The sequence below is a fragment of the Bosea sp. 685 genome (genome assembly GCF_031884435.1).
Taxonomy (GTDB): Bacteria; Pseudomonadota; Alphaproteobacteria; order Rhizobiales; family Beijerinckiaceae; genus Allobosea.
On record NZ_CP134779.1, the window covers coordinates 959704 to 1070046 of the forward strand.

The 110343-nt window shown below is 65.6% G+C and carries 115 protein-coding genes and 1 pseudogene (2 of these 116 cut by a window edge); 34 read left to right on the plus strand and 82 right to left on the minus strand.

Translation table 11 applies throughout. From position 1 onward, the window contains the following. The 5 genes from RMR04_RS05535 to RMR04_RS05555 all read right to left on the minus strand — a co-directional run. A protein-coding gene (locus RMR04_RS05535; protein ID WP_311913445.1) for a hypothetical protein crosses the window boundary here: on the minus strand, positions 1–325 show its start. Its footprint begins 545 nt before the window's first position; only the first 325 of its 870 coding nucleotides appear in the window; it begins with the start codon at positions 323–325; its stop codon lies beyond the left edge, outside the window. 88 nt (positions 326–413) lie between these two features. Continuing rightward, on the minus strand, positions 414–812 hold the full coding sequence (locus RMR04_RS05540) for a hypothetical protein (protein WP_311913447.1): 399 nt from the start codon (positions 810–812) through the stop codon (positions 414–416). Between the two features lie 258 nt (positions 813–1070). After that, positions 1071–1340: a hypothetical protein gene (locus RMR04_RS05545; RefSeq protein ID WP_311913448.1), complete on the minus strand. Its 270-nt coding sequence runs from the start codon at positions 1338–1340 to the stop codon at positions 1071–1073. A gap of 45 nt (positions 1341–1385) precedes the next feature. Next, positions 1386–1535, minus strand: a complete 150-nt coding sequence (locus tag RMR04_RS05550; protein WP_311913449.1) for a hypothetical protein — start codon at positions 1533–1535, stop codon at positions 1386–1388. Between the two features lie 345 nt (positions 1536–1880). Next, entirely contained in the window at positions 1881–2339 is a 459-nt protein-coding gene (locus tag RMR04_RS05555; protein WP_311913450.1) for a hypothetical protein, read from the minus strand. Between the two features lie 299 nt (positions 2340–2638). On the opposite strand from RMR04_RS05555, the gene RMR04_RS05560 reads away from it, so the two are divergent. After that, on the plus strand, positions 2639–2881 hold the full coding sequence (locus RMR04_RS05560) for a hypothetical protein (RefSeq protein WP_311913451.1): 243 nt from the start codon (positions 2639–2641) through the stop codon (positions 2879–2881). Between the two features lie 155 nt (positions 2882–3036). Here RMR04_RS05560 and RMR04_RS05565 read toward each other — a convergent pair whose 3' ends face one another. Together RMR04_RS05565 and RMR04_RS05570 are read right to left on the minus strand one after the other, a co-directional pair. Continuing rightward, the gene (locus RMR04_RS05565) at positions 3037–3660 is read right to left on the minus strand and encodes a recombinase family protein (protein ID WP_311916063.1); all 624 of its coding nucleotides are present in this window, start codon (positions 3658–3660) and stop codon (positions 3037–3039) included. Between the two features lie 147 nt (positions 3661–3807). After that, positions 3808–4029 carry a hypothetical protein gene (locus RMR04_RS05570; RefSeq protein ID WP_311913452.1) on the minus strand — a complete coding sequence of 74 codons (222 nt, stop codon included), beginning with the start codon at positions 4027–4029 and terminating at the stop codon, positions 3808–3810. Positions 4030–4427: 398 nt separating this feature from the next. Here RMR04_RS05570 and RMR04_RS05575 point away from each other — a divergent pair, with 398 nt between their 5' ends. After that, on the plus strand, positions 4428–5228 hold the full coding sequence (locus RMR04_RS05575) for a TIGR02391 family protein (RefSeq protein ID WP_311913453.1): 801 nt from the start codon (positions 4428–4430) through the stop codon (positions 5226–5228). Positions 5229–6062: 834 nt separating this feature from the next. Here RMR04_RS05575 and RMR04_RS05580 read toward each other — a convergent pair. Together RMR04_RS05580 and RMR04_RS05585 are read right to left on the minus strand one after the other, a co-directional pair. Beyond that, positions 6063–6221 carry a hypothetical protein gene (locus tag RMR04_RS05580; protein ID WP_311913454.1) on the minus strand — a complete coding sequence of 53 codons (159 nt, stop codon included), beginning with the start codon at positions 6219–6221 and terminating at the stop codon, positions 6063–6065. Positions 6222–6309: 88 nt separating this feature from the next. After that, positions 6310–7209, minus strand: a complete 900-nt coding sequence (locus RMR04_RS05585) for a right-handed parallel beta-helix repeat-containing protein (RefSeq protein WP_311913455.1) — start codon at positions 7207–7209, stop codon at positions 6310–6312. Positions 7210–7378: 169 nt separating this feature from the next. Here RMR04_RS05585 and RMR04_RS05590 point away from each other — a divergent pair, with 169 nt between their 5' ends. Next, entirely contained in the window at positions 7379–7876 is a 498-nt protein-coding gene (locus tag RMR04_RS05590) for a hypothetical protein (RefSeq protein WP_311913456.1), read from the plus strand. Positions 7877–8500: 624 nt separating this feature from the next. On the opposite strand, the gene RMR04_RS05595 is transcribed toward RMR04_RS05590, so the two are convergent. Both RMR04_RS05595 and RMR04_RS05600 read right to left on the minus strand, forming a co-directional pair. Beyond that, entirely contained in the window at positions 8501–8788 is a 288-nt protein-coding gene (locus tag RMR04_RS05595) for a hypothetical protein (protein WP_311913457.1), read from the minus strand. 15 nt (positions 8789–8803) lie between these two features. After that, positions 8804–8989, minus strand: coding sequence for a hypothetical protein (locus RMR04_RS05600; RefSeq protein ID WP_311913458.1), 186 nt, complete (start codon positions 8987–8989; stop codon positions 8804–8806). A gap of 121 nt (positions 8990–9110) precedes the next feature. Here RMR04_RS05600 and RMR04_RS05605 point away from each other — a divergent pair, with 121 nt between their 5' ends. Together RMR04_RS05605 and RMR04_RS05610 are read left to right on the plus strand one after the other, a co-directional pair. Next, positions 9111–9332, plus strand: a complete 222-nt coding sequence (locus tag RMR04_RS05605; RefSeq protein ID WP_311913459.1) for a hypothetical protein — start codon at positions 9111–9113, stop codon at positions 9330–9332. 162 nt (positions 9333–9494) lie between these two features. Continuing rightward, positions 9495–9770 (plus strand): hypothetical protein, encoded by a 276-nt coding sequence (locus tag RMR04_RS05610; protein ID WP_311913460.1) that lies wholly within the window; start codon positions 9495–9497, stop codon positions 9768–9770. Between the two features lie 221 nt (positions 9771–9991). Here the strand turns inward: RMR04_RS05610 and RMR04_RS05615 are convergent, their stop codons facing one another. The 15 genes from RMR04_RS05615 to RMR04_RS05685 all read right to left on the minus strand — a co-directional run bounded on the left by RMR04_RS05615 (position 9992) and on the right by RMR04_RS05685 (position 26369). Then, the gene (locus RMR04_RS05615; RefSeq protein WP_311913462.1) at positions 9992–10699 is read right to left on the minus strand and encodes an ABC transporter ATP-binding protein; all 708 of its coding nucleotides are present in this window, start codon (positions 10697–10699) and stop codon (positions 9992–9994) included. Between the two features lie 10 nt (positions 10700–10709). Beyond that, the gene (locus RMR04_RS05620; RefSeq protein ID WP_311913463.1) at positions 10710–11450 is read right to left on the minus strand and encodes an ABC transporter ATP-binding protein; all 741 of its coding nucleotides are present in this window, start codon (positions 11448–11450) and stop codon (positions 10710–10712) included. After that, positions 11447–12502 carry a branched-chain amino acid ABC transporter permease gene (locus tag RMR04_RS05625; protein ID WP_311913464.1) on the minus strand — a complete coding sequence of 352 codons (1056 nt, stop codon included), beginning with the start codon at positions 12500–12502 and terminating at the stop codon, positions 11447–11449. The genes RMR04_RS05620 and RMR04_RS05625 overlap by 4 nt, the downstream gene beginning before the upstream one ends. Then, positions 12495–13385: a branched-chain amino acid ABC transporter permease gene (locus tag RMR04_RS05630; RefSeq protein WP_311913465.1), complete on the minus strand. Its 891-nt coding sequence runs from the start codon at positions 13383–13385 to the stop codon at positions 12495–12497. Before RMR04_RS05630 ends, RMR04_RS05625 begins: the two co-directional genes overlap by 8 nt. Positions 13386–13456: 71 nt before the next feature. Further along, positions 13457–14653, minus strand: coding sequence for an ABC transporter substrate-binding protein (locus RMR04_RS05635; protein ID WP_311913466.1), 1197 nt, complete (start codon positions 14651–14653; stop codon positions 13457–13459). Positions 14654–14735: 82 nt separating this feature from the next. Further along, positions 14736–15539, minus strand: a complete 804-nt coding sequence (locus RMR04_RS05640) for an enoyl-CoA hydratase/isomerase family protein (RefSeq protein WP_311913467.1) — start codon at positions 15537–15539, stop codon at positions 14736–14738. Between the two features lie 35 nt (positions 15540–15574). After that, a complete protein-coding gene (locus tag RMR04_RS05645; RefSeq protein ID WP_311913468.1) occupies positions 15575–17116 on the minus strand; it encodes an AMP-binding protein in 1542 nt (513 codons plus the stop codon). Next, positions 17109–17633 carry a (2Fe-2S)-binding protein gene (locus RMR04_RS05650; RefSeq protein ID WP_311913469.1) on the minus strand — a complete coding sequence of 175 codons (525 nt, stop codon included), beginning with the start codon at positions 17631–17633 and terminating at the stop codon, positions 17109–17111. The genes RMR04_RS05645 and RMR04_RS05650 overlap by 8 nt, the downstream gene beginning before the upstream one ends. Then, positions 17621–18448, minus strand: a complete 828-nt coding sequence (locus RMR04_RS05655) for an FAD binding domain-containing protein (RefSeq protein ID WP_311913470.1) — start codon at positions 18446–18448, stop codon at positions 17621–17623. Before RMR04_RS05655 ends, RMR04_RS05650 begins: the two co-directional genes overlap by 13 nt. Further along, positions 18445–21405 carry a xanthine dehydrogenase family protein molybdopterin-binding subunit gene (locus RMR04_RS05660; protein WP_311913471.1) on the minus strand — a complete coding sequence of 987 codons (2961 nt, stop codon included), beginning with the start codon at positions 21403–21405 and terminating at the stop codon, positions 18445–18447. The genes RMR04_RS05655 and RMR04_RS05660 overlap by 4 nt, the downstream gene beginning before the upstream one ends. Before the next feature lie 136 nt (positions 21406–21541). Continuing rightward, the gene (locus RMR04_RS05665; protein ID WP_311913472.1) at positions 21542–22387 is read right to left on the minus strand and encodes a helix-turn-helix domain-containing protein; all 846 of its coding nucleotides are present in this window, start codon (positions 22385–22387) and stop codon (positions 21542–21544) included. A 148-nt stretch (positions 22388–22535) separates the two neighbouring features. Then, positions 22536–23564 (minus strand): dihydrodipicolinate synthase family protein, encoded by a 1029-nt coding sequence (locus RMR04_RS05670; protein ID WP_311913473.1) that lies wholly within the window; start codon positions 23562–23564, stop codon positions 22536–22538. Beyond that, complete coding sequence (locus RMR04_RS05675; RefSeq protein WP_311913474.1) at positions 23561–24682, minus strand: NAD(P)/FAD-dependent oxidoreductase; 1122 nt, start codon at positions 24680–24682, stop codon at positions 23561–23563. Before RMR04_RS05675 ends, RMR04_RS05670 begins: the two co-directional genes overlap by 4 nt. After that, the gene (locus RMR04_RS05680) at positions 24679–26097 is read right to left on the minus strand and encodes an NAD(P)/FAD-dependent oxidoreductase (protein WP_311913475.1); all 1419 of its coding nucleotides are present in this window, start codon (positions 26095–26097) and stop codon (positions 24679–24681) included. Before RMR04_RS05680 ends, RMR04_RS05675 begins: the two co-directional genes overlap by 4 nt. After that, positions 26094–26369: a (2Fe-2S)-binding protein gene (locus RMR04_RS05685; RefSeq protein WP_311916064.1), complete on the minus strand. Its 276-nt coding sequence runs from the start codon at positions 26367–26369 to the stop codon at positions 26094–26096. Before RMR04_RS05685 ends, RMR04_RS05680 begins: the two co-directional genes overlap by 4 nt. Before the next feature lie 162 nt (positions 26370–26531). Here RMR04_RS05685 and RMR04_RS05690 point away from each other — a divergent pair, with 162 nt between their 5' ends. The 4 genes from RMR04_RS05690 to RMR04_RS05705 all read left to right on the plus strand — a co-directional run bounded on the left by RMR04_RS05690 (position 26532) and on the right by RMR04_RS05705 (position 29483). Continuing rightward, the gene (locus tag RMR04_RS05690; RefSeq protein ID WP_311913476.1) at positions 26532–27341 is read left to right on the plus strand and encodes a transporter substrate-binding domain-containing protein; all 810 of its coding nucleotides are present in this window, start codon (positions 26532–26534) and stop codon (positions 27339–27341) included. Between the two features lie 63 nt (positions 27342–27404). Then, positions 27405–28079, plus strand: coding sequence for an amino acid ABC transporter permease (locus RMR04_RS05695; protein WP_311913477.1), 675 nt, complete (start codon positions 27405–27407; stop codon positions 28077–28079). Beyond that, the gene (locus RMR04_RS05700; protein WP_311913478.1) at positions 28079–28774 is read left to right on the plus strand and encodes an amino acid ABC transporter permease; all 696 of its coding nucleotides are present in this window, start codon (positions 28079–28081) and stop codon (positions 28772–28774) included. The genes RMR04_RS05695 and RMR04_RS05700 overlap by 1 nt, the downstream gene beginning before the upstream one ends. Further along, positions 28746–29483 (plus strand): amino acid ABC transporter ATP-binding protein, encoded by a 738-nt coding sequence (locus tag RMR04_RS05705; protein ID WP_311913479.1) that lies wholly within the window; start codon positions 28746–28748, stop codon positions 29481–29483. The genes RMR04_RS05700 and RMR04_RS05705 overlap by 29 nt, the downstream gene beginning before the upstream one ends. Before the next feature lie 44 nt (positions 29484–29527). Here RMR04_RS05705 and RMR04_RS05710 read toward each other — a convergent pair whose 3' ends face one another. The 13 genes from RMR04_RS05710 to RMR04_RS05770 all read right to left on the minus strand — a co-directional run bounded on the left by RMR04_RS05710 (position 29528) and on the right by RMR04_RS05770 (position 44649). Then, positions 29528–30205, minus strand: coding sequence for a GntR family transcriptional regulator (locus RMR04_RS05710; protein WP_311913480.1), 678 nt, complete (start codon positions 30203–30205; stop codon positions 29528–29530). Continuing rightward, positions 30202–31635, minus strand: coding sequence for a dihydropyrimidinase (gene hydA / locus RMR04_RS05715; protein ID WP_311913481.1), 1434 nt, complete (start codon positions 31633–31635; stop codon positions 30202–30204). Before hydA ends, RMR04_RS05710 begins: the two co-directional genes overlap by 4 nt. A 489-nt stretch (positions 31636–32124) precedes the next feature. Then, positions 32125–33411: a Zn-dependent hydrolase gene (locus RMR04_RS05720; RefSeq protein ID WP_311913483.1), complete on the minus strand. Its 1287-nt coding sequence runs from the start codon at positions 33409–33411 to the stop codon at positions 32125–32127. A gap of 98 nt (positions 33412–33509) precedes the next feature. Further along, on the minus strand, positions 33510–34904 hold the full coding sequence (locus RMR04_RS05725) for an amidohydrolase family protein (protein ID WP_311913484.1): 1395 nt from the start codon (positions 34902–34904) through the stop codon (positions 33510–33512). Positions 34905–34928: 24 nt separating this feature from the next. After that, entirely contained in the window at positions 34929–36509 is a 1581-nt protein-coding gene (locus tag RMR04_RS05730; RefSeq protein ID WP_311913485.1) for an ABC transporter substrate-binding protein, read from the minus strand. Positions 36510–36719: 210 nt separating this feature from the next. Beyond that, the gene (locus RMR04_RS05735; RefSeq protein ID WP_311913486.1) at positions 36720–37619 is read right to left on the minus strand and encodes a LysR family transcriptional regulator; all 900 of its coding nucleotides are present in this window, start codon (positions 37617–37619) and stop codon (positions 36720–36722) included. A gap of 70 nt (positions 37620–37689) precedes the next feature. Beyond that, positions 37690–39120 carry an amidohydrolase family protein gene (locus RMR04_RS05740; RefSeq protein WP_311913487.1) on the minus strand — a complete coding sequence of 477 codons (1431 nt, stop codon included), beginning with the start codon at positions 39118–39120 and terminating at the stop codon, positions 37690–37692. An 88-nt stretch (positions 39121–39208) separates the two neighbouring features. Then, positions 39209–40084 (minus strand): polysaccharide deacetylase family protein, encoded by an 876-nt coding sequence (locus RMR04_RS05745; RefSeq protein WP_311913489.1) that lies wholly within the window; start codon positions 40082–40084, stop codon positions 39209–39211. Next, positions 40081–40914 carry an ABC transporter permease gene (locus RMR04_RS05750; protein ID WP_311913490.1) on the minus strand — a complete coding sequence of 278 codons (834 nt, stop codon included), beginning with the start codon at positions 40912–40914 and terminating at the stop codon, positions 40081–40083. Before RMR04_RS05750 ends, RMR04_RS05745 begins: the two co-directional genes overlap by 4 nt. Continuing rightward, a complete protein-coding gene (locus RMR04_RS05755) occupies positions 40911–41801 on the minus strand; it encodes an ABC transporter permease (protein ID WP_311913491.1) in 891 nt (296 codons plus the stop codon). Before RMR04_RS05755 ends, RMR04_RS05750 begins: the two co-directional genes overlap by 4 nt. Next, positions 41798–42925: an ABC transporter substrate-binding protein gene (locus tag RMR04_RS05760; RefSeq protein ID WP_311913492.1), complete on the minus strand. Its 1128-nt coding sequence runs from the start codon at positions 42923–42925 to the stop codon at positions 41798–41800. The genes RMR04_RS05755 and RMR04_RS05760 overlap by 4 nt, the downstream gene beginning before the upstream one ends. Positions 42926–42958: 33 nt before the next feature. Further along, positions 42959–44032: an ABC transporter ATP-binding protein gene (locus RMR04_RS05765; protein ID WP_311913493.1), complete on the minus strand. Its 1074-nt coding sequence runs from the start codon at positions 44030–44032 to the stop codon at positions 42959–42961. A 191-nt stretch (positions 44033–44223) separates the two neighbouring features. Further along, complete coding sequence (locus RMR04_RS05770; RefSeq protein WP_310147429.1) at positions 44224–44649, minus strand: Lrp/AsnC family transcriptional regulator; 426 nt, start codon at positions 44647–44649, stop codon at positions 44224–44226. Between the two features lie 112 nt (positions 44650–44761). On the opposite strand from RMR04_RS05770, the gene RMR04_RS05775 reads away from it, so the two are divergent. Then, positions 44762–45826, plus strand: a complete 1065-nt coding sequence (locus tag RMR04_RS05775; protein WP_311913495.1) for an ornithine cyclodeaminase — start codon at positions 44762–44764, stop codon at positions 45824–45826. 5 nt (positions 45827–45831) lie between these two features. Further along, the gene (gene ctlX / locus RMR04_RS05780) at positions 45832–46773 is read left to right on the plus strand and encodes a citrulline utilization hydrolase CtlX (RefSeq protein WP_311913496.1); all 942 of its coding nucleotides are present in this window, start codon (positions 45832–45834) and stop codon (positions 46771–46773) included. 27 nt (positions 46774–46800) lie between these two features. On the opposite strand, the pseudogene RMR04_RS05785 reads toward ctlX, so the two are convergent. The 19 genes and pseudogenes from RMR04_RS05785 to RMR04_RS05875 all read right to left on the minus strand — a co-directional run bounded on the left by RMR04_RS05785 (position 46801) and on the right by RMR04_RS05875 (position 67836). Beyond that, positions 46801–48419: pseudogene (locus RMR04_RS05785) on the minus strand (ABC transporter ATP-binding protein). Beyond that, positions 48416–49342, minus strand: a complete 927-nt coding sequence (locus tag RMR04_RS05790) for an ABC transporter permease (RefSeq protein WP_311913497.1) — start codon at positions 49340–49342, stop codon at positions 48416–48418. The pseudogene RMR04_RS05785 and the gene RMR04_RS05790 overlap by 4 nt, the downstream one beginning before the upstream one ends. Next, positions 49339–50280, minus strand: a complete 942-nt coding sequence (locus RMR04_RS05795) for an ABC transporter permease (protein ID WP_311913498.1) — start codon at positions 50278–50280, stop codon at positions 49339–49341. Before RMR04_RS05795 ends, RMR04_RS05790 begins: the two co-directional genes overlap by 4 nt. Before the next feature lie 23 nt (positions 50281–50303). Beyond that, the gene (locus RMR04_RS05800) at positions 50304–51887 is read right to left on the minus strand and encodes an ABC transporter substrate-binding protein (RefSeq protein ID WP_311913499.1); all 1584 of its coding nucleotides are present in this window, start codon (positions 51885–51887) and stop codon (positions 50304–50306) included. Positions 51888–52080: 193 nt separating this feature from the next. Beyond that, positions 52081–53217: a M20/M25/M40 family metallo-hydrolase gene (locus tag RMR04_RS05805; RefSeq protein ID WP_311913500.1), complete on the minus strand. Its 1137-nt coding sequence runs from the start codon at positions 53215–53217 to the stop codon at positions 52081–52083. A 2-nt stretch (positions 53218–53219) separates the two neighbouring features. Further along, positions 53220–54380: a M20 aminoacylase family protein gene (locus tag RMR04_RS05810; protein ID WP_311913501.1), complete on the minus strand. Its 1161-nt coding sequence runs from the start codon at positions 54378–54380 to the stop codon at positions 53220–53222. A gap of 23 nt (positions 54381–54403) precedes the next feature. Then, positions 54404–55903 carry a M81 family metallopeptidase gene (locus tag RMR04_RS05815; protein WP_311913502.1) on the minus strand — a complete coding sequence of 500 codons (1500 nt, stop codon included), beginning with the start codon at positions 55901–55903 and terminating at the stop codon, positions 54404–54406. A 230-nt stretch (positions 55904–56133) separates the two neighbouring features. Beyond that, a complete protein-coding gene (locus RMR04_RS05820; RefSeq protein WP_311913503.1) occupies positions 56134–57369 on the minus strand; it encodes a metal-dependent hydrolase family protein in 1236 nt (411 codons plus the stop codon). A 30-nt stretch (positions 57370–57399) separates the two neighbouring features. Continuing rightward, a complete protein-coding gene (locus RMR04_RS05825) occupies positions 57400–57888 on the minus strand; it encodes a GAF domain-containing protein (RefSeq protein WP_311913504.1) in 489 nt (162 codons plus the stop codon). A gap of 12 nt (positions 57889–57900) precedes the next feature. Then, the gene (locus tag RMR04_RS05830; protein ID WP_311913505.1) at positions 57901–58815 is read right to left on the minus strand and encodes a branched-chain amino acid ABC transporter permease; all 915 of its coding nucleotides are present in this window, start codon (positions 58813–58815) and stop codon (positions 57901–57903) included. Continuing rightward, positions 58815–59678 (minus strand): branched-chain amino acid ABC transporter permease, encoded by an 864-nt coding sequence (locus RMR04_RS05835; RefSeq protein WP_311913506.1) that lies wholly within the window; start codon positions 59676–59678, stop codon positions 58815–58817. The genes RMR04_RS05830 and RMR04_RS05835 overlap by 1 nt, the downstream gene beginning before the upstream one ends. Positions 59679–59693: 15 nt before the next feature. Further along, positions 59694–60899 carry an ABC transporter substrate-binding protein gene (locus tag RMR04_RS05840; RefSeq protein ID WP_311913507.1) on the minus strand — a complete coding sequence of 402 codons (1206 nt, stop codon included), beginning with the start codon at positions 60897–60899 and terminating at the stop codon, positions 59694–59696. A gap of 63 nt (positions 60900–60962) precedes the next feature. Further along, positions 60963–61700, minus strand: a complete 738-nt coding sequence (locus tag RMR04_RS05845; protein ID WP_311913508.1) for an ABC transporter ATP-binding protein — start codon at positions 61698–61700, stop codon at positions 60963–60965. After that, positions 61697–62461 (minus strand): ABC transporter ATP-binding protein, encoded by a 765-nt coding sequence (locus tag RMR04_RS05850; RefSeq protein ID WP_311913509.1) that lies wholly within the window; start codon positions 62459–62461, stop codon positions 61697–61699. The genes RMR04_RS05845 and RMR04_RS05850 overlap by 4 nt, the downstream gene beginning before the upstream one ends. After that, complete coding sequence (locus RMR04_RS05855; RefSeq protein WP_311913510.1) at positions 62458–63051, minus strand: TetR/AcrR family transcriptional regulator; 594 nt, start codon at positions 63049–63051, stop codon at positions 62458–62460. Before RMR04_RS05855 ends, RMR04_RS05850 begins: the two co-directional genes overlap by 4 nt. A gap of 195 nt (positions 63052–63246) precedes the next feature. Further along, positions 63247–63978 carry a maleate cis-trans isomerase family protein gene (locus tag RMR04_RS05860; RefSeq protein WP_311913512.1) on the minus strand — a complete coding sequence of 244 codons (732 nt, stop codon included), beginning with the start codon at positions 63976–63978 and terminating at the stop codon, positions 63247–63249. Between the two features lie 153 nt (positions 63979–64131). Further along, positions 64132–64935 (minus strand): SDR family NAD(P)-dependent oxidoreductase, encoded by an 804-nt coding sequence (locus RMR04_RS05865; protein WP_311913513.1) that lies wholly within the window; start codon positions 64933–64935, stop codon positions 64132–64134. After that, on the minus strand, positions 64935–66776 hold the full coding sequence (locus tag RMR04_RS05870; protein ID WP_311916066.1) for a TRAP transporter large permease: 1842 nt from the start codon (positions 66774–66776) through the stop codon (positions 64935–64937). The genes RMR04_RS05865 and RMR04_RS05870 overlap by 1 nt, the downstream gene beginning before the upstream one ends. A gap of 46 nt (positions 66777–66822) precedes the next feature. Further along, positions 66823–67836, minus strand: a complete 1014-nt coding sequence (locus RMR04_RS05875; protein WP_311913514.1) for a TRAP transporter substrate-binding protein — start codon at positions 67834–67836, stop codon at positions 66823–66825. Positions 67837–68084: 248 nt separating this feature from the next. Here RMR04_RS05875 and RMR04_RS05880 point away from each other — a divergent pair, with 248 nt between their 5' ends. Next, a complete protein-coding gene (locus RMR04_RS05880; protein WP_311913516.1) occupies positions 68085–68963 on the plus strand; it encodes an IclR family transcriptional regulator in 879 nt (292 codons plus the stop codon). A gap of 35 nt (positions 68964–68998) precedes the next feature. Further along, positions 68999–70636 (plus strand): acyl-CoA synthetase, encoded by a 1638-nt coding sequence (locus tag RMR04_RS05885; protein WP_311913517.1) that lies wholly within the window; start codon positions 68999–69001, stop codon positions 70634–70636. A 92-nt stretch (positions 70637–70728) separates the two neighbouring features. Here RMR04_RS05885 and RMR04_RS05890 read toward each other — a convergent pair whose 3' ends face one another. Continuing rightward, positions 70729–70965: a twin-arginine translocation (Tat) gene (locus RMR04_RS05890; protein WP_311913518.1), complete on the minus strand. Its 237-nt coding sequence runs from the start codon at positions 70963–70965 to the stop codon at positions 70729–70731. A gap of 237 nt (positions 70966–71202) precedes the next feature. On the opposite strand from RMR04_RS05890, the gene RMR04_RS05895 reads away from it, so the two are divergent. Together RMR04_RS05895 and RMR04_RS05900 are read left to right on the plus strand one after the other, a co-directional pair. After that, positions 71203–72057, plus strand: a complete 855-nt coding sequence (locus tag RMR04_RS05895; protein WP_311913519.1) for a PCC domain-containing protein — start codon at positions 71203–71205, stop codon at positions 72055–72057. A gap of 102 nt (positions 72058–72159) precedes the next feature. Continuing rightward, on the plus strand, positions 72160–73116 hold the full coding sequence (locus tag RMR04_RS05900; protein ID WP_311913520.1) for an alpha/beta hydrolase: 957 nt from the start codon (positions 72160–72162) through the stop codon (positions 73114–73116). A gap of 81 nt (positions 73117–73197) precedes the next feature. Here the strand turns inward: RMR04_RS05900 and RMR04_RS05905 are convergent, their stop codons facing one another. Then, a complete protein-coding gene (locus tag RMR04_RS05905) occupies positions 73198–74847 on the minus strand; it encodes an acyl-CoA synthetase (RefSeq protein ID WP_311913521.1) in 1650 nt (549 codons plus the stop codon). Beyond that, the gene (locus tag RMR04_RS05910) at positions 74847–75296 is read right to left on the minus strand and encodes a MaoC/PaaZ C-terminal domain-containing protein (RefSeq protein ID WP_311913523.1); all 450 of its coding nucleotides are present in this window, start codon (positions 75294–75296) and stop codon (positions 74847–74849) included. The genes RMR04_RS05905 and RMR04_RS05910 overlap by 1 nt, the downstream gene beginning before the upstream one ends. A gap of 167 nt (positions 75297–75463) precedes the next feature. On the opposite strand from RMR04_RS05910, the gene RMR04_RS05915 reads away from it, so the two are divergent. From RMR04_RS05915 to RMR04_RS05935, 5 genes are all read left to right on the plus strand, one after another. Further along, positions 75464–75724, plus strand: coding sequence for an AbrB/MazE/SpoVT family DNA-binding domain-containing protein (locus RMR04_RS05915; protein WP_311913524.1), 261 nt, complete (start codon positions 75464–75466; stop codon positions 75722–75724). Then, positions 75721–76116: a type II toxin-antitoxin system death-on-curing family toxin gene (locus tag RMR04_RS05920; RefSeq protein WP_311913525.1), complete on the plus strand. Its 396-nt coding sequence runs from the start codon at positions 75721–75723 to the stop codon at positions 76114–76116. Before RMR04_RS05915 ends, RMR04_RS05920 begins: the two co-directional genes overlap by 4 nt. Next, complete coding sequence (locus RMR04_RS05925) at positions 76113–76994, plus strand: beta-keto acid cleavage family enzyme (protein ID WP_311913526.1); 882 nt, start codon at positions 76113–76115, stop codon at positions 76992–76994. Before RMR04_RS05920 ends, RMR04_RS05925 begins: the two co-directional genes overlap by 4 nt. Before the next feature lie 142 nt (positions 76995–77136). Next, positions 77137–78285: a hypothetical protein gene (locus tag RMR04_RS05930; RefSeq protein WP_311913527.1), complete on the plus strand. Its 1149-nt coding sequence runs from the start codon at positions 77137–77139 to the stop codon at positions 78283–78285. 115 nt (positions 78286–78400) lie between these two features. Further along, complete coding sequence (locus tag RMR04_RS05935; protein WP_311913528.1) at positions 78401–79768, plus strand: ABC1 kinase family protein; 1368 nt, start codon at positions 78401–78403, stop codon at positions 79766–79768. Positions 79769–79773: 5 nt separating this feature from the next. On the opposite strand, the gene RMR04_RS05940 is transcribed toward RMR04_RS05935, so the two are convergent. Then, positions 79774–80001 (minus strand): hypothetical protein, encoded by a 228-nt coding sequence (locus RMR04_RS05940; protein WP_311913529.1) that lies wholly within the window; start codon positions 79999–80001, stop codon positions 79774–79776. A 321-nt stretch (positions 80002–80322) separates the two neighbouring features. Between RMR04_RS05940 and RMR04_RS05945 the strand changes: the two genes are divergently transcribed. The 6 genes from RMR04_RS05945 to RMR04_RS05970 all read left to right on the plus strand — a co-directional run bounded on the left by RMR04_RS05945 (position 80323) and on the right by RMR04_RS05970 (position 85114). Continuing rightward, positions 80323–80610 (plus strand): aa3-type cytochrome c oxidase subunit IV, encoded by a 288-nt coding sequence (locus RMR04_RS05945; RefSeq protein WP_311913530.1) that lies wholly within the window; start codon positions 80323–80325, stop codon positions 80608–80610. A gap of 38 nt (positions 80611–80648) precedes the next feature. Beyond that, on the plus strand, positions 80649–81812 hold the full coding sequence (locus tag RMR04_RS05950) for a Re/Si-specific NAD(P)(+) transhydrogenase subunit alpha (RefSeq protein ID WP_311913531.1): 1164 nt from the start codon (positions 80649–80651) through the stop codon (positions 81810–81812). 1 nt (position 81813) lies between these two features. Next, positions 81814–82245: an NAD(P) transhydrogenase subunit alpha part 2 gene (locus RMR04_RS05955; protein WP_311913532.1), complete on the plus strand. Its 432-nt coding sequence runs from the start codon at positions 81814–81816 to the stop codon at positions 82243–82245. A gap of 6 nt (positions 82246–82251) precedes the next feature. After that, a complete protein-coding gene (locus tag RMR04_RS05960) occupies positions 82252–83658 on the plus strand; it encodes an NAD(P)(+) transhydrogenase (Re/Si-specific) subunit beta (protein WP_311913533.1) in 1407 nt (468 codons plus the stop codon). Positions 83659–83748: 90 nt separating this feature from the next. Next, the gene (locus RMR04_RS05965; protein ID WP_311913535.1) at positions 83749–84228 is read left to right on the plus strand and encodes a GNAT family N-acetyltransferase; all 480 of its coding nucleotides are present in this window, start codon (positions 83749–83751) and stop codon (positions 84226–84228) included. Positions 84229–84268: 40 nt separating this feature from the next. Then, positions 84269–85114, plus strand: coding sequence for an alpha/beta hydrolase (locus RMR04_RS05970; RefSeq protein ID WP_311913536.1), 846 nt, complete (start codon positions 84269–84271; stop codon positions 85112–85114). A gap of 7 nt (positions 85115–85121) precedes the next feature. Here RMR04_RS05970 and RMR04_RS05975 read toward each other — a convergent pair whose 3' ends face one another. The 5 genes from RMR04_RS05975 to RMR04_RS05995 form a co-directional block, all read right to left on the minus strand. Beyond that, complete coding sequence (locus tag RMR04_RS05975) at positions 85122–85994, minus strand: tetratricopeptide repeat protein (RefSeq protein WP_311913537.1); 873 nt, start codon at positions 85992–85994, stop codon at positions 85122–85124. Between the two features lie 224 nt (positions 85995–86218). Beyond that, complete coding sequence (gene rpsU / locus RMR04_RS05980) at positions 86219–86452, minus strand: 30S ribosomal protein S21 (protein ID WP_069693011.1); 234 nt, start codon at positions 86450–86452, stop codon at positions 86219–86221. A 248-nt stretch (positions 86453–86700) separates the two neighbouring features. Then, positions 86701–87801, minus strand: coding sequence for a 5-(carboxyamino)imidazole ribonucleotide synthase (locus RMR04_RS05985; RefSeq protein ID WP_311913538.1), 1101 nt, complete (start codon positions 87799–87801; stop codon positions 86701–86703). Next, positions 87798–88319, minus strand: coding sequence for a 5-(carboxyamino)imidazole ribonucleotide mutase (gene purE, locus RMR04_RS05990; protein ID WP_311913540.1), 522 nt, complete (start codon positions 88317–88319; stop codon positions 87798–87800). Before purE ends, RMR04_RS05985 begins: the two co-directional genes overlap by 4 nt. Before the next feature lie 177 nt (positions 88320–88496). Further along, a complete protein-coding gene (locus RMR04_RS05995) occupies positions 88497–88715 on the minus strand; it encodes a YdcH family protein (protein ID WP_069693008.1) in 219 nt (72 codons plus the stop codon). A 494-nt stretch (positions 88716–89209) separates the two neighbouring features. On the opposite strand from RMR04_RS05995, the gene RMR04_RS06000 reads away from it, so the two are divergent. From RMR04_RS06000 to RMR04_RS06010, 3 genes are all read left to right on the plus strand, one after another. Beyond that, positions 89210–89398: a YdcH family protein gene (locus tag RMR04_RS06000; RefSeq protein ID WP_092167646.1), complete on the plus strand. Its 189-nt coding sequence runs from the start codon at positions 89210–89212 to the stop codon at positions 89396–89398. Positions 89399–89736: 338 nt separating this feature from the next. Then, positions 89737–89997, plus strand: coding sequence for a GlsB/YeaQ/YmgE family stress response membrane protein (locus RMR04_RS06005; RefSeq protein ID WP_311913542.1), 261 nt, complete (start codon positions 89737–89739; stop codon positions 89995–89997). A gap of 72 nt (positions 89998–90069) precedes the next feature. Further along, on the plus strand, positions 90070–90555 hold the full coding sequence (locus RMR04_RS06010; RefSeq protein WP_311916069.1) for a YidB family protein: 486 nt from the start codon (positions 90070–90072) through the stop codon (positions 90553–90555). A gap of 141 nt (positions 90556–90696) precedes the next feature. On the opposite strand, the gene RMR04_RS06015 is transcribed toward RMR04_RS06010, so the two are convergent. Both RMR04_RS06015 and RMR04_RS06020 read right to left on the minus strand, forming a co-directional pair. Then, entirely contained in the window at positions 90697–92325 is a 1629-nt protein-coding gene (locus RMR04_RS06015; protein ID WP_311913544.1) for an acyl-CoA synthetase, read from the minus strand. Between the two features lie 103 nt (positions 92326–92428). Further along, a complete protein-coding gene (locus tag RMR04_RS06020; RefSeq protein WP_311913546.1) occupies positions 92429–93193 on the minus strand; it encodes a sulfite exporter TauE/SafE family protein in 765 nt (254 codons plus the stop codon). A gap of 190 nt (positions 93194–93383) precedes the next feature. Between RMR04_RS06020 and RMR04_RS06025 the strand changes: the two genes are divergently transcribed. After that, positions 93384–95300, plus strand: coding sequence for a propionyl-CoA synthetase (locus RMR04_RS06025; RefSeq protein WP_311913548.1), 1917 nt, complete (start codon positions 93384–93386; stop codon positions 95298–95300). Between the two features lie 83 nt (positions 95301–95383). Here RMR04_RS06025 and RMR04_RS06030 read toward each other — a convergent pair whose 3' ends face one another. From RMR04_RS06030 to RMR04_RS06040, 3 genes are all read right to left on the minus strand, one after another. Then, positions 95384–96271 carry an MBL fold metallo-hydrolase gene (locus tag RMR04_RS06030; RefSeq protein WP_311913549.1) on the minus strand — a complete coding sequence of 296 codons (888 nt, stop codon included), beginning with the start codon at positions 96269–96271 and terminating at the stop codon, positions 95384–95386. Between the two features lie 196 nt (positions 96272–96467). Then, positions 96468–97190 carry a DUF1013 domain-containing protein gene (locus RMR04_RS06035; protein ID WP_311913550.1) on the minus strand — a complete coding sequence of 241 codons (723 nt, stop codon included), beginning with the start codon at positions 97188–97190 and terminating at the stop codon, positions 96468–96470. A gap of 211 nt (positions 97191–97401) precedes the next feature. Then, positions 97402–98400 carry an NAD(P)H-quinone oxidoreductase gene (locus RMR04_RS06040; protein WP_311913551.1) on the minus strand — a complete coding sequence of 333 codons (999 nt, stop codon included), beginning with the start codon at positions 98398–98400 and terminating at the stop codon, positions 97402–97404. Positions 98401–98590: 190 nt separating this feature from the next. Between RMR04_RS06040 and RMR04_RS06045 the strand changes: the two genes are divergently transcribed. Together RMR04_RS06045 and RMR04_RS06050 are read left to right on the plus strand one after the other, a co-directional pair. After that, positions 98591–98791, plus strand: coding sequence for a DUF1192 domain-containing protein (locus RMR04_RS06045; RefSeq protein WP_311913552.1), 201 nt, complete (start codon positions 98591–98593; stop codon positions 98789–98791). A gap of 293 nt (positions 98792–99084) precedes the next feature. Continuing rightward, positions 99085–99615 carry a protease adaptor protein RcdA gene (locus RMR04_RS06050; RefSeq protein ID WP_311913553.1) on the plus strand — a complete coding sequence of 177 codons (531 nt, stop codon included), beginning with the start codon at positions 99085–99087 and terminating at the stop codon, positions 99613–99615. 41 nt (positions 99616–99656) lie between these two features. Here RMR04_RS06050 and RMR04_RS06055 read toward each other — a convergent pair whose 3' ends face one another. Both RMR04_RS06055 and rpmE read right to left on the minus strand, forming a co-directional pair. Beyond that, positions 99657–100370 (minus strand): hypothetical protein, encoded by a 714-nt coding sequence (locus RMR04_RS06055; protein WP_311913554.1) that lies wholly within the window; start codon positions 100368–100370, stop codon positions 99657–99659. 205 nt (positions 100371–100575) lie between these two features. After that, positions 100576–100809 carry a 50S ribosomal protein L31 gene (gene rpmE, locus RMR04_RS06060; protein WP_069692997.1) on the minus strand — a complete coding sequence of 78 codons (234 nt, stop codon included), beginning with the start codon at positions 100807–100809 and terminating at the stop codon, positions 100576–100578. A gap of 152 nt (positions 100810–100961) precedes the next feature. Between rpmE and RMR04_RS06065 the strand changes: the two genes are divergently transcribed. Continuing rightward, positions 100962–102740 (plus strand): ABC transporter transmembrane domain-containing protein, encoded by a 1779-nt coding sequence (locus tag RMR04_RS06065; protein WP_311913555.1) that lies wholly within the window; start codon positions 100962–100964, stop codon positions 102738–102740. Positions 102741–102843: 103 nt separating this feature from the next. Here the strand turns inward: RMR04_RS06065 and RMR04_RS06070 are convergent, their stop codons facing one another. Continuing rightward, positions 102844–103710, minus strand: coding sequence for an urea carboxylase-associated family protein (locus RMR04_RS06070; protein ID WP_311913556.1), 867 nt, complete (start codon positions 103708–103710; stop codon positions 102844–102846). A gap of 129 nt (positions 103711–103839) precedes the next feature. Between RMR04_RS06070 and RMR04_RS06075 the strand changes: the two genes are divergently transcribed. Then, a complete protein-coding gene (locus RMR04_RS06075; RefSeq protein WP_311913558.1) occupies positions 103840–104703 on the plus strand; it encodes a LysR family transcriptional regulator in 864 nt (287 codons plus the stop codon). 35 nt (positions 104704–104738) lie between these two features. Here RMR04_RS06075 and RMR04_RS06080 read toward each other — a convergent pair whose 3' ends face one another. The 7 genes from RMR04_RS06080 to RMR04_RS06110 form a co-directional block, all read right to left on the minus strand. Next, on the minus strand, positions 104739–105059 hold the full coding sequence (locus RMR04_RS06080) for a c-type cytochrome (protein ID WP_311913560.1): 321 nt from the start codon (positions 105057–105059) through the stop codon (positions 104739–104741). After that, on the minus strand, positions 105056–106072 hold the full coding sequence (locus RMR04_RS06085; protein ID WP_311913561.1) for a peptidoglycan -binding protein: 1017 nt from the start codon (positions 106070–106072) through the stop codon (positions 105056–105058). Before RMR04_RS06085 ends, RMR04_RS06080 begins: the two co-directional genes overlap by 4 nt. 55 nt (positions 106073–106127) lie before the next feature. After that, entirely contained in the window at positions 106128–107141 is a 1014-nt protein-coding gene (locus RMR04_RS06090; protein WP_410492203.1) for a flagellar motor protein MotA, read from the minus strand. An 87-nt stretch (positions 107142–107228) separates the two neighbouring features. Further along, entirely contained in the window at positions 107229–108017 is a 789-nt protein-coding gene (locus tag RMR04_RS06095; RefSeq protein WP_092167618.1) for an inositol monophosphatase family protein, read from the minus strand. A gap of 279 nt (positions 108018–108296) precedes the next feature. Next, positions 108297–109232: a tetratricopeptide repeat protein gene (locus RMR04_RS06100; RefSeq protein WP_311913562.1), complete on the minus strand. Its 936-nt coding sequence runs from the start codon at positions 109230–109232 to the stop codon at positions 108297–108299. Then, on the minus strand, positions 109229–109882 hold the full coding sequence (locus RMR04_RS06105) for a thiamine phosphate synthase (RefSeq protein ID WP_311913563.1): 654 nt from the start codon (positions 109880–109882) through the stop codon (positions 109229–109231). Before RMR04_RS06105 ends, RMR04_RS06100 begins: the two co-directional genes overlap by 4 nt. Continuing rightward, a protein-coding gene (locus RMR04_RS06110) for a benzoate/H(+) symporter BenE family transporter (protein WP_311913564.1) crosses the window boundary here: on the minus strand, positions 109879–110343 show its 3' end. Its footprint extends 690 nt past the window's final position; the window shows 465 of its 1155 coding nt (coding positions 691–1155); the start codon falls outside the window, past its right edge — the gene reads right to left on this strand; it ends in the stop codon at positions 109879–109881. The genes RMR04_RS06105 and RMR04_RS06110 overlap by 4 nt, the downstream gene beginning before the upstream one ends.

The window sequence follows — 110343 nt, forward strand, 5'->3', positions numbered from 1 at the left end:
TCTGAGATTTTACTGCATAGTCCGCAGCGGCCTCAGCCCACACGGTAGCTATGAGGTTTTGCCCGACAGGGCTGATGACATCGAAGGGATGTCCCGACTTCGGCCTATCGTGGCGAAGCCCAATCCCATCTTCGACTAGGTCTCGGGGAAGCCGGTATCGCTGACCCTCTTGGGCAAGGACGCCCATGTGATGCAGCACAAGACGAGTTGTCCGTGGTCCAACACCGTAGCCCGCGCCCAATTCGGTGATCGTAATCCAGTTGCCTATGGACTTGGTCTCAAGCCGACCTGTCGGCCTGTCCAAAGTTTCTTGGTGGTATTCCATGAAGGGTCTCCAGAACGAGGAAACCCGCCAAGCGGATGCCGGGCGGGTGAAGTAACTGCATAGTTCGTGATGACGATGTGCTGCGGTGTCAGGTCCGCCAGCCGGCCCCTGAGCGGGCATTGGGACGGCGATCATCCCGGCCGTAGCGTGGTCGGGCCTCGTTCACGTTCTTCGTGGTGAGATTGCTCCTGCGAAGGTCCGTGTTGTCGCCATTGGCGTGAGAGACACGGGTCGAGCGATGGCCCGGCTTCGCGATCCCTAGGATGATCCGGGCGACCCGAGCGTGTCCCGATAGAGGGCTGTAGGTCGTGACCTGGCCCAGCTTCAGATACCAGTTCGGGGAGAAGCCCTGAGCGATGACCTGTCCGTAATCCTCCGGGGAGATGCGGGCGTGGCCTGAAGAGTTCGCTAGGGGGATGCGGAGGAGTTGGGGGCCGTCGTGCTTGTCGCGTGTCGAGGTATAGGGCCGAAGGGCCTCATAGGGCATCGCTCAGTGGTTTCCTGTGGTTGTGCATGAGTGTGGGGAACGATTGATAATCAGACAGAGGCGGCGATGTACGTCCGACCAAAACTGCAGTGACTTCACCTTTGGGGATTACGCGCATCACAGTCCGATTTTGTTTTCCCTAGGTAGAGGTGGTCCCTAATCGCTCACTGGCCGTCTTATTTTGTTTCTGTAGGGCTATGGGTGGGCCCTAATTGATATCCCTTTTTTATCAATGACTTAGAAGAAATGAAGTGGACTTCACTTTTCCAGCCGCATCATCGCCGCTATCGCCCCCGCGAACTCCTGCCCGTACTCCGTCAGCCGCACGACATTGGTCCGGTCGATCTTCTCCACCCGGAGCAGGCAGGCATCCTGCATCATCTCGATATTCCGATGGCTGCTGCCTTTGGACATCTTCAGATACCGTTCAATCTGCGGCTTCGTGATCTGACCACGCATGGCGACCAGCAAGAACAGCGAAGCGCCCTGCATTTCCCACCGCGCATTGATACGCTGGAGCTGCTGCACGATGAGAAGCGCCCGATGCAGTGGGGCCAGCCCGCTTGTCACAACTTAGCTGCCGCTCTTCGTCAGCCGGTAAAGCTGGGCCTTGCCCTCCAGCACATACCAGCAGTTCGCCATGACGCCGTTGACCTTCTCAATGCTGATCAGGCGTAGGGCGTCGGCTCCTTGCGCGTAAGCTGCCAGCTTGAGGTCAGCCATGATCGCTTGATCATCCGGGGCCTCTGCGAGGAAGCTCCGGTGACACCTCGTCACGGATATGCCGTCCAAGCTCGTCGCTCCCGCAGGAGCCTTATCGACCACCTTCACAGTCCGTAGAGCCTCCCGTCGATCTGAGAGCGAGCCCGCCGGGTTCATCCTGTTGGACGTGGGGCCTTCCGAGCCTGCCGTAATGCATCCTGTGAGAAGCGTGAGGGAGCCGAGGGTGGCCGCTAGGATTGCCTGTCGGGTGGTCGTCATGGTCGTGATGCCTCGGGTCTGAATACGAAAAGACCGAGGTGGATTGCTCCGCCCCGGCCCGGCTGGTACTGGAAAAGTGAAGCCGCTTCAGGCTTCCGGCAGGGCACCAGTGGGTCCGTCCAGCCTACCCAAGGGCTTCGCGATGAAGTGCTTGAAGAGACCGCCGAACAGGCCACCCGCGATGGCGAGCATGGCAAGGGTAGGAGCGGCCGCCATGAGCCAGACTGTGGCATTGCCCCGCAGCGGAGGACCCGCCACTACCGGCTTGCCGGCCACTGCCGCGACCATATCGTCTATCGTGAACGGACCTGAGACGCGCGCGTCCAAACATAGCAGCCATCGGCCGCTCCTCAGTTCGAGCGACCGTATCCGCCCTGTACCCTTCACCTCAACGCCGTCATCATCGACAGTTGCGCCCTCGCGCCCAACCTCAACCATCAAGAAACGGTGCCAGTCTTGGGGCTCTCTATCTCGATTGAACCAAGCTGTTCCGAGGGCCGGGATTTCGACGTACTGACTGAAGTCTATCAAATTGCTTTTGTTCACGACAGAACCCCGCTCGGAAAGCCTTATGGCTACCCTTTCATGAGTCCTCCCCCGTACCCCGTCCAATGACTTTTGTGACTCGATCAGGGGTCATCGAGTCATTTCTGTGATGAGTTGGGAGGGGCGCAGGGTGGGCCTTCAGGACGGCCGGGAATGGTCCAAGGTAGACATGGGGCGGGCAGGGCGCTGATGGGCCTGTACGGTCTAGGCCCGTAGCGGGAAGGGGTGTTGCCAGTTGTAGGAGCGCATGGCGATTATGCTGCCGCCCCCTTCCTCCGCTGCGGTCCCCCTGAGCCAGCATGTTCAACACCTTCCAGTTCTGGAGTGACATCGGTTGGCTGGCCGTCGAGGCTGTATTCGGCAAGCGGCTGCTTGCAAGGTATGAGGCGAAACTGTTGGTCAAACAGAAGGGTCCTCAGGCGCTAGAGGTGGCCCGTCAGGTCGCTGAACTCGCCCGGCAGCGGGGAGACAAAAGGGCTGCGAAGCTATGGGATGAGGTTGCCCGACAGGTCGCCCGAAGAGAGGCTGCTAGGTCGCGCTGAGACCTCCGGAGTTTGTTGGTGTTTCGCGTAGACAGTTCCGGCACTGCGGCGGAGCTGGTAGCCCCCCCAAGGTCGCCTTAGTTCTGGCGACAAGGAAAAGCCCGCCATTCCTGACGGGCTCTTGCGGGCGACCTGATGGGTGATCGCAGGCTTCCCTATGCCGCTTCCTGAGCCGTCTCTTTCGCGATCTTGGCCACCTGCCCCCGGCTGCATCCGGTGATGGCTTGCACCTTCGCCCATGACATTCCCGCCTTAAGCAGAGATGCGATGTTGTCGTTGCGCTCCGCGTTCGCCGGGCGGCCCTTGTAGCGACCCTCTGCCTTCGCCGTGGCTTGCCCTTGCGCCTGGCGGCGGCGGCGGTCCTCATAGTCCTTGCGGGCGATGGCGGCGAGCATGTCCAGCATCATCGCGTTGATGGCGTCGAACATCCGCACCGTGAACTCGTCGGCCTTGGGGTCGGCCATGGCCCAGCTGGTCGGCAGGTCCAGCGCGACGACGCGAACGTGGCGGGAAGCCAGCTCGGCCTTGAGCTTGGACCAGTCCTCTGCGTTGAGGCGAGACAGGCGGTCCACCTGTTCGATGAGGAGCACGTCCCCCGGTCGGCTATCAGCCAACAGCCGGAATAGCTCGGGACGCTTGAGCGAAGCGCCGCTCTCGTTCTCTGTGTAGGTTGCAGCGATGACCAGCCCGCGCTCGCTGGCGAAGGCTTCTACCTGCTCACGGGCTCGCGTGGCGTCCTGCTCTATGGTGGAAGCTCTGAGATAGGCCCGGACGAACATATGCATCTCCCTAGTCCTCTTTGGATAGGTCACTATCTAAGGGTCTTCTAAGGATAGGTCAATATGTCATTTCGAGCCGTCTTCTGCCGGTCTTCCACGGGCATACCAAAGTGACCTATGGTGCGCGCGGTGGTCCGCTCGAAAGCGTCACTCACCGCCAAGGCGCGTGACAACCTCCAGCGCCGTCATGGCAACAGAGAGTGCTTCAAGCTCACGCTTCAGCTCGGCAGCACGCTGCCCTTCAGCGCGGATCGCGACCACCTGAGTCCGGCTCCAGATGTCCATGAGGATGCGGCCGGCGTCCGCGTGAGACATACGCTCGGCTGTTGTCGTATCGCTTGCGGCCTTTGACGCCTTCGCCATCGCCATCGCTGATGTCCTCGCGGGAGCCGGGCGCACGATGCCAGATTGAAGCCCGGCCAGATAGCGCAGTCCTCATGGCAAGGATGGCCGGTTGTGCCTCCCGGCTAGGCCAGTACCGGCCCTCCTCCGCAACGGCCTGTACGCTCCCGACCCGTGCCGGCAAGAGGGCCTTCAGGAGTCCGGCAGGATGCGTGATGGAGACCTACAGGAAACGCGAGGGTGGCACGGGGGGGAATAGAGGGGCGGCCGGAGAGAGGTGGGCTGAGAGATTTTTTCGCGGGGATATCCTCTGTCTTGAGAAGACTGCAATGGAGGGTTCGATGCTCGTGCGGTAGCTTCCCTTTGGATATCAGGAACGGGCGGCTATCTTCGTTAACTTGTGTCCCGCGCTTCGAGGAACAGAGATGGCACGCAAACCTGACAAGCAGCCTGACAAGCGGCCGGCAGTGCTCGCGCTCATGCAAGTTAAGGCCGCCATACCGAAGATAAAGCGTCGCCTAGAAGAGTTGAAGGCGCTCGATATCGGTTCTCTGGACAACACCACGGGCGGGCACACGCTCGATACGTACTCTCAAAAGATCAACGCAACGCTTCGAGAAATCTATGGCGCAGAGACACTTGAGTATGATGAGTACAGCATTGATACTTTTCGCCCGCAATTAGGGTTTTATTATAGCGGTATGGACACTTCGCTGCGAGGCAATATCGATACTGTTAAAGACAAGGTGGGGCGAGCTATAGCCACTCTCGCCACGCTGGTAGACATCCTGGCGGAACAGGTAAACGGCGATGAGGAAGACCCTGGTAACCGCATCGTCAGAGCTTACGATGGGTTGGAACTGCATCCGGAGATTGCAAGAGCGGCCTCGAAACTTTACCGCGATGCTCACTACGCGAATGCCATCGAGGCGTCAGTTAAGGCTCTTAATGGGCTGGTGCGCCTCCGCAGTGGTCTTGAGCAAGATGGAACTACCCTTATGGAGCGAGCATTTAATCCAACCAATCCGATCGTGAAGTTTAATCAGCTTCAAGATCAATCTGACAAAGACGAGCAGAAGGGCTTTATGCAGATGTTCTCCGGTGCGGTTTCCGGCCTCAGGAACCCCCGTGCCCACGGCTTCATTAAAGACGATCCGGAGCGGGCACTTGAGTTCATTGCGTTCGTTAGCCTGTTGGCCAAGCTACTTGATGGTGCCGAAGTATGATTGTAACGGCTTCAGTGCTGCACTCCTTCCGCCCCTTCATCTCCACCTCAAACGCCACCGACTGCCCGAATAGCGGCGCTTTCCGGAAATCCTCATCGAAGCCCCAGCCGGAGGGCCTCTTCTGCTTCCGGCTCTCCAAAACCCTCACCCATGTCAGGGGTCTCAAGACGCGCGACACCATGGCGAACTCGGGGAGGTCACGGTGGGAACCTCCGGCATACCTGATAGCGACCTACAGGACACGCGAGGGTGGACGGGGGGAACGGGAAAGCGGCCGGAGAAGGGTAGGCTTTCAGATTTTCGCGGCAGATTATCCCCTGCGGCTTTTTCGCCCGAGGTAAATGAAAGCGATCACCAAAATAACTGCTGCAATCGAAGCCCACACCGCCGGCGCGTCGGCCTTCTCCAAAAAGTTCGGTATCCAGTTTAGGTTCGGGAACAAGTCGTTCGGCATCTTGGCGTGGTATCCCGTGGTTATATCAAGTTACGATGCCACCAATCGGTGAGAATACAAGGTGCTTCAGGTCCAGCCCAGCAAACTCCGCCTTCGCCACATATTCCGCCAGAAACTCCGGCCCTAGCCCGCTCCCGTAGTCGTCGTCAGTCCCCTGACTGGCCCACCCGCCGAGAGCCTGCACGACATCCCGAGGCGTCTTCGCGCGTCTCAAGGCGTCCCTGTAGGAGTGCCTACAGCGTTTGCCTACAGAAGTCATCTAAGTGACTGAGAAATATGATACAGTTAAATGTATCTTCGCCCTCTCACGGCGAAAACTGGGGTTCGATTCCCCATGGGAGCGCCATCTCGCGCTTATCGGCTTGGATTTTCCTTCACTTTTAGGGATTTTCTCCAAACTCGTCAGGTTGGGTTTGGGAAATTCTGTTCTCGCCATGTGCTTCCAGGCGGGCGACGGCGACTCGTGCGAGGCGCTGCTGATCAGCGTCGCGCGTGTAGCGCTCGGCCTCCGCGAGCGTCTTGTGACCGAGAATCGACATGATTTCGCCTCCGGCCGGTGCCCTCGAAAGGAATCTGCGTGCGGTGACGATCGCCGGCGAGTCGGTGAGGGAGCAATGCTCCTTGCGTTCAGACGTATTGGATCGTGGTGTTGATCAATTTGCAGGTTGAGAAATCAACGTCGGAAGTCGAGGCGGATTCGACCTTCACCGTGAGATTGAAGAGCGTGGTTCCGTTGAGCTTAAGGTGCTGGACGTTCCCGATGTACCACTCGGACGGAGGCTGTCCGGACTCACCAGCGATCCAACCCCCGGTTATTGCAATGCCTTGGCACGGTGAGATGAAGGCCAGCGGGTTGTGAGCATTTCTTTCGATGTATGGGGTGTCGATATGCACGCCAGTGCACCCGTCCAATTGAATGCCGGCATAGCACCCTTCGAGATCGATTTGCCCAATGTAGATACCATCGCCGCTCGATACGACCAATGCCGCTTGAGTGTTCGGATGGCCGCAGTTGAAGAACCTACAATTCTTCAGGGCATAGCCGTTAGAAGTCGTGGCCCCCTCAATATAGAGGCCGATGCCTTTTGAATTGACGAAGAAGCAATTCTCCAGAATTGAGGCCCAAGTGTTGAGCATCTGCATTCCGTAGTAGCCATTATCGAGTGTCAGATCGCGAAAAATTGGCGCTGAGACATTCTGCACATGAAGTAGAACCTGCGACTGATCGCCGACGATGTCGAATTTTTCGAGACATAGCACCGTGTTTCCGTTGGCCGGGATGCCGAACTCGATCGCCGGCCCCGAAAAACCTGTTGGGTAAAGCCGCGTGATCTGCTTGCCATCTCCGACGAGGTTCAATGGCAAGTTGGACGAGTATTGGCCGATCTGAGTGTTATAGGCGATCACCCCCGAGGGGATCTGATAGCTGCCTCCAGCCCCGATTGCGGTCTGGAGCGAGGTGCGGTTTTGCGACATGGCCGCAGGGGTGAACGAGTTGAATATCAGCGGCGAAATGACCTGGCTCATCTATGGCGCTCCTCACATTGGGGGATGATTGCACACGCTATGCGGGAGCTTGTCTACCGACGCGCGTCGGTCCGCGCGCTTTGGGCGCTTTGATGGCGGGGGCAGGTTCCGAAAGCGGCTCGGCCCTTTTTCGTTGTCGAAGCGACGGTTGCTGTGTTTCTTGTGCTCTATGACTGCAGACGAGGCGCAAAAAGAACTTCTTGCTGCGATCGGCTTAGCCGTCGTGCAAACTCAGACGACCGAACGGATGATGAACCTCGCATTCACTTACATCCTCGATCTCGGCCCGACGATGACGCTTGAGAAGCTCCTCAATCTTCGAAACAAAAAGATGACACTTGGACAAATGATTGACGGCATACAAAAATACGTTGATCTGAATGATGATTTCCTCGCTGTTCTTGATGAATTTTTGGACAAGAGAAATTCTGTTATCCATCGCTTTCAAACTATAGAAGGCATCTCATTTTCCAGTCCTAGCGGCGTTATAGCCGGCCTCGATTACGTAGAAAGACTGTTATCTCTCAATAAGATCGTATTACGGGTATTAAAGTCCCTCGCAGTGCATTGGGCCGCCGCAAATCCAGATGTTCCGCAAATGGAATTCGAAGCAGAGATCCCGGAGGAGGCCCTTCACTTAATTTTTTTCAAAAAAGACCTTCGATAGCTCGATCATAGCGCTCGATCGCGGCCCGCAGCGCGATGGCAGCCTCGCCAGGGATGCCTTGATCCCGCGCGCATCCCAGTCGGTCGACCCGGTCAGGCCCTCCAGCACTCGTTGCGCTTCGGGATGCCCGGGCAGCGACTTCGGTTGCGGCTTACGCGGCCCGTCCAATTAGGATTACAGGGTGCGGAATGAGGAGTTCTACATCACCGCTAGGCGCCGCGCTCCAGTACAGAGACGCTCGAGGCGGATACGTTAGAGTGTAGCTGTCGGCGCTAATGCCAGACGAAATCAGCGAAAAATCGCCGCGGAACCAACCTGCCTTCGGGCCGCTTCCGTCAATTTGATAGATTGCGGAGCGAGGCCTGAACTTTCGCTGGAATTCTTGAGCAAGCTGGAGATGCTCGCAAGCGAACACACATTCCAGCCGCGATGCGGCTGACGGGGCTGCGGCCAATCTGGCACTTTCCAACGCTATCTCCCAAAGCATTACCTGCCAAGCGGGTGCATTCGTTGGCATACGCTGTGGTGAGAACTGCTTGATTTGCCTTCCCCAAGAGCCGGGCTCGACTTTCGTCCCCGGGGCCAAGCCAGCGGGAGCTACATGGTAGATCGTGTCAAACTCAGTCATCGAACATATCTCGGGAAACGGGTACTTGAACGGTAGCGCGCAACCGTGCCGCTCGCTCGTCTCAATGTGAGTTTGCCCACAAGAGCGATGGCCCCTTCGACATCAGTGGCCTCATGCGAGGCGGGGCTTCCCATCATCGTGTCGGGCAGGCCAAGGCCCTGCGCCGCCGCCTGGAGCTGGGCTGCGACCGCTGGGTCGACCATGCCGACGCTGGCGGAAGCGCGCGAGCCCAGGGCGAAGCTCACATGACGCTGCGCCTCGATCTCACTGACGATCGCCAGCATGCGCTCCTCAAGCTGCTACAGCACGGCGGGGTCATAGGCGCGCACATCGAGGCTGAAATCGAAGGCGCCTGGCACTGTGGTCAAACCATACATGGCAGGGTCGGTGTGGAAGCGGCCGAAGGTGATGGCGAGCGGGATGCTGGCGGCTTCCTGTTCCGCCCAGAGCCGATCGAGCGCCATCGCCAGTTCCGCGCCGGCCATCGCGGCGTTGCGGCGGATGCCTGCGGGCGGACGCCGTTCAGAAAAGCGTGTCGCCCAGGATCGCGGATGGTCGGGCGCTGGCGGCCGTGCTACCGCGCCCCCTCAGCTAAGGGCGACGTGAATGAGTTTGATAAAAGCATTTCAGATCGAAGTGACCTCGGCGAATCAGACCATGAAGCAGGTCTTCTTTGTCGAAGCGGATTCGGAAGAGGCTGCAGTCCTGGCCCTGACGGCCCATTCGGGCTTGCCGCCAGATCCGGTCTTCAAACTGCAGCGGCGCCTGAGCGATTCAGAACTTGATCTGCATCAAATCGGCCCTGGCACCATCAGTCAGTGGATTTAGGCCACCCGGGGTACGGGTGGATCAGGCTTGCCGCCGGCCAGAGCCGGCCGCGGCTGCAGTGCCGGGCCAACAGCCCTGCTGACGACAGCCTCTGGCGCAGCCGACCCGTTGCCACCATCTACCGTCCAAGGGCGCCAGCGCGTCCGTGGGCGGGTGTGTGCGATGTGTGAGGGACTCTCCGATTCTGAACTGCAACGGCTCGGGCAGCTGATCTATCTCGAGTTGGCCAAGCAACTCGGTCGCGATGCTCGCAGCATGATCGATGCTGACCACGATCTCCGCGCGGTTGTCGTCGACGGGTCCGTCGATCTGGTCAAGGTCGCGGCCGTGGTGGCCAAGCGGTGCTGCGTGAGTTTGCCGGACGCCGAGATCGTCACGGAGGTGGCGCCGGTCGCGAGCCCCTGCGAGCGTCGCCCGAGAGCAGCGCGAGCCGAGTGAGCACCGGCGTCGTAGCCGGATCGATCCCGGTGCCGTGCAATATGTCACCGAGCCGCTCGTCCTGACTCAGCCATCCAATCCAACGTCTCTCGGGGGAAGCGCCCAATTCTCCTTTTCGATAGGGCTTGGCCTGTTCTCGAAGCCGGCAGTCGGCATGTGCGGAGCATTGGCTGTTATGTCCGAGATCCGGGCGATCTGCGCGTCCGCCCGACGCGTCGCAGTTAGACAGCGATGAGCCGCAGCAGTTGCTCGCGATCCGGCTGAGACTCGGCCTCGCCGCTGAAGACGATCTGGCCGCGTTCGACGACGTGGAAACGGTCGGCGACTGACAGCGCTTCATGCACGTTCTGCTCGACCAGCAGGATGATCGCGCCCTGGTCGCGCAGTTCGCGCACGATCGCGAAGATCTCGGCGACGATCATCGGGGCAAGGCCCTCGCTCGGCTCGTCGATCAGGACGAGCCGCGGCTTGCCGACCATCACGCGGGCCATGGCCAGCATCTGCTGCTCGCCGCCCGACAGGGTCGTGCCGAGCTGGTGGCGACGCTCGCCGAGGCGGTGAAAGCGGTCATAGATGCCCTCGATCGTCCGCTTCTCGTCCTTCGATGATCGGCCTTTGACCTGGAGAAGGCCGAGCGAGAGGTTTTCCTCCACGGTCAGCCCTGGAAAGATGCGCCGGTCTTCCGGCACGAAGCCGACGCCGGCATGGCAGATGCGGTCGGGCGTCAGGCCGGTCAGCGTCTCGCCGTCGAGCAGGATCGCGCCTTCGCTGGGGCGGACCCAGCCCGCGATGGTCTTGAGCAGCGTCGTCTTGCCGACGCCGTTGCGGCCGAAGATGCCGATGACCTCGCCTGGGCCCGCCGTGATATCGACGCCCTGGATGATGTGGCTACGGCCGTAATGGCTGTGCAGTCCGCTGATGGCGAGCATGGCCGGTTCCTCACGCATGTCCGAAATAGGCGGCCTGGACGGCAGGATCGGCCCGCACCAGATCGGGCGGGCCTTCGGCCAGCTTGCGGCCCTGATGCATGACCACGACATGGTCCGACAGGTCCATAACGAGGCCGATATCGTGCTCGATCAGGAGGATGGTGACGTCGTCGGTCAGGCTGCGCACGAGCCTGGCCGTCTCGGCCGTGTCGCCATGGCTCATGCCCTGCGTCGGCTCGTCGAGCAGCAGGATCTTCGGTTCCGAGGCGAGGCAGACCGCGATCTCGAGCCGGCGCTGGTCGCCATGAGAGAGGTTTCCGGCGAGATCGTCGCGCTTATGGGCGAGCTGGAAGCGCTCCAGCATCTGGCCGGTCTTGGCCAGCGCCCGCGTCGAGCGGCCGACAGGCAGAAAGGCGCGCCCGGTCGGCTCCAGCACCTGCGCCGCCAGCCTCAGGTTCTCTGCGACGGTGAGTTCCGGAAACAGGCTGGTGATCTGGAAGGAGCGCGAAAGCCCGGCAGCCTTGGTGCGCTCGGGCGCAGCACCTGTCATGTCGACGCCGTCGATCAGGACCTGGCCATGATGGGGTTTGAGCGCCCCGCTGATCAGGTTGAACAGAGTCGATTTACCCGCGCCGTTGGGGCCGATCACGGTCGTGATCCTGTGGCGCTGCGCCTGGAAGCTGACCTGATCGACGGCCTTGAGGCCGCCGAAGGAGATGCCGAGATCGCGAATGTCGAGAACCGGCTTCATGGGGAGGTCCTCGCGGTTTCGGCGACGATTGCAGGCAGGTCCGCGGGGGCTGCCATCGCAACGGCGGCAGGGCGCCGGCGCGAGAGCCAGGTTTCGATGGCGGGACGCACAACGCCCACCAGCCCCTTGGGCAGGAACATCACGCACAGCATGAAGAGCAGGCCGATGACGATGAGGTGGTGCTCGGTCCAGCTGCCGATGATCGATTTCAGGATGACGAGCAGGACCGAGCCGTAGATCGCTCCGATCAGCGTGCCGACGCCGCCGAGCACCACCGAGATCACCGCATTGCCGGAGGTCGCGAAGAACATCAGCTCCGGCGAGACGAAGCCGCGCAGCATCGGATACAGCGCGCCCGACAGCCCCGCGATCACGCCAGCCAGCACATAGGCCGCCATGCGCGCGCGCCAGACCGAGTAACCGAGGAACGGCACGCGCTTCTCGTTGGCCTTCAGCGCGGTGAGGACGCGGCCGAAGGGCGTGTCGAGCAGATAGGCGGTCAGCGCATAGAGCGCCATGATGATGGCGAGCACGATCAGGAAGAAGCCGACAGGGCTGCCCGCCGAGACCGTGAACGGCCCCAGCCCGATCTCGATAACGGGGATGCCGATCATGCCGTCGGAGGCGCCCAGTTCGCGGGTGTTGTAGACGACCTTGGCCATGACCTGCGCCAGGCCGAAGGTGATCAGCGCGAAATAGACGCCGCGCACCCGGTTGGCGATCAGCCCGCCGATGACGGCCGCGATCAGCGTCGCCAGGAAGGCTGCGCCCATGGCGAGCCAGAAGGAGGGCAGCTTCATCAACGTCAGAGCCGAGACATAGGCGCCGATGCCGAAATAGAGTGCCTGGCCGAGCGAGAGCGCGCCGGAATAGCCGAGCAGCAGATCGACCGAAAGGGCGAGTCCGGCGAAGATCAGCGCTTCCGTACCGAGCCGCAGATAGAAGGTGTCGCCAGTCGCAGCGCCCATGGCTGCAAGGCCAAGCGCGGCGAGGACGAAGAGCAGCGCGAGCAGATGGCTCGCGCGCATGGATTGCGTCAGCCGGTCATGCATGGCCGAGCCTCCCGAACAGGCCCTGCGGGCGGAAAACCAGAAAGGCGACCATGGTCCCGAATACGATCGGATCGGTCCAGACCGGCGAGATCACGAGGCTCGCCAGCGCCTGGACCTGGGTCAGCAGGAGGCCGGCGACGACCGCGCCCCAGATCGAGCCCATGCCGCCGACGATGACGACCGTGAAGGCGAGCAGGATGAAGTCGCGCCCCATGGTCGGGAAGACCGAGTAGATCGGTGCGAGCAGCACGCCGGCGAGCCCGGCAAGGCTGACGCCGAAGGCAAAGGTGCCGGCATAGACAAGCGAGACCGGCACTCCGAGCGAGGCCGCCATGTTGCGGTCGAAGGCGGCGGCGCGGACCATCGCGCCCAGCCGCGTCTTGTAGACGACAAAGGCCACGCCCAGCACGATCGCCGCGCCGACCAGAATGAGGAAGATCCGGTAGTTCGGCAGGATGATGCCGAAGATCTCGGTCGCGCCGGGGATTGGGGTTGGCGGGCGCTGGGTGTTGGCGCCGAAGACGATCTTCAGCACGTCCTCGACGATGAGGCCAAGGCCGAAGGTCACGAGCAGCGTGGTGACGTGGCGGTCCCTGGTGTCGAAGACCGGGCGGATCAGCAGCCGTTCCGCGGCCATGCCGAGCGGGATCATCAGGACCGGCACCAGCACCAGCAGGAACCAGAAGCCGATGCCGGCCGCGCCGAGCGCCAGCGCGGCATAGGCGCCGATCGCGTAGAACTCGCCATGGCTCATATTGATGACGTCGAGCATGCCGAAGATGATGGTCAGCCCCAGCGCCACCAGCACGACCGCGACCCCGAGCGCGAGCCCGTTGACGACCTGCGGGGCGAGGACGAATTGAAGATAGTCGACGGGGGTCATGGCGGGGCCTCGATGAAGGGCTCGGCGCTGTCGCCCCTCCCCATAAGGGGGAGGGGTCGTGCCGTGGCGGCTCAGAACCGCGTGCAGGTGTCGGGGCCGATGGCGTTTTCCGAGGAGACGTTGTCGATGATGTCGAACTTGCCCTTGGTCACGCGCACCACATACATCGGCTGCATGGCCTGGTGGTCGCCGGCGCGGATGGTCTTGGTGCCCTGCGGGGTCTGCCAGCTCAGGCCGCGCAAGGCCTCGCGGACCTTGTCGGTCTCGGTCGAGCCCGCCTTCTCGACGGCTGCCTTGTAGGCGAAGAGCAGGCCATAGCTATCGGCGCCGTAGAGATCGGGATCGGTCTTGTTGGCCGCGCGGAACGCGTCGACGAAGGTCTTGTTCGCGGGGCTGTCGATCTGCGGGGAATAGCCGACGCCGGTGGCGAAGCCCTCCGCGGCCGCGCCGATCGCGGTGATGTTCTGCGAGGTCACGGTGCCGGATGCGCCCACCACGGTCAGGCCCGAGAGCAGTCCGAAATCCTGCAACTGCGTCAGCAGCCGCACCGTGTCGTTGCCGGCGACGGAGGTGTAGAGCACCTGCGGGCGGGTCGCGCGAATCTGGCCGAAATACTGCGTGTAATCCTTGGAATCGAGCGGCGCGAAGACCTCACCGCCGCTCTGCGCTCCACCCTTCTCCGCGCTCGACTTGAAGGCGGCGACGGTAGAGCGGCCCATCTCGTAGTCGGGCCCGAGATAGTAGACCTTGGCCTTGGGCTTCTCCTTGGCGAGCCAGGCCGCGAGCGCCACCGACTGCTGCTCGGCACGCGCATTCACCCGGAACATGTTGGGCGAGCATTTGTCCGTGGTGATCGAGTCGGCGAAGGAGACCGTCGTTGCCGCCAGCTTGGCATTGCGCTCTGCGAGCTGGGCGACGGCGAGCGTCGAGCCGGAATTGACGGTGCCGGTCAGGAAGTCGACTTTTTCGACCTGGAACAGCTTCTCGGCCTTCTGCACGGCAACCGACGGGTTCGCCTCCTCGTCCTCGAACAGCAGATTGACCTGTCGCCCGGCGATGCCGCCGGTCGCATTGATTTCTTTCGCTGCGAGTTCGAGGCCCCAGCGGACCTGCTGGCCGATCGGCGTGTAGGTTCCCGAGAGCGGCGTGACCACGCCGATCTTGATCGGGCCCGACTGGGCGAATGCGCTCCCGCTCAGGGCTGTCGCGGCCAGCAGGCCGGCGGCGAATGTCGTCTTGGCTAATATCGTCTTGGCGGCGGTCTTCATGGTCGTTTCCCTCTTGCTTGGCTTGTTATGGTTGGACAGCTTCAGGCGGTCGCGCGGCGTGTCCTTCGCCGCGCGGATAGGCTCAACGCCCGCTGAATTTCGGGGCGCGCTTGGCGTGGAAGGCCTCGACGCCCTCTCGAAAATCGTCGGACTGGCGCAGGCGGCTGTAGCAATGCCCCTCCAGCTCGATCGCGATGGTGAGCGTCGAATCCTCGGTGTCGTTGAGCAGCTTCTTGGCGGTGCGCTGGGCGATCGGCGAGAAGCCGCGCAGTTCATCGACCAGTCGGTCGGTGGCCGCTTCCAGCTCGGCGTCGGGCACGCATTCGGTGGCCACGCCCCAGTCATAGGCCTGCTGTCCGGAGATGCGCTTCGAACGCATCACGATGTCCTTGGTCCGGGTGATGCCGACCATCTTCTGCAGCCGGGCGGAGCCGCCGGAGCCTGGAATCTGGCCGAGCTTCTGCTCGGGCAATGCGTATTGGCAGGTCTCCGAGACGATGCGGAAATCGCAGGCGAGCGAGATCTCGAAGCCGACCCCGAAGGCATAGCCGCGATTGGCGACGATCACCGGCTTGGTGCAGCGCGCCGGGGCGGCGATGTTCCAGGCGAGCTTGGAGACATGCTCGGGCGAGGCTTCGAGGAAGCCCTTGATGTAGCCGCCGGAGGAGAAGTTCTCACCGATGGCGCGCAGCACGATGACGCGAACGCGATCGTCCTCATCCAGCGCCTCGAACACCTTCCGCAACTGGTCGCGCTGCGGCATCGAGATCACATTCATCGGCGGGCGGCCAAGGATGATGTCGGCGCGCTCGCGGGCGGCGTCGATCTCGACGTTGAAGCCGTCCAGATCGGCCAATGCGGGATGAAGCGGGGTCGGGGCGTTCATAGGGTTGGTCTTTCGCTCGTTGTGAAGGGAGACGGTCATCCGGCGGTGGCGGGCTGTTCGCGTTCGTAGGCGCCGGCTACCAGTTCACGGCGCAGCAGCTTGCCGACGGGCGATTTCGGGATCGCCTTGACGAATTCGAAGCGTCGCGGGCGCTTGAAGTTGGCGAGCCCGGCTGCCTTGCAATGCTGGTCGAGTTCGTCAGTGGTGACCGGGCCCGCGCGCCGGACGAAGGCGACGACGATCTTGCCCCAGCGTTCGTCGGGCAGGCCGACGACGGCGACCTCGGACACGCCCGGATGCAGCGAGAGGCAGCTTTCGATCTCGACCGGGGAGACGTTCTCGCCGCCGGTGATGATCATGTCATCGACGCGGCCTGAGACGTAGAGGTCGCCATCGCCGTCGAAATAGCCGGTGTCGCCGGTGAAGTACCAGCCGTCGCGCAGGGACTTGGCGTCTGCTTCGGGGCGCTTCCAGTAGCCCTCGAAGGCCTCGTCGCTTGCCGCCAGCGCGACGATCTCGCCCTCTTCGCCGGCGACGGCAAGCTCGTCAGCCGAAGCCGCGCCGAGCTTGACCACGCGGATGAGCTGGTTCAGGCCGGCCCTGCCGGCACAGCCGGGCTTGCGCGCGGCGTTCTGGTTGATCGTGAAGGTATAGATTTCCGACGAGCCGTAGTGATTGACGAAGAGCTCCGGGGAAAAGGCCTCGGTGAGCTTGCGGAGCAGTCCGTCGGTCATCGGCGCACCCGCGAAGCCGAGCTTGCGCACGCTGGTCACGTCCGTCCGAGCGAAAAGCGGATGGTGAACGACGTCATGATAGAGCGTCGGCACGAGATAGAGATTGGTGATCGCCTCGGCCTCGATCAGCGCCAGCGCCTGGCCGACATCGAAGCGCGGCTGGCAGACGAAGACGCCGCCGATCAGCGACATGGCGATGAGCGAGCGCACGCCCATGGTGTGATAGAGCGGCATGACGCCGAGCGTGCGCTCGCCATTTGCATAAAGATTCTGGGCGACATGGGCGAGGCCCGCCATGCGCTCGGCTCGGTGCCGGCGTGGCACGCCTTTGGGCTTGGCCGTGGTCCCGGAGGTATAGAGCATCAGCGACCAGGCATCGGCGGCAACGCGCGGAACGGCTGTGGCGGCAGGCTGCGCCACCATCTCGGCGAAGGTCAGCTCGGCCTGGCCCGCATCGGCCCCCACAGTGATGCGCGGGATGGATGAGGCGAGCCGGCTCTCGCTGATCGCCGGCCCGGCGACGGCTTCGAACGCGATCGCTTTGGCACCGCAATTCTCGATGACGAAATCGATCTCGTCGGCTTTGGCGCGCCAGTTGATCGGTACGATGGTCAGCCCCGCGAACTGGCAGGCCCAGTGCAGGGTCGCAGCCTCCCAGCGGTTCTGAAGTACGGTCACGAGATGCTCGCCGGCCTTCAGGCCCATGCCGTCGAAGGCTGCGACCAGCGACGAGATCCGCGCGAGCCATTGCGCATAGCTCAACCGGACATCGGCATCGACGATCGCGAGCGCATCGGGATCGCGTGCGACGCTGGCCATGAAGCTGGTGCCGAGATCAAACATGGGCAGGTTCCGGGAGGGATGGCGCATCGCGCAACTGGGCGGCGGCATCGAGCGCGGCCCGGATGATCGGCGTGTAGCCGGTGCAGCGGCAGAGATGTCCGCTGAGGACCTCGCGCAGCTCTTCCTCGCTCGGGTGAGGCTGCTCGCGCAGGAAAGCGTCGAGCGAGATCAGGATGCCGGCGGTGCAGAAGCCGCATTGCAAAGCGTGGTGGCGGCGGAAGGCCGCCTGCATCACCGACAGCCTGTCGGCAGCGGGGCTCAAGCCTTCCACCGTCCTGACATCGCGGCCTTCGAGCTGTACCGCGAGCGTCAGGCAGGCACGCGCGGGTGCGCCGTCGATCTGGATGGTGCAGGCCCCGCAGACGCCGTGCTCGCAGCCGACATGGGTCCCGGTCGCGCCAAGGCCATGACGCAGCGCATCGGTTGCCAGCAGGCGCGGCTCGGCCTCCAGCGACACCGACCTGCCGTTCAACGTGAAGGCGACGCGGTGGCGCGCCGTAGCGTTCAGGCGCGACATGACCGCGCCTCCGCGATCGTCTCACGGCCGAGCGAGCGTACGAGGTCGCGGCGCAGCCGCGCGGTCGCATGGAAATCGTCGCGTGCGTCGAGATCCCAGGCAAAGGCGTTGAGCGCGTCCGAAAGGGCAGACCCGTCCAGCAAAGGAAAGCTGCGGCGCTCCGGCTTGTCGGCGACGCCTGCGACGGCGAGGTGAATCGCATCCGCCGTCACCACGGCCGCACAGCCGACGATGGCGAAATCGCCGTGGCGGCGCGCCACCTCCCTGAAGGCATGGCCGGTTCCGGGGCGGGCGGCCGGGAAGACGACCGCTTCGATCAATTCGTCGTCGCCCTTGTCGGTCACCATCATGCCGGCAAAGAAATCGCCCGCTTTCACGGTTCGGCTCGTCTTGCGCGAGCGCAGCCTGATCTCGCCCTCGAGCGCCACCAGGCAAAGCGGAATCTCGGCGCTCGGATCGGCATGGGCGGCCGAGCCGCAGACGGTGCCGCGTGCCCTCGTCTGGTAATGGCCGAGCCAGGGCAGCGCGGCCGCCAGCAGCGGCTGTTCGGTACTGAGGTCGGGCCGGCGCATCAGTGCGGCCTGCCGCACGCCGGCGGGCACGATGATGGCGTCGCCCTCGCGCCGAACCTTGTCCAGCTCGGGAATGCCCATCACGTCGATCAGCACGGCGGGCTTCGCCAACCGCATGTTCAGCATCGGCAGCAGTGATTGGCCGCCGGCGATGATGCGGGCATCCGATCCATGCCGGGCGAGCGCGTCCAGGGCCTCGGACAGGTCGCCGGCACGGATATAGTCGAAAGCCGCGGGCTTCATCCGCGCCTCCCCAACAAGCGGGCGAAGAAGCCGGTCTTGGCGCTTGCCGGGGCGGCCTTGCGCGCAAGCGCCGCGAAGAACTGCCCGATGATGGCCTTGGCCGCGCCGTCGAGCAGGCGTCCGCCGATGGCCGCAACCTTGCCGCCGACAGCGGCCTCGTAGCTATAGGAGATGACGGTCAGCCCGCCTTCGCCAGCCGACAGGATCACGCGGCCAGACCCGCCGCCGGCGCCGAGCGCGCCGGAGACCGAGCCGGTCAGCGTCGCGGCTTTTGGCTCATCAAGGTCCGAGAGCCTGATCTCGGCCTTGTAGCGGCCCTTCACCGGGCCGACGCCGAGCGTCACATCGGCTTTGAAATGAGTCTCCGACAGCTTCCTGACGCCGTGGCAGCCGGGGATGATCGATGCCAATTGCTCGGCATCGAGCAGCATCGCCCAGATCGCGTCAGGCGTGGCAGCGACCTTGGTCTGTCCTTCCCCGCGCAGCGTGCGGTCGCCGGGCTTGGCTGCGCCCAGCTCCGCCGCCCGGCCGCGATCCGATGCTGGCCTCGCCGGCTCGGGGGCGGCGACGAGCGCGGCGACCCGCGCCGGCGTCAGCGGCAGATTGAGTTCCGCGACCCCGAATGCGTCGGCCACGGCATTGGCGAGGCAGACCGGCGTCGACATGCAATTGCCTTCGCCGACGCCTTTGGCGCCGAGCGGCGTGAAGGGCGATGGCGTCTCGATATGCAGGATCGCGATATCGGGCGTCTCGGTCGCGGTCGGCAGCAGGTAATCGGCGAAGGTGCCGGTCAGGAAAGCGCCATCGTCGGCATAGGCGAGCTCCTCGTAGAAGGTCGCGCCCAGGGCCTGCGCGAAGCCGCCCCTGATCTGCCCCTCGACCATGCCGGGATGCAGCACGCGCCCGCAATCATGCATGGTGACATAGCGGTCGATGCGAACCTTGCCGGTGTCGAGATCGACCTCGACTCCCGCCATGTCGAAGATGAAGCCGTGGCAGAGCGAGGAGTTGACCTGGTCATCCTGCGTGGGCGCGGAGAGCTCCGGCGGCGTCCAGAAGGCGGTCTCTCGGATCGCCTGATCGACGCCGTCGGGCAGCAGCGCCGGCGACCAGTGCGAGAGCGCGGCGACGCGGCCGAAGGGCAGTGTTTTGGTCGCGTCGCCCGTCGCGAAGACGGCGCCGCCCGCAAAGCCGATCTGTGCGGGCGCGACTCCGAGCTGGCTCGCGGCGATCGCAGCCAGCTTGTCGCGCAGGCGGGTCGCAGCCAGATGCGCCGTGCCGGCGACGGCCGCCGCAAAGCGGCTGGAATAATTGCCTGATGCAATCGACCAGGCGTCCTTGCCCGTATCGAGATCGACGACGACGCTGATGGCCTCGCGCGGCAGGCCGAAGACATCGGCCACGACCTGCGCCAGCACCGTGCGGTGTCCCTGTCCCTGCGGCACCGAGGCGACATGGACGCTGACCGAGCCGACGGGATCGAGCGATACGGTCGCCGTCGCCTGCGCGCCGTTCTTGGGCCCGGCCTTCTGCCGCTCGGCTGCGGTGAGAACCGTGGTGATGTAGCCCATATTGGAGACGCTGGGCTCGACGGCGGCCGCAAAGCCGATGCCGTAGCGCCTGCCGGCGGCGCGGGCCTCATTGCGGCGCCTCTCCAGCTCGGCGAGCCTGCCGTCTGCCACGGCGAGGTCGATTGCTTTCACATAGTCGCCGGAATCGTAAAGCGCGCCGGAGGCTGTGCGGTAAGGAAACTGCCCGCGCTGAATGAGGTTGGCGCGGATCACGGCCAGCGGATCGAGCCCGAGCGCGACGGCGATGCGCTGCATCAGCCGCTCCAGCGCATAATAGACCTGCGGGCCGCCGAAGCCGCGCACGAGGCCGGTCGGGGCCTTGTTGGTCAGCACAACGCGGTTGCGGATGGTGAGATTCCGGACGTCGTAGGCGCCGGTCATGTTGCCGTGCATGCGGTAGAGCGTGGCGGGCTCGGGCGCACGCGGATAGGCGCCGCAATCCTCGACCTGGTCCCAGTCCAGCGCCATGATGCGGCCCTCGCTGGTGACGGCGGCCTTCAGCGTCGTGACGCGGTTCGTCGCCGCCACGGCGGCGCTCAGGTGCTCGAGCCGGTCCTCGATCCACTTGACTGGGGCGCCAGCTATCCGCGCTGCCACGCCGATCAGCACCGCATAGGGCGCGACGCCCTGCTTGACGCCGAAACTGCCGCCCGAATCCGGCGGCATGCGCAGGCGCAGCCGATTGCCCGGGACCTTCAGGCAGCGCGCCATCACTGCATGGATGCTGAACGGCCCCTGGAAATTCGCCAGGATCTCGTAGGCGTCCTCATGGGGATCGTAGTCGGCGACGACGCCGAAGGTCTCCATCGGCGAGCCGGTATTGCGCGGATAGGCGATCGAGACTTCGATGCGGTGGGCGGCCTTCGCGAAGGCGGCCTCCGGCTCGCCATAGCGAAAGCACCGGTCGCTGACGAGGTTGGCTCCGGCCTTGTCGTGGAGGATCGGCGCATCGGCCCGGAGGCTCGCCAGCGGATCGACGACGCAAGCGCGCGGTGCGTATTCGATCTCGATCGCGTCCAGCGCGTCCTCGGCAAGATACCGATCCTGCGCGACAACGATCGCGACCGGCTCGCCGACATAGCGCACGCGCTCGACGGCCATCGGCCAGTTCTCGACCGCGACCTTGAGGCCCGCAACCATCGGCGTCGTCAGCCTCGCGAGGTCGCGGCCCGTGACGATCGCGGCGACGCCGGGCATGGCGGCGGCAGTCGCAGCGTCTATGGAGAGGATATCGGCATGGGCATGGGGCGAGCGCAGGATGGCGGCATGGAGTGTGCCGGGCCTGACGCCGAGATCGTCGATGAAACGGCCACGGCCGGTCAGCAGGGCTGCGTCCTCGACGCGCTCCACCGATTGTCCCGTCCATGAGATGGTTTCTGGCCGCACCGACGCCTGCTCCCGATGACGCGCTCTTGATGGGCGTCTGGGGTGGGAGGCTCGGCGATCAGCGGTCGTGGCGCGATCCCGCAGGGTCTCGCGACTTACCGAAAAGTCTCAAAATGATGCGGCGGCGGAAGGCTTCCTACCGGCCCAGCCGCGCCACCTGCCTGAAGGCGCTCGGCGCGACGCTGCAGTGATCGCGGAAGAAGCGGGTGAAATGGGCGGGCACGCTGAAGCCGAGCCGGTCCGAAATCGCCGAGAAGGTCTCCTCGCCCTCGACGATCGCACCGACCGCCATCTCGACCTTGACGACGTTCAGGAAGACATGCGGCGTCACGCCGGTGGAGTCTTCGAAGATGCGAAAGAAATGCGCCCGCGAAAGACCTGCCTCCTTCGCCAGCCTGTCGATGCTCAGAGGAGCGGCCGGATCGGTCCGCATCAGCGAAATCGCCTTGCCGACGCGCCAGTCGATCGCATTGGCGCGCGCGATCTCGCGCAGCGAGGCGCCGATAGTGCGCCAGGGCGTGAAGCGCTCGATCACCGCGATCATCAGTTCCGAGAGCAGGCTCTCCTGCCGATGCGAGGCGCCGGGCTCGTGAACCATCTCGGCGGCAAGGTCGAGCGCGGTCTGGCGGATATGAGCCGTAACCTCGCCGGCCGAATGTTCGAAGAACCCCGGAGCGCCGCTCGCGGCCCAGTTCGGCCGGAATCTGCGCAGCCAGTCCGGCTCGATATACAGCGCCAGGATCAGTGCGTTCTTGCGGCGCGAGTCGTGAATATAGGCGTGGCTCTCCCAGGCATTGACCAGCACCGCGAGATCATCGGTCAGGGGCGCGACATGGTCGCCGACGAGGAACTGGGTATCGTCGCCATCGACCTTGAGCAGGACATGGCAATGGGGATGCGCGTGCCGGACCAGGCTTCGGTCCATGTCGAGCAACGCCACCCGCCCGAAGGCTCCATGCGCAATGCGCAAGGCATCCGACATGCCGTTTCCTCGCTCCGGCTGATTTCCAGCTCTTGATCCCCGTCCTCATACAGTAGCGGTCGCCTTACCGGTGCTGCAAGCATCGTTCCTGCGTGGACCGTTTCGAGATCATGCCGTGGCCGCACTCATGAAGCGTCGCTCGGCTGGCTCATCGACTGGCTCGCCTTCCCAGTGCTGCTCCCGTGACGGCGTCCACGCCAATGGGCCGAATCTCGTAGCCGGCGATATCGAGTGCCGCCGCGAGCGTGCGCAATTCGTCCGCCGTCGCGCAGGGCTGCGGCGGGCGCAACACATCGTTCGGGAGACGTCCCAGGAGCTTCAGGCAGGCTTTGAGGCGTGCGGTCGCGCGTCCGCCCGGCGCATCGCGATAGACGGCGACGGAGAGCGGATAGAGCTTTTCATGCACCGCCCGCGCCTGCGTCCAATCGCCGGCCTCGGCCGCGTTCCAGAGCGCAACCACGAGTTCCGGCACCACCGCTGCCAGGCTGACCTGGCTGCCGGCGCTGCCGATGATGTAGCTCGTCAGCAGATGCTCATCGCCCGAGCCCAGCACGCTGAAATCGGGGCGAAGCGCCCGGATCAGCCGCAGATTCTCCTCATAGGCCGCCACTTCCCAGCTTCCCTCCTTGATGGCCAGGAAGCGCGGATCCGTGACCAGGCGGCCCAGCACGGCCGGCGAATAGGCCATGGCACCGGCGCTGACCGGCGCGCCGTAAAGCATCAGCGGCGCGCTCGTGGCGTCGCGCACGCGCTCGTGATGCTCGATCACGCAGGCATCGGCATGCCCGAGCGCCCAGCTATTGGGCGGAAACACCAAGAGCCCGTCGGCGCCGGCCTCCTCCAGCACGGCCGCTTCGCGCGCCGCCTCCAGGCTGGATTCGTGGTTCACGCCGGAGACGATGAGGCACTCATGCGGGCAATGCTCGCGGGCGATCTCGACGACACGCTGCTTCTCGGCCAGCGAGAGCACGAAATTCTCGCCGGCATGGCCGTTGACCAGCAGCCCATTAATGCCGGGAACGGCGGTGACGGACGCAATATGCTGCGCCAAGGCGGCCTCGTCGATCGAGAAGTCCGGCTTCATCGGCACGATCGTCGCCGCATGGATGCCGCGCAGGCGTTCGGAGAAGGGCTTGGTTTCGGAATAGGATTTGGTTTCGGATAAGGACTTGGTCATGCAGGGCCTCGCGGGGCGTCGCCCGGCGCAAGCAGGCGATCGATCGGAAAGAGCGGAAGTTCGGGTTCGCGCCCGAGCAGGTGGTCGGCAAGCAGGCGCGCGATATAGGGGCCGCTCGTATAGCCGGAGTGGACGCTGCCGCAGACATAGGCGCCGTCAACGCCGGGAACGGGGCCGACGGCCGGCAGCGCATCTTTCGTCTCGGCCTCGAGCCCGGCCCAGGCACGCGCCAGCCTTGCGCTCCGCAGCGCCGGAATGGCGTGGCAGGCCAGGCGGACATTGCCGATGAGCCGGTCGGGCAAGAGCTCGACGCCGCCTCGCTCGCGATCACCCAGGCCCTGCCAACCGCCGCCGATCACGACGGTGCCGTGCGGATATTGCTTCAGCGAAAGCAGGCCGTTGGCGATGCCGACGACGGTGCGCATGACAGGGGCGACACGCTCGCTGACGGCGAGCTGGTTCACCAGCGTCTTGATCGGCAGATGCACGCCAAGCCAGGCCAGCATGGGTTCGAGCCAGACACCACCCGCAAGGACGATGCGACGCGCGCGCACCAATCCGGTTGGCGTCTGCAGGGCGAAGCTGCCCGCCTCGCGCGCGACACCGGTGACGGGCGCGTATTCGCGCAAAGCGACGCCTTCGCCGAGAAGCGCGCGGCGGTAGGCAAGCCCGGTCAGATAGGCGTTGGCGAAGCCATCGACACGGCAGTAGCCGGCCAGCCGCACCTTGTCGGAGACGCCTGGCTCGACCGCGCTGGCCTGTGCGCCCGTGATCAGCTCGATCGGCGCTCCCGCCTCGCGCCGCTTGCCGGCGCGATAGGTCAGAAGCTCCTCCTCCCGCTCGGTGAAGGCAAGCGAGAGCCCGTCGCAGACCACGACCCCGACCTCATGTCCGAGCCAGTCGCGCGCCGAGGCCCACATCGCATGGGCGCGAAGCGCATAGGGGATCAGCGCGACCCGCGTCATCTGCATCGTCAGCGTGCCGGCATTGACGCCGGATGCCTCGCGGCAGAGGGCGCCGCGCTCGAGCAGGGTCACATCCATGCCGCCGCGCGCCGCGAACAACGCGACGGTCGCACCATGCACTCCTCCCCCGACAACGGCGAGATCGCGGATCACAGGGGGGCGGGCTCCGGAATGGGGATGTCGGAATAGTCGAACGCTCCCATCAGGGCGTCGAGCGGCACGGGGCGCAGCGGCGGTCGCCCGGTCCAGTAGCCGGCCTGCTCGCGCGAGCCGAGCTTGCCCGCCAGCAATTCCGCAGTGACGTCGCCGCACATGCGGCCCTGGCACGGGCCCATGCCGCAGCGCGTGAAATGCTTGAGCTGATTCAGGTCATGCGCGCCCGCTTCATGCGCCGCATCGATCTCGCCGCGCGTCACATCCTCGCAGCGGCAGATGACCGTTTCCGGCGCGATCGCCGCCACCTGCGCCGGACGAAGCGCCATGATGCCGGCCATCGCGTCCGAGAAGGGGCGGCCACGCGATATCGCGGCCAGGATCGGATCTGCGATCTGCGCAAAGCGGTCGGCAGGCACGGCGCCGGCATCATGGGCAGCGGCGAGGCCCGCCAGACGCCCGGCCTGCTCGGCGATGATGGCGCCGCGCAGGCCAGCGCCGTCGCCACAGGCAAAGAGGCGCTCGACCGTCGTCCGGCCATAGGCGTCGAGCACCGGGACGAAACCACCACGCAGGCGATCGAAACGATGTTCGGCGCGCAGGAGCTTCGTGACCTCGGCGCCCGGAACGAGCCCGTGGCCGATGCAGAGCGCGTCGGCCTCAAAGGTGATCTCCGGTCCGCTCGCATAAGCCCCGTCACGACCGACAGGCGCGATCACGATGCGCTCCAGCGCATGTTCACCCTGCGCCGCCTTCACGGCATGGCCGAAATAGACTGGAACGCGCGCTGCGCCGATCTTCGCCGCCCAACCAAGGCCACGCCCGAGCAGCCTTGGCTGCGTCGCCAATGACGGCAGGGCAGCGAGCCAATCGCGGCGGCCGGCGAGATCGATGATCCCCGCCACCTCACCGCCGAGCTTGAGGATGCCGGCCGCGACAGCGACGAGAAGCGGTCCGCAACCGGCGACGACGACTTTTTGCCCCGGTGTCACGCCCTGCGACTTGATCAGCACGGTCGCGGCGGCAAGGCCGATGACACCCGGCAAGGTCCAGCCCGGAAATGGCACGACGCGCTCATGCGCGCCGGTCGCAGCGATCAGGCTCGGCGCCTCGACGGTCTCATTGCCTTGTGGACCGAGTGCATCGACTCGAAAGCGTCCACCGACCGACCAAATGCGGCGACTGAGCCGCAGATCCACACTCGAGGCAGAGATCTCGGCCCTCAAGGCGTCGCCGCTACGCGCCTCCGCTGAGACGGGCAGGACTGTGAGGCCAGGCAGCGGCTGGCGCCAAACCTGTCCGCCGGCACCGTCCTGTTCGTCCAGCAGGACTACCTTCAGCCCGACCTGCGCTGCCGCCATTGCGGCATTGGCGCCCGCCGGACCGGCTCCAAGCACGATCAGGTCATGCGTCACGGCACGCCCCTCAGCTCGACCGCCATGCCGGCGCGCACCGGCGTCAGACAGGCCTGCCGCAGGGCGCCATCGACGTGGAGCAGACATTCCTGGCAGACGCCCATATGGCAGAAAGCGCCTCGCGGAGCCCCGCCATGGGGGCTCGCGCGCAAGCGCAGGCGCCCGGCCAGGGCAAGCGCCGTCGCGAGCGGATCGCCTGCGCGCGCCGAGATGCTCTCGCCATCGACCATGATCGCGACGAGCGGCCGCTCATCCTGCACAAGACGCTTCATCACCGCGCGAACCCATCCTCGCCTGCCTGCGGATCGAGCAGGCCGTGACGCCATTTGCGACTTTACAGATCGCATGAATGTATACAAACTGTCTACCGTTCATGCAATGGCGGCGGCGCTAAATCCTGCCATCGCGCAACGGCTCTTCGGGAGAATGCAAGCATGTTGAAGAAGTTGCTCGCCGCCGGCGCTGTCGCCATCGGCTTGACGGGCCTGGCCGCCCCGGCTTCGGTCGCGGCACGGACACTGGACGAGATCATCAAATCGGGCACGATCCGCGTCGGCGTGAACCCGACCTTGCCGCCGCTCGGAAAGTTCGACGACAAGAACGAGATCGTCGGCTTCGACGTCGATTTCGCCGCCGAGATCGCCAAGACGCTCGGCGTCAAGCTGGAGGTGGTTCAGACCGGCTCGCCGGACCGCATCCCCTTCGTGGTGTCCGGCAAGATCGACTTCGTGATGGGCGCGATGACGCGCAATCCCGAGCGCGCGAAGGTCATCGACTTCACCGTTCCGGTCCACACCGAGGTGCTCGGCGTCCTGACCACCAAGGACAAGCTCTTCACCGACTGGAAGCAGTTCAACGAGCCGTCCGTCACCTTCGTGCAGGTGCGCGGTTCGACGCCGGTCAAGTTCATCGAGGACAACCTCAAGAACGCCAAGGTCACCCTGCTCGACAACTACCCTGATGCGGTACGCGCGCTGGCGCAGGGCCGCGGCACGGCCATGATCGACGTGATCGATTTCATGGGCGAGCACATGGCCAAGCACAATGTCGAGTGGAAGGTCGTCGAAACGCCGATCGACATCTACTATTGCGGACTTGGCGTTTCCAAGGCTTCGACCGGCCTGAAGGACTGGCTCAACGTGGCGATCTTCGAATTGCACCGCCGCGGCAAGACCGACGAGATCTGGAAGAAGTGGTTCGGCATGGACATGCTCAAGCCGGTTGGCGCCACGCCCTATTTCTGATCGCGGACAAGGCCTGTCCGGCCGGGATCCTGTGTCCCGGCCGGATCAGCCATTCGGAGCGCAATGAGCTACACGCTGCAATATGGCCAGATCTGGCCCTATCTTCCGCGCCTTTTCGACGGCGCGTGGATCGCGTTGCAGATCGCGGTTCTCGCCTTCTGCGGCGGGCTCGCCATCGGGACTGCCTGCGCGGCGGTGAAATCCTTCGGGGCGCGCTGGCTCGTCCGCATCGTCAATGTCTATGTCGTGTTCTTCACCAACACCCCGCAACTGGTGCAGATCTACTTCCTCTATTTCGCGCTGCCTGACATGGGCGTGCTGCTGTCCTCCTTCGCGGCCGTGCTCATCGGCATGACGCTGAATGCCGGAGCCTATCTCACCGAAATCCAGCGTGCGGGCTTCGAGAGCCGGCGCGTTTCCGAGATGGAGGCGGCCGAGGTGCTCGGTTTCTCCAGGCTCCAGCAAATCCGCTATGTGATCCTGCCGCATATGGCACGCGTCCTGTTTCCGCCGCTGTCGAACCACTTCATCATCATGACGCTGGGCACCTCGATGGCAGCCGTCTTCGGCGTCGAGGAGTTGACCGGCCAGGCCTTCAACATCAATTCGCAGACGTTCCGGTCGATCGAGATCTTCTCGGTCACTGCGCTGTTTTATGTCGCGCTGACGCTTGCGGCTTCCGTGCTGCTTGCCGCCATTGGCCGCTATGCCTTCCGGGCTCGCACGGGGCTGATCTGATGCTGTCGCAGATCATCGAGGAGTGGCCGCGCTTTGCGACCTATTACAACCTCGTCTTCATCGCCAAGGCGGCCCTGACGACGCTTGCCCTCTCGGCGCTTGGCTGTGTCGTCGGCTCGCTGCTCGGGCTCGCTTTGGCCGTGACGCGCCTCACTCATGGCCGGGCCCTGCTGCCGTTGCGCCTGCTTGCGATCGGCTTCACCGAGCTGTTCCGGCGCGTGCCCTTCCTGGTCACGCTGATGCTGTGCTTCTTTGCCTTCCAGGCGACCGGAGCCGATGTGCCGCTCTTCGTCGTCGCGGCCGTGACCGTGACATTGATCGCCGGCGCCTTCCTGGGCGAGATCGTTCGCGGCGGCCTGAATGCGGTCCATCGCAATCAGTGGGAGGCGGCGGCGGCGATGAATTTCAGCCTGACCGAAACCATCCGCTATGTGGCGCTGCCGCAGGCCTGGCGCCTCATCCTGCCGCCCGCCTTCGGCTTCTTCGTGATGTTCATCAAGGACACGGCGCTGGCCTCGCAGATCGGCGTGGTGGAGCTCACCTTCGTCGGCAAGGTCCTCAACAACAAAGGCTTTTCGGCCGCGCTCAGCTTCGGCGCGATCCTTGTCGTCTATTTCGCAATTTCCTATCCGCTGGCCCGCTTCGGCGCCAGGCTGGAGGCCAGACTTGCACCATCTCGACATCGCGGGGCTTGACGCCCATTACGGCAAATTGCCCGTGCTCTCCGGCATCGACCTGACGGTCGGCCGGGGCGACATCATCGGGCTGATCGGGCCGTCAGGCTCCGGCAAGAGCACGATCCTGCGCGTGCTGATGGGGCTGCTGCCGCCATCGGGCGGCGCCGTCAAACTCGACGACGAGCCCGTGAATTACGCCGATCAGGCAGCGCTGCGCCGCCTCCGCGACCGCATCGCCATCGTGTTCCAGCAATACAACCTCTTCCAGAACATGACGGTTCTGGAAAACGTGACCATCGCACCGGTGAAGATCAAGAAGCGGCCGCGCGCCGAGGTCGAGGCGGAGGCCAGGGCCTTGCTGAGCAAGGTCGGCCTGGGCGACAAGCTCGCGCGCTATCCCGACGAATTGTCGGGTGGCCAGCAGCAGCGTGTCGCTATCGCCCGCGCGCTGGCGCTGAAACCGGAGATCCTGCTGCTCGACGAGGTGACGGCAGCGCTCGATCCGGAGCTGGTCTCGGAAGTCCTGGACACGATCCGGGTGTTGGCGCGGGAGGGCATGACCATGCTGATTGTCTCCCATGAAATGGCCTTCATCCGCGAAGTCGCCTCGAAGGTCGTCTTCATGGCCGACGGCCGTGTCGTCGAGACCGGTTCGCCTGCGCAGATATTCGACGCGCCGCACCATCAGCGCACGCGCGATTTCGTCTCGAAGATCCTGCGCCACTGAGCGACCGGCCGTCACCTTTGCCCGCGTTCGGCGCGGGCGCAGACTCAGCGCACGTTGTCGAGCGCCGACTTGCCGAGGCTGCGGATATGGTTCTGCACCGCCCGGCGCGAGGCCTTGGAATCCTCCCGCTCCAGCGCCTCGACGATTTCCAGGTGCTCGGCCGAATCCGGTTCGAGCCGATCGGCCAGGCGCGCGATTTCGAACAGCCGCGTCGTGACCCGCAGCTTTCGGATCAGCCCGGCGAGCACATCATTGCCGCAGTGGCGGGCGAACAGCTCGTGCAGATTGTCATCGGAAGCCCAATGCGCATCGGTATGATAGGGCACTGTCGTCCGGAGCTGGTTGATCTCCAGCTTGACCTTGACCAACTCGCCCGCCGGAATCCGGCCAGCCGCCAGCGACGCCGCCTCCGGCTCGAGAAACTCCCGGCATTTCAGGCTCTGCAGATATTCGCCGAGATCGACATTGCGCACCAGATAGGAACGCCCGGTCCCCTTGATGACGAGGCCTTCGCCTTCCAGCCGCTGCAGGGCCTCGCGCAAGGGGGTGCGCGAGATGCCGAGGCTGTCGGCCAGGCGTGCCTCGACGATCATCTCGCCGCCGCGCAGATGGCGTCGGCGGATCATCTCCGAAATCGCGTTATAGGCGAGGTTCGACAAATTGAAGCCGCCGGCCCGGACGATTTCTGTCTCCCCGGCCTCGGCTTGATCGACTTCACTCATGATTGGGTCCGGCCCTCGAAACCGCGCTTCGCATAGGGTGAGCGGGCGCGTGACAGGTGAATGCCATGCCCCTTTTTGCCGATGAGAGCGCCGTCCTCGACCACGACGCGGCCCCGGACCATGGTGAGAACCGGCCAGCCGATGATCTCGCGTCCTTCATAGGGCGTATAATCGGCGCCATCCTGGATCAGATCATGGGTCAGCGTGACGCGCTTCTGCGGATCCCAGATCGCGATATCGGCATCGGCGCCGACCGCGATCGTGCCCTTGCGGGGATAGAGCCCATAGGTCTTTGCAGGATTGGCCGCCGTGACCGCGACGAAGGTCTCGAGATCGATCCGCCCCTTCGAGACACCTTCTGAAAACAGGATCGGCAACCGCGCGCCGACGCCCGGAATGCCGTTCGGCACCCAGCGGAAGCTCGTCTTGCCCTTGGGCACGAGCTTGCCTTGCGGATCGTCATAGCGGAACGGGCAGTGATCGGAGGAGAAGATCGTGAAGGCGCCGTTGCGCAGGCCCTCCCAGCAGGCGTCCTGGCTGGCCGTATCGCGCGGTGGCGGCGAGCAGACATATTTCGCGCCCTCCATGCCGAGCCCGTCGAGATCCTTCTCGGTGAGGACGAGATATTGCGTGCAGGTCTCGCCGAGCACGGTCAGGCCCTTATCCTTGGCCCAGCGGATCTGCTCCATCGCCTCGCGGTTCGAGACATGCACGATCATCACCGGCACGTCGACGAGCTCGGCAAGCGAGATCGCGCGGTGCGTCGCCTCGCGCTCGACCGCGATGGGGCGCGACGTCGCGTGGTATTTCGGCGCGATCCGCCCGCCGCGCTCGAGCTGTTCGGTCATGAAGCGAATGGCATCGTAATTCTCGGCATGGACCATGACGAGCGCGCCGGTCTCGCGCGCGACCGACATGACGTCGAGAATCTGGCGATCGTTCAGGGCAAGCCCCTCATAGGTCATGAAGATCTTGAACGAGGTGTAGCCATCCTCGACCAGGGCCGGCAGCTCCTGGCCGAGAAGCTGCTCGCTCGGATCGGAGATGATCATGTGGAAGCTGACATCGACATGGCATTCGCCATCGGCCTTGGCATGATAGGCCTTCAGCGTCTCGCGCATGGAACAGCCCTTCTCCTGCAAGGCGAAGGGCATGATGGTGGTGGTGCCGCCGAGCGCCGCGGAGCGCGTGCCGCTCTCGAAATCATCGGCCATCACGATGCCTTCGCCCGAGGGTTGCGCGATATGGACATGCGCATCGATCCCGCCCGGCAGCACGAGCTTGCCTGTGGCGTCGATCACCTGCACAGCGTCGCCGAGGCTCTCGCCCAACGCCACAACCCGTCCGTCACGAATGCCGACATCGCACATGATTCGGTCTGCCGCCGTGACCACTGTGCCGCCGTGGATGATGGTGTCGTAACTTGCCATGCTCGTTTCATTCCCGCTTGCCGAGAGCGAAATGTATACAAACTGCACGCAAAAGGAAGGTTGCATTCCGCCCTCTGCGGCCTTTTGACCAGGCTAGACGGCGTCATTGCAAGCGGCCTCAAGACCCGGCTAGCGAAGCCTACAGAAAACTAGACCAGGCGAGCAGATCATTCAGTGCAGCCCAGACGCCCGCCACGAGCGATATCCGGATGGGGCTCCGGCCTGAAGCAGTCGAGCAAACGCCAAGAGACTGTTTGGAACCTCCAACCCTCATCCTGAGGAGCCGCGAAGCGGCGTCTCGAAGGATGCTCCAGATGGTTCCGGAGCCTCCTGGAGCATCCTTCGAGACGCGCTCCTGCGGAGCGCTCCTCAGGATGAGGGCTTGCGGAGTTTCCCAACGGGCGCTTTGTGCCGCGTCTGTCCGGCTGCGGGTCGCCAACAGCCTGGGATGACGCGGCCGCCCTGGCGCGGCCGGGATCGCACCTGTCTTCAGGCGGCCTGATCCGCGACCCAGCTCGTCAGCACGGCGCAGGCGTCGAGGAAATCGTCGATTTCCATCTCCTCATGCGGGTTGTGGCTGCCGTTTTCGTTGCGCACGAAGATCATGCCGACGGGGACGCCGGCCGCTGCGAAAGCCGCTGCGTCATGCGAGGCGGGGCTTCCCATCATCGTGCCGGGCAGGCCCAGGCTCTGCGCCGCGGCCTGGAGCTGGGATGCGATTGCGGGGTCGACCATGCCGACACTGGCGGAGGCGCGCGGGCCCAGGGCGAAGCTCACATGTCGCCGCGCCTCGATCTCGCTGACGATCGCCAGCATGCGCTCCTCGAGATGCGACAGCACGGCGGGATCATAGGCGCGCACATCGAGGCTGAAATCAAAGGCGCCGGGCACGGTGGTCAAACCATGCATGGTGGGGTCGGTGTGGAAGCGGCCAAAGGTGATGGCGAGCGGGATGCCGGTGGCTTCCTGCTCCGCCCAGAGCCGGTCGAGCGCCATCGCCAGTTCCGCGCCGGCCATGGCGGCGTCGCGGCGGAAGCGGCGCGGCGTGCCGACATGGTCGTGGCGTCCATTGATGCGGGCGTTGGGATAACGGAAATTGCCTGGGATGCCGCTGCAGATGGCGAGCGGTAGGCTGGCCTCGACCAGGCTCGGGGCCTGTTCGATATGGACTTCGAGGAAGGCGCGGATCGTCGCGGGATCGAGCTCCCTGCGGCCGTGCCGGAGCGCCTCGACATCGCCGCCGCATGCGGCGATGTGGCTGGCGAGATCGCGCCCGGTGTCGATCCGCTTGGCGTCGAGGGCGCCATTGGGCAATGTGCCCAGCGCCGAGCGGCTGCCGATATAGGAGACCTCGAACCAGACGCTCTCCTCGGCGCGCACGCCCATCACGGTGATGTCGCAGCGCGGGCGTAGTCCCAGCGCCTTCATGGCGGCGATGACCGTCAGCCCCGCCACGACGCCGGCCGCGCCGTCGAAATTGCCGCCATGGGGCACGCTGTCGAGATGCGAGCCGAGCAGGATGCGCGGCGCGCCCTGCTCGCTGCCCGGCCAGGTCAGATAGGTGTTGGCGGCGGCGTCGCGACGGATCTGCAGTCCTTCATCCGCACCATGACTGGCGATGAGCTCATGCGCGAAATTCTCGCCCGCGCCATAGGTGTCGCGCATGATGCCGGGCTCAGCCCGGCTGCCTTCGGCCAGACGGTCGAACAGGCTTTCGACAACCGGGCGCTGGGCTGCGATCGCTGTCCTGATGGCTTCGGGAGAGATGGGCTTCATGGGCATTGTCCGGCTTGGGTCTGGTCGTATTCGGGCCTGATCGTGTTTGGGCCTGATCGTGTTTGGGCCTGATCGTGTTTGGCGGTGAGGGGTGTCGCTCACGCGTCGAGCCAGCGCAATTCGCCTTGCGGTGGCGCGATGTCGGGATTGCTGGCGATCATCCGCTCCCAGACGCGCTGGGTGACGGCCTGGGCCTCATCCAGCAAGGCCTGTTCGTCGATCGTCAGCACCTTGCGGTCGCGCATCACGAACTTGCCGTCGACGATGACGGAATGGACGATGCCGGGATGGCCGTAATGCACGAGATTGGAGACCAGGCGGATCAGCGGCCGCATCACTGGCTGGTTGAGGTCGATGATGGTGAGATCGGCCTTCTTGCCGGCTTCCAGCGAACCGATCTGGTCCTGCGCGCCGACCGAGCGGGCGCCGTTGCGCGTGATCATGTCGAGCATGTCCTGCGGCTGGGGATCGAGGCCGCCTTCAGTGGCGCGGCCGCGCCCGCCGCGATGCAGGATCAGGCCGATCTTGAGGGCGTGGAACAGATCCTCGGTCATGTTGTCGGTGCCGAGCGCGATGTTGACGCCGGCGTCGCGGATCAGGCCGATGGCGACGGTGTGCGGGCCCTTGCGCGAGGAGTTGGCCGGGTTGTGGGCCATCTGCACGCCGCGCTCGGCGAGCAGCGCGATGTCGGTGGGCGTGCAATAGGTCCAGTGGGCGCAGGTCAGGTCCGGGCCAAGGAAGCCCTCGCGGTCGAGATAGCTGGCCGGGGTCAGGCCATGGGCGGCCTTGACGGCTGCGATCTCGCCCGGGCTCTGCGCGAGATGGCAGGTGCGGGTGAGGCCGTGACGCTCGGCCATGTCCTTGAGCTTGCGCAGCATGGCGGGCGAGCAGTTGTCGGGCGCATGCGCCGCGATCTGGCAGTTGACGCGGCCGTTGCGGGCGCCGTTCCAGCTCTCGATCAGCCTCTGCGTGCGGTCGAGGAAGCCCTGTCCGAAAGCCTCGTCGACGCCGTATTCGCCGAAGCGGATTTTTCGCGTGTCGATATCGGCGCAGCTTTCCGACAGCCAGAGCCTCAAGCCCGTATCGGCCATTGCGCCGGCATAGGAGGGGACGTGCCGGAACGGATCGACCAGCGTCGTCGCGCCGCTGCGGATCGCCTCCAGGCAGCCGAGCGAGGCCATCACCGCCCGCTCATGATCGCTCATCGCATAGGAGACCGGCGACATGTAGCGGTAGATGATTTCGCCATCCCAATCCTCGACCGTGCCGCGCAGCGCGGTCAGGACGGTGTGGGTATGGGCGTTGATGAAGCCCGGCAGCACGGCGAGCCCGCGCCCGGGGATGCGCTCGCAATCCGGATAGGCCTGCTCCAGCGCTGCCGTCTCGCCGATCGCGGCGATGCGGTCGCCGATGATGGCGATCGCGCCGCGCTCGATGATGCGCCGCTCGTCGTCGCAGGTGACGACGGTCGTATCCGTGATCAGCAGGTTCATCGCGCGCATCCCATCGGGCTGGCCTCAGCTCCGCTTCACATTCCAGAACACGGCGGTGCCGTTCATGATGCCGCTGAGGTCGGTGCGGAAGAGGGTCGGCTGCTTGTACTGGCCGATCGGGTAATAGGGCACCTCCTCAAAAGCGGTCTTCTGGATTTCGTCGCAGATGCGCTTCTGCCCGGCATCGTCGCCGGTCGAAAGCCATTGCGTGCGCAGGGCCTCGATCTTCGGACTGGAGACCCAGCCGGGGAAGGCGCCGTCGCCGCGCAAGGTCGAGTGGACCAGCGGGTTGAGCCAGTCCATGCCCTGCCAGTTGCCGACAAAAGCGTTCCAGCCACCTTGGTCGGCCGGGCCCTTGTTGACGCGGCGCTTGAGCACCGAGCCGAAATCGAGCGCGGTGTATTCGACATTCATGCCGGCCTGCTTCATCACATCGGCCGCGATGTCGCCGAGCGGCTTCTGCGCCAGCGAATCGGCCGGCACCAGCAGAACGACCTTCTCGCCGGTGTAGCCCGCCGCCTTGAGGTCGCGCTTGACCTTGTCGTAGTCGCGCGGGCCGCGGAAGATATCGAGACCGACCTTGCTGCCCATCGGCGTGCCCGGCGTGAAGTAGCCGAGCGGGCTGTGACGGAAGGCGGGATCGTCGCCCGCCACCGCGATCATGAAGGCCTCCTGGTCGATCGCGCCGAGAAGAGCGCGGCGGATCGCCGGATTGTCGAAGGGCGGCTGCAGATGGTTGACCCGCATCTGGCAGGTGAAGCCGAGCGGATCGAGCACGGCGGTACGGACGGATTTGCTGCGGGCGACGATGGGCAGCAGGTCGTGCGGCATCGCCTCCTGCCAGTCCTGCTCGCCGGCCTGCACGGCCGAGGTGCCGGTCGCGGCATCCGGCATGGTCGTCCATTCCACGCGGTCGAAATTCACGATCTTGGGGCCCGAGGTCCAGTCCGCCGTGCCGCCCTCGCGCGGCTTGTAGCCGGCGAAGCGCTCATAGACGTTGCGCGCGCCAGGCACCCGCTCATCGGCCTTGTAGCGGAAGGGGCCCGAGCCGATCACCTCGGGAATGAGCTTGAACGGATCGGTATTGGCGAGCCGCTCCGGCATCATGAAGCAGACCGGCGCGGAAACCTTGCCGAGTGCATAGGGCAGATAAGGGAAGGGCGCCTTGAGGCGGAAGCGGATCGTCCTATCGTCGGGCGCGGAGAGTTCGTCAGTCGCCTGCATCAGCGCGTCGCCGGCCGCATCCCGCTTGGCCCAGCGCTTGATGCTGGCGACGCAATCGCGCGCCGTGACCTTTTCGCCGTCATGCCAGGCGAGGCCGTCGCGCAGGGTCAGGTTCCAGAGCTTGCCGTCATTCTCGACCGTATGCCCCTCGACCATTTGCGGCGAGATCTCGAGCCTGGTGTTCATGCCGTAGAGCGTATCGAACACCATGAAGCCATGGGTGCGGGAGACCTGGGCGGTCGCGTAGATCGGGTCGGTGAAGGCGAGGTCGATCACCGGAATGAATTTCAGCGTCGTCGCTGACGCAGCCCGCACCAGGGCCGGGCGCGAGACGAGGCCCGTTGCGGCCGTGCCTGCGAGGAAGTGACGACGATTCAGCATTATGGGTCTCATCAATGATGGCGGCGTGGGCGCAAGCCTTGCCCACGCGAGCGCACTGATGCGGATCGCCAGGGCCGGTGCGGCAGGGACTGTGGAACGCCCGGCGTTGCCGGGATGATGTGCGCAGCGAGACTGTGCGGCAGGCACTGTGGCCGGGCAATGCCCGCGCCTATGCTTTATTCGGGGCCGCCATTTGCCGGGCGAATACCGTCAGGCGAGCTTGCCCGCGACCTCTCCGACAACGACGCGCACCTCACGCAGGAAGGCTTCGGCGGCGCGTGACAGGGGCCGCTTGCGCGAGCTCACCACGGAGGCGGAAACCTGCACGGCGGGCTCGAAGGCCCGGATGGCGAGGTTGTAATGGCCGCTGAACAGCGGCGACAGCGGATCGACCACGGCGACGCCGACGCCGTTCTCGGCGAGCACGCAGGCCGTGTTGCAGTAGCGGACCTCGACGGCGAAATTGAAGGGCTCCCCGGCCTCGGTGAAGGCCTGGCGCACGATGGTGCCCATCCTGCTGCCGCGCTCGAGCGCGATGAAGGGCACGCTCCTGAGGTCGCTGGGATAGATCGTGTTCTTCTCGGCGAGCGGGTGGTCGGGCCGCATCACACACACCATCCGCTCGGAGAAGAAGACCTCGGCGTTGAGCGCGCGGTTTTCGTTCAGCCCCATGACGAAGCCCAGCTCGGCGACGCCGTTCTCGACGCTGTCGATGACATTCTCGAAGCGGCGCACATCGAAGAACACCCGCATCTTCGGCCGCTTGGCGAGGAAGCTGCCGAGCGCGCGGGGAATGACACTGTAGCCCAGCGGCGGCGTGGCGATGAGCCGGACATGTCCGGCCCGGTTCTCCTTCAGATCCTGGACCTTGGCTTCCAGGGCGGCATGCATCTGGAAGATCGGATCGGAGTCCTGGTAGATCGCCCGCGCCTCGGCGGTCGGGAACAGGCGGTTGTTGACCCGCTCGAACAGCGGGAAGCCGACCTGGCCTTCCAGATGCTTGATCGCGTTGCTGACGGCGGGTTGGGACAGGCCCAATTCCTGGGCGGCCCTCACCGTCGTCTCGCATCGCATGACGGCGCGCAACAGCTCGATCTGACGCAGGTTCATATTCTTGCTCTGAATAGTGTCGGGGTGACCCTATTTCAGGAGCAAATCATATGCCAGCTCGGGATGCCGTTCACGTCCAGCGCAAGCTGGGCGGCGAGAGTTCATCGACCGAACGGCCGGCCCAATCCAGCGAGGAGGCTTTCGCCAACGCGCGTCGCTGGGCTTCCTCCAGCCCGGCGGAAGCCGCTGGGTAGTCCATGGTCAGGACCTTGCCGTCCTGCACAACCTGTCGGCCGGCGACGAAGACATGGGCGACCGCGCGCTCGGCGGCAGCGTTGATCAGGCTCTTCAGCGGGTCGCGCGTCGGGCGCATCATCGGATGCGTCAGGTCGACCATGACGAGATCGGCCTGAGCGCCCGTCGCAAGGCGGCCGATATCGTTGCGTCCGAGCAGTTTCGCGCCGCCTAACGTCGCGGCGCGGAAGACCTGGCCGGTGCTGACGACGGCATGGCTTTCGCCGGTGATGCGGGCATAGACACCGGCGTGGCGCAGCTCTTCCAGCATGTTGTGGGGGAAGGTGTCGGTGCCGATGCCGATATTGACGCCGGCGGACAGGTAGCGGCCGAGATCGCGCAGCGTGAAACCGCGCCGGCCGAAGACGGTCGGACAATGCGCGACCGAGGTGCCGGTTTCGGCGAGGCGCGCCAGGTCGGTGCGGGTCGGCCAGCGCACCCAGGGATGTTCGTCGAGGAAGATGGCATGGGCGATCGAGGCGTTCGGGCCGAGAAAGCCGACGCTGTCGAGCCACTGGATTGGCGAGAGCCCGCTGCGGCGGACCATCTCCTGGAATTCGCTGATCGACTGTCCCGCATGGGTCTGGATCGGGATGTTGCGCTCGGCCGCGCCGGCGATCGAGGCGCGGAACAGTTCTTCCGTGCAGGTGTCGATCTGGGCCGGACAGGCGATGCCCGACAGCCGCCCGGATTCATGCGCCAGGGCGGTGTCGATGATCCGGAAGGCCTCCTCCATCGCCTTGCGCCCGGCAGCATCGTCGAGCTCGTATTCGACGGTGTAGCCATTGCGGGTGAACCAGCGGCCGTTGCGGTACATCGGCGCCATGACCATGCGCAGGCCCGATGCCGCGGCGCGGTCGAGCCAGCCATCGCTGGGGAAGGAGAGGTCGACCAGCGTGGTGACGCCCGACATCAGCAGTTCCGACCAGGCGACATGGTTCAGATGCGGGATGCCCTCAGTATCGGCGCGGAACAGCCAGAGGAATTCGTAGAGCGAGGAATTGTAGAGTTTCGGGCTGCCGACCTCGTCGGTCATGCCCTTGTTGCCGGGCTCGCTCGACGGATGCGAATGGATGTCGACGAGCCCCGGCATGACCATGAAGCCGCGCCCGTCGATCTCGCGGTCGACTGGGCCGCCCCAGCCCTCGCCGAGATGCAGGATGCCGCTCTCGTCGAAGACGACGTCGCAGTCGCGGCGATAGACGTGGTCGTCGGCCTCGGCGTCATAGGCGATGACGACATCGGCGCGGGAGATGCGGGTGGTCATGAGATCCAGTCCGTAAAGGCAGGAAAACAAAAGGATCGAGCCGCGCTGCGCGCTGATCGGGCGCGGCGCGGCTCGGGAGCGGCGCGTTTCAGAGACCCGCCGCCTTTTCCTGCGCGATATAATGGGCGGCGATCTCCTGGCCGGTGGCGATCCAGACGTCGCCATAGCTTCTGGCCCGCGTGATGAAGTCGCGCAGGATGCCAAGCCGCATCGGCCGGCCGGTGACCTGGGGATGCATGACCATGGAGACGAGCCCGCCCCATTCACGGGTCTGCTCAAGCTCGCCGTTCCAGATCGACAGCACATGCTCCTTGGGGAACATCGGGCGCGGGCTGAAGCGCTGGCTCAGCCCATAGAGCCAATCGTCGAAGGAGACGTTGACGGGCAATTCGACGGGGCCGCGCGAACCGTCGCGCAGCTTGTGGCGGTAGGGGCGGATGTCGTCGCGGAAGGACGAGGAATACAGGATGCCGCGATCGCGCAGATAGCCCAGCAGCTCGTGATAATTCTCGCCCGAGGGCGCCCGGTAGCCGACCGGTGTGACACCGAGCACGCGCTTGAGGGAGTCGAGCGCCTTGTCGATCTCCTCCTTGTCCTCGGCGAAATCGGCGGGGTCGGGCCGCTTGTGCAGATAGCCGTGATGGCCGACCTCATGCCCGTCCTTGACGATGCTCTCGCACATCTTCGGATGGGCATCGACGACCCAGCCCGGGATGTAGAAGGTCGCCTTGATTTCTTCGGTGCGCAGATAGTCGAGGATCTTGGGAATGCCGACGCGCTCCTCATAGGCGCCGAAGGACATCGTCACGAGGCGGTCGACGTTCTTGAAGTCGTATTGCAGCCAGGCCGTCTCGGCATCGACGTCGAAAGCCGGAAAGACGGCGCAGCTTGCGCCGTTGGGCCAGGGGAACTCGGGAGCGGGATCCGAGAGATTGGCTGAGATGGTCGGGATATCGGGGATCATAGGACTTCCTTTGCTAGGCGTTGGATGCGGCTGCGCCGCGCGACCTCGACGAGGAGGAGCGCGGCGATCGAGACGATGATCAGGATGGTGGACACCGCCGTCAGTGACGGGTCGAGTTCGAACTTGACCGATTCCCAGATCTTTTTCGGCAGCGTCGTGGTCCGCGGGCCACCGAGGAACAGGGTCAGCACCACCTCGTCGAACGAGGTCAGGAAGGCGAAGGCCCCGGCCGAGATCAAAGCGGGGCGAATGGCCGGCAGCACGATATGCCAGAAGGCGCGGGGGAACGAGGCTCCGCAGGAGCGTGCCGCCAGTTCGATGGAGCCGTCGAGCCTGCGGAAAGCCGCGCCGACGATGACGATTACCACCGGCAAGGCAAGCAGGGTATGGGCGAGGAAGAGGCTTGTGGGCGTGCCGATCAGCCCCAGCTTTGAGAACAGCATGTAGAGCCCGAGCGCTAGCACGATGACCGGCACGACCATCGGCGAGATCAGCAGCGCCTCGGCGAGCCGGCGGCCGGGAAAGCGGCCCTTCGCCAGCCCATAGGCCGCGGGCACGCCGATCAGCAGCGAGGCGAGCGCGACCAGGCTCGCGAGCCAGAGCGAGAACCAGCCGGCCTCGCGCCAGGCCCGGCTCTCCCACAGCGCCTGATACCAGCGCAGCGACCAGCGCGTGGGCGGGAAGCTGAACAGCGTCGTGTCGTTGAAGGAGACGACGATGATGACGGCGATCGGCGCCAGCAGGAACAGCATGGTCAGGCCCGCAAGGAGCCATAAGGCGGAACGCCCGGCATTGATGCGCGGCTGCGGCGATGCGGAGGACAGGCTCATCGCCCCTCCATTCCGGCGATGCGACCGGCCCCTGCGAAGGCTGCGCCGCAGGCGAAGACCAACGCGACGAGCCCGAGCAGCGCCAGGCTCAGCATGGCGCCGAACGGCCAGTCCAGCAGATCGCGCACCACCATCTCGATCAGCGAGGCGATGGTCAGGTCGTCGGGGCCGCCGAGCAGAGCGGGCGTGATGTAGAAGCCGATGGCGAACATGAACACCAGCGTCGCGCCGGCGGCGAGGCCGGGCAGCGACAACGGCAAGGTGACATGGATGAAGGCTGCTGCAGGCGAGGCGCCCAGCGAACGGGCCGCACGCGGCAGGCCGGGATCGAGGCGCGACAGGATCGACCAGATCGGCAGCACCATGAAGGGCAGCAGGACATGGACCATGCCGATCTGCACGCCGATGCTGTTGAACAGCAGGGCAGCCGGCCGCTCTAGCAGGCCCCATCCGGTCAGCCACTCGTTCACGATACCCTTGCGCCCGAGCAGGATCATCCAGGCGAGGCTGCGAGCCAGCACGCTGGTCCAGAACGGGATCATCACGGCCGCCGTCAGCAGCATCGCCAGGCGTGGCCCCGTCGTCGCCATCAGATAGGCGTAAGGGTATCCGATCAGCGCGCAGATCAGGGTCGTGATCGCCGCGATCTTGAAGGTGGTGAAGAAGGCATAGTGATAGGTGTCGTCGCCGATTAGGCGCGAGAGTTGGGCCAAGCTCGCGCCTGTGCCGGACGGCCCCTGGAAGGCCCAGCCGAACAGCGACAGCATCGGGAGGAGATAGACGATCGCGCAGAAGGCCAGCGCCCCGGCGATCATCAATCCCGGCCGCGCACGCCAGGCGCGCGCGGCCTTGACCGAGGGAACAGCGCTGGCAGCGACCAGCGTCATCCGCGCTTGACCATCCAGCGGGCGTAACGCTCGATCTGGTTCTCGTTGTTGGTCTTGCCGTTCTCGGCGGTCTTCCCCCACCAGTCGATATCGGTCCAGAACTGCTTGGCGAGGTTGTCGGGCGAGGTGTTGAGCTCCTTGGCCTCGGCCTCGCTCAGATGCGCGAAGGCGTCCTGCGAGGACGGGCCGTAGGGGATGCGCTTGGCGAGCTCGGCCTGGACCTTGCCGTCGATGACGAAGTTCAGGAACTGGTAGACGGCCTCGGCATTGCGCGAACCTTTGACGATCGCCCAGTTGTCGGGGGCGAGCTTGCCGCCGGCGAATTCGACATCGATCGGCGCGCCGTCCTTCTTCGCCACCAATCCGCGCGGGCCGATGGTGCAGCAGATGTCGATCTCGCCGCTGGAGAGCAGCTGGATCGCCTCGGCGTGGTTGGCGTACCACTTCGTCACCAGCGGCCTGAGCTTGTCATGCGAGGCCCAGGCGCGTTCGATGTCGAGCGGATAGACCTTGTCGGCCGGCACGCCATCGGCGATCGCGGCGAATTCCAGCTGCGGCGAGAGCCCGCCGCGGAAGGGGAAGGAGCGGGCGCCCTTGAACTTCACCCCGTCCCAGACATCGGCCCAGGTCTTCGGCTGCGTCCCATTCGGGAAGGCCTTGGTGTTGTAGACGATGTTGAACGAGTAGATCAGGTGCCCGAGCCCATAGGGATGGTGCAGCACGGGCGGGATCTTGCCGAGCTTGGCCTTATCGAGCTTGGAATAGTCGATCGGCTCGAGCAGCTTGGCGTTGACCATGGCCAGGATCGCCGGGATGTCGGTGTCGAGGATGTCCCAGGTGACGTTGCCGCTGTCGACCATCGCCTTGACCTTGGCGGCTTCCGGCGGTCCGTCATCGCGCACGCGGATGCCGGTCGCCTTTTCGAAGGGCGTGAACATCACCTCGCGCATCGCCGTGGTGCGCGAGCCGCCCCAGCCGGCGACGACGATCTCGCCCTTGTCGGCGCGAGCCGGCGTGACATGCACGAAGGGGCTGGCGATGGTGAGCGAAGCGCCGGCGCCGCCGAGAAGGATGGAGCGTCGGGATAGGCCAGGATGTCGGGATAGGGCTGGGCGATCGGTCATGATGGTCTCCCCTTGTTGTGAATTGGTGGCTTTTCAGGCGGCAAGCAGCACGGCGTCGTCAGGGGCCCAATCGATCTTCACGGCCTCCCCGATCCAGGCCTGATAGGCATCGGCCCGATTGGGCTGCTTGACCGTGAGCTCGGGCCCGCCATCGAGCCGCAGGGTGAGCCGGGAGATCTCGCCGACATAGACGATGTCCTGAACCGTCGCGCGCAGGCCGCTGCCGGGAGCGTCGGCCGCCGACAGGCTGGCCTTCTCCGGTCGTAGCAGGAAGGTCGCCGCATCGCCTTCGCGCAACGCGCCCGGCCGTGCCGGCAGAGCTGGGCCGCCGGCTGCCGGCAACAGGGCCTGGCCGGCCTCGCCGTCGCGCACGACCTTGCCGCCGATCATCGTGCTCTCGCCGATGAAGCCTGCGACGAAGGCATTGGCGGGGCGCTCATAGAGGTCGCTCGCGCTGCCGATCTGGACGATTCTGCCGCGATCCATCAGCGCGATCCGGTCCGACAGCGTCAGCGCCTCCTCCTGATCATGCGTGACATAGACGATGGTGATGCCGAGCTGGCGATGCAGCCTCCTGATCTCTGTCTTCATTGTCTCGCGCAGGGAACGGTCCAGCGCCCCGAGCGGCTCGTCCATCAGCAAGAGCCCGGGCTCGTAGACCAAAGCGCGGGCGAGCGCGACGCGCTGCTGCTGCCCGCCCGAAAGCTGCGCCGGCAGGCGCTCACCGAGCCCGGCCAACCCGACCCGCGCCAGCGCTTCCGCGACGCGCGCCGCGGTTTCCGCGGCGGAAACGCGGCGCATCTTCAAGGGAAAGCCGACATTGCGCGCGACATTCATATGTGGGAACAGCGCGTAGTTCTGAAACACCACGCCGATGCCGCGCCGTTCCGGCGGCAGATGCGTGATCGGCTGGCCGTCGAGCACGATCGCGCCGGTATCAGGCGGCGTGAAGCCCGCGATCATCATCAGCGTCGTGGTCTTGCCGGAGCCGGAAGCGCCGAGCAGGCTGACGAATTCGCCGGCTGCGATATCGAGCGAGATGGAGGCGACGGCCTGCGACGGGCCGTAGCTCTTGCCCAGGCTGTTGATCTGCAAGCTCGCGCCCATGCCGCTCCCCGTCAGCCTATGGGGTCCGAAGCGTCATCACGCCGGGCCGGGCCAATCTGCCTGGAGCATAACAAACAACCGGCCCGCGACGAGCCGGCCGGGATTTGCCGAGCTATCATTTATTCCATTGGCCTATTCGCGCGCTTTATAAGCTCGCGCCGACCCCAACGCGCGCGGATCCTACGGCGGGTTCAGACCGAGCTGAGCAGGATGCTGGTCTCGCTGTTGAGAATGCCATCGATGGTGCGCACTTCGCGCAGCACCCGGTCGAAGTCGCTGAGGCTGTCGGCGCGGATCTCGGCGATCAGATCCCAGGTTCCGTTGGTGGTGTGCAAGGAATGCAGTTCGGGCAGGCCGCGCAACTGCCTGATCACGGCTGTCGTCGAACGGCCCACGACCTCGATCATCATGATCGCCCGAATGGCCTTGGCGTCATAATCCTGCCGGAAGCGCACGGTGAAGCCGAGCACTGCGCCGGATTCGATCAAGCGGTCGAGCCGGCTCTGCACGGTGGCGCGCGAGACGCCGAGAATGGCGCCGAGCTTGGAGATCGGCGCCCGCCCGTCCTCGCGCAGCGCCGCGATCAGGCGATGGTCCAGTTCGTCGAAAACATGCATTGCAACCTGCTTGATTAAAGTGAGCAGTTTGATCAGAAAATCGAGCATAAACGAACTTGTTCGTAATTCTCTATACAAATTGCCTTGGCTTAGAATCCCGTATCGCAACAGCATGCACGGGAGGTGCGCCATGGTTCAGTATGTCGGCGTCGAGAACATGGTTCGCCTGATCGGCTCGATCGGCATCGAGCCCTATCTGATCGGCCTGGCCGGTTATATCGAGGCGGATTTCCGGCGCTGGGCCTCCTTCGAGAAGGCGCCGCGCGTCGCCAGCCATTCCCGCGACGGCGTGATCGAACTGATGCCGACCAGCGATGGCGAGCTCTACGGCTTCAAATATGTCAACGGCCACCCGAAGAACACGCGCACCGGCCTGCAGACGGTGACCGCCTTCGGCGTGCTCTCCGATGTCGAGACCGGCTATCCGCGTCTGCTCTCGGAGATGACGATCACCACGGCCCTGCGGACGGCGGCGACCTCGGCGCTGGCGGCGCGATATCTTGCCCGCGAGGACGCCAGCGTCATGGCGATCATCGGCCTGGGTTCGCAATCGGAATTCCAGGCGCTTGCCTTCAAGGCCCTGCTCGGTATCCAGAAGCTGCGCGTCTTCGATATCGATCCGGCCGCGACCGCCAAGTTCCTGGCCAATCTTGCTCCGCACGGTTTCGAGATCGTGGTCGCGGCTAGCGCGCAGGAGGCGGTGCTCGGCGCCGACATCATCACGACCGTGACCGCCGACAAGCTCAACGCGACGATCCTCTCCGACAACATGGTCGGGGCGGGCGTCCATATCAACGCGGTCGGCGGCGACTGCCCGGGCAAGACCGAACTGCAGCGCGACATCCTGCTGCGCGCCGATGTCTTCGTCGAGTTTCCCGAGCAGACCCGGATCGAGGGCGAGATCCAGCAGATGGCAGCGGATTTCCCTGTCACCGAGCTGTGGCGAGTGATTACCGGCGCAACCGCGGGCCGCCGCGCCTGCGACCAGATCACCATCTTCGATTCCGTCGGCTTCGCCACCGAGGATTTCTCGGCGCTGCGCTATCTGCGCGACCAGGTCGAGGGCACGGCCTATTACGACGACATCGACCTTCTCACCGCGCCGGAAGACCCGCGCAACCTGTTCGGGCTGCTAGGCCGGCCCGCCGCTGCGTTGCGCGTCGCGCTGGGAGCCTGACGGCGATGCAGAAGCTTTCCGTCCAGGCGCCCAGAAGCGTCGTGATGATCCGCCCGCATCATTTCAGCCCCAATCCGGCGACCGCCGAGGACAATGCCTTCCAGGCGAATGACGCACAGCGGACAGCCGTGGCGATCGCCGCTGCGGCGCATGGCGAGGTCAGCAAAGCGGCGGAGCGGCTGGAGGCTGCGGGCGTCCGGGTTCATCTTTTCGAGGATGAGGGGACAGCGACGCCCGACTCGGTCTTCCCGAACAACTGGTTCTCGACCCATTCGGGCGGGCATGTCGCGCTCTACCCGATGTTCTCGCCGAGCCGGCGCCAGGAGCGGCGGCAGGATGTCGTCGAGATGCTGAAGCGGCGCTACCGCGTGCAGGATGTGATCGATTACTCCGGGCTGGAGCAGGACGGCGTCTATCTCGAAGGCACCGGCGCGATGGTGCTCGATCATATCGAGCGGGTCGCCTATGCCGCGCGCTCGAACCGCACCAATGAGGTGGCGCTGGAGCGCTTCTGCACGCATTTCAACTTCGAGCCGGTGATGTTCGATGCTGTCGATGCGCAGGGCCGGGCGATCTACCACACCAATGTCCTGATGTGCATCGGCACGGATTTCTGCCTGATCGGGCTGTCTACCATCCGCGATGCGGCGCGGCGCCAGGAGATCGCCGGGCGCCTGGCCGAGACCGGCCGGGCCGTCATCGATCTCGATCATGAGCAGATCGGCGGCTTCGCCGGCAATGCCATCGAATTGCAGGGCCGGGATGGTCGGGTCGTCGCCTTGTCGTCGCGCGCGCTCGCGACGCTGCGGCAAGATCAGCTCGCGACCCTGGAGCGGTCGGTAGCCCTGCTGCCGCTCGACGTTCCCACCATCGAACTCGCCGGCGGCTCGGTGCGCTGCATGCTGGCGGGCATCCATCTGGCGGCGCGCAGCCCTGTCGCGGGTTGAGCTGGGACGAGACGAGGCGGCAAGCTCTCAGGGCTCGCCGACGCTGAATTCGCGGCCTGGGGCTGCGTCGATCAGGGCGCGTGTATAGGCGTGCGCCGGTTGAGAAAACACCTGGGCGGTCGCGCCCTGCTCGACGATGACGCCCTTCTCCATCACGACGATGCGGTCGCAGATCTGGGCTGCGACGCGCAGGTCGTGCGTGATGAACAGGATGGCGAGGTTGAAGCGCTCCTGCACATCCGCGAGCAGCGCCAGCACCTGTTTCTGCACGGAGACATCGAGTGCCGAGACGGCCTCGTCCGCGATCAGGATCTCGGGCTCCATGGCGAGCGCGCGGGCGATCGCGACGCGCTGGCGCTGGCCGCCGGAGAACTGGTGCGGGTAGCGGTCGAGCGCGCTCGGCTGCAGGCCGACCAGCGCCATCAGGTCGCGGGCGCGCGCCATCGCATCAGCCGGCTTCAGGCCGAAATTGCACGGCCCCTCGATGATGGAATCGCCGACCGTGCGGCGCGGGTTCAGCGATCGATAAGGATCCTGGAACACCACCTGGATCTTGCGGCGGTAAGCCCGCAGGCGCCTCTCCGGCAGCATCGCGATGTCGATGTCGGGGACGAGGATCGCGCCGCGCGTCGGCGGCATCAATCGGGCGATGCAGCGCGCCACCGTGGTCTTGCCCGAGCCGGATTCGCCGACGATCCCGACCGTCTCGCCGCGATGGATCTTGATGTCGACATCGCGCGCGGCGTGTACGACCTGCTCCTTCTTGAACAGGCTCTTGGAGCTGTAGGTCTTGCCGAGCCCGACGGCTTCGAGCGCGATCGGCCCCGTCACGGCCTTGCGTCGCGCGGGTTTCAGGCTCGGCACCGCGCCGATCAGCAGGCGGGTATAGGGGTGCTGCGGGTTGGTCAGTACCTGCGCGGCCGGGCCCTGCTCGACGACAAAACCCTTCTCCATCACCACGACCTTGTCGGCGATCTCCGCGACGACGCCAAAATCATGGGTGATGAACAGCACGCCCGTGCCGCGCCTGCCCTGGAGTTCCTTGATCAGGCGCAGGATCTGGGCCTGGGTGGTCACGTCGAGCGCGGTCGTCGGCTCGTCGGCGATGAGGAGCGCCGGATCGAGCACGAGGGCAGCCGCGATCATCACGCGCTGGCGCTGCCCGCCGGAGATCTGGTGCGGATAGGAGGCGTGGATGCGCTCCGGGTCGGGCAGGCGCATCGCCGCCATGATGCCGAGCACCTTGGCGCGCCGCTCGGCCGCATCGAGCTCGGTGTGGATGCGCAGCACCTCCTCGATCTGGTCGCCGATGGTCAGGACCGGGTTCAGCGCCGTCATCGGCTCCTGGAAGACCATGCCCATGCGGTCGCCGCGCAAGGCGCGCAGGCGCTGGGGGAGGCCGCGAGCACATCCTCGCCCTCGAGCAGGATCTGGCCCGCGACGGGCTTCAGCAGCTTCGGCAGCAGGCCCATCACCGAGAAGGCGGTGACGGATTTGCCGGAGCCGGACTCGCCGACAACGCAGGTGATCTCGCCTGCGCCGACATCGAAGGAGACGTTCTCGACGGCATGGGCGCGGTCGCCGCCGCCGGGCAGGCGGATGCTCAGGCCCTTGATCTGGAGGACGGGGGTTGGTGCTTCGCTCATCGGCCGGCCATCTTGGGATCGAGCGTGTCGCGCAGGCCATCGCCGAGCATGTTCACCGCCAGCACCGTGATGCCGAGGAAGATGCCGGGATAGAGGATGTTGTGCGGGAAGACGCGGAAGACATTGCGGCCCTCGGCCATGATGTTGCCCCAGGTCGGCGTCTCCGGCGGAATGCCGATGCCGAGGAAGGACAGGATCGCCTCGACCAGGATGGCCGAAGCCGCGATGAAGGTGCCCTGGACGATCAGCGGGGCGATGGTGTTGGGCAGGATATGGCGCACCATCAGGAGCGGCAGCCTTGTGCCCTGCATGATAGCGGCTTCGACATAGGGCTCCTCGCGCACCGAGAGCACGATCGAGCGCACGAGGCGTACGACGCGCGGGATCTCGGGCACGATGATCGCGACGATGACCGCGGCGAGGCCGGCCCGGAACAGCGAGACCACGGCGATGGCGAGCAGGATCGCCGGGATCGCCATCAGCCCGTCCATGAAGCGCATGATCACGGCGTCGAGCGGCCGGATATAGCCGGCGATCAAACCGAGGATGAGACCGATCGAGATGCTCACAGCCGCGACCGAGACCGCGATCATCAGCGAGACCCGCGCGCCGTAGACGACGCGGCTATAGACGTCGCGGCCAAGCGAATCCGTGCCCATCCGGTGCTTGAAGACCGTAGTTGAGCCGTCATCGGCACGGATGGTGCGCTCGACGCCGGGCACGCGGTTGCGTGCGCTCGGGTTAATGGCGGCGGGGTCGATCGTGCCCAGGAACGGGGCGAGCAGGCCCATCAGCGCCATGACGAGGAGCACGGTCCCGCCGATCAGCACGGCCGGATTGCGGATGAGCCGGCGCAGGGCGTTGGCGTTGGGACGTCCCGCATCGGGCAGGACAGGAGCGATCAGGCTGGGTTCGGCGCTCAATATTTGATCCTCGGATCGAAGAGGCAGTAGGCCAGGTCGATGCCGAGATTGATCGCGACATAAACGACGGAGAACAGCAGGATCACGGCCTGGATCGTGGGATAGTCGCGTGCGAGCACCGCATCGACGGTGAGGCGCCCGAGGCCCGGTATCGCGAACACGCTTTCAGTGACGACCACGCCGCCGATCAGGAGCGCGATGCCGATGCCGACCACGGTGACGATCGGCACGGCGGCGTTCTTGAGCGCGTGCCGGAACAGGATCTTGCGCTCGACCTGGCCCTTGGCGCGGGCCGTGCGGATATAGTCCTCGCTCAGCACTTCGAGCACGCTGGCGCGCGTCATCCGGGCGATCAGGGCGATGTAGATCACCGACAGCGTCACCGCCGGCAGGATCAGGCGCTGGATGAAGCCGCCAAAGCCGCCCGAGATCGGCTGATAACCCTGGACGGGAAACCAGCCCAGCGTGATCGCGAAGACGTAGATCAGGAGGTAGCCGATGACGAAGACCGGCACCGAGAAGCCGAGCACCGAGAAGCCCATCACGATCCGGTCGATCCAGGAACCGTGCTTGTAGGCGGCGAGCACGCCGAGCGGAATCGCGACGCAGACCGCGATCAGCATGGTGGCGAAGGCGAGCGACAGCGTCGGCTCGATGCGGCCCAGGATCAATTCGCCGATGGTCTTCTTGAAGAAGAAGCTCTCGCCGAGATTGCCGTGCAGCAGATTGCCGGCCCAGATGCCGAACTGGGCAATGATCGGCTGGTCGAGACCGAGCTTGGCGCGGATCGCCTCGATCTGCGCTGTCGTCGCGTTGTCGCCGGCGATGACCGCGGCGGGGTCGCCTGGCGTCAGGCGCAGCATCAGGAAGACCAGCACGGCGACGATCCCCAGAACGGGAATCGTCGCGAGCAGGCGGCGCAGGATGTAGCCGAGCATGGCGTTTGCGAATGTGCCGGCGGCTACTTCTTCTCCATGTTCCAGAACACCGGTGCGGGCGCGGTCAGGATGCCGCTGATGTTTCCGCGCGTCGCGATCGGAACGTAGTACTGGCCGAGGTGGACATGGGTGACGATCTCGCGCCAGCGCATCTGCACCGCCTCGACGATGGCCTTCTGCTTGGTGACATCGGGCTCACGCGCGAAATCGTCGCGCAGCTTCTCCATCTGCTCGTCGCAGGGCCAGCCAAAGCCCGCCTTGTCGCAGCTCGTGTTGACGAAGCCGGTCATGACGGGGTTGAGGATGTCGGCCGAGACCCAGGAGGTCAGCATCAGGTTCCAGCCACCGTCGGTGACGGGTGTCTTGCGGACGCGGCGGGCAACCACCGTCTGCCAGTCCGAAGACTGCATGTCGACCTTGAAGCCGCCCTTCTCGAGCAACTGCTTGGCGACAGGGGCAAGGTTGGTCAGCGACTGCAGGTCGGTCGATTGCAGCAGCACGATTGGCGTGCCGTCATAGCCGCCTTCCTTCAGCAGTTCCTTGGACTTGGCGAAGTTCGATTCCAACAGGCCGTCCATGCCCTTTTCCGTGGCGAAGGGCGAGCCGCAGACGAACAGCGCCTTGCAGACCTTGTAATAGTCCGGGTTGCCGATGACCGCGTCGAGGAAATCCTTCTGGTTCAGGGCATAGGTCAGCGCCTGCCGGATCTTCGGGTTGTCGAAGGGTTTCAGCGTGTGGTTGGGGCGCAGCGTGTATTGCAGGCCGAGCGGATTGTAGTCGATCAGCTTGATCGACTTGTCGGCCTTGAGCAGCGGGATCAGGTCGAAGGAGGGCTGCTCGATCATGTCGATCTCGCCGGCGAGCAGGGCGTTGACGGCCTGCTGCTGGTCGGAGACCGCGAGCCATTCGACGCGGTCCAGCTTGGCGACCTTGCCGCCGGCGAGGCCGGAGGCCGGTTCGGAGCGCGGCTTGTAATCCTTGAACTTGGTATAGACGATCTTGTCGCCGGGCTTCCATTCATCGGTCTTCAGCACGAAGGGGCCCGAGCCGATGAATTCGGAGATCTGCGTGTTCGGGTCGGTGTCCGCGACGCGCTTGGGCATCATGAAGGGCACGTTCGAGGACGGCTTGCCGAGGCCGAAGATCAGCAGGCCGGTCGGCGATTTCAGCTTCACCGTGAAGCTCTTGGCGTCGTCGGCGGTCATGGTGTCGACGAAAGTCAGCATCTTCTGGCCGAGCGAATCGCGCGCTGCCCAGCGCTTGATCGAGGCGATGCAATCCTCGGAGGTGACAGGCTTGCCGTCATGCCAGAGCAGGCCGTCGCGCAGCGTGAATTTGTAGGTCAGCTTGTCCGGCGACTCCGTATAGGTGTCGACCATTTGCGGCTTCACATCGCCCTTCTCGTCGAGCGCGAAGAGGGTGTCGTAGATCATGTAGCCGTGGTTGCGGACGATATAGGCCGTGGTCCAGATCGGGTCGACGATCTTCACGTCGGAATGCATGACGACTTTCAGCGTCTGCGCCTGAGCCGAGAGGCCCCCGGAGAGAACACTGCTTCCGGCCAGCAGCGCGGCGGCCGCCGTGACGATCTTCCAACGCGACATCATGCACTGATCTCCCCTCTGACCCATTCGGGCGGTTATTTCGATGACCGTGATCTGGCTGGTCGTGACTTAATGCGTTCGTGACTTGGTGCGTTCGTGGCCTTGTGCGTCCCGATCCGTCGGCCTGCCTATGCAGGGGCCATGCCATGGCTAGGGCGGGAAGCTCCCGCGAAACGGGAGCCTCTGTCAATCGCGCTCAGGCCGAAAGCCGCGCCAGCAACCCGGCCATCAGGCGGGTGCGCTGGGCCAGGCTGTCGACCTCGATATGCTCCTCCAGCGTGTGGTAGCCGGCGCCGAGCAGGCCGAGCCCATCGAGCGAAGGGATGCCGGCCGCTCCGGTGAAATTCGCATCCGAGCCGCCGCCGGCCGAGCCGTGCTCGAGTTCCCAGCCGAGTTCGCCGGCGATGCCGCGCGCCAGTTCAAAGAGCTTCAATGTTCCGGCGTCCGGCTCCCAGACCGGGCGAGTGACGCCGCGCGTGATGGTGAAGCGCGTGCCGTCCGGATTTTCGGTCGAGAGTGCCAGCATGCGCTCGACGCCACGGTCGAGATCGGACTGCCTTTTGGCCATGCTGAGCGCCTCGGCCCGGCAGGTCGTCGGCACGCAATTGACCCATTGTCCGCCCGAGATCACGCCGACGCTGAAGGTGCAGTCGTCGCCCGTCATCTCCTCGATGGCGATGAGCTGGCGCGCCATCATGTTGATGGCGGAGCGGCCATCCTTCAGGCGCGAACCGGCATGGCTCGGCCGGCCCTCGGCCAGGAGGTTGAACCTGGCGATGGCGTAGCGGCCGGTGACGACGCCGTTGCCGGGGCGGCCGGGCTCGGGAACCAGGATGTAACGGTGCTGGCCGGCATGGTGCATGATCAGCTCGCGCGTGCCAGGGCTGCCGATCTCCTCGTCGCTGGTATAGAGCACGCTGACCGGCAGCGGCGTCTCGATGCCGGCCTTGGCCAGCGCCACGATCGCCTGCAGGCCGGCATAGGCGCCGCCCTTCATGTCGAGGATGCCAGGCCCGTAGCAGCGCGTGCCTTCGCGCCGGAAGGGCAGGGCCTTCAGCGTTCCGACCGGATGCACGGTGTCGAGATGCGACATCACCAGGATGCCGGGTTCGCCGCGCCTGGGATGGGGGAAGTCGCCGCGCACGCAATCGCCCAGGCCCGGCGGGCCGGGAATGCGGGTCACGCTCGCGCCGACGGCCGCGAGATCGGCGGCGACGAGATCCATCATCCGGTTTACCGCCGCGACATCGAAGGTCGGGCTCTCACACTCGATCCAGCGCTTGAGGCCGGCGAGCATCGCGTCGGTGTCGAAGGTCAACGTGTCGAAGGACATGATCAGGCGGCCAGTCGCGTTTCGACGAGGCGCGCGAGCAGGCTTGCGCCCACCGGCAGGATGCCGTCGTCGAGGATGAAGGAGGGGTTGTGCACCGGCACGTTGCCGGCATGGCCGACCCAGCAATAGGCGCCGGGCACCGCGCGCAGCATGTCGGCGAAATCCTCGCTACCCATGATGGGCTTGACCTCGGTCAGCACATTGTCGGCGCCGACGATCTCGGCGGCGACCTTGGCGGCGGCCTCGGCCTGCGGGCCGTGATTGACCAGCACGTCGAAGATATCGCGAATATCGACATCGATCTGGACACCGAAGGTCAGCGCCATGCCGGCCGCGATCTCGCGCATGCGCTCGCGGATCAGCTTGGCGATGTCGGGCGAGAAGGTGCGGATGGTGCCCGCCAGCGCCGCCTCCTCCGGAATGACGTTATAGGCGGAGCCGGCATGGATCTGCGTGATCGAGAGCACGGCGGCCTCGCGCGGATCGGCATTGCGGCTGACGATGGTCTGCAGCGCGGCTGCCAGCGAGATGGCGACGATGACCGGATCGCGCCCGACATGGGGCATCGCGCCATGGCTGCCCCGGCCGGTGATCTTGATGTCGAAGAAATCCGCGCCCGCCATGGCCGGGCCGGGGAAGACGGCGATCTGGCCGGGGTCGAGATTGGGCGCGTTGTGCAGCCCGTAGATCTCGTCGCAGGGGAAGCGCTCGAACAGCTTGTCGGCGAGCATGGCGCGGGCGCCGCCCAGGCCCTCCTCGGCCGGCTGGAACACGAACACCGCCGTGCCGGTGAAATCGCGATTCTCCGAGAGATAGCGCGCCGCGCCGAGCAGCATCGTGGTGTGGCCGTCATGGCCGCAGCCATGGAAGCGGCCGGGGATGGTCGAGCGGAAAGGCAGGTTGGTGGTCTCGTCCATCGGCAGTGCGTCCATGTCGGCGCGCAGGCCGATGCGCTTGCCCGGCCCGCCCTTGCCCTGGAGGATGCCGACCACGCCGGTCTTGCCGATGCCGGGATGCACCTCGATGCCCCAGGATGCGAGCTTCTCGGCAACGATGCCGGAGGTGCGTACCTCCTCGAAGCCGATCTCGGGATGGGCGTGGATATCGCGGCGGATCGCGATGAGGTCGTCCGTGAAGGCTTCGATCTGGGGCAAAGTGGGCATGAACAAACTCCGAAGGACGAGGATCAGCCGAAGACGGGGCCGAGCGGCGCGGTGCGGATGCCGGGGCGCAGATGCTTCCACGGCAGGACTGAGGGATCGACCGGCATCGGGCCGGGCGCGGCGCAGACGAGGATCGTCTGCGCGATCGGCTCGAAATCGGCACGGAAATGCACCGAGCTCTTATTGACCAGGATCGCCTGCTCGGTCGGCTCGATGCCGACCTGGCGATACATCGCCTGGTCGGCCATCTGGGCCTTGCGCGAGCCGACGACGATGCGCACGCCACCGATGCGCAGCGCCGCACAGGGGCCGAGATTGATGCGCGAGCCGCCATAGAACGGGCCCGGCGCGACGAAGCGCCCTTCGGAGAGCTGCTCGACCACGAAGTCGCCCTCCAGCGGGACATCGCCAGGGATGCCGGACTTGGCGCCGAGCGAGAGCGTGATCGTGGCGCCGACGCCGGCCTTGTGCGCCGCGGCTGCCGCCGCCGGATCGACGATCACGCCGATCGCGGCGCGCTGCGCGCCATTGCGCACCAGCGCGCGCGCCATGCCCATCGTGTCGGAATCGCCGCCGGCGCCGGGATTGTCCTGCGTGTCGGCAATGACGATCGGCTTCGAGGCTCCCTCAGCCAGCCGCATCGCCTCCAGCACGCCCTCGTCGGGCTGGAAGACCTTGCCCTTGAAGGCGGCTTCGCTCGCCACCACGCGGGCGAAGACGGCATCCGCGGCGCGGTCGGCCTCGGCTTGCGTCGCGCCATAAGCCAGCACGGTGGCGCCGCAATCGGCGAAATCGGCGGCGGGGAAGCCGGGCAGGAAGGAGAGCGTCGGCACGCTCTCGCCTTCGAGCGCCGCGAGCTCGGCATAGATCGTCTTGCAGGGCTCCATTGCAGTCGCCTGCCAGGCGATCGGTATCAGATAGGGCACCTGGCGGAAGGCCTTGGCATGGCGCGTCTTGGTGCCGATCAGCTTTGCCAGATAGGTCGTGGCGCGGCTGCCGGTCTCAGCCATATCGATATGCGGATAGGTGCGGTAGGCGACGAGCCCATCAGCTGAATCCATCATCAACTGCGTGATGTTGCCGTGCAGGTCGAGGCTGGCGACGAGCGGAATGTCAGGGCCGATCGCGGCGCGCACCCGGCGCAGGGTTTCGCCCTCGCCATCGGGATAGGCCTCGCTGACCATGGCGCCATGGAGGTCGAGATAGACCCCGTCGAGAGGCAATGCGGCGCTGATGCGTTCGACCAGCTCGTTCAGCAAGGTCTCAAAAGCGTCTGCCGTGACATGGGCCGAGGGGCTGGCCGCGCACCACAGCGTCGGCACCATCTCCCAGCCGAGCGCCTTGGCCTTCCCAACGAAGCCGGCCGCGCCGACATTGACGTTGTGCACGGCGGCGAAGATGTCGTCGCCGCGTGCAAGGGAGGGCCAGCCGCCGCCCTGGATGAAATGCTCGATCGAGGCCTTGCTCGGCGCGAAGGTGTTGGTCTCGTGCAGGAAACCGCCGAAGGCGATGCGTGGCGACATGACGGTTCCTCGATCATTGCAGCGAGGCGGCAGGTAAGCACGCAAGGCCCATGGGGGCCAAGGTTCAATTCTGGTCAGATGCCTGCGCGATTATGCATGCGGCCGCCGCTTTAGCAGGCAGGGTATCTCCGCCATTGGGAGCAGCGTCGCGACGAAGCAATCCGGGAGGCGAGGAAAGAGACCTCCAGGACTGCTTCGCCGCGCTCGCAATGACGAGAAGCTGTCTCGCCTCAGTTCAAGCTGGCGCGCTTCACGAAGGCGCCGCCCTTCATGATCAATGGCATGTGCTTGCCCTGGCGCGTCAGCAGCGAAAGATCCTTGAGCGGGTCGCCATCGACGACGATCAGATCGGCATAGGCGCCTGCCGCCACCGTGCCGATCTTGCCCTCGAGCTTGAGCAGCTTGGCGGCGATATGGGTCGCCGAGGCGATCACCTCATGGGCCGGCAAGGCGCGCCCACGGATGACGAACTCCTCCGACTGGTAGCGATGCATCTCGCCGAGCAGGTCGCTGCCATAGGCCATGGCGAGGCCGGCTTTTTTCATGATCGCGAGCGATTCCATGCCGGCGGAGCGGACGACATCGACCTTGGCGACGGAATCGGGCGGGAAGCCGAGCTTGGGGCCATCGCTGACGAGCTTGTCATAGGTCACGAGCGTCGGCACGGCGACCGCGCCCTTCGAGGCTGCGAGCTTGGCGGTCTCGGCCTGGATCAGGTTGCAATGCTCGAGCGAATGCACACCGGCCTCGACACAGCGGCGGATCGCCTCGTCGGTATAGACATGGGCGGATACGTAGGTTCCCGCCATCCTGGCCTCCTCGACGATCGCCTCCAGCTCGCTGACGGAGAAGCCGAGGAAATGGATCGGGTCGGTCGGCGAGGCGCAGCCGCCATTGGCCATGATCTTGATGAAATCGGCGCCGCCCTTCATCTCCTCGCGCGCGGCGCGGCGGACCTGGTCGAGCCCGTCGCAGATGCGCCCGAGCGCGCCGAGGCGATGGCGGTCGCTCACCGCCGCGCGGTCGTCATAGCGACCGCGGAAATCGGCGTGGCCGCCGGTCTGGCTCAGCGCCTTGCCGGAGATGACCAGGCGCGGAGTCGGGAAATGGCCTTCCTCGGTTGCCTGCTTCAGGCCGAAATCGGCGCCGCCGACATCGCGCACCGTGGTGAAGCCGCGCAGCAGCATCTCGCGCATGATCACGAAGGAGCGAGCGGTGACGAGCGAATCCGGCAGCAGGGCGTTCTTGCCGAGGTCGGCGACGCCGGCGACGACATGGACATGGGCGTCGATCAGGCCGGGCATCAGGGTCTTGCCCTTGAGATCGACGGTCTTGGCCTTGGCCGAGGTCACGGATTTGCCGACCTCGCGGATGGTGTTGCCCTCGACGAGGACGCTGACGGGTGCGCCTGCCTCAGGCGCGCTGCCGTCGACGATGCGGGCATTGGTGAAGAGGGTGGAAGCCACGGGTGTTCTCCGCTGGAGCAGGATTCAGGTTCAGAGCGCGCGCGCGGCGGCGCGGGCGGCCAGGAAACCGGGCACGATCATCGGTGCGAGACGCTCGATGGGAGCGACATGCTCCTCGCGATAATGGCCCTCGGGCGCGAGCAGGTTGATCGTGCCGATGACCTTGCCGTCATAGATCGCGGGCACGTTGATGACGGAGCCCAGCCCCATGCTCTCGATCAATTCATGGTCGAAGAAGGCCCAGCGGATGCCGGCCTTGTCCCGGCCGAGATAGGGTTTCTGGCCCTCCATGACATGCTTGCCCCAGGGTGTCGGGCCCATCGGCTTGCGGCCGGAGACCGGATATTCGGTCGGCCGGTTGGAATAGATGCGCGCGACCTCGGAGCCGTCGACATAGAGCAGCGTGAACAGTTCGTGGCCGACAAGGCGCTTGGTGATGGCGTCGAACGCCTTGAACACGGTGTCGGGCTGGCCCGGCTCCTTGAGCAGGGCCGAAAGGGTGGCGAGATCGTCTGACATGATGGGCTGCTTTCAGGCGGTGGGCGAGGGTTGGCGAGGCGCCTTGGGAATTCGTTCGGGCATGATGCCTTGCGGGCGTAGATGCAGGACCAGGATCAGCGCGAGGCCGATCATCATCTCGCGCATGGCGGCGATCTGCACGGGCTGGAGGCCTGGCAGCCATTCGGTGGCGAAGCGCGTCGCTTCCAGGAAGATCACGACGAGATAGGCGCCGAGCACCGCTCCGCTGGGACGGCCGACGCCGCCGGCGGTGACGGCGAGGAAGATGTAGATCGTGATCAGCGGCTGGAAATGGTCCGGTGAGATATAGGACTGGAAATGCGCGTAGAGCGCGCCCGATAGCGCGGCGATCGCGGCCGAGAGCGCGAAGGCCTGGAGCTTGAAGCGCAGCACGGTCTTGCCGGCGAAGGCGGCGAGCTGCTGATCCTCGCGGATCGCCTTCATGGCACGCCCGTAAGGGGAGAGATCGAGCCGCCGCAGCAGCGCCCAGACCACGAGCACGATCAGCGTGACGAGGCCGAGATAGAAGACGCTGAAGCCCTGAAGTCCGAGCTCGGCCTTGAGCGGTGCCTTGATGCCGGAGATGCCGTCCGAGCCCTTGGTCAGCCAGCGCTCGTTCAGCGCGACGAGGCGGATGACCTCGGCGAAGCCCAGCGTCACGATGGCGAGATAGTCATCGCGCAGGCGTAGGGTTGCGAAGGTGACGACGAGGCCGAGGACCGCGCCGACGATGAGCGCCGCCGCCCAGCCGATCAGCACGGGCGCACCGGCTCCCGTCGCGATCGCGGAGGCATAGGCGCCGACCGCGAAGAAGCCGGCGAGACCAAGATTGACGAGGCCGACCCCGCCCCAGATCAGGTTGAGGCTGAGCGCGAGCAGGGCATAGATGCCGCAGAGCGTCAGCGTGAAGATGACATAAGACAGCATCAGGCCGCCCTCTCGCCCAGAATGCCGCGCGGGCGGAAGGTCAGCATGATCAGGATCGCCACAAACCCGACGGCGGTGCGATAGGTCGCGGGCGTAACGATCAGCGCCAGCTCCTCGGCCACGCCGAGTGCGAGCGCTCCGACGACCGCGCCCGGGATCGAGCCGAGCCCGCCGAGCACGGCTGCGGCGAAGACCGAGAGCAGGACACGGTAGCCAGTGAGCGGGTCGATCGAGGTGTCGAGCCCGATCAGCACGCCGCCGACGCCGGACAGGCCGGCGCCGAGAAAGACCGTGACGATCGCGATTCTGGCGGGATCGATGCCCTTGAGGCGAGCGAGATCGGGATTGTCGGCAACCGCGCGCATCGCCTTGCCGAAGCGGGTGTAGCGCAGGAACAGGAACATCGCCGCCATAATGATCGCGGCGAGGGCGAGGCTCTGGAGCTGCTGTGGGCCGATGCGCAATTCGCCGAAGCGCAGGTCGCGTGCCAGCGGCAGATCATAGCCCTTCATATCGTTGCCGAAGATGAAGCGGACGATGTTTTCGAGCACAAGGTTGAGCGCGATCGAGGCGATGGCCACGATCAGCGCGCCATTGTCGCGCAAGCGCTTCAGCGAGATCTCCTCCGCCACGACGCCGACCACGCCTGTCACCGCAAAGGCAATGGCGAGTGCCGGGACGATCGGCAGTCCAAGCCCTGCGTTCGCCCACCAGGCGACGAAAGCGCCGATGGTGGCATAGGAGGCGATGGCGAAGTTCGGATAGCGCAGCACCGCGAAGATTGCGGAAAAGCCGATCGCCGGGACGGCGATCAGCGCCCCGGTCATCAGCCCATTGATGAGCGCCTGGAGGAGGAGGGTCACTGAGCCAGGTCCCGATCAGGCGATCTTGACCAGGGCGATCTTGCCGGACTGGACCTGCTCGTAGCGGAACTTCGAGTCGCTGATGTCGCCGATCTCGGTGAAGTCGCAGGGACCGCTGGCGCCGTCGTAGTCGACCGCCTGCTTGGCAGCGATGGCCTTGAAACCGTCGATGGCGTTGTCGATCTTGGTGCCACCGGGCGCCTGGCTGACCTTGCGGATATTGTCCTTGACCGCGGTGCCAGACGAGTCTCCCGCAAGTGCGATTGCCATCAGCACGAGGTTGATGTGGTCGTAGATCTGCGTGGTGTAGGGATCGGGCGAGGCAACGCCGATCAGCTTGACCAGCCGCTCATAGGCCTTCGAGCCTTCGGCCGGCGAGGGCGAGAGGATGAAGGTCTTTTCAGCCACATCTGCCGGCACGCTGTCCAGGAGCTTCTGGTTGACCGAGTAGCCGAAGGCGAGTTTCGTGCCGGAAAAGCCGGCGCGGAACAGATCCTTGAGAATCACGCTGGTATCAGGGGTATAGCCGCCGAGCACGATGGCGTCCGGCTTGAAGCGAAGCGCCTCGTCGATCTCGCTGCGATAGGCCGGCTTCTTGTCGTCATAGATCAGCATGGCCGTCTCGCCGCCGGCAGCCTTGACTATGGCCGTCATGCTTTCGAACTGGCTCTGGGCGAAAGGCGTCTGTGGCGAGAGCACGAAGACGCGCTTGGCGCCCTGGGCGAGAGCGAATTCGCCGAACTTCCGGCCCTGAAGCTTGGTGTTGGGCTGCGTGCGGACCAGATAACCCTGATGCGGCAGCAGCGTGATCGAATCCGCGCCGGAGGTGGTGCAGAGGAAGGTCTTCGATTCCCAGCAGAGCGGGGCGACGGCGGTGGTCACCGAGGAGGCCCAGGTGCCCAGAATCGCTGAGACCTTGTCGACGTCGATCAGCTTGCGCGCGGCGCGCACGCCGGCTTCCGGGTTGGTCTGATCGTCCTCAGAGATCAACTCGACCTTTCGCCCAAGTACGCCGCCAGCCGCATTGACCTCGTCGACGACCGCCTTCACGGCCTTGACCATCAGCGGGCCATAGGGGCCGCCCGAACCGGTCAATGGCGTCAGCGTGCCGATCCTGATCGGCGCACCCTGCGCCAAAGCGAACTTCGGCAAGGCGGCGAGGCCAGCAAGCGCGGCAGCGCCGCCGAGCAGCGTGCGGCGGTCGGTGAGAAACTCGGTCATGGTCATCCCCTGTTATGATTGCTGGTTCTTGATCGGTCGGCTTGAATCAGGTCGGCATCGTGATCAGCCGCCGAGGAAGAGGCGGCGGATTTCGGGGTCGGCAGCGAGTGCGGGACCTGAGCCCTCGCGGCTGTTGCGGCCTGAGACGAGAACATAGCCGCGCGTCGAGATCTCGAGCGCTTCCAGCGCGTGCTGCTCGACCATCAGGATCGGCAGGCCGCCCTTGTTCAGCGCCACGATCGCCTCGAACAGCTCCTCGGCCGCCTTGGGAGAGAGGCCGGCGGTCGGCTCGTCGAGCAGGAGCAGGGCGGGCGCATTCATCAGGCCCATCGCCATGGCGAGGATCTGGCGCTGGCCGCCCGAAAGCGTGCGGGCAAGTGCGCGGCGCTTGCCCGCCAGCATCGGGTAGCGGGCATAAAGTTCCTCGCTGCGCTCGCGCACTTGGCCGGGGTTCTGGAAGCCGCTGATCTCGAGGTTCTCCGCAACCGTCATCGCGCCGAAGACATTGCGCTCCTGCGGTACGAAGCCGATGCCGTGCTTGGCGCGGCCGAGCGCGCCCTGGCTGGTCACGTCGGCCCCGTTCAAGATGATCGCGCCCTCGCGCGCAGACACCAGCCCGGCGATCGTTTTCAGCAGCGTCGATTTTCCGGCGCCATTGGGGCCGATGATCGAGACGATCTCGCCGGCCTCGACCCGCAGCGAGCATCCCTTCAGGATCTGTTCGGCCGCGCCATAGCCGGCGACGACGCCATCGACGGCGAGCAGGCCGTCCTTCGCCAGGCCGCCATTCGCCGTGTTCAATGCCGTCTCCCGAGATAGGCTTCCTGCACGCGGATGTCGGAGGCGACCTCGTCGAAGCTGCCTTGCGTCAGGGTCTTGCCCTCGGCCATGACGATGACCGGGGCACAAAGCCGCTTGATCAGCGCCATGTCGTGCTCGATCAGGCAGATCGTCAGCCCGTCCCGGTTCAGCGCGACGAGGTGATCGGCGATCTGCTCGGTGAGGCTCGGATTGACGCCGGCCATGGGTTCGTCGAGCAGCAGGATCTTGGGGTCCGCCATCAAGGCGCGCCCGATCTCGACCAGCTTCTTCTGCCCGCCTGAGAGCGCCGTCACCGGATTGTCCAGCACATGGTCGAGCTTGAGCCGCCGGGCGATGCCGAAGGCGCGCTCGGTGAGCTCCTGCTCGCGCCGCCGTGCCGTAGCCGAGCGCAGCATCGCCGCCAGCAGGTTCTCGCCAGGCTGGCCGGCGCCATAGAGCATCAGGTGCTGGAAGACGCTGAGCTTGGGAAAGCCGCGCGCGAGCTGGAATGAGCGCACGAGCCCGGCCGCCACGAGCTTTTCGGGGGCTAAGCCGGTGGTCTCGACCAGACCGAGCCGGACCGAGCCGGCCTTGGGGCGGTAGAGCCCGGAGACGGCGTTGAACAAGGTCGATTTGCCGGCGCCGTTGGGGCCGATCAACCCGGTGAAGGAGCCGGCGGGAACGGCGAAGTCGACGCCGCGCAGCACATGCACGCCATAGAAGTCGAGCTTCAGCCCTTCGATGGTAAGGGCCGCCGTCATCGCGCGCCTGCCTTGCGTCTGGAGTCCTGCGCGGGGGCGGCCTCGATCGGGAATTGCTGGCGGACCTGCTGCTTCCAGAAGGCCAGCATCTCCTGATAATAGGCGGGGTCGTTGGGGCGCAGCACCGTCTGGCTGATCATGCCGCGCACCAGGCACATCGTTGCGTTCATGACGATGCGGGTATGGTCGGGGTCGACGCCGGTGCGGGCCGCGAGCGCCGTCCAGATCGCGTCGAGACCGGCGTGGAAATCGCGCACGGTGGGGATGAGGTCGGCTCTGAAGTCGGGATTGTGCCGGGCTTCGGGCAGATACTCCATCGTGACGTAGAACAGCCGGTCGTCCATCATCTGCCAGATGTAGTCGACGATCTCGTCGCTGGAGCCGCCGCGGGCAATGAAATCCTCGGCGAAGCGGTGCAGGTCGCGAGTGGTCTTGCTGAGCATGTCGGCGACGGAGACGCTGATGATCGCCTCGCGGGTGGTGAAATGATGCGTCAGCGCGCCGCGTGAAACACCGGCCTGGCGGGCGATCTCCGGGGTGGTGGTGCGGGCGAGGCCCCGATCATGCAGCAGGTCGATCGTGGCGTTCATCAGCCGCGTCGAGGTTTCCGCGCTGCGTTCCTTTTGGGATCGTCTTTTACCGGTTCCGCTCACGCCAAGCCTCAACCCCACAGGATGGGCGAAAGCTGCGACTCGTTTTGCAAACAGTCAAGCATGTTTCTTATGCTCCCGTGCCTGGATAGGAGGCGTGTGTGGAGATGTCGTGGGATCAAGCGGTTCGGATCGTCAGAGGCTGAAAATCCGCCCCCAACCAGCGGCGGCTGAGCTCGTCTCGACGCCGGCTGCCCTGAGCGCGGCCCAGACACCGGCTGCCGCCGAATCGATGACGGGCAGGTCGGTCTCCGCCTCGAGCATGGCTGCGACGGGGGCGCCGTTGAAATTGGTGCAGAAGATGACGATCGCCTCGGCTGCCCCCTCCGCCGCGGCCGCCCGCGCCATCGCGGCGATCTCGCCTGGCAGCACCGCGCCATAGGAGAGATTGTCGCTCAGGCCGGCATGGCGCTCGGCGGTAACGGCAAAGCCCTTGGCGGTGAAATTGGCGACGCTCCGCGCTTGAGCGGCCGTGGTGTAGGGCGTGATCAGCGCGATGCGCTGTGCGTTTAGTCGCCGCAGCGCATCGAGCGTCGCCAAGGCCGATGTCACGGCGGGCAGTCCGGTCCGTGCGGTGATGTCGGCGCAGAGCCGTTCGTCGATGTCGAAGCCGTAATCGCCGCCCTTCGAGCCGTTCCAGCAGATCGCGGCAGGCTCGGCATGGCTCAGCAAGTCCGCCGCCTGCAGCATCACCGGCCAGTCATAGGGATTGGCCGCGATCTGGTCGGGGCTGGTGTTGCCGAAGACGGGGATGCGCGTGAACAGGGGCGTCACGCCCGCCAGCGTGGTGCAGATCGCTTGCGTCACACGCTCGACCGTGCGGTTGCCCGAGGGCGTGATCGTGCCGATGGCGATGTCGCTTTGCATGACTCCAGAGCATTGCGCGAAAAAGTGGGTACCGGTTTTTCGCATGAGCAATGCTCTAAATTTTGGAATCGATCACGTCGCATTCGGACGGAACCGTCCGAATGCGACGTGATCTAATGCAGCAAGATGCAGGCCAGCCGCCCGAGATGATGTTCAGCCCAGCGGGGCGACGGCGCAGCTTTGGCCGCCATCGACCGGCAGGCAGACGCCGGTGATGAACTGGGCTTCGTCGGAAGCGAGGAAGACGGCGGCGTTGGCGACGTCCCAGGCGGTGCCCATCTTGCCGAGCGGCACCGAGGCGTTGCGCGCCGCGACCATCTCCTCGACCGAGGCGTACTGGCTGGAGATCTGCTTGTAGATCAATGGCGTGTCGATCATGCCGGGCATGATGCAATTGGCGCGGATGCCTTGCCTTGCATATTGCATGGCGAGGCCGAGCGTCGCCTGGTTCACGGCCGCCTTGGTCGCGTAATAGGCGAAATAAGGGTAGCCGGTCCAACGGATCGCCGCGAGCGAGGAGATGTTGACGATCGCGCCGCCGCCGGCCTTCAGCATATGCGGGATCACCGCCTTGGAGCAGCGGAAGACCGGGCCGAGATTGAGGTCGACCGCCGCCTTGAACTGCTCTTCGCTGAGTTCGACCGGGCCGCCCATATGGGTGATGCCGACGTTGTTGTGCAGGATGTCGATGCGGCCGAAGCGGGTCATGGTCGCGGCGACGGCTGCGTCGATCGAGCCCTGCTGCGTCACATCGGCGGCAAGCGCGATGGCGACGCCGCCTTCTGCGGCGATGATGCCGGCGGTCTCGTCGGCTGCGGCCTGGCTGATGTCGATGCAGGCAACGCGGGCGCCTTCGCGGGCGAAGGCGACGGCTGCGGCCTTGCCATTGCCCCAGCCCGGCCCTGACGAGCCGGCGCCGAAGACGATGGCGATCTTGCTCTTCAGGCGGTCGGCCATCACAGGAATCCGATCGAGAACCAGGGCACCGCTGCGACGATGATCAGGCCGATCAGCAGGGCCAGCATATAGCCCCAGATCGGGCCGATGCCCTCGTCGGGATTGACCTTGCCGATGGCGCAGGCCGCGTAATAGCCGACGCCGAAGGGCGGTGCGAACAGGCCCAGCCCCATCGCGAGCACCACGACCATGGCGTAGTGCACCTCATGGATGCCGACGAGCTTGGCGATCGGGAACAAGAGCGGGCCGAACAGAACGATGGCGGGGATGCCTTCGAGCACGCTGCCCAGGATGATGAAGGCGAGGATCGATACGGCCATGAAGCCGATCGCGCCGCCGGGCAGATGGGTCATGATCTCGACCAGCGTCCGGGAGAAGCCAGACTGCGTCAGGCCCCAGGCCATGGCCGATGCCGCCCCGATGATGATCAGGATGGCGCCGGAGAGAGAGGCCGTGTCGATCAGGATCTGGCCGAGGCGGGACCAGTTGAACTGGCGGTAGACCAGAAGCCCGATGATCAGCGAGTAGACGATGCCGATGGTCGAGACCTCGGTGGCGGTCGAAACGCCCTCGACGACGGCGGCGCGGATCAGGAAGGGCAACGCCAGGGCTGGCAGCGCGATGATGAAGGTCTTGCCGATCTCGGGCCATTTCGCCTTTACGACATGGCTGAGATCGTCATGGCGATAGCGCCGCGACACGACGAAACAGAGCCCGATCGCCAGGACGACGCCGGGCAGCAGGCCGCCGGTGAAGAGGGCCGCGATCGAGACGCCTGTGACCGAGCCGATGGTGATCAGCACGATCGAGGGCGGGATCGTTTCTGTCTGCGCGCCGGTGGCCGAGAGCAGGGCAACGAGGTCGCCGGGCTTGGCGCCGCGCGCCTTCATCTCCGGAAACAAGGCTGGCGCGACCGCGGCCATGTCGGCTGCCTTCGAGCCCGAAATGCCCGAGACGAGGTACATCGCGCCGATCAGCACATAGGAGAGGCCGCCGCGGACATGGCCGAGCAGGCTCGCCAGGAAGCGCACCATCGCCTTGGCCATGCCGCACATCTCGATGAGCAGGCCGAGGAAGACGAAGAGCGGCACGGCGAGCAGGATGAGATGGCTCATGCCTTCATCCATGCGCCCGACCAGGGTCATCGTCGGCACGCGCGTGGTCAGCGCGAGATAGCCGAAGGTGGCGAGCGCGAAGGAGAAGACGATCGGCACGCCGGAGAAGACGCAAAACCCGACGACGCCGACGAAGAAGATGAGCAGGTTGAGGTTGCCCAGCGTCTTGAGCATGGGACCGAGCCACCAGAAGCCGGCGACCGCCACAGCGACCAGGGCCAGCGCCAGCAAAGCCTGCGGCACGCCCGAGCGCATGGTCAGGCGCAGCAGCGAAAAGGCGATCATCAGGCCGACGCCGACCGGGAAGGCGGCCGCGCGCCAGACATTGGAGATTTCCATCGCCGGGGTGGTGATGAAGGCTTCTTCCTCGGCCCAGCGGAAGGCAGGGCCGATGATCAGGAGCAGGAAGCCGAGGCCGGCCGCCACGCCCAGCGCGTCGAAGAAGTTGCGCCATTCCGGCGTGCTGCGCGAGACCAGCGCGGTCATGCGCATATGCTCGCCGCGCCGGAGCGCGACGACGGCGCCAAGCATGGCGAGCCAGAGGAACAGGGTCGAGGCAAGCTCGTCCGACCAGGTCAGCGGCGTGTGTAGGAGATAGCGGGCGACGATGCCCGAAAACAGCACGACCACCTCGGCGACGACGAGGATGGCGGCCGGTATCTCGACGATGACGCCGAGGATGCGGTCGATCTTCGCGGCAAGGGTGCGGCGTGGCGCCGCCGCCATTGCGGGCGGCGTCGCGAATTCGGACACGGTGTCCATGGTGCAGGCGTCAGCTCAGCGAGCCGACGGCGGCCTCGAGGGTCGCCCAGGCGTCCTTGCCGAACTTGGCTTCCCATTCCTTGTAGAAGCCGGCGCTCTTGAGCTTGTCGCGGAAGAGAGCGGCATCGACCGTGTTGAACTTCATGCCCTTGCCGGACAATTCGGTCTGCAGGTTCACCGTCAGCGCCGCAACGTCGGCGCGCTCGGCAATGCCGGCCGCGTTGAGGTGCTTGGCGACGATGGTCTGGATGTCCTTGGGCAGGGCATCCCAGTTCGCCTTGTTGGCCAGAAGCCAGAAGCCGTCCCACATATGGTTGGTCAGCGAGCAGAAGCTCTGGACCTCATAGAGCTTGGCGGTCTCGATGATCGCGAGCGGGTTCTCCTGCGCGTCGACGATCTTCGACTGCAGGGCGCTGTAGACCTCGTTGAAGTTGATCGTCGTCGGGGCCGCGCCGAAGCCCTTGTACATTGAGGTCCAGAGCGGGGCGGGCGGGACGCGGATCTTGAGGTTGTTCAGATCGGCCGGCGTAACGATCGGCTTGCCCGAGCTCGTGGTCTGGCGGAAGCCGTTATCCCAGATCGTCTCCATCGCGAAGATCGAGCGGCTCTTGGCGATCTCGGCGCGGACATAGTCGCCGAGCTTGCCGTCCATCGCCTTCCAGACCGTGTCGTAATCCTTGAAGGCGAAGCCGACGCCGTTGATCGCGGCGGCCGGCACCAGCGTGGACAGGATCAGTCCCGAGAGCGTGAAGAAATCGACCGCGCCGGAGCGGATCTGGCCGAGCGTGTCGGTGTCGGAGCCGAGCTGGCTCGAGGGGAAGATCTGCAGCTCGAAGCGGCCGCCGGTCTCTTCCTTGATCTTGTTGGCGGCTTCCTGCGCGCGCTTGTTCAGCGGGTGCGTCAGCGCCAGGTTGTTGGCGAATTTATAGGTGAATTCGGCGGCCCGCGCTCGGCCGATGGAAAAGCCGGTAACGGCAAGGGCGCCCGTGCCGGCGGCAAAGCTGCGGCGTGTCAATTTCGTCATCTGGTATCCTCCCAAGTCTTCAGGCCGGACTCTCCGCGGGTTTGCCCGCGCGAGAGCTGTGATTGCAGCGACGGCCCTCGCTCCGGTTTCGGAAGGCCGCGTAACCTTAGGCTGTGACCCCTTGGCCGCCAGCCTGCTCGAACCGTTCCATATCGTGGATCGCTCGGAGCCAGTATTCTTTATCCTTGACGAAATACAAGCGATGAAACAGTTGTCAACGCAATAAGGACGCTAAAAGGGTCCACAATATGGATCGTCCAAATCTTGCTGTGCGGGAGGCCAGCTCCGAACCGACCGGTGCGCAAAGCATCGGACGGGCGGCTGCTTTGTTGCGGCTGGTCGCGTCGAGCCGCACGCGCGGCGCCAGCCTGAGCGAACTCGTCGACGGCTCGCGGCTGCAGAAGCCGACCTGCCGCCGCATCCTGGTGGCGTTGATCGAAGCCGGGTTGATCGAGCAGGAGGCGGCGACACGGCGCTATTTCCTCGGGCCTGAATCCTTCATTCTGGGCACCATCGCAGCCGATCGCTTCGGAATCCATCGGCTCGCGCAGGAGGGTGTCGTGCGTCTGGCGCAGGCGACAGGCGATGCCGCCTTCCTGCAGGTCAGGCGGGATTGGACGGTCGTCTGCCTGCAGCGCGAGGACGGCGATTATCCGATCCGCTCGCATGTGCTCGCCCCCAGCGACAGGCACCTGCTCGGCGCAGGCGTCGGCGGCATCGCGCTGCTGGCTGCGCTCGACGACGAGGGGGTCGAGCAGGCGATGGCGGCCAATGCCGCGCAGTTTCCGCAGCGCTACCCGATGTTGTCGCGGGCGATCGTGGACGACCTCGTCGCGGAGACGCGCGAGCGCGGCTATGCGATGAATCGCGGGCTGCTCTTCCCCGGCTCCTGGGGCATGGCGATGGTCGTGCGCGATGCGCAGGGGCGGGCCGAGGCCTGCCTTTCGCTGGCCGCGATCGAGAGCCGGATGCAGCCGGACCGCGAACCCTTTCTCGCGCAATTGCTGCGTGACGAGGTCGCCAGGCTCGAGGCCAGGCTGCGCGAATTCCACATTCAGGACGAGGCCCGGCCGGCACAGCCGGGTGCGCCCGTGCCGCTGCGCCGCCGTGCCGGCGAACGGAGATGAACCATGACGATCCGCCGCGACAAGGAGAGCGCAGCATGACCGAGACCGCGCTGAAAACCGGCATCGCGCCCAAGGGCGGCGTTGTTCCAATGTCCAAACGCGTGATGAACCTGGCCCATATCGCGACGCAGAATGCGCGCCGTTTCCGGGAGCGCGCCGGCTTCATCTGGGGCGAGCGGACATGGAGCTGGGGCGAGATCGACGCGCAGGCCTCGGCGCTGGCCGCCGGCCTGCGCCAGCGCGGCATCGGCAAGGGCGACCGCATCCTGGTCCATTCCAAGAATTGCGACGCGATGTTCGTCTCGATGTTCGCCGCTTTCCGGCTGGGTGCGGTCTGGGTGCCGACAAATTTCCGCCTGCTGCCCGACGAGGTCGGCTATCTCGGCACCTCATCGGGCGCCAAGGCCTTCATCTGCCATGGCGATTTTCCGGCCCATGCGGCGGCCGTTGCCGCCTCGGAGCCTGCGCCGGAGTTCATCTGGCGGATCGGGCCGGGCGAGTTCGGCGAGGCCGAGGTCGGCGAGGTGATCGCGCGCCATCTCGGCGAGCAGGTCGCCAATGTCGCGGTCGAGCATGACGATCCCTGCTGGTTCTTCTTTACCTCCGGCACGACGGGGCGCTCGAAGGCCGCGGTGCTGACCCATGGCCAGATGGGCTTCGTGGTGACGAACCATCTCGCCGATCTGGTGCCGGGCTCGACCGAGGCCGACGCCTCGCTCGTCGTCGCCCCGCTCTCGCATGGGGCGGGCGTGCATCAGCTCGTGCTGTCCTCGCGCGGCGCCGCGACGATCCTGCTGCCGACCGAGCGCTTCGACATCGACGAGGCCTATCGCCTGATCGAACGCCACAGGATCACCAACATCTTCACCGTGCCGACCATCCTGAAGATGCTGGTCGAGCATCCGGCCGTCGACCAGCACGACCATTCCAGCCTGCGCCACATCATCTATGCCGGTGCGCCGATGTATCGCGAGGACCAGAAGGCGGCGCTCGCCAAGCTCGGCAAGGTGCTGGTGCAGTATTTCGGGCTGGGCGAGGTCACCGGCAACATCACAGTGTTGCCGCCGGCCCTGCATGAGGCGCAGGACGGTCCCGATGCGCGCATCGGCACCTGCGGTTACGAGCGCAGCGGCATGGAGGTACAAATCCAGGACGATGCCGGCCATGCGGTTGCGCCGGGCGTGCAGGGCGAAATCTGCGTGATCGGCCCCGCCGTCTTCGCCGGCTACTACGACAACCCGGAAGCCAATGCGAAATCCTTCCGCGACGGCTGGTTCCGCACCGGCGATCTCGGCCATATGGACGAGCAGGGCTTCGTCTACATCACCGGCCGCGCCTCGGACATGTACATCTCCGGCGGCTCGAACATCTATCCGCGCGAGATCGAGGAGAAGATCCTGACCCATCCGGCGATCGCGGAGGTCGCGGTGCTCGGCCTGCCTGATCCGGTCTGGGGTGAGATCGGCGTCGCGGTCTGCGTGGCGCGTGCGGGCGCAAGCGCGACCGAAGCCGAAATGGCGGAGTATCTCGCGGCGAAGATCGCCCGCTACAAGATGCCCAAGCGCTTCTTCTTCTGGGAGGCCTTGCCGAAGTCGGGCTATGGCAAGGTGCCCAAGCGCCTGGTCAAGGACGAGCTCGAGGCGCGCGGCGAGCTGGACTGGCTGCGCTCGTGACGGCAGCCGCGATGGATGGCTTCAACCAGCGGACGGGCCGCATGACGACCGGAACAAGGTCGCCATGGGACCCGGGAACGCGTTGGCGCCGATCAGCGGCGGTAGTGGCGGCGGTGACGGCGGTAATGCCGGCGATGATGGCGACGGTGATAGCGGCTGAACTCGGCGTCGGCATCATCGAGCGACCGGGCCGCGTGCGGCTCGGCCGGCTTCGCATCCACAGGCTCCGGAGCGAGCGTCATTGGCGCGGCTTGCGCCATCGCGACAGCGCCGACGCTGGCGGCAGCCGCCCCGCCAATCAGGCTCAGGATAAAAGAGCGCCTATCCATCAGGTTATCCTCTCTTGATCGTTGATGGCCTTTCCAGGTCGAACTGGCCCGGAACGGACTGACCAAAAACCTTTGGCGGAGCCGTTGGTTCCGCCGCCACGCTGAAACGAGGTTGCCATTGTCCAGCCAGCACGTGCCACTCCTGCTGTTCAGCTCAGTGTTCCATCCCCATGACCGCTTTTTGCCCGACCGCGATCCCGCCATGATGCGCTCGGTTTTCCCTGGGAGGACGAGGTCATGAGGCGCATCGAGCAGCCCGGTCCCGCGGCGCCTGAGCGTGTCGAATGGGCTGAAAGCCATGGTTTGCGCTTCGAAATGACGCTGCAACCCGGTCTGACCCTGCTGGAGGCGGTGCGGCGCAGCTTTGCCGCGGCGGGCTTCACCTCGGGCGTCGCACGAATCGACGGCGCGGCCCTGTCGTCCTTCACCTATGTCATGCCGGCTTTGTCGCAGACGCCGGAGCACGCGGCCTTCTACAGCGAGATCTTCCGGCCGCCGGGCATCGCCCGCATCGAGACCGGCGCGCTGACCTTCGGCCTGCGTGACGGCGCGCCCTTCTTCCATTGCCATGCGCTCTGGCAGGAGGCGGGCGGCAAGCGCAGCGGCGGCCATATCCTGCCCGACGAGACGTTGGTGGCCGAGGCGATCACGCTCCCGGCCGTCGGCATCGATGGCGCGGGTTTCGCCGCTTACATCGATGCCGAGACCAATTTCAAGCTGTTTGGCCCCGCGACGGTGCCCTTGCTGGGCGCGACGCGGGAAGGGCGATTCTTCGCCCTGCGCGTGCGCCCGAACATCGATCTCGCCGGCGCGCTGGAGCAGTTCTGCGCTGAGCACGGCGTCAAGCGCGCGACAATCCATGGCGGTGTCGGCTCGACGATCGGCGCGCGCTTCGAGGATGGCCGGATGGTCGAGAACTTCGCCACCGAAATCGCGATCAAATCCGGCCGGGTCTGGAGCGAGGGCGAAGGCATGATGTCGGAAATCGACGTGGCGCTGGTCGACTACACCGGCGCGATGGCGCAGGGCCGCCTGACGCGCGGCGACAACCCGGTGCTGATGACCTTCGAGCTGGTGCTGGAAGCGGGGTAAGGGCTCGGCGCCGATGCTTCGGCCGAGACCGAAGTGATTGCGCAGGACCGGCCCTGCGCGCGGGCGCATGCTTCCGGCTGACTGAGGCCACGGAAGCAGATCGTGAAACACACCACCACATGCCAGTCGGAAACCGCTGGAGACGTCACATATCTAAGCGGGCGGGATGGCGAGCCGACCTTGCTCCTGCGCCGCGTCGCCGGGACCGGACCGAGCGTGGTCTATGTCCACGGTGCGACGTTTCCATCGGCGCTTTCGGTAGCCTATCGTTTTGGCGGCCTGTCCTGGATGGACGATCTGGCGGCGCGCGGATTTGACGTCTGGGCCTTCGACTTTGCCGGTTTCGGCGGCTCCGACCGCCCACCCGCCTTTGAACACGCGGCATCCGAGAGCCCACCTTTTGGCCGCGCATGCGATGCGGAGGTGCAGCTCGCGCGGGTTCTGGCGCATGTCCGGCAGGTTACGGGCCGCGCCAGGCTGTCATTGATCGCGCATTCCTGGGGCACGATCGTGGCCGGGCTCCACGCGTCGCTGCAGCCCGGCACCATCGAACGTCTGGTTTTCTTTGGGCCGATCGCGCAGCGAGACGGGCCGCCCATGGCGACGGGCGATGGCCCCGAAAGCTGGCGGCTGGTTTCGATCGCCCAGCAACTGGCCCGTTTCGTCGAGGATGTTCCCGCAGGCCACCCAGCGGTGCTGATCGAACCCGGGCTGGCCTCATGGGCTCCGGCCTATCTTGCAAGCGATCCAGGGGCGGCGGCCCGGCGGCCCGTTCCAGCCGTCCGGATTCCGGCTGGTCCGGCCGCCGACATCAAGGCTGCGTGGGCCGGGAACCTTGCCTATGAGCCCGCAAGGGTTCAGGCGCCGACACTGATTGTGCGAGGCGCCTGGGATGGTCTGTGCACGGACGATGATGCGCTCTGGCTGCGCGGGCGGCTGGGGGCTGCCGAGACGCGCGACGTCAAAATCGTCGAAGGCACGCATCTCATGCATCTCGAACATGCGCGCCTTGGCCTGTTCGAGGCGACGGGAGCCTTTCTGATGAAAACCTGGTTCTAGATTTTTGTTTCAACGCGTTTGTTCACGCGAACCGGTGTCCAGTTCGCGCGAAAATGCTCTGACACTGGCGAATTCAGGCACTCATCGTTCGCCTCCGGAGTTTTTCCGCGCCACCTCCAGATCGCGCAGGTCCTTGCGCCTGATCTTGCCGGTCGCGGTCATCGGCAGTTCGGTGACGAATTCGATCTCACGGGGATATTGATAGGCGGCGAGCCGCTCCCTGACGAAGGCCTGGATCTCGGCGGCGAGGGTGTCCGAGGGAGCAAAGCCCGGTTTCGGCAGCACGAAGGCCTTGACCACCTCGGTGCGCAGCGGGTCGGGGCTGCCGACGACGGCGACCATCAGCACGGACTGATGGCGGATGATGCAGTCCTCGATGTCGCCGGGCCCGATCCGATAGGCGCCGCTGGAGATGATGTCGTCGTCGCGGCCCTGGAACCAGAAATAGCCTTCTGCGTCGCAGGCGCCGGTGTCTCCGGTGACGAGCCAGTCGCCGACGAATTTGGCCGCCGTCGCCTCAGGCTGGCGCCAGTATTCCAGCATCATCACCGGGTCGGGCCTTGCCACTGCGATCAGCCCCTGCTCGCCGGCCGGCAGCTCGTCGCCCTCGGGAGAGATCACCGCGACGCAGTGGCCGGGCACGGCACGGCCCATCGAACCTGGCACGATCGGGAACAGGCTGGCGCAGTTCGAGACGATCAGGTTGGCCTCGGTCTGGCCGTAGAACTCGTTGACCGGAAAGCCGAAGGTCTGCTCGCTCCAGGCCAGCATGTCGGCGCCGAGCGTCTCGCCGCCGGTGCCGATCGAGCGCATCGCATAGTCGAAGCGCTGGCGCGGCCTCTCGACCTGCCGCATCAGCTTCAGCGCGGTGGGCGGCAGGAAGGCGTTGCGGACCTTGTGCCGGGCCATCAGCGCGAAGGCGGCTTCCGGATCGAATTTCTTCGCGCGTGAGGCCAGGACGGGGACGCCGAAATAGAGGCTCGGCAGCAGCACGTCGAGCAGGCCGCCGGCCCAGGCCCAATCGGCCGGCGTCCAGAACAGGTCGCGGGCTTGCGGGAAGAATTCCTGCGGCAGTTGCACACCAGGCAGATGGCCGAGCAGGACGCGATGCGCATGCAGTGCACCCTTGGGCTTTCCCGTCGTGCCGGAGGTGTAGATGATCAGAGCTGGATCATCGGCGCGTGTATCGAGGGGCGTAAAACGGTCGGAGGCCTTTGCCAGCTCCGCGTCGAAATCGAGATGGGTCCCGGTCGTTTCTCTATTGCCGATGACGAAGATGCGTTTGAGGTCGGGCAGTGCGGCGCGGATCGTCTCGATCTTGCCGATGTTCTCGGCATCGGTGATCAGCACTGCTGCGCCGCTGTGCTGCAAACGGTGTTCGAGCGCATCCGGCCCGAACTGGGTGAAAAGCGGCAGCGCGATTGCGCCCATCTTGTAGATGGCGAGATGGGCCATCGCCGTTTCCGGCCGTTGCGGTAGCAGGATGCCGACGCGCTCGCCCGCTCCGACGCCATGGCCGTGCAGCATATTGGCGAGGCGGTTGGAGCTCCGTTTCAGTTCGTCGAAGCTCAGGGTCGCGACGCCCGCCGTTTCATCCTCGTAGATCAGCGCCGGCTTGCCGCTGCCATCGGCATGGCGGTCGCAGCAGGCGACGCCGATGTTGAAGCGCTCCGGGATATCCCAGCGGAAAGCCTCGAAGGTAACCCGGTAGCTTGCCGCCCGCATCAGCATCAGCCTTGCTCCGGGCGGCGCTTCATCAAAAGCTTGAGATGGCCGGTCTGAACCTGCTCGCCGCGCTGGTTGAATACATCGAGCTTGAGGGTGACGACACCGCGATCGGGCTTGCGCGAGGGCTTGCGATCCACGGTCGTGACCACGGCATGGACGGCGTCGCCGATCCTGACCGGCGCGGCAAAACTCCAGTGCAGATCGAGCAGGCCCATGGTGGTGGCGTCGATCAGGTTCTGCTGCGACATCAGGCCGATCACCATGGCGAGCGTCAGCGGGCCATGGGCGATGCGCTCGCCGAAGGAGGTGGTGGCGCAATATTCGCTGTCGACATGGAGCGGGTTGAAATCGCCGGAGAGCCCGGAAAATAGCGTGATGTCGCCTTCGCCGACGGTGCGGCCGCGTGTGACGACGCGCAGATCCTCGCCGAATTCCTCGAAGTAGAGGCCCATGGTTTCCGTCCCGATCGTCGTTTTGGCGATTAGGCGCGCGAAGGAGGCGGGCTGACAAGGCCGCGCGTTGCCGCTTTTGCTCACGAGGGAAGTGCGCGGATGGCGTCTGCTGCGCAGACAACTGCCTGATGTTGTGTTATACATCTCGTATAACGGAGGGGTTGCCAATGAAGGAGCGCAGCAAACCAGAGGCCGATGGCGCGACGGTTCTCCAGATTCGTAAGATCGGCAACTCTCTCGGTCTTATCCTACCGAAGGAGTTATTGGCGCAGCTTGGCTTTTCCGAGGGCGATCAGCTCGAGGTGGTCAGGCAGCCCGAGGGTGGAGTCAAACTGCAGCGGCATGACGATCAGCATGCCCGGGCAATGGCGATCGCGCGGCAGGTCATGAAGGACTACGCCAATACAATGCGCGAGCTTGCTAAGTGAGCGAGCCGCTCTGGTTGTCGGTCGAATTGATCCGGGACATCCATGCCGAACAGCTTGCGATTTATGGCGGGCCGGAAGGCATCCGTGATCTGGGGCTGCTCGCGTCGGCGCTTGCCCGTCCTATCAACCGTTTTGCTTATGGCGAGACCGATATGGCGGCTCTCGCTGCTGCCTATGCCTTCGGATTGGCGCGGAACCATCCGTTCGTCGATGGCAACAAGCGCGCCGCCTTCCTTGCGATGATGACGTTCCTGCGCCTGAACGGCATTCCTTTTGCGCCGGCGGACGCGATGGCCGCTGCCGCCATTCTGGCGCTAGCCGCCAGCGAGGTCGACGAAGGAGGGCTGACACGCTGGATCCGCGACAACTGGCCCAAGGATATGCCTGCATGACCACCCCCATCTGGATCGAGGCCGCGATCAATGGACCCTGGGGCAAGGAGCGTCAGCCCGGCATTCCGATTGCCATTCCCGACATCGTCGCGGACGGCATTGCGGCGGTCGAGGCGGGGGCGGCGATCGTGCATCTTCATGTCTACGACATCGAGACCGGTCGCCAGCGCGACGATTGGCAGCTTTATGCCCGGGCGATCGAAGGCATTCGCGCCAAGGTCGACGCCATCGTCTACCCGACCATCCCGATCCTCGGCTCGGGCTATGCCGGCGACATGCTCGGCTCCGGCCGCTACACCCATCTGGAGGAGCTCGCCAAGCGCGGCCTGGTCGAATGGGGCGTGCTCGACCCCGGCTCCTGCAACTGGACGACCTTCGCCGGCATTCCCGGCGGCGAGCCCGGCTTCATCTATCAGAACCCAGGCGAGCATATCCGCGAGGGCATGGCGGTGGCCCATGCCCACAAGATCCATCCGAGCTATGCGATTTATGAGCCCGGCTTCACGCGATTGGGCGCGGCGCTGGCCAAGGCCTATCCGGGGCTGCCGACGCCGATCTATCGCCTGATGTTCTCCGACGCTTTCGCCTGGGGCTTTCCGCCCAAGGTCTATGCGCTCGAGGCGCATCTCGCGCTCTTGGCCGAGGATGCTCCCGGCGCTCCGGTGATGATCGCGGGACTCGGTGTCGATCTCTCGGGTTTGATCGGGCCGGCCGTGGCATGCGGCGTCCATGTTCGGGCGGGGCTTGAGGATGCGCATTTCGGCTGCACCAGGACGAATGCGGAACTTGTGGCGGAAACGCTGAAGCTGGTCGAGGCGGCCGGCGGGCGTGCCGCGAGCGTAGTCGAGGTACGGGCGGATCTGGCGGCGCGGCGTTAACGCCGCGGGCAAAGCAGCAGTTTTTGCCGGGCAGAGGTAATTCCTGCCCGGGTGGCCTGACGACGCATCCATAGTTATCAAGACCTTAAAGCTGGCATGGTCCCTGCTCCGGAGCGTCGAACGCCATCTCCGGAGAGCCGCGATGTCCACAACCATCGGCGCCAGTGCCTCCTTGCTTCTGAATTACACCCGCAGCGGGCAGGCGGTGCTCGACGCGCAGCCCTCGCTTGCGCAGTTGCTCAGCGAGGATGCGACGACGGGTTCGCAACTCCCCGCGTCGGCGACCGTTGCCCTGTCTGACGAAGCCAAGGCCTATCTCGCCCGGACCTCGGCATCGACCACGACCGATTCCGGCGCGACCCTCGCTTCCCGCGCTGGGAATGCGCGGCAGTGGTTCGATCAGCAATATCAATCGCTCGGCATTTCCTCGGCGCTGATCGGCGGCAAGGTCGCGGTCGATCTGACCGGCCAGAGCCGCGCCACCCTGTCGGCCGTAGCCTCAAATGCCCAGGGGCTTTTCTCCAGGGACGAGAGCGCGGCCGCGGCGACGGCGCTGCAATCACGCTTCGACGCAGCGCTGACACCGTATGCCGTTGTCGCTCGGCATACCGGGAACTATGCCGGCCTCTACGACGCCGCCCTGAACTATGTGAATGCGGCTGGTCCCGACGAACAGGCGACGAAAGCCTGGCAGGACCAGAAACAGGCGCTGGTCGAGGGCGCTGCTGCGGCACGCGCGAACCCCGGCAAAGCGCCCGAGACCAAGAATGCGGCCGATCCCATCCAGGCGCTGCTCGGCAAGGCCTCGACCGGTGGGACCAGCACGCCGCAGACCAGCATCGCGGCGGTGGCCGCCAATGCGCGCGCGCTGCTCGATGCGCAGGCCGACAGCGCCAAGGACAAGGGTACCAAGCTGGTCTTCGACGATTCGGACAAGACCGGGCAGCAGGTCGATTTCACCGCTTTCGACAACCGGTCGCTGGCAGCGATCACGCTCAACCAGGGCTCGGCTTTCTCGGCTGGGGAGATCCGTGCCGCCAAGGCCGAGCTCGACCAACGCAACCGCGCAAGCGTGCTCGATACGTTGAAGGCGACATCCGGCGGCAGCGACAGCGCGAGCGCAAGCCTCGCCCTCGTCAACCGATACACCGCCATGAGCACCGAGGAGAAAGCTGCGCTCGGGATCAGCGACCGCTTCACCAGCCAGCTGGTCCAGACCTATCAAAGCATCCAGGCGACTCAGGGGCGGCTGGGCGGCAATGCCTCGCAGGGGCTGGCCGGCTATCTCTGATCGGCAAGTGCAGCAGAGACGCGCCTCTCGCGACTGAGACGATCGGCTGCACTGGCGTTCGCGCCGCGCCGGCCTACATGGGGATGACAACCACCAGAACGGTCCGTCACGCCCCATGTCCGACCACGACAGCGAAGCCAACCGCTTTTCCGCCCGCGCCGCGCGCTATGCTCGCGTCGGGGCCAATGTCGGCGGGGTCGCGGCGCGCATCGCCGGTACGCGGTTGTTCGGGCTGGATGGCCGTAACGCCAGCAATGCCGAGGCGCTGGCCAAGGCGCTGGGCGGGCTGAAGGGCCCGATCATGAAGGTGGCGCAACTCGTCGCCACGATTCCCGACGTAGTGCCGCCGGAATACGCCGCCGAATTGCAGAAGCTGCAATCGCAGGCGCCGCCGATGGGCGCGGCTTTCGTCAAGCGCCGGATGATGGCCGAGCTCGGGCCGCAATGGCGCGAGCGTTTCGCCGAGTTCGATCTGAAGCCGGCGGCGGCGGCCTCGCTGGGGCAGGTGCACCGCGCCACCACGCTTGAGGGCGTCGCGCTCGCCTGCAAGCTGCAATATCCCGATATGGAATCGGCCGTGGAGGCCGACATCTCCCAGCTCGGCATCCTGTTCGCCTTGCACCGGCGGATGGACCCGGTGATCGACACGACCGAGATCGCCAAGGAGATCGGCGCCAGGGTGCGCGAGGAGCTCGATTACATTCGCGAGGCGAAGCATATCGCGCTCTACCAGGAGATCCTGACTGACACGCCGGAGGTGCGGGTACCCCGGCTCGAAGCCTCGCTGTCGACGCGCAGGCTCCTGACCATGCATTGGCTCGAGGGCAGCCCGATCCTGTCCCATAAGCAGGACGACCAGGAGGCGCGCGACCGCATCTCGACCGCGATGTTCAAAGCCTGGTGGCGGCCCTTCAGCCATCATGGCGTCATCCATGGCGATCCGCATCTGGGGAACTACACCGTTTTTTCAGAGGGTGACGCGCCGGCCGGCATCAACCTGCTCGACTATGGCTGCATCCGCATCTTCCCGCCGAGCTTCGTCGGCGGCGTGGTCGATCTCTATCGCGGCCTGCTCGAGGGCGACGCCGCCCGTGTCGTCCATGCCTATGAGACCTGGGGCTTCAAGGGGCTGACCAAGGATCTCGTCGACACGCTGAACATCTGGGCGCGCTTCATCTACGGGCCGCTGCTGGAGGATCGGACGCGCCGCATTGCCGAAGGCGTCAGCCCGGCCGAGTACGGTCGGAAGCAGGCCTTCCAGGTGCATCAGGCCCTGAAGCAGCGTGGGCCGGTGACCGTGCCGCGCGAATTCGTCTTCATGGACCGGGCCGCGATCGGGCTCGGCGGCGTCTTCCTGCATCTCGACGCCGAGCTGAATTTCCATCGCCTGTTCGAGGCGGAGATCGAGGGGTTTTCGGTGGAGACGGTAACGTCGAAGCAGAGACAAGCGCTTGTCTCTGCTGGATTAAAGGGGGAGGCCTGACCCGTTCAGTTGCCGCCTCCTCCAACGTCGCTTTCGCCGGTGAACGAAGCGCGCGTGCCGTCCTCATTGTAGCCGCCAGCATGGCGCCGACGCCAAGCCGCGATGTCCTCGTCATCGCGTTTCGTTTGCTCACGCGCTTCAGCGAACCAGCGCTTGCCCTTCTCGATCAGCGCTGCGGCATCAGCCTCGGCGCGTTCAAGCTCGCCCTCGGGCGATTGTGGAATAGGGCTCATTCGACCTCTCTGCCAATGCGCTGCCGAAGGCTATCTGGAATTCCTCTGCGAAAACTTGATGCGACCCACGAATCCAGGCTGTTTCAAACGAGCAAGCCGCTGTTCGGATTTGACCGCGCGCTGAGGAGGCATCAGTTCCATCGCGGCATATGAGTTTTTTGCCATTTAAATCGATTTACATGGCCTCTTTGTCGAGCTAGAGCGGCGCCCAGCTTGGCTTCTGGCTTTCCTAGGGGCAGGCCGGAGCGGGGCGTCCGTTGCCGACCTCACGCGGGTGCGCTACAGGCTTTGGAACCGTCTTGTTATCTTCAGGATCAGACCATGGCCGATCACGGGCATCACGCCACCGACATTCCGCAGATGGACTACGCCGAGCATGAGCGGACCTATCAGGGCTTCATGCATTTCGCCGAGGTCGGCACCGTCGCGTGCCTCGCCATCGTCGCGGCGCTGGCGGTGGGCGGCACCAAGCATGCCTGGGGTATCGCCCTCATCGGTACGCTGCTGACGCTGGTTGGCACGGCTGTCGGCATCGCATCGAAATCGCTCGCCTGGAAGGCTCCGGCCGTTCCCTTCGTGCTGATGATGGTTGCGCTCGTTCTCCTGTAAGATCCGCCTCCGCCAAGCCTGAAAGGCCTCGCCCTGCCATGCGCATTGCTGTGCCAGCCGAAACGCAAGGGGCGGAAACCCGCGTCGCCGTGACGCCGGAGACCGTCCGCAAGTTCATCGGCCTCGGGGCCGAAATCGTGGTCGAGAAGGGCGCCGGGCTCGCTTCCGGCATCAATGACGCCGATTATGAGGCGGCTGGCGCAAGCATCGCCAAGAACGCCAAGGAAGCGCTCAAGGGCGCGGCGATCGTGCTCAAGGTGCGCCGCCCGGCCGAAACCGAGATCGCTGGCCTTCCCTCCGGCGCGCTCGTCGTCGGCATCATGGACCCCTATGGCAATGAGGCTGCGGTCGAGGCCCTGGCCAAGGCCAAGGTCGCGGCCTTCGCGATGGAGTTCATGCCGCGCATCACCCGCGCGCAGGTCATGGACGTGCTTTCCTCGCAGGCCAACCTCGCCGGCTATCGCGCGGTGATCGACGGCGCGGCCGAATATGGCCGGGCGCTGCCGATGATGATGACGGCAGCCGGCACGGTTCCCGCCGCGCGCATCTTCATCATGGGTGTCGGCGTTGCCGGACTGCAGGCGATCGCGACGGCGCGGCGCCTTGGCGCGATCGTGACCGCGACCGATGTGCGCCCCGCCACCAAGGAGCAGGTCGAATCGCTCGGCGCGAAGTTCCTGGCCGTCGAGGATGACGAGTTCAAGCAGGCGCAGACGGCCGGCGGCTACGCCAAGGAAATGTCCAAGGAATACCAGGCCAAGCAGGCCGAGCTGACGGCGAGCCACATCGCCAAGCAGGACATCGTCATCACCACGGCGCTGATCCCGGGGCGTCCCGCACCGAAGCTGATCTCCAAGGCGATGGTCGAGAGCATGAAGGCTGGTTCCGTGATCGTCGATCTCGCGGTCGAGCGCGGCGGCAATTGCGAACTCGCCAAGCCCGGCGAAATCGCGGTTACGCCCAATGGCGTCAAGATCGTCGGCCATCTCAACGTGCCCGGCCGCCTGGCCGCGACCTCGTCGCAGCTCTACGCCAAGAACCTCTTCGCCTTCGTCGAGACGCTGATCGACAAGGACACGAAGGCGCTTGCGGTGAACTGGGACGACGAATTGGTGAAGGCGACCGCCTTGACCAAGGACGGCGCGGTGATCCATCCGAATTTCGCGCCGAAGCCTGCGCCTGTCGTCGAGGGGAGCGTCTAACATGGCCAATCCGACACCCGAACAGGCGCTCGAACAGGCCCGCTCCGCCGCCGTGCTGGCGAAGCAGGCGGCTGAGCTCGCCGAGAAATACGCCGAGCAGGCCGCCGCGGCGGCAAGCGTCGCGACAGGCGTCGATCCGACGGTGTTTCGCCTCGCGATCTTCGTCCTCGCCGTCTTCGTCGGCTATTACGTGGTCTGGTCGGTGACGCCGGCGCTGCACACGCCGCTGATGTCGGTCACCAATGCGATCTCCTCTGTCATCGTCGTCGGCGCGCTGCTCGCGGTCGGCGTCCAGGCCGCCCCGGCGCTGGGCGACGGCCCGGTCTGGGCCAAGCTCTTCGGCTTCGTGGCGCTGATCCTGGCTTCGGTGAACATCTTCGGCGGCTTCCTCGTCACCGAGCGCATGCTTTCGATGTACAAGAAGAAGGGCTGAGCGCCGATGGCCGCCAATCTCTCCGCCCTGCTTTACGTCGTCTCCGGCGTCCTGTTCATCATGGCCCTGCGGGGCCTGTCGCACCCGACCACCTCCCGCCAGGGCAATTTCTACGGCATGATCGGGATGGGCATCGCCATCCTGACGACCGTGGTGTTCTTTCCGCCGTCGGGCTTCTCCGGTTGGTTCCTGGTCGTGCTGGGCATCGCCATCGGCGGCGGCATCGGCGCCTTTATGGCCCGGCGCGTTCAGATGACGCAGATGCCGCAGCTCGTGGCCTTCTTCCACTCGCTGGTGGGTCTGGCGGCGGTGCTGGTCGCCGCGGCCGCGCTCTATGCTCCGAGCGCCTTCGGCATCGGCGAGGCCGGCCATATCCATGGCGGCAGCCTGTTCGAGATGGGGCTCGGCGTCGCCATCGGCGCGATCACCTTCACCGGTTCGATCATCGCCTTCCTCAAGCTCGACGGGCGCATGAGCGGCAAGCCGATCATGCTGCCGCAGCGCCATGGCATCAATATCGGGCTCGGTGTCGCGCTCGTCGTGCTGCTGCTGGTCTTCATCAAGACCGAGAGCCATGTCGTGTTCTGGCTGATCGTGCTGGTCTCGTTCGCGCTCGGCGTGCTCCTGATCATCCCGATCGGCGGCGCGGACATGCCCGTCGTCGTTTCGATGCTGAACTCCTATTCCGGTTGGGCTGCTGCAGGCATCGGCTTCACGCTCGGCAACATGGCGCTGATCATTACCGGCGCGCTGGTCGGATCGTCGGGCGCGATTCTGTCCTACATCATGTGCAAGGCAATGAACCGGAGCTTCATCTCCGTCATCCTCGGCGGTTTCGGTGGCGACGATGCCGCGGCTGGCGCAGCTGGCGCGGTCGAGGCGAGGCCGGTCAAGCAAGGTTCTGCCGACGACGCCGCCTACATCATGAAGAATGCCGCCAAGGTCATCATCGTGCCCGGCTACGGCATGGCGGTGGCGCAGGCCCAGCACACGCTGCGCGAGATGGCCGATCTGCTGAAGAAGGAGGGCGTCGAGGTGAAATACGCCATCCATCCGGTGGCGGGCCGCATGCCTGGCCATATGAACGTGCTGCTGGCCGAAGCCAACGTGCCCTATGACGAGGTCTTCGAGCTCGAGGACATCAACTCGGAGTTCGGCCAGGCCGACGTCGCCTTCGTCATCGGCGCCAACGACGTCACCAACCCCGCCGCGAAGACCGACAAGTCTTCGCCGATCTATGGCATGCCGATCCTCGATGTCGAGAAGGCCAAGACCGTGCTCTTCATTAAGCGCGGCATGGCGGCCGGCTATGCCGGCGTCGAGAACGAGCTGTTCTTCAGGCCCAACACGATGATGCTGTTCGGCGATGCCAAGAAGGTCACCGACGACATCGTCAAGGCGATGGCGCACTGACGCTGCCGCGCGGGCATCACAATGCTGCAAAGGGCCGGCTTCATGCCGGCCCTTTTCGTATGGAGTTCTTCTCTCGTTGGGGTTCTTGCGGTGACACTCTCCATCCGCCCGATGCTGGCGAGCGACAGGCCCGCCGTGCTGGCTCTGCTGCTCGAACTGACGGCCCATGAGGCGATGCTGAGCGCGGAGCGCGCGACGGGGCCCGCTGCTGCCGCAGCCTGCCTCAGTGACGATGCGGAAAAGGCCGCCGAGCATGGCGGCGCCCAGATCGTTGTCCAGCGGGGGGATGAGGTCGTCGGCTATCTGGCGCTGCGGCTCGGGCGCATCGGCCCCTTCGTGCATGAGTATTTGCGCGACCATGTCTATATCGAGAACATCGTGGTCGCGGCGGCTTGCCGGGGAACCGGGATCGGGCAGCTCCTGCTGGCGGAGGCGGAGCGTTTTGCCCGCGAGGCCGGCTGCAAGGCGCTCCATCTCAGCGTCCTGGAGGGCAACGATATGGCGCTGACCGCCTATCGCCGCGCCGGCTTCGGCAGTTTCGCGCTGGAAATGGCCAAGGTTCTCGATTGAGCGTCGCGAGACCGCCATGGTGGCGGGGGAGGATGATCGCATGAAACTGCTCGGCCGCCTCCTGCTTGTTGCCTGCGCGCTCTATCTCGCTGGACTGGCCGTCCTCTTCGTCAGGCAGCGCGACCTGATGTATCCGCGCGATCCGGTGCGTGCCGATATTGCTTCAGCGAAGCTGCCGGGCGCGGTGGAGGTTCCGCTGACGACGGCCGATGGCGAGAGGCTGGTGGCCTGGCTCGTGCCGCCACGCGCGGGCAAGCCCGTGCTGCTGTTCTTCCACGGCAATGCCGGCAATTTCGACAGGCCGATCCGCCAGGCCCGTTTCCGGGCGCTGACGGAGGACGGCACCGGCCTCCTCGCGGTGAATTATCGCGGCTATGGCGGCTCGACCGGCAGCCCGACGGAGGAGGGCCTCCATCTCGATGCGCGCGCCGCCTATGGCGAGGCGGCGGAGCGCTTCGGCGCGGCGCGGCTGGTCGGCTACGGCGAATCGCTGGGCACCGGCGTCGTGCTGCAGCTCGCGGCGGAGGTCCCGCTCTCGGCGGTCATCCTGGAGGCGCCCTATCTCTCGACGGCCGCGGTGGCGCAGGAGATCTATCCTTACGTGCCGATCCGGCTCGTGATGCTGGATCAGTTCCGCTCGGAGGCGGTGATCGGGCGGGTGCGTGCGCCGCTGCTCGTGCTGCATGGCGAGCGCGACCGCGTGATCCCGTTCAGGCAGGGGCAGGCGCTTTACGAGATGGCGAACCCGCCCAAGCGCTTCATCCGCTTTCCGGCGGGCCACCATGAGGATCTCCCGAACTGGGGCTCAGTGCCCGAGATCCGGCGTTTCCTCGCGGATATGGCGAGCGGCGCTCTGGCGGGCGCTGAGAGCCGCACGATCGAATAGGGGCGGCTCAGCTCCGGAACAGGCCGCCGCCCAGCCCACCGCCGCCGAGGCGCGATTGGCCGGCGCGGGCGGTTGTGTTGTTGCCGTCGAGGCTCAGCGCGCGCTGATAGCTCTCGCTGGCTTCCGCCTTCTTGCCGAGCTTCTCATAGGCCAGACCGCGCCCGGCCCAGGCCTCGGCGTTGCGGTTGTCGACATTGAGCGAGGCGGTGAAGTCCTCGAGCGCGGCATCATATTTGCCGACCGCGATCAGGCTCTGGCCGCGCGCGGTGTAGGGCGGGGCGTTGTAGGGGTTACGGTCGATCACCGAGTCGAAATCGGAGATCGCGTACTGATGCTGGCCTTCCTTCTGGTAGACCAGCCCGCGGGCATGGAAAGCCTCGGCGGATTCGGGGTTCAGGCGGATCGCGGTGTTGAGGTCGGCCAGCGCCTGCTGGCTGTTGCCCTGCTGGCGCAGAAGATTGGCGCGCCCGACATAGGCCGGCCCGTAATTCGGATTGGCGGTGGTGGCGCGGTTGAAATCGGCAAGGGCTGAGTCGTTGCGCCCGCTCTGGCGCAGAGCCAGCGCGCGATTGGTGTAGGCCGAGGCGAGGTTCGGGTCGATCTGCACCGCCTTGGTGAAGTCGGAGATGGCGTCCGAGAAGCGGCCGACCCGGGCATAAGCCGCGCCGCGCGTGTTGTAGGCGTTGGGGTCGTTCGGGTTGCGGGAGATGACCTCACTCAGCGAGCCGATGTTCACGCTCGCATCGGCGGATGAGTTGGTGTCGATTTCCGCCACCGCTGGCTGAGAGCCGAGATTGGAGACGGTATCGCAGCCGGCCAACGCCAAGGTGATGCTCGCTGCGGCCAGCCAGTTCCTGCCGCGATCCATGCTTTGCTTCATCGGTCCTGGTTTCCGTGCCTTGCCTGTCGCACGCGGCAGGCTTGCCGTTCGCGACCTGATTGCGCCCCCCAACCGACAGCGCGTTCCGAAAGAAACAACGCCTGCATTGTGCCAAGACTTGGTTAACGGCGCTCGAAAAGCAACAGCGCCCGGAGCAGGCTCCAGGCGCGGTTGGGTCTGTCGGTCTTGCCCAGCGGCGGCCGATGCCACCGCGCGCAGGAAAATCAGGGGCGCTTGGGCTTCACCGGCGCGGGCAGCAGGCCTTCGCGCTGCAGCTTCTTGCGCATCAGCTTGCGGGCGCGGCGCACGGCCTCGGCCTTCTCGCGTGCCTTCTTCTCGGAAGGCTTCTCGTAATGGCCGCGAAGCTTCATCTCGCGGAAAACGCCTTCGCGCTGAAGCTTCTTCTTGAGAGCGCGGAGAGCCTGATCGACATTGTTGTCGCGAACGAGAACCTGCACGTGAGTGTCCGTCTTTAGCGGGTTGGTCTAAAAAGTCGGGCGAGCGGGCCTGCCAAGCAGGTCGCTCGAAGGATCGTGCGGATAACAGAAATCAATCCGGCTGTCCACGCCGCGATGCAGCGAAAATGCTGGGAAAATCGGGCTTCGCGCGGCTTTGCACTCTGAAATCTGAATCCGCCTCTCATCCAAAAGTGAGAGCAGGTTCAATGCGAAAAACCGGTGCCCGGTTTTTCGCATCCTGCTCGGGTTCAGGCTTTTTCGGGTGTGACCCGCGTGACATGGCCCATTTTGCGGCCCGGACGGGCGTCGCGCTTGCCGTAGAGATGCAGATGCGCGCCGGGCTCGGCCAGGAGATCGCGCCAGCGCAAGGCCGCATCGCCGATCAGATTCTCCATCTCGACGCGGCCGCGCCGGGCCGCCGAGCCGAGCGGGAAGCCGCAGACGGCCCGGACATGCTGGTGGAATTGCGAGGTCTGCGCGCCCTCGCTGGTCCAATGTCCGGAATTATGCACGCGCGGGGCGATCTCGTTGACGATCACGCGCTCGGCCGCGCCCTCGCCGACCACGAACATCTCGACCGCGAAGACGCCGATATAGCCCAGCGCGTCGCCGATCTGGCGCGCGGCTGCGATGGCGGCCGCGCCAGTGTTCGGTGAAAGCTGTGCCGGTATGCGAGTGAAGGCGAGGATATGGTCGCGATGCTCGTTCTCGCAGACGTCGAAGGCGGCGAATGCACCGTCGGAGCCGCGCGCGGCGACGACCGAAACCTCGCGCGTGAAGGGCACGAAGCCTTCCAGAATCGCGGAGAAATGGCCGATCGCCTCATAAGCTTCCGCAAGGTCGCTTCCGGCGGCGATCTTGACCTGACCCTTACCGTCATAGCCGAAGCGTCGCGTCTTCAGGATGCTGGGGCGGCCGAGATCGGTGACGGCGGCTTCGAGATCAGCCAGCGAATCGACGGCGCGGAACGGCGCCACAGTCAGGCCCAGGCCCGCGACGAAGCTCTTCTCACTGAGCCGGTCCTGCGTCACCGCGAGCGCGCGCGCTCCGGGGTGCAGCGGTGTGCGGGCGGCGAGGAAGGCTGCGGTCGCGGCCGGCACGTTCTCGAATTCATAGGTCACGACGTCGACCGCATCGGCGAAGCGCGCCAGCGCAGCTTCATCCTCATAGTCGCCGACGGTATGGCGGGCCGCGACGTCGAAGGCCGGGCTGTCGGGCTCCGGCGCGAAGATATGGGCGCGGATGCCGAGATCGGCGGCGGCGAGCGCGAGCATGCGGGCGAGCTGGCCGCCGCCCAGGATGCCGAGCATGGCGCCGGGCGCAAGGCCGCTGGAATCGGGCGTGCTCATTTTTCGTCCTTCGCGGGGCGCGTCTCGTCCTTCACCGGATGCTCGGCGATCGCGGCGCTCTGGCGGGCGCGGTAGGCGTCGAGGCGCTTAGCGAGCGCCTCGTCGCTGAGTGCGAGCACGGCAGCGGCGAGGAGAGCGGCGTTGATCGCGCCGGCGCGGCCGATGGCGAGCGTGCCGACCGGGATGCCGGCCGGCATCTGCACGATCGAGAGCAGGCTGTCCTGGCCCGATAATGCCTTGGATTCGACAGGTACGCCGAAGACGGGCAGGGGGGTCAGGGAGGCGGTCATGCCCGGCAGATGAGCTGCGCCGCCGGCGCCTGCGATCACCACCTTGAAGCCTTCGGCCTTGGCGCCACGGGCGAAGGTGAACATCCGGTCGGGCGTGCGATGGGCGGAGACGATGCGCGCATCATAGGTGATGGCGAGCGCGTCCAGCGTCTCGGCGGCATGGCGCATCGTCGCCCAGTCGGACTGGCTGCCCATGATGATGGCGACGGCGGGGCTGGTCTGGGCCATGAAACGGATCGCTTCCGGAACTTCGCGGCAGAAAGAGCCTGATGTTACCCGAAAACCGGGATCCGCTTTTCGCTAGGGCGGACCTTCGGCTCGGCATCCTGCTCCGAGGACAAGGAAGCGCGCGATCTAGACCACGCAACGCTGCGGAAGCAAGCGGCGAATCGCCATTATCCTTGCTCAGGCGATGATATCGGGGGTTAAAGCGTCCTCGATCTGGGCGATGCGATCCTTCAGATAGAGCTTGCGCTTCTTCAGGCGCTGCACCTGGATCTGGTTGACTGCGCCGACCCGCTCCAGCGCGTCGATGGCGCTGTCGAGGTCGCGATGCTCCTCGCGCAGTCGCGCCAGTTCCGTGGTGAAGGCCTCGACCTCGTCAGGGCTGAGCTCGAATCCCATTAAGAGCTCCTGACAGGGCCTGAGGCGGTCTCGACGCCGGCAATTCGTTTGATCCGCCAGGAGCGACGTGAAGCCGATACCGTTGGTATCGGCAAGCGGCGCGACGCCGCGGGCAGGCGAACTCCCGGCGCCGAAGGCGGGTTTTGGAGGGCCGTCTGCGGCGTCGAGATCTGCTCGCCGATACCAACGGTATCGGCTGCGCGCTTCTCCTGGCATTCGACTCCTCCAAAACCCATCGAGATCGCCTCAGGCCCTGTCAGGAGCTCTAGTCCATCTCGTGATCGCCGCAATCGGGGGCGACTATGCTGAGACGCCGCGCGCGCCGCAAGAGCGGGGAGCCTGCGGCGGAGGCAGGAGCGCATCATATTCGCGCCTTCCGAGACAGAGGCCATTCACGATCACAGAATCTCATGGTGCGGTGCGAGATTGCCCCGCAGACGTGAAGCCGGCTCTGTGTCAGACTGTCTCGTCAACCGCTCATCAGGAGGATCCAGATGTCGCTGCAGACCCATCTCGTCGAGCTCGAACGGAAGCATCGTCAACTCGAAGAAGCCATCGCGCAGGCCGTATCGAGCCCGTCCTCGGACGATCTCAGTGTGGTCGAGTTGAAGCGCAAGAAGTTGATGCTGAAGGAAGAGATCGAGCGGGTGCGGCAGACGATGCCGGACCGAACTCTGCATTGAGGGCCTAAGGCGGGCCGTCACAGCTTTGATGATGCATCAGCTTGCTCCGAAAACCGGTTCCCACTTTTCGGGCTGATGCTCTCATCAAAAAGTGAGAGCAGGATCGACGCGAAAAACCGGTTCCCACTTTTTCGCATCCTGCTCTAGCGACCCGTTCTGGAGATTCTATTTCATCAGATCAGGCCGGCCCCGAGAGGGGCCGGTTTTTCATTGGCGAAGCCCGGTGGGAAAGGCCGTTCCGGCATGCCGGTCAATCTCAGCAGGCGAAGTGCGGGAAGGCCGGAACTTCTTTCTGCATCAGATGTTGAAGGGGGCGTGTGGGAGCGAGGGAGGCTGTCTTGGGTATCGTCTGGACCATCATCGTCGGTTTCATCGCCGGCATCGTCGCAAAATTCATCATGCCAGGCCCGAACGAGCCTTCGGGCTTCGTGCTGACGACGATCCTCGGCATCATCGGGGCTTTCGTCGCGACTTATCTCGGCCAGTCGCTCGGCTGGTACGCGCCGGGCCAGGGGGCGGGGCTGATCGGTGCCATCGTCGGTGCGATCGTCGTGCTTCTGGTCTGGGGCATGGTCAGTGGCCGCAATCGCGCTGTCTGATCGCAGCGTTCTCATCCCGAAACAGGAGTTCGTGCCGTGAGTGATGACAACAGCAGCGGCGGCTTTCCGTCGATGACCGCTCTTCTCGGACTACTTGCCGTCGCCGGCTACCAGAACCGCGACAAGATCGCCGAATGGCTTGGCGGGCGAGGCCAGCCTGAGGCCGGACAAGTTCCTGACGCCAAGCAAGTCCCAGTGCCGCAGCAGGGGCAGGCCGGAGCCGCGCCTTCGGGGTATGGCGGCCTTCTGGGCAGTCTCGGCGGCCTGCTGGGTGCCGGCGGCGCCGGAGCGGTGCTCAATAGCGGGCTGGGCGAGCTCGTCGACCGCTTCAAACAGGCGGGACAAGGCGACAAGGCCGATTCCTGGGTGCAGCCGGGCCCCAACAAGGCGGTCGCGCCGGGTGATCTGGAGCAGGCTCTCGGGCCGGAGGCTCTTGACGCGATCGCGCGTCAGACCGGGCTGTCGCGCGCGGAGCTGTTGGAACGACTCGCGAAGGTGCTCCCGGAGGCGGTCGATCGCTACACGCCCGATGGCAGCCTCAGCCGCTCCCCCGCTTAAAGCGCCATTGATCGAGGCGGGCGCCGCTTCGCGGGCAGGGCTTTTCTGCCTGTTGCTCTGATGCGACTTTTTGTCCGTTCGGCTGGTTCCGGCCGAACGGAGGGGTTTGGCTTGCAGCGCTGCGATAGAGGCAGCGCAGAGTCAGAGCGCGCGCGCCATTTCGCGTAGCTTGAACTTCTGGATTTTGCCCGTCGAGGTCTTGGGCACCTCGATGAAGACCACGCTGCGCGGGCATTTGAACGAGGCTAGCAGGCCCTTGCACCAGGCGATGATCTCGGCCTCGGTCACGCTCTGTCCCGGCTTGAGTTCGATGAAGGCGCAAGGGGTCTCGCCCCATTTCTCGTCGGGCCTGGCCACCACGGCTGCCGTCTGCACGGCCGGGTGCTTGTAGAGCGCGTCCTCGACCTCGATCGAGGAGATGTTCTCGCCGCCCGAGATGATGATGTCCTTGGAGCGGTCCTTGAGCTGGATATAGCCGTCGGCATAGCGCACGCCGAGATCGCCAGTGTGGAACCAGCCGCCTTCGAAGGCCGCCTTGGTCGCCTTCGGGTTCTTGAGATAGCCCTTCATCACGACATTGCCGCGCATCATGACCTCGCCCAGCGTCGTGCCGTCATGGGGCATGGGCTCCATCGTCTCGGGATCGCGCACGTCGAGGCTTTCCAGCGCCGGGTAACGGACGCCCTGACGCGCCTTCAGCGTCGCTTGATCGGAGGCCGGCAATGCGTCCCAGTCCCGGTTCCATTCGTTGACGACTGCCGGGCCGTAGCATTCGGTCAGGCCGTAGAGATGGGTGACCTCGAAGCCGGCCTGCTTCATCGCGCCGAGCACGGCCTCGGGGGGCGGGGCCGCGGCAGTGAAGAAGGCGACCTTCTGTGGGAAGTTGCGCTGCTCCTCCGGCCGGGCATTGAGCAGCGTCGACATCACGATCGGCGCGCCGCAGAGATGGGTGACGTGGTGGTCGGCGAGCGCGTCATACATCGCCTTGGCGCGGACCTGGCGCAGGCAGACATGGGTGCCAGCCAGGATCGAGATCGTCCAGGGAAAGCACCAGCCATTGCAGTGGAACATCGGCAGCGTCCAGAGATAGACCGGGTGCCTGCCCATGCCGCCGGTGATGACGTTCGAGGTGGCGAGCAGGCTCGCGCCGCGATGATGGTAGACCACGCCCTTGGGGTCGCCGGTGGTGCCGGAGGTGTAGTTCAGCGCGATCGCGTCCCATTCGTCTGATGGCATCGCCCAGGCGAAATCGGCGTCGCCGGTCGCGAGGAAGTCCTCGTACTCGACCGTCCCGACACGCTCGCCGGGCCCGTCATAGACCGGGTCGTCATAATCGATGACGAGCGGCTTCACCGTGCACAGCGCCAGCGCCTCTTTGACCGTCCTGGAGAATTCGCGGTCAGCGATCACGACCTTGGCCTCACCATGGTCGAGCGAGAAGGCGATAATCGCGGCATCGAGCCTGGTGTTCAGCGTGTTCAGCACGGCCCCGCACATCGGCACGCCGTAATGGCATTCGAGCATGGCGGGCGTGTTGGGCAGCATGGCTGCGACGGTGTCGTTCTTGCCGATGCCGTGCTTCTGCAGCGCCGAGGCGAGGCGGCGCGAGCGGGCGTAGAACTCGGCGTAGCTGCGGCGCAGCGGGCCATGGATGATCGCGACCTGCTCGGGGAAGACGCTTGCGGCCCGCTCCAGGAAGGTCAAGGGCGTCAGCGGCTGGAAATTCGCCGGGTTGCGGTCGAGGTCGGTGTCGTAGGCGCTGATGGTCATGATGGTGTCGTCTCCCTCGGCCGTGCGACACGACAGCCTTAGCCTCTGCGGGCCTTGCGGGTAATCCATCCCTTTTTCCGAGAGGGCGCAATCGGCGTAGGCTTCAGCCCAGCAAATGCAGCCCGCGCACGCCGTCGAAGACGAGCTTGCCCCCGACCGCGAGCAGCAGCCAGTAGATGATCGTGTAGAAGCGCTCGGCCGGAACGCGGCGCACCAGCCAGACGCCGGCGACGGTCGAGACGATCGCGACCGGGAACAGCGCTGCCGAGGCGGTGAGGTTTGCCGGGGTGAACTGGCCGAGCGCGAGATAGGGGCCGAGCTTGATCAGGTTGAGCATGGCAAAGAAGATCGCGCCCGTGCCGACGAAGACGGCAGGGGCCAGGCGCTGTGGCATGACGTAGATCTGGAAGGGTGGGCCACCGGCATGGGCGATCATGCTGGCGAAGCCGCAAAGCGCGCCCCAGAACGAGCCGGCGAGGTAGCTCGCCCGTTTCACCGGCGCTGCCGCTTTGCCGTCGCTCAGCATGCGGCGCAGCGCAAAACCCATCGAGATCAGGCCGATCGCGAGGCCGACGGCCGCGTCCGAGACCTTCGCCGCCAGCAGATAGCCGGCGAGAATGCCGAGCAGCGCACCGGGCAGCAGCGTCGCGAGATTGCGGCGATCGAATTCGCGGCGATAGGACCAGACCGTCACCACATCTTGCGAGATCAGCAGCGGCAGCATGATCGCGGCCGCCTGGACCGGCGAGACGACGAGGGCCATCAAGGGCAAGGACAACAGGCCGAGCCCCGAGAAGCCGCCTTTCGACAGGCCCATCAGGATGACGGCGGGCACCATGGCGGCGAAGAAGGCAGGGTCGAGGATCATGGGTTCGGGGCGCTCGCCTCGGCGTGGCGCAAGGATTGCGCGAGGCATCCATTGCTGGGCGAAAGTCTGACGGCCAGACGCTTGCGCCAGAGGGGGCGAATGCTCACGATCCCGCCCAAAATGAGCCTCCGCCGCTGCCGGTTGGTCCGCGGGGTGTAGGCCAGAACAGGGCGAAGAGGATACGCGTTCCATGAATGCCCCGCATGCAAGCGGCTATGCCGAGACCTATGCGCGCTGGCGGGTCGATCCGGAAGGATTCTGGGCGCAGGCCGCCCAGGCTGTCGAATGGATCAAGCCGCCCAAGGCGATTTTTGACGCGATGCAAGGGGCCTATGGTCGCTGGTTCCCCGATGCGAGCTGCAACACCTGCTTCAATGCGCTCGACCGCCATGTCCGCGACGGCCGGGGCGAGCAGGCGGCGCTGATCTATGACAGCCCGGTCACCGGCACGAAGGCGACCTACACCTACGCGCAGATGCTCGACGAGGTCGCGACGCTTGCCGCCGTTCTGCAGGATCTCGGCGTCGGCAAGGGCGATCGCGTTATCCTCTACATGCCGATGATCCCGGAGGCGGCCTTTGCCATGCTCGCCTGCGCCCGGATCGGGGCGGTGCATTCGGTCGTGTTCGGCGGCTTCGCGGCCAAGGAGCTGGCGACGCGCATCGACGACGCGACGCCCAAGCTCATCCTGACGGCGACCTGCGGCATCGAGCCGAGCCGCGTCGTCGAATACAAGCCGCTGCTCGACGCCGCGATCGACCTCGCCGATCACAAGCCGCAGCATTGCCTCGTGCTGCAGCGGCCGCAGGCCGACGCCTCGATGCATGTCGCCCGCGACAGGAACTGGCGCACGCTGACGGCCGCCGCCAAGGCCGCCGGCCGCAAGGCGGAGTGCGTCGAGGTTGCCGCGACCGACCCGCTCTATGTGCTCTACACCTCCGGCACGACGGGCCGCCCCAAGGGCGTGGTGCGCGACAATGGCGGCCATATGGTCGCGTTGAAATGGACGATGGACAATCTCTACGACGTGCGGCCCGGCGAGGTGATGTTCACCGCCTCCGATGTCGGCTGGGTCGTTGGCCACAGTTATATCGTCTACGGGCCGCTGCTGCAGGGAGCGACGACTGTTCTCTACGAGGGCAAGCCGGTCGGCACGCCCGATCCCGGTGCGTTCTGGCGGGCCATCGCCGAGCACAAGGCGGTCGCGCTCTTCACCGCGCCCACCGCCTTCCGGGCGATCCGCAAGGAGGATCCGCAGGCGAAGCATCTTGCCGGCCACGACCTGTCGCATTTCCGGGCGTTGTTCCTGGCCGGCGAGCGTGCCGATCCCGATACGCTGAAATGGGCGGAGGAGATCCTGAAGGTTCCGGTGATCGATCATTGGTGGCAGACCGAGACCGGCTCCTGCATCGTCGGCAACCCGATCGGCCTGGAGTTGCTGCCGATCAAGCATGGATCACCGACCGTGCCGCTGCCGGGTTACGACGTGCAATGCCTCGACGAGGGCGGCCGGCCCGCACCAGCCGGGACGATGGGGGCGATCGTGGTCAAGCTACCGCTGCCGCCCTGCGCGCTGCCAACGCTGTGGCAGGATGACGAGCGCTTCAGGGAAGGCTATCTCGCGGCTTTTCCCGGCTATTACAACACCTCGGATGCCGGCTTCATCGATGCCGACGGCTATGTCTTCATCATGGGCCGCACCGACGACATCATCAATGTCGCCGGCCACCGGCTCTCGACCGGCGGCATGGAGGAGGTGCTGGCCTCGCATCCAGCCGTGGCGGAATGCGCCGTGGTCGGCATCAAGGATGCGCTCAAGGGCGAGCAGCCCTGCGGCTTCGTCGTGCTGAAATCTGGCGTGACCCAAAGCCCGGCCGAGGTCGAGCGGGAGCTGGTCGCGTTGGTACGCGACAGGATCGGCCCGGTGGCGGCTTTCAAGCTGGCCTTGACCGTCAACCGGTTGCCGAAGACGCGCTCGGGCAAGATCCTGCGCGCCACGATGAAGAAGATCGCCGATGGCGAGGATTACGCCATGCCTGCGACAATCGAGGATGCGGCCGTGCTGGGCGAGATTGGGCTTGCCTTGAAGGGCAGGGGACTGGGGTAGGGGCGTGTCATTCCGGGTTCTTCGCGGAGTTTATCCTTGGGCCGACCGAAGGTCTGACCCGAGGGCACCCCCCGGGATGACAGTCAAAACCCGATCGTTGCCCCATTCCAGCTCAAGAGCCGCTCCGGCCACTCCAGCCGCATCAGATCCTCGCCGACGACCAGCGCACCGGCATAGCCTGCCGCCCTGATCTCGCGGGCGAGCGCAGCGGTGTCGGCGGCGGGTGGCACGAGATGGGTCAGCGCCAGCGTTTTTGCGCCCGAGCGCAGCGCCAGCCCCGCCACCACCTCCGGCGTCATGTGGTAGCTCTGGACCGAGGCGACGGTCTCGGCGGAACGGACGCCCGCGACGACCGGCATCTGGCTGGCGATGAAGACCTCGCAGACGAGCAGGTCGCAGCCCTGTGCCGCCTTTTCCAGCGATGGCGTCAACCGCGTATCGCCGGAGAAGACGATGCGGCTATCGCCACGGGAAAAGGAAAGCCCGAAGGCCGGCTCAACCGGCTTGTGATCGACGAGGAAGGCCTCGATCGCGAGGTCGCCGAGGCCGGAAACGATCCCCTCGCGCAACTCCTCGAAGATGACCTCCAGCCCCGTGGCGTCAGGGCGTTTCTCGAAGGCAATGCGCAGGGCGCGCTCACGGGCGAAGGCCTCGTATTGCGCGCGCATATTGGCGAGCGCCGGGGTCGGGGCCAGGACGCGCCAGGGCCGGTTGCGGCCTTGATGCCAGGAGGAGACGACGAGCTGGTAGAAGTCGACGAGATGGTCGGAATGCTCATGGGTGACGATGAGCAGGTCGATATCGGCGCCCCGGTGGCTGGCGGCGACAAGGCGCTGGCTGACGCCCGAGCCGCAATCGACCAGTAGTTTGCGCCCCGCCGCCTCGATGAGATGCGAGGGGCCGGCGCGGCGCAGGCTGACCGGCGGTGCGCCGCTGCCGAGGAAGGTGAAGGCTAGTCTGTGATCCGTCATGGCGCGAGGCTGTCAGGCGGTGCGCATCTCCGCAAGCCGGCCACGCGGATGCATTCCGTTTCGGCTTGTGTGTTATACAGCTTTACGTTGAATTCAGCGGTGGTCGGCGAACCTCCCGGCGCTGGATTGCGCCGTGGGGCTCTTCGTGCGGCCGTCTCCTGAACCCGCCGCCGCCTGGTGCGGGGCAGGAGAGGTCTCAGTCTTCCTCGTCGTCCTCGGCCGGGCGCTTGAGCTGCTTCAGCTTGGAGAAGACCGAATCGACGTCGATGGCCTCTTCTTCCTGGCGCTTCGGCTTGCCCATATCGGCGAAGGTCTGATTGAGCGCGGGCGCCGGCGCGGTCGTCTCTTCGGCGGGGAGCAGGGTCGAGCCGATTTCGGCGATCGCGGCGGGACGGTCCTTGGCGGCGCGGCCGACCTCGAAGTCGAGATCGATCTGCGAGCACAGGCCGAGGCTGACGGGATCGATCGGCGACAGGGTCTGGGCGTTCCAGTGGGTGCGGTCGCGAATCTGGGCGATGGTCGACTTGGTCGTGCCGATCAGGCGGATGACCTGCGCGTCCTTGAGTTCGGGGTGGTTGCGCAGCAGCCAGAGGATCGCATTGGGGCGGTCCTGGCGCTTGGAGACCGGCGTGTAGCGCGGCCCCTTGGACTTCTTCATCTCCGGCACCTTCACCCTGCGCTCGGCGAGCTTGAGGTGGTGGCTCGGGTTCTTGGCGGCGCGCTCGAGCTCCTCGCGGGTGAGCTGGCCGGAGGTGATCGGGTCGAGGCCCTTGATGCCGGCGGCGACTTCGCCATCGGCGATGCCGCGCACTTCGAGCGGGTGGAGTTTGCAGAACTCGGCGATCTGCTCGAAGGTCAGGGACGTGTTCTCGACCAGCCAGACCGCGGTGGCCTTCGGCATCAGCGGGGGATTCGACACGGGACGTCTCCTGAATCTCGAAAGCCGGTCTCAGACCGGGTCAGCGTCGCGGACAATAGCTCTCATGCGCAGACCGGCCTCTTCGGCCGGCCATCCAAATCATCGACGATGAACAGGATGGCGCGGCTTATAGGCAAAGCCGGGGCGGGTGTCCATGAAAAGCGTGAGCCGCCCCGTCATTGCTTTGCTGCGCTCGCAATGACGATGGGCCTCAAACCGTCAGCACGATCTTGCCGATATGGGCATTGCTTTCCATCAGCGCGTGGCCGGCGGCGGCCTCCGTGAGCGGGAAGGTCGCGTGGATCACCGGCTTGCAGCGCCCGGCCTCGATCAGCGGCCAGACCTTGGCCTCGAGCTCGGCTGCGATCCCGGCCTTTTCCGCAATGCTGCGCGGCCGCAGCGTCGAGCCGGTATGGGTCAGGCGCTTCATCATCAGCCTGCGATAGTCGACCTCCGCCTTCGGGCCGTTGAGGAAGGCGATCTGGACGATACGGCCGCTCTCGGCGGCTGCGTCGTAATTGCGGTTGATATAGTCGCCGCCGACCATGTCGAGGATAAGATCGACGCCGCGCCCGCCGGTTGCCTCCTTGGCCGCCGCGACGAAATCCTGCTCGCGGTAATTGATCGTATGGTCGGCGCCGAGGTTGCGGCAGGCCTGGCATTTCTCCGTGGAGCCCGCGGTCGCCAGCACCGTTGCGCCAAAGGCCTTGGCGAGCTGGATCGCGGTGGTGCCGATGCCCGATGTCCCGCCATGGACCATGAAGCTCTCACCGGCCTGCAGGCGGCCGCGCTGGAAGACGTTGGTCCAGACGGTGAAATAGGTCTCAGGGATGGCGGCCGCCTCGATGAGCGAAAGCCCGGCCGGCACGGGCAGCGCATTGCTCTCATGGACCACGGCATACTCGGCATAGCCGCCGCCGGCGACGAGACCGCAGATCATGTCGCCGAGCTTGAAGCGGCTGGCCCCCTCGCCGAGCGCGACGATCGTACCGGCGATCTCGAGGCCGGGAATATCCGAGGCGCCAGGCGGCGGCGCGTATCCGCCTAGCCGCTGGAGCACGTCAGGACGGTTGATGCCGGCGGCTGCGACCGCGACCAGCACCTCGCCGCGCCCCGGCTGCGGCAGGGGCCGCTTCTGCGCCTGGAGAACCTCGGGGCCTCCCGGAGCTTCGAAGCCGATCGCGGTCATCGTCTGGGGCAAGGCGGTCATGGCGTTCCGGTCCTGTAGGAAAGAGCTGAGGCGAGGGGTTGTGAGCGACGTGCCGGCCGGCGCGCCAGCCGAAAGTGGAGTTGCTGTCGTGATCTGATCTCGCATCGGCTTGTCCCGAAAACCGGTTCCCACTTTTCGCAGCCGATGCTCTACTCTGCGCCGCCGTCGAGTTGTCGAATGTGAGGCCGCCATGTCGATCTTTCCAGAGGATGACCGCCCGAAGCCGAAATCCGTGCACGAGATCGGGCAGGATCTTTCGATGCTGTCGCTGGCCGAGATCGACCTGCGCGTCGAAGCGCTGAAGGCCGAGATCGCGCGGCTGGCGGAGGCCCGGGCCAAGAAGGATGCTTCGCGCTCGGCGGCCGACGCCTTCTTCCGCAAACCGGATTGAGCCGGTCTTCTGCCCTTGCGTCATTAAGGATCTCTTAACGATTCCAAAGTATGAATCGCATTGTCCAGTTTGTCTGGATGTCGAGTGGCTCCTGCCCACTCTGTTTGACGCCTCCCTGTTGACCTTCGAGCCGCCCAAGGGCGGCTCTTTTTTCAGCTGCATTATCCCGTTAAGGTTAACCCAATCTTACCGCAGCCTTGATCGCGCTTCGGCGTTATCCTTGCGGTGTTGTCGGCCTGAAGCGTTGCCGCGTCCCTGATGCGAACGCTGTTGTGCCGAAGGGGAACACCGCGATGAACGATGTGCTGATGCTGGAGCCGCAGGTTGACGCTGGGGCGATCTCCTTTGCTCGCGGTTTCGTCAAATCAGACGCCTTCATGCTGTTGTTCCGCGAGGGCATGGGGCTGGTCGAGCAGACGGCGTCCTATCTCGATGGCGATGGGCGCGCCGAGTCGGCGGCTTTGCCGCGCGATGTCGCGCTGACCTACGCCACCGAGAGCATGCGCCTGACGACACGATTGATGCAGATCGCCTCCTGGCTCCTGGTCCAGCGCGCAGTCGCCGAAGGCGAGATGACGGCCGAGCAGGCCCGCGCCGAGAACAACAAGGTCAGGATGTCCGACGCTGCGGGGCAGCCGGCCCATGACGAAGTGGCTCGCCTGCCGCAGGCGCTGCGCGACCTGATGGCGCATTCGGTCCGCCTGCAGGAGCGCATCCGCCATCTCGAAGGCCAGATGTCCGGCGCGGGCCTTGCCCGCGAGCAGGCCAATCCGGTGCAGGACCAGCTCGCCAACCTGCAGGCGCGGCTGGGGCTTGGCCGCTGAGCTTATCGAAACCTCTGTAGCGTCGAAGTTTAAGCAGGCGCTCAGTGCGCGGCGGTCTGGCGAATGTGTGCCAGTACGCTTGCCACGCGCTCTGGCTCTACCACGCCGAACAGGGCGTTGTGCCAGGACCAAGGAAGGATCGAGCAGGGTGGAAACCAGCCGCGGCTGGTTTTTGTCATCGTTTCGAACTCCCGTTCACGCTCCTTGGGTGGAAGAGGCATCCCAACAACCTTACCGAAGAGAGGCGCCATTTCGACAAGCGGTCGGCGTGTGAAATAGACGCTGCCAACGCCGCTAGGCTCGATGTGGACCTTTAGAAATTCGATCCTGTCCGGCTCTATCGCCAAATCGGAATGGATGCCGAAATTGCCGGTCTTGGCGAACGGGTTGAGGCTCAGTCTTGGATAAAGAACGTGGAGCTTCGCGTCCGTCGCGACGTAGATTATTCGGCGCGCTTCCCACAGCACGATGGCTAAGACCAAAAGGAGGGCAATTAGAGCCATTGCGACTAGCGCTGGCGTGAACCGGATGAAGGCGAGCAAGGTTGTGATACCGATACAGGCGAAGAAATATGAGCCGATCAGGCGGGCCCTGATGTAAGCGCCGACATGTGGGCGCCCAACCCAGAGAAGTTCTTCACCAGGTGTTGGAAAGTCGAAGCCCAGCGCCTGAGTTGCGTCACAGGAGGCCGGCTCGAACACCGAGAAAGGCCCTTCGCGGTTCGATCTTACAGCATTACCGCGCCGAGTCGTCATTGGTACCTGATCGGCCTCTGTTTGCGGAGAAGGGCACGTTAGCGCCGACTCTGCATCCCTGTCATTGGCCAAAAGAGGCTCGAACCAGCTTCGAAGCCGAGATCACAGGCGCGACCAATCGCCGCCGAAACGCAAAAAGGCCCGGCCGAATCGGCCGGGCCTTTTTGATTTAGATCAGGGGCGATCGGAACCGATCGCCGCCAAATCACTTCTTGCCGAGAGCGCCGAACGCGCCAAAGCGCGAATTGAAGCGCGAAACGCGGCCGCCGCGGTCGAGCATGTGCTGCGTGCCGCCGGTCCAGGCCGGGTGGGTCGTGGGATCGATGTCGAGATTGAGGGTGTCCCCCTCCTTGCCGAGCGTCGAACGGGTGAAGTATTCCGTGCCATTGGTCATGACGACCTTGATGGTGTGGTAGTCGGGATGGATGCCGGTCTTCATGGCGAAATCCTCAATCGATAGAAACGGGCCTGCCTCGATCAGCGGGCATGGATAGTCGGCCCGTCGAATAATTTCGTATGAGCCTGTCTGTGAAGTCGCCAGCGCCATAGCGCAGGCGGGCCGACAGTGCAAGCATGACAGGATAAAGACGCGTGGCCGAAGCCGATAAAGACGATACCAAACCGAGGCCTGATTTCCGTTCGCTCTCCTCGTTCTGGCCTTATGCGCTGGCCCAGAAGGGTCGGATCGGGCTCGCCCTGCTGGCGCTGGTCGTTGCCTCGGCGGCAACGCTGATCCTGCCGCTGGCGGTGCGCCGCGTCATCGATGTCGGCTTTTCCGGCGGCGAGCAGCGAATGGCCAACAGCTATTTCCTCGTCCTCGTCGGCATCGTCGCGATCCTGGCGCTGGCGAGCTCGGCGCGCTTCTACCTCGTCATGACGGTGGGCGAACGCATCGTCGCCGATCTGCGCTCGGACGTCTTCGCGCATCTGACCAAGCTCGAACCGGCCTTCTTCGATTCGAGCCGGGCGGGCGACCTCGTGTCGCGGCTCACCGCGGATACCACGCAGATCAAGTCGACCTTCGGCTCCACGGCCTCGATCGCGCTGCGCAACGGTATCATGGTCATCGGCGCACTCGGCCTGATGATCTTCACCAGCCCGCAGCTCTCGGCCATCGTCATTGCCGCCATCCCGGTCATCGTCCTGCCGCTGGTGTTGTCGGGCCGCTCGGTGCGGCGGCGCGCGCGGGCGGCGCAGGACCGGCTCGCCGACGCCTCGGCCTTCGCCTCGGAAGCGGTCGGTGCGATCCGCACCATGCAATCCTTCGGGGCGTCGCAGCAGACGGCGGCGCGTTTCGCAGCCGCCTCGGACGATGCCTTTGGCGCCTCGCGCTCGGCCACTGCCTCGCGCGCGCTGCTCTCGGGCGTCGCGATCTTCCTGGTCAGCGCCAGCGTGGTCTGGGTGTTGTGGACCGGCGCGACCGAGGTGTTCGAGGGCCGCATGACCGGCGGGCGGCTGTCGCAGTTCATCCTCTATGCGGTGATGGCGGCCAGCTCGCTCGGCCAGCTCTCGGAGGTCTATGGCGAGATCTCGGCTGCTGCCGGTGCCGCTGGGCGCCTCGGCGAAATCCTGGCGATGAAGCCCGCCATCGCCGCCCCGCCGAATCCGCGGCCAATGCCGCAGCCGTCGCGTGGCGAGCTCTCCTTCGAGCAGGTCTCCTTTGCCTATCCCGGCCGCAGCCTGTCCGCGCTGCACGCGCTTAGCTTCAAGGTCAGGCCGGGCGAGCGCGTCGCGCTGGTGGGGCCCTCAGGGGCGGGCAAGAGCACGGTGCTGCAATTGGCGCTGCGCTTCTACGATCCCGCTAGCGGCCGCGTCGTCGTCGACGGCGTTACCGGGCCCGAAGCTGATCCCGAGGATTGGCGCCAGCGCTTCGCATTGGTGCCGCAGGAGCCGACGGTGTTCGGCGTCTCCGTCGCCGACAACATCGCCTATGGCCGGCCGCAGGCGAGCCGTGCCGAGGTCGAGAACGCGGCCAGGCTTGCTGCCGCAGACGGCTTCATCCGCAGCCTGCCGCAGGGCTACGACACCATCGTCGGCGAGCGCGGCGTCACGCTTTCGGGCGGCCAGCGCCAGCGCCTGGCGATCGCGCGCGCGGTGCTGAAGGATGCGCCGATCCTGCTGCTCGACGAGGCGACGAGCGCACTCGATTCCGAGAGCGAGCGGGCAGTGCAGGATGCGCTCGACCGATTGATGCAGGGCCGCACCACGCTGGTCGTCGCCCACCGCCTCGCCACCATCCTCTCGGCCGACCGCATCCTGGTGATGGATGAGGGACGCGTCGTGGAGGATGGGACCCATGCCGAACTCAAGGCGCGAGGCGGGCTCTATGCGCGGCTGGCGGCGCTGCAGTTCGGGCTGGAGGCGGCTTAGAGCAGGCTGGGCGTCATGCTCGGGCTTGACCCGAGCATCTCGGAAACCAGTGTCTTCTCGTCATGAGATTCTCAGGGCGCAAGCCCGAGAATGACGCGTTCGATCAACCCTTCTCGCCATGGCTGCGCGGATAGGCGTTACGCTCCGGCGATGTCCACCCGGTGAGCAGCGCGGGCTCGGTCGCGAAGATCTCGACTTTGAGCGGGTAGCAGGCGGCGTCGTTACTCGAATGGCTCGCGCTGCAATCGCCGCCGGGGCAAGCCGAGAGCGCGCCGATGAGGTCGATCTCGGCGAAGAACTCAATGTAGTCACCCGGGCGGACCGGGCTCGCCTTCATGAAATACTGGTGCGTGTCGCGGGTGAAGCCGGTGCACATGAAGACGTTGAGCACGTCGTGGACATGCTGCTCGACCTCGCGCGCCGGGACGCCCTTGGCGGCGCCAAGCGCGCGGGCGAGGTTCGAATGGCAGCAGTGATGATAGTCGCCGCCGCTGAGGAGCCGGTTGGTGTAGGGGTCGCAGCGCGTGCCGATGACGTCGTGGATGCCGCCGCCATCGTCGTCCCAGCCATACCAGCCGAGCGTATCATGCGTGATCGTCGCCATTGGCCGCAATGAGGGCAGGGTGCTCCAGAGCCGGTCGCCCGTGCCGAGATGGGTCGCGTGCAGGGCCCGTGTCTTGCCGCTGAAGAAGCGCTCGGAGAGATCGTCGGCGTTCCAGAGATTGAGGTCGCCGACCTGCGGGCCCTCGATGCTGGTGATGCGGAAGAAATGGCCCTTGGGCACCTGGAAGGCGCGCCCGTCGCGGGGCGGAACGATGACCTCGTCGAGCTTGGTCAGGCTTTGCCGCGCGGCCTGCAGCATCGCCATGTCGACGCCGGGCAAAGTCGCGTTGGGATAGACCACCACTGCGGGCTTGCTGCGCCGCTCGGCGGCATCGGCCGGGGCTGCTGTCGTGGAGAGATCCGGCATGCTGCGTAGTCTCCGATACGGCCTCGTTCCCACCGGCCGGAGCCTGGGAGGAACAATTATGACTGATGGACTGGCTTGAGCAACATTGGAATTCTTGCCTCAAGGCTAAGTCTGGCTTAGCCATATGGGATGAGATTGCCGCCCCTCGGCGGGTTGCGCGCCTTCGAGGCGGCTGCCCGTCATGAAAGCTTCGCCAGCGCCGCGAGCGAACTGAACCTGACGGCGGCGGCCGTCAGTCAGCATGTGCGTGCGCTCGAGCAGTGGCTGGGCGTGCGGCTGTTCGAGCGCCATCCCCGCGGGGTTATACTGACTGCGGCGGGGCGCGATTTCGGCGGCTCCGTCTCGCACGGCCTCTCCCATATCGCGATTGCGGCGGGGCAGGTGGCGGCGAAGACGCGCCGGACCCTGGTGAGTCTGGCCTGCCTGCCCTCGGTCACGACACGCTGGCTGATTCCGCGCCTGCCGCTGTTCCGAGCAGCTTATCCGGATATCCAGCTCAACCTGGTCTATGCGCTCGATGCTGCAACGCCTGCGCAGGCTGGTGTCGATCTGCTGATCCAGCATGGACCCCGGCCTGGTGCGGGCGCGATCGCGATCCTCAGCGCTGCCACGCGCCCGACCTGCTCGCCGGAATTCCTGGCCCGGCATGGTCCTTTCGCTGTGGCGTCCGACCTGCTGGCCGCCGAGCTGCTGCATGACGAGACCCAGTCCGCCTGGGGGCGCTGGTTCGCTGCCGCCGGGCTGAACGCTCCGATAGGGGGCGGGCCGATCTTTGCTGACTTCAACCTCCTGGTCGCCTCGGTTATTGCCGGGCAGGGCGTCGGGTTGTGCCCGACCTCGCTCATCGCCGATGAACTCCAGCGCGGCAGCCTGACGACGCTGTTCGAGCAGCCCTCCGACGAGGACAAGCAGTACTGGCTGCTGGAGGCGGGCGGCTTGTCGCCTGAGGCGGCGATCTTGCGCGATTGGCTCGTCATCATGAGCCGTGGCTGAGATCCTGCTCCAAGTTGCGTGTTCCGATCGGGAAACTACCTCGGCGGCAGAGCCGCATAATAGGCGGCGAGCGCTGCGATCTCGTCGAGCGACATGGCGCGGGCCATGAAGCGCATCTCCTTGTGGGCGCGCTTGCCGGAGCGGAAGGCCAGCATCTGGTTGGCGAGATAACGTTCGTTCTGACCGGCGAGATGCGGCACTTCGCTATCGCGCGCGATCCCGTCCAGGCCATGGCAAGCGGCGCAGCCCTCGACTGAGGAGGTGCGGGGCTCGGCCGCGGCGGGAACAGCCGCCAGGCAGAGCAGCAGCGCCCAGCTTCGGGCTTTGGGCAAGCGCGGGCGGCGCGGATGCGTCACCGCTCGGTGATCTTGAACTCGATGCGCCGGTTGCGGCGCCAGGCCTCGTCGTTGTTGGCGACGTCGAGCGGCTGGAATTCGCCGAAGCCGGTCGCGGCGATGCGGTCGTTGGGAAGGCCGCGTGTGATCAGGTACTCGACCACCGCGACGGCGCGCGCGGTCGAGAGGCTCCAGTTCGAAGGGAATTGCGGTGAGCGGATTGGGCGGTTGTCGGTATGGCCGTCGACGCGCAGGATCCAGGGAATATCCGGGGGCATTTCGCGGCCGAGATCGACCAGGATCGCGGCGAGCTTGTCGAGTTCGCCGCGACCTTCCGGCTTCAGCACGGCCTGGCCGGCGTCGAAGAAGACCTCGGACTGGAAGACGAAGCGGTCGCCGACGACGCGGATATCGGGCCGCGTGCCGAGCACCTGGCGCAGGCGGCCGAAGAAATCGGAGCGGTAGCGCGCCAGTTCCTGCACGCGCTGGGCCAGCGCCACGTTCAGCCTGGAGCCGAGCTCGGAGATGCGCGCCTGCGATTCCTTGTCCTTGGTCTCGGAGGCGTTGAGCGCCTGCTCCAGCGCCGCGAGCTGCCGGCGCATCGCCAGGATCTGCTGGTTGACCAGATCGACCGTCGCCTGGGCGCGGGCCGAGAGCTGCTTCTCGCTCTCGAGCGCCTTCTGGGTCTCGGAGAGCTGGGCCGGGGCGTCGCTGGCTTGCGCAGCGAGCAGGCCCTGGACACGGCTGCGCTCGCCCTGCTCGCGTGTGAGCGTCGACTGCAACAGGGACAGGTTTTCCTGCGCCTGCCGGTTCGAAGAGCGCTCCAGCGCGAGCAGGTCGGTCAGTTCCGAGATCTGGCGGTTGAGGCGGTCGAGCGCGGTGTCCTTGCCGGTCAGCTCCTGCGACAGGAAGAACTGGCCAAGCACGAAGACCGAGAGCAGGAAGACGATGCCGATCAGCATCGTCGAGAGCGCATCGACGAAGCCGGGCCAGAAATTGATCTCGTCACGGCGGTGGGAGCGGGAAAGGGCCATGCTTAGCGGCTCCTGCTGATCAGGGCGTTGTTCCGAGCGTGTCGTGTCGGCGCGCTCATGGCTCCGTGACGTGGTCGGCGGTCAATCTCTCGATCAGGCGCTTCATGTCCTTCTCGCGCGAGGCCTGCGCCTCGACCCAGTCGCGAATGAGCTGCTGCTCCGCGCGCATATGCTGGACCAGACCCTGGATGCCCTCGGCGAGACTGGAGAGCGCCTGGGTCGCGGCGCGGTTATTGGCTCCGCTCTCGGCCATGGCGGCGCTGAGCTTGTCGAAGCGGTCATTCAGCGCGTCGCCCGCGAAGGGCTGGGAGGCGGTGACCGAAGTGGCGCTGGCGGTGCGTGTGCCGAGCCAGCTCTCGATTTCGTTGCGGAAACGGCGCTGGGCCTGGGCGACCTGCAACTCCAGGAAGCCGAGGATCAGCGAGCCGGCGATGCCGAAGAGCGAGGAGGAGAAGGACAGGCCCATGCCGGCGAGCGGGGCGGCGAGCCCGGCCTTGAGTTCATCGAAGAGCACGCCGGCTTCCGCGCCGGTGCGCAGCGACTTGATGACGGAGCCGACGGAGGAAACCGTGTCGAGCAGGCCCCAGAAGGTGCCGAGCAGGCCGAGGAAGACGAGCAGCCCGGCGAGATAGCGCAGGACCTCGCGGCCGTCATCGAGCCTGACCGCGATCGATTCCAGAACAGTCGAGGCCTGGGCGGGGGCGAGGCTGCCTCGATCGAGCTGAGGCAGCACGCCGCTGAGCGGGGCAATGACCTGATGACGCTTGACCTCCGCCTGCAGCGGAGCGGCGGCGAGGCGGGTGGCGGCGCGGGCCTCGCTGTAAAGGCGCCAGAGCTCGCGCAGCGCGATCAGCACGCCGACGAAGAGGGAGCCGAGGATCAGGCCGTTCAGGCCGGGATTGGTCATGAAGGCGGTGGCGAGACCGCCTTGCAGGATGTAGCCGAGGAAGCCGATCAGCGCCAGGAACAGGAGCGCGCGGATGACATAGCGCAGCGGACGCGAAAAGCGGGTCTCCTCCCGCATCGTTGCGACCGTGACCTTCTCGGCCGCGATGTCCTCATCCGCCATGCTTCGTCTTCCGTTCACGTCTTGCCGCCTGCGGGACTGTCGCCTCCAGCGCCGCCAGGATCAAGCGTGAAAGAGCAAAGATATATGTCAGCCTGCCGACTTGAGCGCGGCGCGCAGCGACTGTTCGCCGACTTCATTGCCGCAGATGATGTCTTTGGCGCTGGTCGGCTGCTTGCCGTCGAGCGTGCCGAAGGTGCCACCGGCTTCGCGGATCATCACCGCCCCGGCTGCGAAATCCCAGGTGTTGAGGCCGCGTTCCCAATAGGCGTCCATGCGGCCCGCCGCGACATAGGCGATGTCGAGCGCGGCCGAGCCCATGCGCCGGACATTGGCGAAGCGGGTCATCACCGCGCCCAGCTCGTGCAGGAAGAGCGGGTGCCCGCCCTTGCCGATATGGGGCACACCCATGCCGATCAGCATCTCGGCGGGCTCGCGGCGGCCCGAGACGCGCATGCGGCGGTTGTTGACATAGGCGCCCTTGCCCTTCTCGGCGATGAAGAGCTCGTCCTTGGCGGCGTCATAGACCACGCCGGCGATGAACTGGTTGTCGCGCTCGAGCGCGACCGAGATGTTCCAGTGCGGGATGCCGCGCAGGAAGTTGTGGGTGCCGTCGAGCGGGTCGATGTGCCAGCGGTTGCTCTCGTCGGTGCCGTGGACGACGCCGCTCTCCTCCATGACGAAACCGTAGCCGGGGCGGGCCTTCTCCAGCGCGGCGCGGATGATCTCTTCGGCCTTGGTGTCGGCCTTGGAGACGAAATCGCCGGGGCCCTTGGCGAGCACCTGCAAATTCTCGATTTCGCCGAAATCGCGCTTCAGCGAGCGGGATGCCTTCATTACGGCGTCCGTCATCACGGTCATCAGGGGGGAGCGGATCATCGATACCTCAGGGTGCAGCAGTCGAACGGCGGCGTCGCGGCGCCGATCAAGATGTAAAAGAGCTGGCCGGAACGTCCCGAGCCCTCATCCCGAGGAGCAGCCAAGAGCCGGATGATTTCAGATGGAATCACAGAGTGATCCCATCTGAAATCTGAATCCGTCTCTCATCTAAGAGTTAGAGCAGGATTGATGCGAAAAACCGGTTCCCACTTTTTCGCATCCTGCTCTGGCGGCTCCTCGGGATGAGGGCTGAAGATGTCAGCCTCGAAGTTCAGCCGGTCACTTGCTCGCCTGGCCGGGCGACGTCAAGGCCGCGCCTTCGATCCGGGTCGCGGCGAGCGCCGCGGCGCGGCCCTGCTGCTCGTGACTGAGGCGGTCGAAAAGCTGGTCGAGACCGGCATCGTCCAGCCCCCGGGCGCGGGCGGCGAGGTGCCAGGCGGCGGCCTCGATCGAGTCGGGCGCGATGCCGCGGCCGGACTGGTAGAGCCGCGCCAGCCGGTTCTGGGCGATCGGGTTGCCCTGGTTCGCGGCGCGCAGGAAGAGCTTGGCGGCGGCGGTCTCGTCCTTGGCGACGCCGCTGCCGTTGAACAGCATGATCGCGTATTCGACCTCGCCGGGCACATTGCCGGCCTGGGATGCCTTGGCCATCCATTCGGCGGCCTTGGTCTCGCTCTGGGGCAGGCCGCGGCCCTGCTTGGAGAGAATGCCGAGCGCCATGAGCGCATCGCCGATACCAGCGTTTGCCGCGATCTCCAGACATGCGACGGCGCGCTTGTCGTCCTCCTCCTTGCCCGTCGCGAGCAAGGCGAGGGCGAGGTTGTAATTGGCGGCGGGGTGGCCGGCGGCGGCGGCCTTGCGCAGCAGCGTGCCGGCGCGTTCGGGATCGCGTTTGCCGCTGCGCTCGTCGAGGAGGGCGGAAGCGAGTGCATAAGCCGCGTTGATGTCGCCGCGCGCGGCTGCGCGATCATACCATTCGGTTGCGATCCTCTGGCTTTCGGGCACGCCGAGCCCCAGGCGATAGATCTCGCCGAGCAAGGTCATGGCGGCGGCGTCGCTATTGTCGGCCTCGACGCGTTTCAGCGCCTCGTCCAGGGCGCGGCGGTAATGGCCGGCCTGATAGGCGCCGTAAGCGAAATCGGGCTCGGCGGCGCCGGCTGCGGCCGTCGTTCCCAGGAGCAAGCCGGCGAGCACGAGGCCGCGGCAGGTCCGGTTCATCGCGCGGCCTTTCGGGCGGCGTGGGCCGCGATGGCGGCATTGGCCTGCGTCACCAGCGCGCGAATGTCGCAGGCTTCGTCGAAGGCCCAGGCGCCGAGCGCGACGAACTCCGCTCCGGTCTCGACCAGGGCTGCAACCGATTCGGCGTCCGGCGCATAGGCGACGCAGGGCGTCTCGAAGATCTCGGCCCACCAGGAGGCGCGCTCGATCACCGCGGCCAAGGGCGGCAACGAACCGTCCGGACGCGGCTCGCCGAACATCACATAGTCGACGCCGGCCTCGCCGATATCCATGGCGTCGTGGCGTGCCCGCAAGGAGCCTGCGCCGATGATGCGCTCGTTCTTCAGGCTGGAGCGCGCCTCGGCGACGGCTTCCGGCCCGTTGGTGATGTGGACGCCATCGGCGCCGCCGCGCGTGGCGACAAGGGCCGGGGCCTCGACGATGAGCGCGACATTGGCCGACTGGACGGGGCCGACGAGGCGTTTGACGCGCTCGATCTTGCTGCGTTCGTCGCCCTCGGAGAGGCGCAGCAGCACGGCCGCGACGTCGCCGCCGGCGAAGGCCTGCATCAGGCGGAAGGCCAGCGCTTCGGCGTCCGCGACAAGCGGAGTGACGAGCATCAGGCGGGTGGGTGTGGGTGCGTTGGTCATGATCGTGCGCGCAAACGGCCCATGAGTGCGTCCAATGTCAAGACGCCAAGCCCGATGACGAGACTCCAGAAGGCCGAACCGACGCCAAACAGCGAGAGGCTCGAGGCCGCGACAGCGAAGGTGAGGACGGCGGCGAAGCGCTCCTTGTCGGAGGACATGGCCTGTCCAAGCGCGCCTGTGAGCGAGCCGACGAGCCCCAGCCCCGCGACGGTCACGATCAGCGCCTTGGGCATGGCGATGATGAGGGCGAGCAGCAGGCCGGCGCAGGCGGCGATGCCGAGATAGGCCAAGCCGTAGACGATGCCGGCCTTCCAGCGCTGGGCGGGGTCGGGATGAGTGTCGGGGCCGGTGCAGATCGAGGCGCTGATCGCCGCCAGATTGACCACATGGGCGCCGAACGGGGCGGTGAGGAAGGAAGCCAGGCCGGTGACGAAAAGGCTTGCCGTCGTCGGCGGCTGGTA

Excerpts from the sequence above, each read along its gene's own strand:
- RMR04_RS05735 (WP_311913486.1), bottom strand. The coding sequence starts at position 37,619 with ATGAACCTGCGTCAGATCGAGCTGTTGCGCGCCGTCATGCGATGCGAG.
- RMR04_RS05830 (WP_311913505.1), bottom strand. The coding sequence starts at position 58,815 with ATGCTGTCTTATGTCATCTTCACGCTGACGCTCTGCGGCATCTATGCC.
- RMR04_RS05560 (WP_311913451.1), top strand. The coding sequence starts at position 2,639 with ATGTTCAACACCTTCCAGTTCTGGAGTGACATCGGTTGGCTGGCCGTC.
- RMR04_RS06030 (WP_311913549.1), bottom strand. The coding sequence starts at position 96,271 with ATGACGGATCACAGACTAGCCTTCACCTTCCTCGGCAGCGGCGCACCG.
- RMR04_RS06095 (WP_092167618.1), bottom strand. The coding sequence starts at position 108,017 with ATGATCCGCTCCCCCCTGATGACCGTGATGACGGACGCCGTAATGAAG.
- RMR04_RS05610 (WP_311913460.1), top strand. The coding sequence starts at position 9,495 with ATGTGTGAGGGACTCTCCGATTCTGAACTGCAACGGCTCGGGCAGCTG.
- RMR04_RS05945 (WP_311913530.1), top strand. The coding sequence starts at position 80,323 with ATGGCCGATCACGGGCATCACGCCACCGACATTCCGCAGATGGACTAC.
- RMR04_RS05590 (WP_311913456.1), top strand. The coding sequence starts at position 7,379 with ATGACTGCAGACGAGGCGCAAAAAGAACTTCTTGCTGCGATCGGCTTA.
- RMR04_RS05740 (WP_311913487.1), bottom strand. The coding sequence starts at position 39,120 with ATGACCACCCGCATCTCCCGCGCCGATGTCGTCATCGCCTATGACGCC.
- RMR04_RS05745 (WP_311913489.1), bottom strand. The coding sequence starts at position 40,084 with ATGATCCCCGATATCCCGACCATCTCAGCCAATCTCTCGGATCCCGCT.
- RMR04_RS06100 (WP_311913562.1), bottom strand. The coding sequence starts at position 109,232 with ATGAACCGGACCTGCCGCGGCCTCGTGCTCGCCGGCTTGCTCCTGGGA.
- RMR04_RS05565 (WP_311916063.1), bottom strand. The coding sequence starts at position 3,660 with ATGTTCGTCCGGGCCTATCTCAGAGCTTCCACCATAGAGCAGGACGCC.
- RMR04_RS05775 (WP_311913495.1), top strand. The coding sequence starts at position 44,762 with ATGCACGGGAGGTGCGCCATGGTTCAGTATGTCGGCGTCGAGAACATG.
- RMR04_RS05700 (WP_311913478.1), top strand. The coding sequence starts at position 28,079 with ATGCTGTCGCAGATCATCGAGGAGTGGCCGCGCTTTGCGACCTATTAC.
- RMR04_RS05725 (WP_311913484.1), bottom strand. The coding sequence starts at position 34,904 with ATGAACCTGCTGATCACGGATACGACCGTCGTCACCTGCGACGACGAG.
- RMR04_RS05595 (WP_311913457.1), bottom strand. The coding sequence starts at position 8,788 with ATGCTGGCGATCGTCAGTGAGATCGAGGCGCAGCGTCATGTGAGCTTC.
- RMR04_RS05975 (WP_311913537.1), bottom strand. The coding sequence starts at position 85,994 with ATGAAGCAAAGCATGGATCGCGGCAGGAACTGGCTGGCCGCAGCGAGC.
- RMR04_RS05690 (WP_311913476.1), top strand. The coding sequence starts at position 26,532 with ATGTTGAAGAAGTTGCTCGCCGCCGGCGCTGTCGCCATCGGCTTGACG.
- RMR04_RS06085 (WP_311913561.1), bottom strand. The coding sequence starts at position 106,072 with ATGGCCCTTTCCCGCTCCCACCGCCGTGACGAGATCAATTTCTGGCCC.
- RMR04_RS05585 (WP_311913455.1), bottom strand. The coding sequence starts at position 7,209 with ATGAGCCAGGTCATTTCGCCGCTGATATTCAACTCGTTCACCCCTGCG.
- RMR04_RS06105 (WP_311913563.1), bottom strand. The coding sequence starts at position 109,882 with ATGACCAACGCACCCACACCCACCCGCCTGATGCTCGTCACTCCGCTT.
- RMR04_RS05640 (WP_311913467.1), bottom strand. The coding sequence starts at position 15,539 with ATGAACGCCCCGACCCCGCTTCATCCCGCATTGGCCGATCTGGACGGC.
- RMR04_RS05985 (WP_311913538.1), bottom strand. The coding sequence starts at position 87,801 with ATGAGCACGCCCGATTCCAGCGGCCTTGCGCCCGGCGCCATGCTCGGC.
- RMR04_RS05860 (WP_311913512.1), bottom strand. The coding sequence starts at position 63,978 with ATGCAAAGCGACATCGCCATCGGCACGATCACGCCCTCGGGCAACCGC.
- RMR04_RS05815 (WP_311913502.1), bottom strand. The coding sequence starts at position 55,903 with ATGTCGCCACGCATCGCCTTCGGCGGTTTCCTGCACGAGACCAACACC.
- RMR04_RS06075 (WP_311913558.1), top strand. The coding sequence starts at position 103,840 with ATGAGATTGCCGCCCCTCGGCGGGTTGCGCGCCTTCGAGGCGGCTGCC.
- RMR04_RS05805 (WP_311913500.1), bottom strand. The coding sequence starts at position 53,217 with ATGTCCTTCGACACGTTGACCTTCGACACCGACGCGATGCTCGCCGGC.
- RMR04_RS05665 (WP_311913472.1), bottom strand. The coding sequence starts at position 22,387 with ATGTCGGATGCCTTGCGCATTGCGCATGGAGCCTTCGGGCGGGTGGCG.
- RMR04_RS05890 (WP_311913518.1), bottom strand. The coding sequence starts at position 70,965 with ATGGATAGGCGCTCTTTTATCCTGAGCCTGATTGGCGGGGCGGCTGCC.
- RMR04_RS05760 (WP_311913492.1), bottom strand. The coding sequence starts at position 42,925 with ATGACCGATCGCCCAGCCCTATCCCGACATCCTGGCCTATCCCGACGC.
- RMR04_RS05910 (WP_311913523.1), bottom strand. The coding sequence starts at position 75,296 with ATGGGCCTCTACTTCGAGGAATTCGGCGAGGATCTGCGCGTCGTCACA.
- RMR04_RS05670 (WP_311913473.1), bottom strand. The coding sequence starts at position 23,564 with ATGACCAAGTCCTTATCCGAAACCAAATCCTATTCCGAAACCAAGCCC.
- RMR04_RS06010 (WP_311916069.1), top strand. The coding sequence starts at position 90,070 with ATGACCGCTCTTCTCGGACTACTTGCCGTCGCCGGCTACCAGAACCGC.
- RMR04_RS06000 (WP_092167646.1), top strand. The coding sequence starts at position 89,210 with ATGTCGCTGCAGACCCATCTCGTCGAGCTCGAACGGAAGCATCGTCAA.
- RMR04_RS05995 (WP_069693008.1), bottom strand. The coding sequence starts at position 88,715 with ATGGGATTCGAGCTCAGCCCTGACGAGGTCGAGGCCTTCACCACGGAA.
- RMR04_RS05655 (WP_311913470.1), bottom strand. The coding sequence starts at position 18,448 with ATGAAGCCCGCGGCTTTCGACTATATCCGTGCCGGCGACCTGTCCGAG.
- RMR04_RS05720 (WP_311913483.1), bottom strand. The coding sequence starts at position 33,411 with ATGAAGCCCATCTCTCCCGAAGCCATCAGGACAGCGATCGCAGCCCAG.
- rpmE (WP_069692997.1), bottom strand. The coding sequence starts at position 100,809 with ATGAAGACCGGCATCCATCCCGACTACCACACCATCAAGGTCGTCATG.
- RMR04_RS05550 (WP_311913449.1), bottom strand. The coding sequence starts at position 1,535 with ATGGCTGACCTCAAGCTGGCAGCTTACGCGCAAGGAGCCGACGCCCTA.
- RMR04_RS05970 (WP_311913536.1), top strand. The coding sequence starts at position 84,269 with ATGAAACTGCTCGGCCGCCTCCTGCTTGTTGCCTGCGCGCTCTATCTC.
- RMR04_RS05865 (WP_311913513.1), bottom strand. The coding sequence starts at position 64,935 with ATGGCCGACCGCCTGAAGAGCAAGATCGCCATCGTCTTCGGCGCCGGC.
- RMR04_RS05935 (WP_311913528.1), top strand. The coding sequence starts at position 78,401 with ATGTCCGACCACGACAGCGAAGCCAACCGCTTTTCCGCCCGCGCCGCG.
- RMR04_RS05685 (WP_311916064.1), bottom strand. The coding sequence starts at position 26,369 with ATGAAGCGTCTTGTGCAGGATGAGCGGCCGCTCGTCGCGATCATGGTC.
- RMR04_RS06020 (WP_311913546.1), bottom strand. The coding sequence starts at position 93,193 with ATGATCCTCGACCCTGCCTTCTTCGCCGCCATGGTGCCCGCCGTCATC.
- RMR04_RS05730 (WP_311913485.1), bottom strand. The coding sequence starts at position 36,509 with ATGCTGAATCGTCGTCACTTCCTCGCAGGCACGGCCGCAACGGGCCTC.
- RMR04_RS05950 (WP_311913531.1), top strand. The coding sequence starts at position 80,649 with ATGCGCATTGCTGTGCCAGCCGAAACGCAAGGGGCGGAAACCCGCGTC.
- RMR04_RS05905 (WP_311913521.1), bottom strand. The coding sequence starts at position 74,847 with ATGCTGATGCGGGCGGCAAGCTACCGGGTTACCTTCGAGGCTTTCCGC.
- RMR04_RS05755 (WP_311913491.1), bottom strand. The coding sequence starts at position 41,801 with ATGACGCTGGTCGCTGCCAGCGCTGTTCCCTCGGTCAAGGCCGCGCGC.
- RMR04_RS05925 (WP_311913526.1), top strand. The coding sequence starts at position 76,113 with ATGACCACCCCCATCTGGATCGAGGCCGCGATCAATGGACCCTGGGGC.
- RMR04_RS05895 (WP_311913519.1), top strand. The coding sequence starts at position 71,203 with ATGAGGCGCATCGAGCAGCCCGGTCCCGCGGCGCCTGAGCGTGTCGAA.
- RMR04_RS05930 (WP_311913527.1), top strand. The coding sequence starts at position 77,137 with ATGTCCACAACCATCGGCGCCAGTGCCTCCTTGCTTCTGAATTACACC.
- RMR04_RS06015 (WP_311913544.1), bottom strand. The coding sequence starts at position 92,325 with ATGACCATCAGCGCCTACGACACCGACCTCGACCGCAACCCGGCGAAT.
- ctlX (WP_311913496.1), top strand. The coding sequence starts at position 45,832 with ATGCAGAAGCTTTCCGTCCAGGCGCCCAGAAGCGTCGTGATGATCCGC.
- purE (WP_311913540.1), bottom strand. The coding sequence starts at position 88,319 with ATGGCCCAGACCAGCCCCGCCGTCGCCATCATCATGGGCAGCCAGTCC.
- RMR04_RS05750 (WP_311913490.1), bottom strand. The coding sequence starts at position 40,914 with ATGAGCCTGTCCTCCGCATCGCCGCAGCCGCGCATCAATGCCGGGCGT.
- RMR04_RS05955 (WP_311913532.1), top strand. The coding sequence starts at position 81,814 with ATGGCCAATCCGACACCCGAACAGGCGCTCGAACAGGCCCGCTCCGCC.
- RMR04_RS05855 (WP_311913510.1), bottom strand. The coding sequence starts at position 63,051 with ATGAACGCCACGATCGACCTGCTGCATGATCGGGGCCTCGCCCGCACC.
- RMR04_RS05875 (WP_311913514.1), bottom strand. The coding sequence starts at position 67,836 with ATGACGAAATTGACACGCCGCAGCTTTGCCGCCGGCACGGGCGCCCTT.
- RMR04_RS05645 (WP_311913468.1), bottom strand. The coding sequence starts at position 17,116 with ATGTTTGATCTCGGCACCAGCTTCATGGCCAGCGTCGCACGCGATCCC.
- RMR04_RS05630 (WP_311913465.1), bottom strand. The coding sequence starts at position 13,385 with ATGACCCCCGTCGACTATCTTCAATTCGTCCTCGCCCCGCAGGTCGTC.
- RMR04_RS05635 (WP_311913466.1), bottom strand. The coding sequence starts at position 14,653 with ATGAAGACCGCCGCCAAGACGATATTAGCCAAGACGACATTCGCCGCC.
- hydA (WP_311913481.1), bottom strand. The coding sequence starts at position 31,635 with ATGGCAAGTTACGACACCATCATCCACGGCGGCACAGTGGTCACGGCG.
- RMR04_RS05570 (WP_311913452.1), bottom strand. The coding sequence starts at position 4,029 with ATGGCGATGGCGAAGGCGTCAAAGGCCGCAAGCGATACGACAACAGCC.
- RMR04_RS06070 (WP_311913556.1), bottom strand. The coding sequence starts at position 103,710 with ATGCCGGATCTCTCCACGACAGCAGCCCCGGCCGATGCCGCCGAGCGG.
- RMR04_RS05915 (WP_311913524.1), top strand. The coding sequence starts at position 75,464 with ATGAAGGAGCGCAGCAAACCAGAGGCCGATGGCGCGACGGTTCTCCAG.
- RMR04_RS05800 (WP_311913499.1), bottom strand. The coding sequence starts at position 51,887 with ATGATGTCGCGTTGGAAGATCGTCACGGCGGCCGCCGCGCTGCTGGCC.
- RMR04_RS05795 (WP_311913498.1), bottom strand. The coding sequence starts at position 50,280 with ATGCTCGGCTACATCCTGCGCCGCCTGCTCGCGACGATTCCCGTTCTG.
- RMR04_RS05540 (WP_311913447.1), bottom strand. The coding sequence starts at position 812 with ATGCCCTATGAGGCCCTTCGGCCCTATACCTCGACACGCGACAAGCAC.
- RMR04_RS05695 (WP_311913477.1), top strand. The coding sequence starts at position 27,405 with ATGAGCTACACGCTGCAATATGGCCAGATCTGGCCCTATCTTCCGCGC.
- RMR04_RS05575 (WP_311913453.1), top strand. The coding sequence starts at position 4,428 with ATGGCACGCAAACCTGACAAGCAGCCTGACAAGCGGCCGGCAGTGCTC.
- RMR04_RS05600 (WP_311913458.1), bottom strand. The coding sequence starts at position 8,989 with ATGGCCGGCGCGGAACTGGCGATGGCGCTCGATCGGCTCTGGGCGGAA.
- RMR04_RS05620 (WP_311913463.1), bottom strand. The coding sequence starts at position 11,450 with ATGAAGCCGGTTCTCGACATTCGCGATCTCGGCATCTCCTTCGGCGGC.
- RMR04_RS05870 (WP_311916066.1), bottom strand. The coding sequence starts at position 66,776 with ATGGCGGCGGCGCCACGCCGCACCCTTGCCGCGAAGATCGACCGCATC.
- RMR04_RS05770 (WP_310147429.1), bottom strand. The coding sequence starts at position 44,649 with ATGCATGTTTTCGACGAACTGGACCATCGCCTGATCGCGGCGCTGCGC.
- RMR04_RS05850 (WP_311913509.1), bottom strand. The coding sequence starts at position 62,461 with ATGACGGCGGCCCTTACCATCGAAGGGCTGAAGCTCGACTTCTATGGC.
- RMR04_RS05765 (WP_311913493.1), bottom strand. The coding sequence starts at position 44,032 with ATGGGCGCGAGCTTGCAGATCAACAGCCTGGGCAAGAGCTACGGCCCG.
- RMR04_RS06040 (WP_311913551.1), bottom strand. The coding sequence starts at position 98,400 with ATGACCGCCTTGCCCCAGACGATGACCGCGATCGGCTTCGAAGCTCCG.
- RMR04_RS06045 (WP_311913552.1), top strand. The coding sequence starts at position 98,591 with ATGTCGATCTTTCCAGAGGATGACCGCCCGAAGCCGAAATCCGTGCAC.
- RMR04_RS05825 (WP_311913504.1), bottom strand. The coding sequence starts at position 57,888 with ATGTCAGACGATCTCGCCACCCTTTCGGCCCTGCTCAAGGAGCCGGGC.
- RMR04_RS05615 (WP_311913462.1), bottom strand. The coding sequence starts at position 10,699 with ATGCTCGCCATCAGCGGACTGCACAGCCATTACGGCCGTAGCCACATC.
- RMR04_RS05625 (WP_311913464.1), bottom strand. The coding sequence starts at position 12,502 with ATGCATGACCGGCTGACGCAATCCATGCGCGCGAGCCATCTGCTCGCG.
- RMR04_RS05710 (WP_311913480.1), bottom strand. The coding sequence starts at position 30,205 with ATGAGTGAAGTCGATCAAGCCGAGGCCGGGGAGACAGAAATCGTCCGG.
- RMR04_RS06055 (WP_311913554.1), bottom strand. The coding sequence starts at position 100,370 with ATGACGACTCGGCGCGGTAATGCTGTAAGATCGAACCGCGAAGGGCCT.
- RMR04_RS05650 (WP_311913469.1), bottom strand. The coding sequence starts at position 17,633 with ATGTCGCGCCTGAACGCTACGGCGCGCCACCGCGTCGCCTTCACGTTG.
- RMR04_RS06050 (WP_311913553.1), top strand. The coding sequence starts at position 99,085 with ATGAACGATGTGCTGATGCTGGAGCCGCAGGTTGACGCTGGGGCGATC.
- RMR04_RS05885 (WP_311913517.1), top strand. The coding sequence starts at position 68,999 with ATGACCGAGACCGCGCTGAAAACCGGCATCGCGCCCAAGGGCGGCGTT.
- RMR04_RS06090 (WP_410492203.1), bottom strand. The coding sequence starts at position 107,141 with ATGGCGGATGAGGACATCGCGGCCGAGAAGGTCACGGTCGCAACGATG.
- RMR04_RS05880 (WP_311913516.1), top strand. The coding sequence starts at position 68,085 with ATGGATCGTCCAAATCTTGCTGTGCGGGAGGCCAGCTCCGAACCGACC.
- RMR04_RS05810 (WP_311913501.1), bottom strand. The coding sequence starts at position 54,380 with ATGCCCACTTTGCCCCAGATCGAAGCCTTCACGGACGACCTCATCGCG.
- RMR04_RS05840 (WP_311913507.1), bottom strand. The coding sequence starts at position 60,899 with ATGACCGAGTTTCTCACCGACCGCCGCACGCTGCTCGGCGGCGCTGCC.
- RMR04_RS05580 (WP_311913454.1), bottom strand. The coding sequence starts at position 6,221 with ATGTCGATTCTCGGTCACAAGACGCTCGCGGAGGCCGAGCGCTACACG.
- RMR04_RS05940 (WP_311913529.1), bottom strand. The coding sequence starts at position 80,001 with ATGAGCCCTATTCCACAATCGCCCGAGGGCGAGCTTGAACGCGCCGAG.
- RMR04_RS06025 (WP_311913548.1), top strand. The coding sequence starts at position 93,384 with ATGAATGCCCCGCATGCAAGCGGCTATGCCGAGACCTATGCGCGCTGG.
- RMR04_RS05605 (WP_311913459.1), top strand. The coding sequence starts at position 9,111 with ATGAGTTTGATAAAAGCATTTCAGATCGAAGTGACCTCGGCGAATCAG.
- RMR04_RS05960 (WP_311913533.1), top strand. The coding sequence starts at position 82,252 with ATGGCCGCCAATCTCTCCGCCCTGCTTTACGTCGTCTCCGGCGTCCTG.